105 protein-coding genes and 5 tRNA genes (1 of these 110 cut by a window edge) are annotated in these 113170 nt (G+C 67.3%); 69 read left to right on the top strand and 41 right to left on the bottom strand.

Annotated features, from left to right (window positions below; all coding sequences use genetic code 11):
• On the bottom strand, positions 1 to 539 hold the 5' portion of the coding sequence (locus C447_RS15645; protein ID WP_007695645.1) for a glycine betaine ABC transporter substrate-binding protein. Its footprint begins 409 nt before the window's first position; 539 of the gene's 948 nt are visible here — the first part of the coding sequence; it begins with the start codon at positions 537 to 539; its stop codon lies off the left edge, out of view.
• 284 nt (positions 540 to 823) lie between these two features.
• On the opposite strand from C447_RS15645, the gene C447_RS15640 reads away from it, so the two are divergent.
• Both C447_RS15640 and C447_RS15635 read left to right on the top strand, forming a co-directional pair.
• On the top strand, positions 824 to 1714 hold the full coding sequence (locus tag C447_RS15640; RefSeq protein WP_007695643.1) for a 1,4-dihydroxy-2-naphthoyl-CoA synthase: 891 nt from the start codon (positions 824 to 826) through the stop codon (positions 1712 to 1714).
• Between the two features lie 462 nt (positions 1715 to 2176).
• Positions 2177 to 2250, top strand: a tRNA-Lys gene (locus tag C447_RS15635).
• A 1779-nt stretch (positions 2251 to 4029) separates the two neighbouring features.
• On the opposite strand, the gene C447_RS15630 is transcribed toward C447_RS15635, so the two are convergent.
• A complete protein-coding gene (locus tag C447_RS15630) occupies positions 4030 to 4575 on the bottom strand; it encodes a COX15/CtaA family protein (RefSeq protein ID WP_007695641.1) in 546 nt (181 codons plus the stop codon).
• A gap of 216 nt (positions 4576 to 4791) precedes the next feature.
• On the opposite strand from C447_RS15630, the gene C447_RS15625 reads away from it, so the two are divergent.
• Positions 4792 to 7278 (top strand): heavy metal translocating P-type ATPase, encoded by a 2487-nt coding sequence (locus C447_RS15625; RefSeq protein WP_007695640.1) that lies wholly within the window; start codon positions 4792 to 4794, stop codon positions 7276 to 7278.
• Between the two features lie 50 nt (positions 7279 to 7328).
• On the opposite strand, the gene C447_RS17990 is transcribed toward C447_RS15625, so the two are convergent.
• Positions 7329 to 7490, bottom strand: coding sequence for a hypothetical protein (locus C447_RS17990; protein WP_153300718.1), 162 nt, complete (start codon positions 7488 to 7490; stop codon positions 7329 to 7331).
• A gap of 250 nt (positions 7491 to 7740) precedes the next feature.
• Positions 7741 to 7941 carry a hypothetical protein gene (locus tag C447_RS15620; RefSeq protein WP_007695638.1) on the bottom strand — a complete coding sequence of 67 codons (201 nt, stop codon included), beginning with the start codon at positions 7939 to 7941 and terminating at the stop codon, positions 7741 to 7743.
• A 270-nt stretch (positions 7942 to 8211) separates the two neighbouring features.
• Between C447_RS15620 and C447_RS15615 the strand changes: the two genes are divergently transcribed.
• Positions 8212 to 9177, top strand: a complete 966-nt coding sequence (locus C447_RS15615; RefSeq protein ID WP_007695636.1) for a cation diffusion facilitator family transporter — start codon at positions 8212 to 8214, stop codon at positions 9175 to 9177.
• A 20-nt stretch (positions 9178 to 9197) separates the two neighbouring features.
• Here the strand turns inward: C447_RS15615 and C447_RS15610 are convergent, their stop codons facing one another.
• Positions 9198 to 10214: a succinylglutamate desuccinylase/aspartoacylase family protein gene (locus tag C447_RS15610; RefSeq protein WP_007695635.1), complete on the bottom strand. Its 1017-nt coding sequence runs from the start codon at positions 10212 to 10214 to the stop codon at positions 9198 to 9200.
• A 108-nt stretch (positions 10215 to 10322) separates the two neighbouring features.
• On the opposite strand from C447_RS15610, the gene C447_RS15605 reads away from it, so the two are divergent.
• Entirely contained in the window at positions 10323 to 11675 is a 1353-nt protein-coding gene (locus C447_RS15605; RefSeq protein ID WP_007695633.1) for a putative ATP-dependent zinc protease, read from the top strand.
• Positions 11676 to 11679: 4 nt separating this feature from the next.
• Here C447_RS15605 and C447_RS15600 read toward each other — a convergent pair whose 3' ends face one another.
• Positions 11680 to 12243: a DNA-3-methyladenine glycosylase family protein gene (locus tag C447_RS15600; protein ID WP_007695631.1), complete on the bottom strand. Its 564-nt coding sequence runs from the start codon at positions 12241 to 12243 to the stop codon at positions 11680 to 11682.
• Between the two features lie 199 nt (positions 12244 to 12442).
• Between C447_RS15600 and C447_RS15595 the strand changes: the two genes are divergently transcribed.
• The 4 genes from C447_RS15595 (at position 12443) to C447_RS18380 (ending at position 15412) form a co-directional block, all read left to right on the top strand.
• Positions 12443 to 14416, top strand: a complete 1974-nt coding sequence (locus C447_RS15595; protein WP_007695629.1) for a 3-hydroxyacyl-CoA dehydrogenase/enoyl-CoA hydratase family protein — start codon at positions 12443 to 12445, stop codon at positions 14414 to 14416.
• Positions 14417 to 14467: 51 nt separating this feature from the next.
• Positions 14468 to 14542: transfer RNA gene (locus C447_RS15590), tRNA-Glu, on the top strand.
• A gap of 261 nt (positions 14543 to 14803) precedes the next feature.
• Entirely contained in the window at positions 14804 to 14998 is a 195-nt protein-coding gene (locus C447_RS15585; RefSeq protein WP_007695627.1) for a cold-shock protein, read from the top strand.
• Positions 14999 to 15157: 159 nt separating this feature from the next.
• On the top strand, positions 15158 to 15412 hold the full coding sequence (locus tag C447_RS18380; protein ID WP_193361387.1) for a hypothetical protein: 255 nt from the start codon (positions 15158 to 15160) through the stop codon (positions 15410 to 15412).
• Positions 15413 to 15460: 48 nt separating this feature from the next.
• Here the strand turns inward: C447_RS18380 and C447_RS17465 are convergent, their stop codons facing one another.
• The gene (locus C447_RS17465) at positions 15461 to 15880 is read right to left on the bottom strand and encodes a DUF2178 domain-containing protein (protein WP_007695623.1); all 420 of its coding nucleotides are present in this window, start codon (positions 15878 to 15880) and stop codon (positions 15461 to 15463) included.
• Positions 15881 to 16115: 235 nt separating this feature from the next.
• Here C447_RS17465 and C447_RS15570 point away from each other — a divergent pair, with 235 nt between their 5' ends.
• The 3 genes from C447_RS15570 (at position 16116) to pdhA (ending at position 18043) form a co-directional block, all read left to right on the top strand.
• Positions 16116 to 16511 (top strand): hypothetical protein, encoded by a 396-nt coding sequence (locus C447_RS15570; protein WP_007695621.1) that lies wholly within the window; start codon positions 16116 to 16118, stop codon positions 16509 to 16511.
• Positions 16508 to 16699, top strand: a complete 192-nt coding sequence (locus C447_RS15565; RefSeq protein WP_007695618.1) for a helix-turn-helix transcriptional regulator — start codon at positions 16508 to 16510, stop codon at positions 16697 to 16699. Before C447_RS15570 ends, C447_RS15565 begins: the two co-directional genes overlap by 4 nt.
• 234 nt (positions 16700 to 16933) lie before the next feature.
• Positions 16934 to 18043: a pyruvate dehydrogenase (acetyl-transferring) E1 component subunit alpha gene (gene pdhA / locus C447_RS15560; RefSeq protein ID WP_007695616.1), complete on the top strand. Its 1110-nt coding sequence runs from the start codon at positions 16934 to 16936 to the stop codon at positions 18041 to 18043.
• A 60-nt stretch (positions 18044 to 18103) separates the two neighbouring features.
• Here the strand turns inward: pdhA and C447_RS15555 are convergent, their stop codons facing one another.
• The 3 genes from C447_RS15555 to C447_RS15545 form a co-directional block, all read right to left on the bottom strand.
• Positions 18104 to 18589, bottom strand: a complete 486-nt coding sequence (locus C447_RS15555; protein ID WP_029601984.1) for a cupin domain-containing protein — start codon at positions 18587 to 18589, stop codon at positions 18104 to 18106.
• A 72-nt stretch (positions 18590 to 18661) separates the two neighbouring features.
• On the bottom strand, positions 18662 to 20146 hold the full coding sequence (locus C447_RS15550; protein ID WP_007695613.1) for a Coenzyme F420 hydrogenase/dehydrogenase, beta subunit C-terminal domain: 1485 nt from the start codon (positions 20144 to 20146) through the stop codon (positions 18662 to 18664).
• Complete coding sequence (locus C447_RS15545; protein ID WP_007695611.1) at positions 20139 to 21839, bottom strand: nitrite/sulfite reductase; 1701 nt, start codon at positions 21837 to 21839, stop codon at positions 20139 to 20141. Before C447_RS15545 ends, C447_RS15550 begins: the two co-directional genes overlap by 8 nt.
• Positions 21840 to 22112: 273 nt before the next feature.
• On the opposite strand from C447_RS15545, the gene C447_RS15540 reads away from it, so the two are divergent.
• The gene (locus C447_RS15540; RefSeq protein WP_007695609.1) at positions 22113 to 22325 is read left to right on the top strand and encodes a hypothetical protein; all 213 of its coding nucleotides are present in this window, start codon (positions 22113 to 22115) and stop codon (positions 22323 to 22325) included.
• Positions 22326 to 22355: 30 nt separating this feature from the next.
• Here C447_RS15540 and C447_RS15535 read toward each other — a convergent pair whose 3' ends face one another.
• Together C447_RS15535 and C447_RS15530 are read right to left on the bottom strand one after the other, a co-directional pair.
• Complete coding sequence (locus tag C447_RS15535) at positions 22356 to 23441, bottom strand: deoxyhypusine synthase (RefSeq protein ID WP_007695607.1); 1086 nt, start codon at positions 23439 to 23441, stop codon at positions 22356 to 22358.
• Positions 23442 to 23801: 360 nt separating this feature from the next.
• A tRNA-Val gene (locus C447_RS15530) sits at positions 23802 to 23876 on the bottom strand.
• Positions 23877 to 24020: 144 nt separating this feature from the next.
• Between C447_RS15530 and trpD the strand changes: the two genes are divergently transcribed.
• The 5 genes from trpD to C447_RS15505 all read left to right on the top strand — a co-directional run bounded on the left by trpD (position 24021) and on the right by C447_RS15505 (position 31352).
• Positions 24021 to 25040 (top strand): anthranilate phosphoribosyltransferase, encoded by a 1020-nt coding sequence (trpD, locus tag C447_RS15525; protein ID WP_007695603.1) that lies wholly within the window; start codon positions 24021 to 24023, stop codon positions 25038 to 25040.
• Positions 25037 to 25669 (top strand): phosphoribosylanthranilate isomerase, encoded by a 633-nt coding sequence (locus tag C447_RS15520; RefSeq protein WP_007695600.1) that lies wholly within the window; start codon positions 25037 to 25039, stop codon positions 25667 to 25669. Before trpD ends, C447_RS15520 begins: the two co-directional genes overlap by 4 nt.
• Positions 25666 to 27279: an anthranilate synthase component I gene (gene trpE / locus C447_RS15515; protein WP_007695599.1), complete on the top strand. Its 1614-nt coding sequence runs from the start codon at positions 25666 to 25668 to the stop codon at positions 27277 to 27279. Before C447_RS15520 ends, trpE begins: the two co-directional genes overlap by 4 nt.
• Positions 27276 to 27911 (top strand): anthranilate synthase component II, encoded by a 636-nt coding sequence (gene trpG / locus C447_RS15510; protein WP_007695598.1) that lies wholly within the window; start codon positions 27276 to 27278, stop codon positions 27909 to 27911. Before trpE ends, trpG begins: the two co-directional genes overlap by 4 nt.
• A 348-nt stretch (positions 27912 to 28259) precedes the next feature.
• Positions 28260 to 31352: an adenosylcobalamin-dependent ribonucleoside-diphosphate reductase gene (locus C447_RS15505; RefSeq protein WP_007695597.1), complete on the top strand. Its 3093-nt coding sequence runs from the start codon at positions 28260 to 28262 to the stop codon at positions 31350 to 31352.
• Positions 31353 to 31392: 40 nt separating this feature from the next.
• Here the strand turns inward: C447_RS15505 and C447_RS15500 are convergent, their stop codons facing one another.
• Positions 31393 to 33021 carry a molybdopterin-dependent oxidoreductase gene (locus C447_RS15500; protein WP_007695596.1) on the bottom strand — a complete coding sequence of 543 codons (1629 nt, stop codon included), beginning with the start codon at positions 33019 to 33021 and terminating at the stop codon, positions 31393 to 31395.
• A 93-nt stretch (positions 33022 to 33114) separates the two neighbouring features.
• Between C447_RS15500 and C447_RS18275 the strand changes: the two genes are divergently transcribed.
• Positions 33115 to 33255 (top strand): HVO_2523 family zinc finger protein, encoded by a 141-nt coding sequence (locus tag C447_RS18275; protein ID WP_007695595.1) that lies wholly within the window; start codon positions 33115 to 33117, stop codon positions 33253 to 33255.
• Here C447_RS18275 and C447_RS15495 read toward each other — a convergent pair.
• Positions 33228 to 33893, bottom strand: coding sequence for a TVP38/TMEM64 family protein (locus C447_RS15495; RefSeq protein WP_007695594.1), 666 nt, complete (start codon positions 33891 to 33893; stop codon positions 33228 to 33230). The genes C447_RS18275 and C447_RS15495 overlap by 28 nt on opposite strands.
• A 105-nt stretch (positions 33894 to 33998) precedes the next feature.
• On the opposite strand from C447_RS15495, the gene C447_RS15490 reads away from it, so the two are divergent.
• The 6 genes from C447_RS15490 to C447_RS15465 all read left to right on the top strand — a co-directional run bounded on the left by C447_RS15490 (position 33999) and on the right by C447_RS15465 (position 40812).
• Complete coding sequence (locus C447_RS15490) at positions 33999 to 34556, top strand: ribbon-helix-helix protein, CopG family (protein WP_007695593.1); 558 nt, start codon at positions 33999 to 34001, stop codon at positions 34554 to 34556.
• 211 nt (positions 34557 to 34767) lie between these two features.
• Positions 34768 to 35934, top strand: coding sequence for an Nramp family divalent metal transporter (locus C447_RS15485; RefSeq protein WP_044956193.1), 1167 nt, complete (start codon positions 34768 to 34770; stop codon positions 35932 to 35934).
• Positions 35935 to 37944, top strand: a complete 2010-nt coding sequence (locus C447_RS15480; protein ID WP_007695591.1) for a hydantoinase/oxoprolinase family protein — start codon at positions 35935 to 35937, stop codon at positions 37942 to 37944. It begins immediately after the preceding gene.
• Positions 37941 to 39635 (top strand): hydantoinase B/oxoprolinase family protein, encoded by a 1695-nt coding sequence (locus tag C447_RS15475; RefSeq protein WP_007695590.1) that lies wholly within the window; start codon positions 37941 to 37943, stop codon positions 39633 to 39635. The genes C447_RS15480 and C447_RS15475 overlap by 4 nt, the downstream gene beginning before the upstream one ends.
• Positions 39632 to 40387 carry a maleate cis-trans isomerase family protein gene (locus tag C447_RS15470; protein ID WP_007695588.1) on the top strand — a complete coding sequence of 252 codons (756 nt, stop codon included), beginning with the start codon at positions 39632 to 39634 and terminating at the stop codon, positions 40385 to 40387. Before C447_RS15475 ends, C447_RS15470 begins: the two co-directional genes overlap by 4 nt.
• Before the next feature lie 68 nt (positions 40388 to 40455).
• Positions 40456 to 40812 carry a DUF5830 family protein gene (locus tag C447_RS15465; protein WP_007695586.1) on the top strand — a complete coding sequence of 119 codons (357 nt, stop codon included), beginning with the start codon at positions 40456 to 40458 and terminating at the stop codon, positions 40810 to 40812.
• On the opposite strand, the gene C447_RS15460 is transcribed toward C447_RS15465, so the two are convergent.
• Positions 40796 to 42220 (bottom strand): DUF7115 domain-containing protein, encoded by a 1425-nt coding sequence (locus C447_RS15460; protein ID WP_007695585.1) that lies wholly within the window; start codon positions 42218 to 42220, stop codon positions 40796 to 40798. The genes C447_RS15465 and C447_RS15460 overlap by 17 nt on opposite strands.
• Positions 42221 to 42304: 84 nt before the next feature.
• On the opposite strand from C447_RS15460, the gene C447_RS15455 reads away from it, so the two are divergent.
• The 3 genes from C447_RS15455 (at position 42305) to C447_RS18690 (ending at position 45754) form a co-directional block, all read left to right on the top strand.
• Positions 42305 to 42426, top strand: a tRNA-Met gene (locus C447_RS15455).
• Positions 42427 to 43156: 730 nt separating this feature from the next.
• Positions 43157 to 44650, top strand: a complete 1494-nt coding sequence (locus C447_RS15450; RefSeq protein ID WP_007695583.1) for a flippase — start codon at positions 43157 to 43159, stop codon at positions 44648 to 44650.
• Positions 44651 to 44764: 114 nt separating this feature from the next.
• Positions 44765 to 45754 (top strand): alkaline phosphatase family protein, encoded by a 990-nt coding sequence (locus C447_RS18690; RefSeq protein ID WP_239639192.1) that lies wholly within the window; start codon positions 44765 to 44767, stop codon positions 45752 to 45754.
• A gap of 1315 nt (positions 45755 to 47069) precedes the next feature.
• Here C447_RS18690 and C447_RS18270 read toward each other — a convergent pair.
• Both C447_RS18270 and C447_RS15435 read right to left on the bottom strand, forming a co-directional pair.
• Entirely contained in the window at positions 47070 to 47291 is a 222-nt protein-coding gene (locus tag C447_RS18270) for a hypothetical protein (RefSeq protein ID WP_169316563.1), read from the bottom strand.
• 214 nt (positions 47292 to 47505) lie between these two features.
• Positions 47506 to 48303: a DUF7847 domain-containing protein gene (locus C447_RS15435; RefSeq protein WP_007695577.1), complete on the bottom strand. Its 798-nt coding sequence runs from the start codon at positions 48301 to 48303 to the stop codon at positions 47506 to 47508.
• Between the two features lie 413 nt (positions 48304 to 48716).
• On the opposite strand from C447_RS15435, the gene C447_RS15430 reads away from it, so the two are divergent.
• Positions 48717 to 49985 carry a digeranylgeranylglycerophospholipid reductase gene (locus tag C447_RS15430; protein ID WP_007695575.1) on the top strand — a complete coding sequence of 423 codons (1269 nt, stop codon included), beginning with the start codon at positions 48717 to 48719 and terminating at the stop codon, positions 49983 to 49985.
• 74 nt (positions 49986 to 50059) lie between these two features.
• Here C447_RS15430 and prs read toward each other — a convergent pair whose 3' ends face one another.
• The 8 genes from prs to C447_RS15390 all read right to left on the bottom strand — a co-directional run bounded on the left by prs (position 50060) and on the right by C447_RS15390 (position 56345).
• Entirely contained in the window at positions 50060 to 50911 is an 852-nt protein-coding gene (prs, locus tag C447_RS15425; protein ID WP_007695573.1) for a ribose-phosphate diphosphokinase, read from the bottom strand.
• A gap of 21 nt (positions 50912 to 50932) precedes the next feature.
• Positions 50933 to 51709, bottom strand: a complete 777-nt coding sequence (locus tag C447_RS15420) for an HVO_0234 family beta-propeller protein (RefSeq protein ID WP_007695570.1) — start codon at positions 51707 to 51709, stop codon at positions 50933 to 50935.
• Positions 51710 to 52196: 487 nt separating this feature from the next.
• Entirely contained in the window at positions 52197 to 53528 is a 1332-nt protein-coding gene (hemA, locus tag C447_RS15415; protein ID WP_007695569.1) for a glutamyl-tRNA reductase, read from the bottom strand.
• Positions 53525 to 54208 carry a precorrin-2 dehydrogenase/sirohydrochlorin ferrochelatase family protein gene (locus tag C447_RS15410; protein WP_007695567.1) on the bottom strand — a complete coding sequence of 228 codons (684 nt, stop codon included), beginning with the start codon at positions 54206 to 54208 and terminating at the stop codon, positions 53525 to 53527. Before C447_RS15410 ends, hemA begins: the two co-directional genes overlap by 4 nt.
• A 136-nt stretch (positions 54209 to 54344) precedes the next feature.
• On the bottom strand, positions 54345 to 55430 hold the full coding sequence (ahbB, locus tag C447_RS15405) for a siroheme decarboxylase subunit beta (RefSeq protein ID WP_007695565.1): 1086 nt from the start codon (positions 55428 to 55430) through the stop codon (positions 54345 to 54347).
• A 37-nt stretch (positions 55431 to 55467) separates the two neighbouring features.
• Positions 55468 to 55863: a DUF5778 family protein gene (locus tag C447_RS15400; protein ID WP_007695563.1), complete on the bottom strand. Its 396-nt coding sequence runs from the start codon at positions 55861 to 55863 to the stop codon at positions 55468 to 55470.
• Between the two features lie 90 nt (positions 55864 to 55953).
• Positions 55954 to 56148, bottom strand: a complete 195-nt coding sequence (locus C447_RS15395) for a cold-shock protein (RefSeq protein ID WP_007695561.1) — start codon at positions 56146 to 56148, stop codon at positions 55954 to 55956.
• 2 nt (positions 56149 to 56150) lie between these two features.
• On the bottom strand, positions 56151 to 56345 hold the full coding sequence (locus C447_RS15390) for a cold-shock protein (protein ID WP_007695559.1): 195 nt from the start codon (positions 56343 to 56345) through the stop codon (positions 56151 to 56153).
• A 188-nt stretch (positions 56346 to 56533) separates the two neighbouring features.
• Between C447_RS15390 and uppS the strand changes: the two genes are divergently transcribed.
• Complete coding sequence (gene uppS / locus C447_RS15385; protein ID WP_007695549.1) at positions 56534 to 57463, top strand: polyprenyl diphosphate synthase; 930 nt, start codon at positions 56534 to 56536, stop codon at positions 57461 to 57463.
• Positions 57464 to 57514: 51 nt separating this feature from the next.
• Here uppS and C447_RS15380 read toward each other — a convergent pair whose 3' ends face one another.
• On the bottom strand, positions 57515 to 58123 hold the full coding sequence (locus tag C447_RS15380; protein WP_007695547.1) for an undecaprenyl diphosphate synthase family protein: 609 nt from the start codon (positions 58121 to 58123) through the stop codon (positions 57515 to 57517).
• 688 nt (positions 58124 to 58811) lie between these two features.
• On the opposite strand from C447_RS15380, the gene C447_RS15375 reads away from it, so the two are divergent.
• Both C447_RS15375 and C447_RS15370 read left to right on the top strand, forming a co-directional pair.
• Positions 58812 to 60173, top strand: a complete 1362-nt coding sequence (locus tag C447_RS15375) for a DUF92 domain-containing protein (protein ID WP_049904562.1) — start codon at positions 58812 to 58814, stop codon at positions 60171 to 60173.
• Entirely contained in the window at positions 60170 to 60601 is a 432-nt protein-coding gene (locus tag C447_RS15370) for a GNAT family N-acetyltransferase (protein ID WP_007695542.1), read from the top strand. The genes C447_RS15375 and C447_RS15370 overlap by 4 nt, the downstream gene beginning before the upstream one ends.
• Here C447_RS15370 and dnaG read toward each other — a convergent pair.
• A complete protein-coding gene (dnaG, locus tag C447_RS15365; RefSeq protein WP_007695536.1) occupies positions 60562 to 62031 on the bottom strand; it encodes a DNA primase DnaG in 1470 nt (489 codons plus the stop codon). The genes C447_RS15370 and dnaG overlap by 40 nt on opposite strands.
• Before the next feature lie 225 nt (positions 62032 to 62256).
• Between dnaG and C447_RS15360 the strand changes: the two genes are divergently transcribed.
• From C447_RS15360 to C447_RS15350, 3 genes are all read left to right on the top strand, one after another.
• Positions 62257 to 62916: an HAD family hydrolase gene (locus C447_RS15360; protein WP_007695534.1), complete on the top strand. Its 660-nt coding sequence runs from the start codon at positions 62257 to 62259 to the stop codon at positions 62914 to 62916.
• A 407-nt stretch (positions 62917 to 63323) separates the two neighbouring features.
• The gene (locus tag C447_RS15355) at positions 63324 to 64259 is read left to right on the top strand and encodes an A24 family peptidase (RefSeq protein WP_049904561.1); all 936 of its coding nucleotides are present in this window, start codon (positions 63324 to 63326) and stop codon (positions 64257 to 64259) included.
• 163 nt (positions 64260 to 64422) lie between these two features.
• The gene (locus tag C447_RS15350; RefSeq protein WP_007695524.1) at positions 64423 to 65124 is read left to right on the top strand and encodes a DUF5828 family protein; all 702 of its coding nucleotides are present in this window, start codon (positions 64423 to 64425) and stop codon (positions 65122 to 65124) included.
• On the opposite strand, the gene C447_RS15345 is transcribed toward C447_RS15350, so the two are convergent.
• Positions 65121 to 66509, bottom strand: coding sequence for a hemolysin family protein (locus C447_RS15345; RefSeq protein WP_007695514.1), 1389 nt, complete (start codon positions 66507 to 66509; stop codon positions 65121 to 65123). The genes C447_RS15350 and C447_RS15345 overlap by 4 nt on opposite strands.
• Before the next feature lie 88 nt (positions 66510 to 66597).
• On the opposite strand from C447_RS15345, the gene C447_RS15340 reads away from it, so the two are divergent.
• Genes C447_RS15340 through C447_RS15330 form a run of 3 tightly spaced genes read left to right on the top strand, consistent with a single transcriptional unit; the run spans position 66598 to position 67963 of the window.
• Positions 66598 to 66870, top strand: coding sequence for a glutathione S-transferase N-terminal domain-containing protein (locus tag C447_RS15340; RefSeq protein ID WP_007695512.1), 273 nt, complete (start codon positions 66598 to 66600; stop codon positions 66868 to 66870).
• Complete coding sequence (locus tag C447_RS15335; protein ID WP_007695510.1) at positions 66870 to 67376, top strand: redoxin domain-containing protein; 507 nt, start codon at positions 66870 to 66872, stop codon at positions 67374 to 67376. Before C447_RS15340 ends, C447_RS15335 begins: the two co-directional genes overlap by 1 nt.
• Positions 67376 to 67963, top strand: coding sequence for an L-threonylcarbamoyladenylate synthase (locus C447_RS15330; protein WP_007695508.1), 588 nt, complete (start codon positions 67376 to 67378; stop codon positions 67961 to 67963). The genes C447_RS15335 and C447_RS15330 overlap by 1 nt, the downstream gene beginning before the upstream one ends.
• Here the strand turns inward: C447_RS15330 and C447_RS15325 are convergent.
• Complete coding sequence (locus tag C447_RS15325) at positions 67960 to 68622, bottom strand: CRISPR-associated protein Cas4 (protein WP_007695506.1); 663 nt, start codon at positions 68620 to 68622, stop codon at positions 67960 to 67962. The genes C447_RS15330 and C447_RS15325 overlap by 4 nt on opposite strands.
• 134 nt (positions 68623 to 68756) lie before the next feature.
• Between C447_RS15325 and hemC the strand changes: the two genes are divergently transcribed.
• The 5 genes from hemC (at position 68757) to C447_RS15300 (ending at position 74156) form a co-directional block, all read left to right on the top strand.
• Complete coding sequence (hemC, locus tag C447_RS15320; RefSeq protein ID WP_007695504.1) at positions 68757 to 69881, top strand: hydroxymethylbilane synthase; 1125 nt, start codon at positions 68757 to 68759, stop codon at positions 69879 to 69881.
• Complete coding sequence (gene cobA / locus C447_RS15315) at positions 69878 to 70618, top strand: uroporphyrinogen-III C-methyltransferase (protein WP_007695502.1); 741 nt, start codon at positions 69878 to 69880, stop codon at positions 70616 to 70618. Before hemC ends, cobA begins: the two co-directional genes overlap by 4 nt.
• 2 nt (positions 70619 to 70620) lie before the next feature.
• Positions 70621 to 71340, top strand: coding sequence for a uroporphyrinogen-III synthase (locus tag C447_RS15310; protein ID WP_007695500.1), 720 nt, complete (start codon positions 70621 to 70623; stop codon positions 71338 to 71340).
• 367 nt (positions 71341 to 71707) lie between these two features.
• On the top strand, positions 71708 to 73213 hold the full coding sequence (locus C447_RS15305) for a 2-isopropylmalate synthase (RefSeq protein ID WP_080505392.1): 1506 nt from the start codon (positions 71708 to 71710) through the stop codon (positions 73211 to 73213).
• 82 nt (positions 73214 to 73295) lie between these two features.
• Entirely contained in the window at positions 73296 to 74156 is an 861-nt protein-coding gene (locus tag C447_RS15300) for a 3-hydroxyacyl-CoA dehydrogenase family protein (protein ID WP_007695495.1), read from the top strand.
• Positions 74157 to 74184: 28 nt separating this feature from the next.
• Here the strand turns inward: C447_RS15300 and C447_RS15295 are convergent, their stop codons facing one another.
• On the bottom strand, positions 74185 to 75186 hold the full coding sequence (locus tag C447_RS15295) for a TatD family hydrolase (protein ID WP_007695493.1): 1002 nt from the start codon (positions 75184 to 75186) through the stop codon (positions 74185 to 74187).
• A gap of 119 nt (positions 75187 to 75305) precedes the next feature.
• On the opposite strand from C447_RS15295, the gene C447_RS15290 reads away from it, so the two are divergent.
• The 3 genes from C447_RS15290 to C447_RS15280 all read left to right on the top strand — a co-directional run bounded on the left by C447_RS15290 (position 75306) and on the right by C447_RS15280 (position 78004).
• On the top strand, positions 75306 to 76124 hold the full coding sequence (locus C447_RS15290) for an alpha/beta fold hydrolase (protein WP_237713427.1): 819 nt from the start codon (positions 75306 to 75308) through the stop codon (positions 76122 to 76124).
• 103 nt (positions 76125 to 76227) lie between these two features.
• Entirely contained in the window at positions 76228 to 77184 is a 957-nt protein-coding gene (locus C447_RS15285) for a VOC family protein (RefSeq protein WP_029601940.1), read from the top strand.
• An 82-nt stretch (positions 77185 to 77266) separates the two neighbouring features.
• The gene (locus tag C447_RS15280; protein ID WP_007695486.1) at positions 77267 to 78004 is read left to right on the top strand and encodes a hypothetical protein; all 738 of its coding nucleotides are present in this window, start codon (positions 77267 to 77269) and stop codon (positions 78002 to 78004) included.
• Positions 78005 to 78073: 69 nt separating this feature from the next.
• Here C447_RS15280 and ileS read toward each other — a convergent pair whose 3' ends face one another.
• A complete protein-coding gene (gene ileS / locus C447_RS15275) occupies positions 78074 to 81334 on the bottom strand; it encodes an isoleucine--tRNA ligase (RefSeq protein ID WP_007695484.1) in 3261 nt (1086 codons plus the stop codon).
• Positions 81335 to 81429: 95 nt separating this feature from the next.
• Here ileS and C447_RS15270 point away from each other — a divergent pair, with 95 nt between their 5' ends.
• The 4 genes from C447_RS15270 (at position 81430) to C447_RS15250 (ending at position 84865) form a co-directional block, all read left to right on the top strand.
• Positions 81430 to 82056, top strand: a complete 627-nt coding sequence (locus C447_RS15270; RefSeq protein ID WP_007695482.1) for a uracil-DNA glycosylase — start codon at positions 81430 to 81432, stop codon at positions 82054 to 82056.
• 54 nt (positions 82057 to 82110) lie between these two features.
• Entirely contained in the window at positions 82111 to 82500 is a 390-nt protein-coding gene (locus C447_RS15265; protein WP_007695481.1) for a VanZ family protein, read from the top strand.
• A 75-nt stretch (positions 82501 to 82575) separates the two neighbouring features.
• Entirely contained in the window at positions 82576 to 83001 is a 426-nt protein-coding gene (locus C447_RS15260; protein WP_007695479.1) for an EamA family transporter, read from the top strand.
• Between the two features lie 793 nt (positions 83002 to 83794).
• The gene (locus C447_RS15250; protein ID WP_007695476.1) at positions 83795 to 84865 is read left to right on the top strand and encodes an archaeosine biosynthesis radical SAM protein RaSEA; all 1071 of its coding nucleotides are present in this window, start codon (positions 83795 to 83797) and stop codon (positions 84863 to 84865) included.
• Between the two features lie 14 nt (positions 84866 to 84879).
• Here C447_RS15250 and C447_RS15245 read toward each other — a convergent pair whose 3' ends face one another.
• Positions 84880 to 85158: a hypothetical protein gene (locus C447_RS15245; protein ID WP_007695474.1), complete on the bottom strand. Its 279-nt coding sequence runs from the start codon at positions 85156 to 85158 to the stop codon at positions 84880 to 84882.
• 222 nt (positions 85159 to 85380) lie between these two features.
• Between C447_RS15245 and C447_RS15240 the strand changes: the two genes are divergently transcribed.
• From C447_RS15240 to C447_RS15220, 5 genes are all read left to right on the top strand, one after another.
• Positions 85381 to 86580: a sugar phosphate nucleotidyltransferase gene (locus C447_RS15240; RefSeq protein ID WP_007695471.1), complete on the top strand. Its 1200-nt coding sequence runs from the start codon at positions 85381 to 85383 to the stop codon at positions 86578 to 86580.
• The gene (gene glmS, locus C447_RS15235) at positions 86580 to 88367 is read left to right on the top strand and encodes a glutamine--fructose-6-phosphate transaminase (isomerizing) (RefSeq protein ID WP_007695469.1); all 1788 of its coding nucleotides are present in this window, start codon (positions 86580 to 86582) and stop codon (positions 88365 to 88367) included. The genes C447_RS15240 and glmS overlap by 1 nt, the downstream gene beginning before the upstream one ends.
• Positions 88368 to 88556: 189 nt before the next feature.
• Positions 88557 to 89723 carry an NAD-dependent epimerase/dehydratase family protein gene (locus C447_RS15230; protein ID WP_007695467.1) on the top strand — a complete coding sequence of 389 codons (1167 nt, stop codon included), beginning with the start codon at positions 88557 to 88559 and terminating at the stop codon, positions 89721 to 89723.
• A complete protein-coding gene (locus tag C447_RS15225) occupies positions 89723 to 90646 on the top strand; it encodes an NAD-dependent epimerase/dehydratase family protein (protein ID WP_007695465.1) in 924 nt (307 codons plus the stop codon). The genes C447_RS15230 and C447_RS15225 overlap by 1 nt, the downstream gene beginning before the upstream one ends.
• A complete protein-coding gene (locus C447_RS15220; RefSeq protein ID WP_007695463.1) occupies positions 90643 to 91617 on the top strand; it encodes an NAD-dependent epimerase/dehydratase family protein in 975 nt (324 codons plus the stop codon). Before C447_RS15225 ends, C447_RS15220 begins: the two co-directional genes overlap by 4 nt.
• A 23-nt stretch (positions 91618 to 91640) precedes the next feature.
• Here C447_RS15220 and aglF read toward each other — a convergent pair whose 3' ends face one another.
• Positions 91641 to 92360, bottom strand: coding sequence for a UTP--glucose-1-phosphate uridylyltransferase AglF (gene aglF / locus C447_RS15215; protein ID WP_029601939.1), 720 nt, complete (start codon positions 92358 to 92360; stop codon positions 91641 to 91643).
• A gap of 102 nt (positions 92361 to 92462) precedes the next feature.
• On the opposite strand from aglF, the gene C447_RS15210 reads away from it, so the two are divergent.
• The gene (locus C447_RS15210; RefSeq protein ID WP_007695458.1) at positions 92463 to 94166 is read left to right on the top strand and encodes an acyl-CoA synthetase; all 1704 of its coding nucleotides are present in this window, start codon (positions 92463 to 92465) and stop codon (positions 94164 to 94166) included.
• Positions 94167 to 94172: 6 nt separating this feature from the next.
• Here C447_RS15210 and C447_RS15205 read toward each other — a convergent pair whose 3' ends face one another.
• Together C447_RS15205 and C447_RS15200 are read right to left on the bottom strand one after the other, a co-directional pair.
• Positions 94173 to 95486 carry a hydroxyacid-oxoacid transhydrogenase gene (locus C447_RS15205; RefSeq protein ID WP_007695456.1) on the bottom strand — a complete coding sequence of 438 codons (1314 nt, stop codon included), beginning with the start codon at positions 95484 to 95486 and terminating at the stop codon, positions 94173 to 94175.
• Complete coding sequence (locus C447_RS15200; RefSeq protein WP_007695454.1) at positions 95483 to 96286, bottom strand: N-acyl homoserine lactonase family protein; 804 nt, start codon at positions 96284 to 96286, stop codon at positions 95483 to 95485. The genes C447_RS15205 and C447_RS15200 overlap by 4 nt, the downstream gene beginning before the upstream one ends.
• 94 nt (positions 96287 to 96380) lie before the next feature.
• Here C447_RS15200 and aglM point away from each other — a divergent pair, with 94 nt between their 5' ends.
• The 4 genes from aglM (at position 96381) to C447_RS15180 (ending at position 98880) form a co-directional block, all read left to right on the top strand.
• Positions 96381 to 97676 carry a UDP-glucose 6-dehydrogenase AglM gene (gene aglM, locus C447_RS15195; protein ID WP_007695452.1) on the top strand — a complete coding sequence of 432 codons (1296 nt, stop codon included), beginning with the start codon at positions 96381 to 96383 and terminating at the stop codon, positions 97674 to 97676.
• A gap of 31 nt (positions 97677 to 97707) precedes the next feature.
• A complete protein-coding gene (gene trmY / locus C447_RS15190) occupies positions 97708 to 98319 on the top strand; it encodes a tRNA (pseudouridine(54)-N(1))-methyltransferase TrmY (RefSeq protein WP_007695450.1) in 612 nt (203 codons plus the stop codon).
• Between the two features lie 6 nt (positions 98320 to 98325).
• Complete coding sequence (locus tag C447_RS15185; RefSeq protein WP_007695448.1) at positions 98326 to 98766, top strand: EamA family transporter; 441 nt, start codon at positions 98326 to 98328, stop codon at positions 98764 to 98766.
• A gap of 41 nt (positions 98767 to 98807) precedes the next feature.
• Positions 98808 to 98880, top strand: a tRNA-Pro gene (locus tag C447_RS15180).
• Positions 98881 to 99148: 268 nt separating this feature from the next.
• On the opposite strand, the gene C447_RS15175 is transcribed toward C447_RS15180, so the two are convergent.
• The 4 genes from C447_RS15175 to C447_RS15160 form a co-directional block, all read right to left on the bottom strand.
• The gene (locus C447_RS15175; RefSeq protein ID WP_007695446.1) at positions 99149 to 99526 is read right to left on the bottom strand and encodes a hotdog family protein; all 378 of its coding nucleotides are present in this window, start codon (positions 99524 to 99526) and stop codon (positions 99149 to 99151) included.
• Between the two features lie 93 nt (positions 99527 to 99619).
• On the bottom strand, positions 99620 to 100801 hold the full coding sequence (locus C447_RS15170; protein WP_007695439.1) for an MFS transporter: 1182 nt from the start codon (positions 100799 to 100801) through the stop codon (positions 99620 to 99622).
• Positions 100802 to 100852: 51 nt separating this feature from the next.
• Positions 100853 to 101641 (bottom strand): DUF7260 family protein, encoded by a 789-nt coding sequence (locus C447_RS15165; RefSeq protein WP_007695438.1) that lies wholly within the window; start codon positions 101639 to 101641, stop codon positions 100853 to 100855.
• A complete protein-coding gene (locus C447_RS15160) occupies positions 101638 to 101988 on the bottom strand; it encodes a DUF7552 domain-containing protein (RefSeq protein WP_007695437.1) in 351 nt (116 codons plus the stop codon). Before C447_RS15160 ends, C447_RS15165 begins: the two co-directional genes overlap by 4 nt.
• A gap of 388 nt (positions 101989 to 102376) precedes the next feature.
• On the opposite strand from C447_RS15160, the gene C447_RS15155 reads away from it, so the two are divergent.
• On the top strand, positions 102377 to 103357 hold the full coding sequence (locus C447_RS15155) for a DMT family transporter (RefSeq protein ID WP_007695436.1): 981 nt from the start codon (positions 102377 to 102379) through the stop codon (positions 103355 to 103357).
• Between the two features lie 72 nt (positions 103358 to 103429).
• Positions 103430 to 104425, top strand: coding sequence for an aldo/keto reductase (locus C447_RS15150; protein WP_007695435.1), 996 nt, complete (start codon positions 103430 to 103432; stop codon positions 104423 to 104425).
• A gap of 42 nt (positions 104426 to 104467) precedes the next feature.
• Here the strand turns inward: C447_RS15150 and C447_RS15145 are convergent, their stop codons facing one another.
• Complete coding sequence (locus tag C447_RS15145; RefSeq protein ID WP_007695434.1) at positions 104468 to 104863, bottom strand: hypothetical protein; 396 nt, start codon at positions 104861 to 104863, stop codon at positions 104468 to 104470.
• A 94-nt stretch (positions 104864 to 104957) separates the two neighbouring features.
• Here C447_RS15145 and C447_RS15140 point away from each other — a divergent pair, with 94 nt between their 5' ends.
• A complete protein-coding gene (locus tag C447_RS15140; protein ID WP_007695432.1) occupies positions 104958 to 105383 on the top strand; it encodes a hypothetical protein in 426 nt (141 codons plus the stop codon).
• A gap of 47 nt (positions 105384 to 105430) precedes the next feature.
• The gene (locus C447_RS15135; RefSeq protein ID WP_007695430.1) at positions 105431 to 105691 is read left to right on the top strand and encodes a hypothetical protein; all 261 of its coding nucleotides are present in this window, start codon (positions 105431 to 105433) and stop codon (positions 105689 to 105691) included.
• Between the two features lie 137 nt (positions 105692 to 105828).
• On the opposite strand, the gene C447_RS15130 is transcribed toward C447_RS15135, so the two are convergent.
• Positions 105829 to 106743 (bottom strand): DMT family transporter, encoded by a 915-nt coding sequence (locus C447_RS15130; RefSeq protein WP_007695429.1) that lies wholly within the window; start codon positions 106741 to 106743, stop codon positions 105829 to 105831.
• A gap of 145 nt (positions 106744 to 106888) precedes the next feature.
• Between C447_RS15130 and C447_RS15125 the strand changes: the two genes are divergently transcribed.
• The 5 genes from C447_RS15125 (at position 106889) to C447_RS15105 (ending at position 113029) form a co-directional block, all read left to right on the top strand.
• The gene (locus C447_RS15125; RefSeq protein WP_007695427.1) at positions 106889 to 107509 is read left to right on the top strand and encodes a ribonuclease HI; all 621 of its coding nucleotides are present in this window, start codon (positions 106889 to 106891) and stop codon (positions 107507 to 107509) included.
• A 412-nt stretch (positions 107510 to 107921) separates the two neighbouring features.
• Positions 107922 to 108533 (top strand): VOC family protein, encoded by a 612-nt coding sequence (locus tag C447_RS15120; protein WP_007695424.1) that lies wholly within the window; start codon positions 107922 to 107924, stop codon positions 108531 to 108533.
• A gap of 60 nt (positions 108534 to 108593) precedes the next feature.
• Complete coding sequence (trkA, locus tag C447_RS15115; RefSeq protein WP_007695422.1) at positions 108594 to 109928, top strand: Trk system potassium transporter TrkA; 1335 nt, start codon at positions 108594 to 108596, stop codon at positions 109926 to 109928.
• The gene (locus C447_RS15110) at positions 109929 to 111419 is read left to right on the top strand and encodes a TrkH family potassium uptake protein (protein ID WP_007695420.1); all 1491 of its coding nucleotides are present in this window, start codon (positions 109929 to 109931) and stop codon (positions 111417 to 111419) included.
• 53 nt (positions 111420 to 111472) lie between these two features.
• Entirely contained in the window at positions 111473 to 113029 is a 1557-nt protein-coding gene (locus C447_RS15105; RefSeq protein ID WP_007695418.1) for a TrkH family potassium uptake protein, read from the top strand.
• Positions 113030 to 113170 lie beyond the last annotated feature (141 nt).

Here is a 113170-nt window from a genome sequence, read left to right as displayed (position 1 = left end):
GGTCCCATCACGACCCCGAAGCCGGTGTTGCCGTCGGAGACGTACTCCGCGAAGTCGCTCATCGTCTTCACGCCGGTCTCGTTGGCCCACTCGGAGCTCGCGATCAGGATGTAGGTGTTGTTGAAGGGTGCTCGCCGGAGGTACGCGAGCCCGTGCTCGCGCTTCATCTGGCGTTTCACCGCCGTGTAGAGTTTCCCCGGGTCGGCGATCACCCGGTCTTTGATCGGCGGGATCGTGGTCCACCCGCCGCCGGTGTAGAGCCAGAACATCGACACCTCGCCGCTGTTGACCGCTCGAAAGTTCATCGGGGTGCCGCCGAGCGCCGTCTCGTCGAGCACCGTGAGGTCGGTGTTCGCCCGCAACGATTCGATCGCCATGTAGCTCAACAGGATGCTCTCGGGAAACCGTGCCGAGCTCACCTTCACGGTTCCCGCCTGGGTGGCACCCAGCACGCCGGCACAGCCCGCGAGCCCGGTCGTTCCGAGGGTCGCGGCGGTCGCGCCTCCGTATCGAAGGAGGTTACGTCGTGTGGTTTTCACGGGTAGTTCTTGCGGTCCGGGGGCTGTCACGTCCGATGGCTGGCGGTCGGATGGACTGGTCCCCGGTTCGACGCGTGTGATGGTCCATGAGGAAGCCACCGAAGCATACGTTTTTACACTGATAGCTCCCGTGCTTGCAAATGCCAACCCCGACGAACGAGGCCCGCACTGCCGGGGCAGTGAGCCTACTGGCGGATCCCGGTCCGAGGGCGGGTCCGTTCACGTAACGTTACCGGCGACCCGTCGAGCGACGAAGTTTTTTCGGCCAGCCGAGATGGATCGGTATGGTCTCGGACTTGTTCGACGCCGACCGCTGGACGCCGGTCGAGGGATTCGACTTCGCCGACCTCACCTATCACCGCGCGACGGATTCGGGGACCGTCCGGATCGCGTTCGACCGCCCCGCGGTCCGCAACGCTTTCCGACCGAAGACCGTCGACGAACTCGCGACCGCACTCGATCACGCCAAACGCCAGACCGACGTGGGCTGTGTGCTCCTCACCGGCAACGGGCCATCCCCCAAGGACGGCGGCTGGGCCTTCTGCTCGGGCGGCGATCAGTCGATCCGGGGGAGTTCGGGCTACGAGTACGACGAGGACGACGAGTCGGGGGAGCATCGGACGGGCCGCCTCCACATCCTCGAAGTCCAGCGCGCGATCCGCCACCTCCCAAAGCCCGTCGTCTGCGTGGTGCCGGGCTGGGCGGTCGGCGGCGGCCACTCGCTCCACGTGGTCTGTGACCTCACGATCGCGAGCGAAGCGCACGCGAAGTTCCTCCAGACCGACCCGGACGTCGCGAGCTACGACGCGGGGTTCGGCTCGGCCTACCTCGCCAGACAGATCGGCCAGAAGAAGGCGCGCGAGGTGTTCTTCCTCGGGAAGACCTACTCGGCCGCGGAGGCCGCCGAGATGGGGATGGTCAACGAGGCGGTCCCGCACGAGGAGCTCGAAGCCACCGCGCTGGAGTGGGCCGAGACCATCAACGCGAAGTCGCCGACCGCGATGCGGATGCTCAAATACGGCTTCAACCTCGCCGACGACGGCATGGTCGGTCAACAGGTGTTCGCGGGCGAGGCGACCAGATTGGGCTACATGACCGACGAGGCCCGCGAGGGCCGCGAGGCGTTCATGGAGGGGCGCGACCCCGACTTCTCCGACGTGCCGTGGTACTACTAGGAACCCCCACCTTTTGCTGCGCTCAGTCGCTTCGCTCCTTCGCTGGCAAAATGTGGATCAAAAGCCTCCTCCTTCCTTCCAGTCAGTCGTCGGCCNGCTTCGCTCCTTCGCTGGCAAAATGTGGATCAAAAGCCTCCTCCTTCCTTCCAGTCAGTCGTCGGCCCGCTCGCTCGTTTCACTCGCTCGCGGTACAACCACTACCTCTCCGCGACCGCAACCGCACTACCTCTCCGCGACCGCAACCGCACAACACCGCCACCGCTACCGCACCGCCGAAGCCCTCGTTCACACCTCCGGCGTTCACTCGCCCTTCATCCGCCAGGAGAGCACAGCTCACCGGGACGCCAGGTTTCTTCCACGACCGCCTCCGCACCGCAGCCGCGGACCGCACCGCCCCGCGGCCGTGCCGGCCCGGTCGGAAGGAAAACGTATTTCACCGGGCCGGAGTAACTCGAAATCGCAGGGCCGGTAGCTCAGTTAGGGAGAGCATCTGACTCTTAATCAGACGGTCGGGGGTTCAAATCCCTCCCGGCCCGCCTTCGCGACGAACGGACGTGAGGAGCGAAGCGGCCACGAAAGGGATTTGAACGACGGAACGAAGGAGCGAAGCGACCGAAGTTCAGGTGGTTCAAATCCCTCCCGGCCCGTACAACGAGCCGGCGAGCGGCGCGAACCGGCGAGTGGCTTCGATGACTACTTCCGAGTCACCTCGTTCGCACCACACTCCCCGTAGAACGTCCGACTATCGAAATCAGCCGGTATCCGTCGTCCCAGAACCGCGATGTCCAGTAGACGTCGACTATCACCCGTGTGGCCCACCCACCCACGCGACGGCGTTCTCCGACGTGAGCGCCACTGTCGCCCCTCTCGTCACCCTGCCATTGAAAGCCACACACACAACCATCGATGGAGCGGAAACCACGTATGACGAAGACGAACGTCGGCAGCGGCGTCGTAGAGTACTGCAAGTTGTGTGGCGAAGCGGCGATGGATATCGTGGACGGAACGTGCGCGAGCTGTCGGTAGTTCTCCTGAATACGTCCCATACCGGAGGGAGTCAGTGTACGTCGAAGCGACGGTAGAACGACCGAAGACGGCTTCATCGTCATCGATGGTCCTCCGTCGTCGCTTCGCGGTTCGTGGGTGTCGTCACTGTCACTGGTCGGAGCGACGGCCTCGATCGAGCGCCAGCAGTCGTCGCTGCACCGGTCCCTGCTACGCTCCGATTGTGCTCGTGCTAACCGTCGGATTCGCCCGGCCACACAAAGCTTATTACGGGATGGCAGAGACGTTGATATAGGACCGACAAGGGGACTCCGTTGCCTGGCATCACCTGTAACACTTCCCCTCCGGTCCTACCCTCCCCCCCGTTTTACTTCGCGAAGAGCTGTCGCTGAGCGGTCGGCGTGAGTGAAGTAACGTAGCGCCCCGCCTACCGGCTGGCTCTCCGACAGTGGTAGCAGGTTCCGTTACCGACGTAGGGATCCGGCATCCCCTTCCCACATCGATCGCAGGTCTTCACGCTCGGTTCCCCTCCACTCGTCCCATCGTTCCGTTGCATTGGCATCACCCACCTGCATGATCATGGGTGTCGTTTATAACGTTACTGCAAACCTTCGTCGGCTGGCTCGTAAAAACACGCTGTTCGCCCCGTGAGGAAATCGGGTCGGTAGCCCACCCCGTCTGCGGAGTAGTATCGCCCGTGGAAGACGGGGGCGGTGACCTGTGCCACGGATGTTCGACGAGGAGTGTGTGACACGGGCGAGGGGGGCGATGATCCCCCATCATGGGATGGAAGCCTCCCGTGTCGCTCCGGTTCCGAGTGTTTCCCTACACACTTCGTGCGTGCCCGAACGCCCCGAGAACGCGGACGACTTCGCCGCCTTCACAACGAGACCGATACACGTTCGACCCAAGGGGGGTCCCCTCGCTCCACGAAGCGGACGACGACCGCTAACCGAAACGGTCTGTCAGAAAGGAACGATTTGATACCCGTTCACAAAGCCCATACAAGTCGCTCCGTTGTCGTCGACACTGGTCGACGGACCAGTCCGGGAAACCCGAGAGCAGGGTGATGCCACGCAACGGGACTTCCCCTTTTTGCGAACCCCTCTCCCGAGCACCGAACGATACGCGAGTTACAATGATGAGACTTGTGGTAACTCGCAGTACGGTGAAGTCGAACAACTATCCTGCCCCCGTCGCGTTCTAAACCCGAACCGGGACCGGTCCTCGGTGGTGTGGCCGCCGGTCAGGGCTGTCGGCGCTGGGATTCGAGTCGACTCGCGACCCGGGAACTCGTTTCCCGTCGCGGATCAGTGCGCCTGTCCGGTGTGGCGTCGCGACCGCCGCCCGCGCGACCACCAGGTGATCCCCGTGGCGACGGCCAGCGCGCCGAGCACGAGGTACGAGACCACGAGGTGGATGGCGACGAGGGTCGTCGCGGGGTCGGGAACGCCGGTGACGACGCCGAGGTAGGCCTCGAAGGGCAGGAGCGCGGTGGCGAGGGTGATCGTCCACGTCGTGAACGTGTAGCCCTCGACGCGCCACCACGCGATGACCGTCGCGGCGAGCATCACGAGGCCGGTGACGAACGCCACCGCCCGGTGGAACCACTCGGCGTAGAGTTGGGTCGCGGTGTAGCTCGTCGACTGGGCCGCGCCGGGGTCGAGCAGCGGGATCAACGAGCCGGCACACATCGGGAACCCCTCGCCGCAGGACATCCAGCCCCGGATCGCCACCGAGTACATCCCGAAGCCCATCAACAACACTGTCCCCACGAGCGAGAGCGTCACGAGATAGCGGAGGAACCGGGCCGGCCACCGCCCGCCGGCCGCGGCGTCCGCGGGTTCGTTGGCCATTCGTCCTTCGCTACCCATTCGGCGACCCTCACCCTTTCGAAAGCGCGAGCGTGCCGCGGGTGCCGTGGAGGGGGTTAACCGCAACCGATACCCGTACGCGGACCCCAGTTCTCCCATGCACGCTGGACCGGGACCGTGGGGTGAACGCCGGCCGCGATGGCGGGTCCACACCGCCCGCCGCGCCGTGCGCGACCGCCGAAGCGCGGGGACGACCCAGTGACCGAGTGTACGCTGTGCGGGTCGCCGGTCGGCGACGACCCCGCGACCGCGGCCGACGTCGACGGGGTCTTCTGCTGTGAGGGCTGTCTCGCGACCTTCCAGCGCCTCGACGACGCCGAGGACGTCTCCGCCGAGGACCTCCACGAACACGGCCACGACCATCACGGCCACGAGCATGGAGCGGACCACGACCGTTCCGAGGAGGGGAGCGAGACGGCCTTCCTCTCGGTCGACGGGATGCACTGTTCGACCTGCGAGTCGTTCATCGAGACCAGCGCGACCGAGACCGACGGGATCAACGACGCCCAGGCCAGCTACGCGACCGACATGGTCCGGCTGGATTACGACCCCGCCCGGATCGACAGAGGGGGGCTGATCGACGCGATTAGCACGCTCGGCTACCACGCCAGCGACCCCGACGAGGAGGACGAGGGGGCCGAGGAGCGCTTCGAGTTCGGCCGCCTCCGTCTGGTCTTCGGCGGGCTGGCGGCGATGGCGGTCATGATGTTCTACGCCGCCTTCCTCTATCCCGTCTACCTCGGCTACTACCCCGAGAGCTTCCTCTCGGGCACCAGCGCCAGCCTGATCGCGTTCGTCCCGATCTTCTTCGGTAGCACCATCGTGCTCTTCGGCGTCGGCTTCCCGATCCTCCGAGGGGCCTACGTCAGCCTCAAAGTCCGCCAGCCGAACATGGACGTGCTGATAGCCTTCGCGGTGCTTGCGGCCTACGTCTACTCGGTGTTCGCGCTCGCGTTCCTCGACACCACCCACGTCTACTTCGACGTCTCGACGATGGTGATCGTGGTGGTGAGCATCGGCAACCACATCGAGGCCCGCTTCAAACGTCGCGCGCTCGGCGACCTCTCGGCGCTCACCGAATCCAGGATCACCGAGGCGCGCGTGCTCACCGACGAGGGCCACCACGACGTCGCGCTCGAATCCCTCTCGCCCGGCGACCGCGTGCTCGTCAAACCCGGCGAACGCGTCCCGATCGACGGGACGGTCGTCGAGGGCCAGGCCGCGGTCGACGAGTCGCTCGTCACCGGCGAATCGGTGCCGGTCTCGAAGGGCATCGGCGAGGAGGTCGTCGGCGGCTCCGTCGTGACCGACAACGCGGTCGAGATCGAGGTCGGCGAGGAGGCCACCAGCACGTTCGACAGGCTCGTCGAGCTCATCTGGAACGTCCAGAGTTCGGACTCGGGCGCGACGCGGCTCGCCGACCGCGTGGCGAGCGTCTTCGTGCCCGTGGTGGTCACGATCGCGACGCTCGCGACGGTCGGCTGGCTCGCGACCGGGGCGTCCATCGGCCAGGCGGTCCTGATCGGCGTCTCGGTCCTCGTCGTCTCCTGTCCGTGTTCGCTCGGGCTCGCGACGCCGCTCGCGATCGTTTCGGGCGTCCGTGAGGCCGCCGAACGCCGGATCACGGTACTCAACGCCACCGTGCTCGAACGGATCACCGACACCGAGATCGTGGCGTTCGACAAGACCGGGACGCTCACGACGGGCGAGATGTCGCTCGACGGCGTGCGCGGCGACGACCCCGAGGAACTCCTCGCGCGGGCGGCGGCGGTCGAGAGCCGGTCGAGCCACCCGGTCGCGGAGGCCATCGTCACGGCCGGCCGCGACCGTGGGACCGACGCCAGCGCACGCACGGTGACGGAGTTCGAGAGCCACGCCCGCGGGGTGTCGGCGACCGTCGACGGCGAGCGCGTCGTCGTCGGCCATCCCGGGTTCGTTCGCGAGTCGGGCTACGCGGTCCCCGAGACCATCGACGAACAGGTCCAGGAGACGCGGTCCGACGGATTCCTCGCGACCCTCGTCGCCTGGGACGGCGAGGCGAAGGGCGTCCTCCAGGTGGGAGACACCCCGCGCGCGGACTGGGCCGAGGTGGTCTCGTCGATAGCGGAGGAGGGCCCCCGCGTGGTGGTGCTCACCGGCGACGACCGCGAGATAGCCGAGCGTTTCTCGGGCCATCCCGACGTCAGCGAGGTGTTCGCAGGTGTTCCGCCCGAGGCCAAGGAGGCTGTGGTGGGGCGGCTCCGCGAGGAGGGAACGACGACCATGGTCGGCGACGGCACCAACGACGCGCCGGCGCTCGCGGCGGCGGATCTGGGGATCGCGATGGCGAACGGCACCGAACTCGCGATCGACGCCGCCGACGCCGTGGTCTCCGGCGACAGCCTCCGACCCATCCCGGCGTTCTTCGCGGTCGCGCGCGGGACGCGCCGCCGGCTCCGGACCAACCTGGGGTGGGCGTTCTGTTACAACCTCGTCGCGGTCCCGCTCGCGGTGGCCGGCCTCGTCAACCCGCTGATCGCCGCGGCCGCGATGGCGGTGAGTTCCCTGGTCGTGGTCACGAACTCCGCACGTGGGATGGGCATCGACCCGCTACCCGACGACCCGACCCCCGACTCGCGACCGTCCATCTCCCCCGCGGAGGGTGGCTCACCGCGGGCGACCGACGGCGGCACGCGCGACATCTGAAAAACGAAGAGACGGTGCTTTTCACGACGAAACCCCTCTATCGCCGGCGCTCAGGGACCGTTGGCGACTCTGTCGGCGCGTTCGAACTCGCACATCGGACAGATATCGGCGATGTCGGCGTCGAACAACAGTCCGTGGACCCGACACTTCCGGACCTCACCGACCTCGACGTTCTCGCTCGAACCAACACGTTCGTCCATGGAGGAACTCATGTTCGGGACTCCGGAGCACGGGGGCATAAGCTTTCCCCGCAAGGGTGGAGACCGTCGGGATCGACGAATTCCGAGAGCTATCAGTTATCGACGATTTCGGCGTGATAGCGGGGAGGTAGCAGGCGGGGTCGGTGGTCGTGACCAGGCCGACGAGGTCGCCGTCGCAGTGGTGTCGATGGTCGAAGCCGGGGCAGTCATTATCTCGGCGACATGGGTTTCGACCATCCGGAGGTCCGACACACGAGCGTCGTCATCCGTCGGCGTCCCGGAGCGCGTCCCCGATGTGGTCGGAGAGCGCGTCGAGCTGGGCGGCGTCGAGCGTGTGGACCGTCGTCGTCGGGGTGTCCCCGCGCCCGGTCTCGATCCTGAGTTCGAACTCGCCCGGCCAGACCTCCGTCACCGCGGTTCGACACGTGGTCCCGGCGTCGCCGACTCCCGAAGTAGTTCCCATGCGTACCCGTTCGACTACCGTCACGTATCTATCTTCCCCTAATACACGATATATTCGTTGTGATCGACTTCAGAAAACGAACATCCACTACTGACGATATTCGGTTCCGAAGGTCAAATATGTGGCTCGATTCAACGATCTCTTCAGAGACGAATAACTCGATACAGCTCCAAAATTGCTAACGGATCGTCGAATTTTTATCAATCCTAAACACTATAGCCGCGTTTCGTGGCAGGAGATTTAATACGCCATCGAGTTCTACGACCTCCCATGTCCAATGGGTCGTCCCACGCCAGCGGCTCGTCGGCCGACGGCGGGGTCGGACACGATGACCACGGGCACGACCACAGCCACGGACACGGCCACGGCGACGACGCCAGCACCCGAACGCTCGCGCTCGTCGCCGTCATCAACGTCGTCGGGTTCGTCGCCGAACTCGCCGGCGGCCTCCTGTTCGGCTCCGTCGCGCTCCTGAGCGACGCGGTCCACATGCTGTTCGACGCGCTCGCGTACGTGATGGCGTTCGCCGCCTCCTACGTCGCCACGAACGCCGAGACGTCCGACCGCTGGTCGTTCGGCCTCCACCGGCTCGAACCACTCTCGGCGTTCGTCAACGGCGCGCTCCTCGTCCCGATGGTCGGGTTCATCGTCTACGAGGCCGTCCAGCGCTTCCTCGACCCCGTCGGCATCGCGACCGGCCCCACGCTCCTCATCGCGGGGTTCGGTCTGGCGGTGAACCTCGGGTCGGTGCTCGTGCTCGAAGGCGGCGAGATGAGCCTCAACGAGCGCGGCGCGTTCTACCACCTGCTGGGCGACGCCGGCGGCTCCGTCGCGGTGATCGTCTCGGTGCTCGCGGTCGAGTACAGCGGGGTGAACGTCATCGACCCCATCACCGCCGGGTTGATCGCGCTCGTGGTGCTCTGGAGCGCCGGCAAACTCCTCCGCGGCAGCGGCGCGATCTTCCTCCACCGGACCCCGTTCGACAGCGACGAGGTCCGCGCGGCGATCGCCGAGGTCGACGGCGTCACCCGCGTGACGGACCTCCACGCCTGGCAGGTCTGCTCGCAGATCACGGTCGCCACGACCCACGTCGAGACCGCGACCGGGGACGTCGAGCGCGAATCGGTCACCCGGCGGGTCCACGACGTGCTGGCCGAGGCGGGCGTCGACCACGCCACCGTCGAGTGCTGTCCCGAGGACACCCACCACCCCCACCTCACTGCCCACGACCACTGATCGGCTCCGGCTCCGAGCGTTCAGGCGGGCGCGTCTCGCGACAGGTCGCGTTCGAGCGCGTGGCGCGTCGAGGTGTCGAGTTCGACGAGGTGACACAGCGGGTTGCCGGGATAGACGAGCGGGTTCTCGAGCACGCCGACGAGCAGCCCCGTGAAGGGCGCGCGGACGGTCTCGGATTCGGTCATGAACGGGTCGGTGATGGTACACACCCGCTCGCCCTCGCGAACGAGGTCGCCGCCGTCGTGGTGCATGTCGACCAGTCCGCCGGTGTCCGCCCGGAGCCACGTCTTCGCCGAGCTCCCGTCGATGACGGTGCGCCAGCCGGGCCACCGGACGGCGCTCGTCCGTCGCATCCCGAACTCCGCGAGCACGCTCTCGACGCCCGCGAGCGCGCGGTCGATGAGCTCCCGTTGGAAGCGGTGGGCCTCGCCCATCTCGATCGTGACCGTCGGCGTGCCGCTCGCGCTCGCCTCGCCACGGAGGGTGCCGTCGGGTCCCGAACCACCGATGACGACGTTCGAGGCGAACGCCTTGGCGACCCGTTCGACCTCGTCCTTTCGGGTGTCGGCCCGGACGTGGAGCATGTTGGTCCGCCCGCGGGTCGAGGTGTGAAAGTCCAGCCCGAGGTCGCACGGTGAGACGAAGTTCTCGAAGATCCGGTGGGCCATCCGGCGGGCGCTCGTGCCGGTCTCGCTCCCGGGGAACGACCGGTTGAGGTCGCGGTCGTAGATCGGGAGGTAGCGCTGCTGGGCCAGAAAACCGGGGACGTTCAACACGGGGAGACAGACCAGCGTTCCGTGGAGGTCCGCGTGGTCCCAGTCGTGGGCGACCGTTCGAACGACCTCGACGCCGTTGAGTTCGTCGCCGTGGGCCGCCGCGCTGAGGAAGGCCGTCGGGCCGGGTTCCGTGCCGTTGACGATGGTGACCGGGATCCGCACGGGGTCGCCCATGTAGGTCTCGCTGATACCGTACCTGATGTTCTGTGTCTCGCCCGGGTCGACCTTCCCGCCGTTGTACGTGAACGCGCCCTCGGCCATTGACTCTCGAAGGTGAACCATCCCTAAAGCCCTCCCGCCTCCGGGTTCGGTCGTTCGAGGGCACGACGCATCGCTACAACTTTGCCTCGCGCCCGGCCAGGAGACGACATGGACCCCTCCGACGACGCGATTCGTGTCGGCGTGTTGAGCCTCCACAACAGCAAGGAGACGAAGGCGATCCTCAACGCGGTCGAGGACCTCGGTCACGAGCCCGTCTGGCTCCGCCGGGAGAACACCGCGGTCTCCATCCGGGACGGCGAGGTGAGCCTCGAACCCGACGTCGACGTGGTGGCCAACCGGCTCCTGCTCTCGAACACCGAGGAGCCCGCCGAGGGGCTGGGGCTGGCGGCCACCTTCGAACGGATCCGCCCGATGCTGAACCGCCCGGGTGCCACCCTGACCGCGATCCACAAGTTCGCGACCGCGGCGACGCTCGCCGACTGGAACGTGCGGGTGCCCGACGCGCTGCTCGCGCTCTCGAACGACCGGCTGAACCGGGGCCGGGAGCGCTTCGGCGACGTCGGGGTCTACAAAACGGCTATCGGCACCCACGGCGGCGGGACGTGGAAGGTCGACCTGAGCGAGCCGGTCAACCCGCGGGTCGGCAACCGACAGGCGTTCCTCCAGGAACTCATCGAACGCGACGAGACCCAGCACCGCGATCTCCGGGTGTACGTCGTCGGCGACCGGATCATCGGCGCGATGCACCGCTACGCCCCCGAGGGCGACTGGCGGACCAACGTCGCGCTCGGCGGGGCGGTCGAGGACGTCACCGACGAGATCCCGGCGGAGGCGCGCGAGACCGCGCTCTACGCCGCCGACGTGATCGACCTCGACTACGTCGGGGTCGACCTCGTGGAGGCGAACGACGGCTGGTACGTCCTCGAGATGAACCCCACGGCGGGCTTCAAGGGACTCTACGAGGCGACCGGGACGAGCCCCGCCCCCTACATCGCGAAGCACGCCATCGAGCACGTCGGCGGGAGCGTCGACGACGACCGGGTGCGCGAACTCGCAGGGTCGCTCGACGACTCCACGCCGTCGTCGATGCCGCGCGAGGAGCGGCCCGCGCCCGGCGAAACACCGACCATCGGCTACATCGAGGACGTGGTGGTCAGCGGCACCAGCGGCTCGCAGTCGACGCTCGCCAAGTCGGATACGGGGGCGACCAGAACCAGCATCGACACCTCGCTCGCGGCCGCGATCGGTGCCGGGCCGATCAAGAGCATGACCAAGGTTCGCTCGGGGAGCCAGAAATCCGGGAAGGCGCGGCCGGTGGTCGACCTCGTGGTCGGGATCGGTGGCACCCAGCACACCGTGACCGCGAGCGTCGAGGACCGGAGTCACATGAACTACCCGCTCCTGCTGGGGCGGGACATCCTGAAACACTACCAGGTCGACGTCCGGCGGCGAGCCGATAGCGACCAGCCTCGTCCGGACGAGCAACCCCTCGAAGAGTGAGCGGTCAGGACTCGTAGTGTTCCCAGAGGTAGAGCGTGGCGAGCGAGCGGGAGGGCTCCCAGCGCTCGGCGAACTCGCGCATCTCGGCTCGGCTCATCTCGCCGTAGAGCGACTCCACCGCCCGCCGAACGGCGAGGTCGCCGACCGGGAAGACGTCCTCGCGCCCGAGCGCGAAGATCAGGTACATCCGGCCGGTCCACTCGCCGATCCCGTGGATCTCGGCGAGTTCGTCGATGACCTCTTGGTCAGTTGCGTCCGCGAGCCCCGCACGGGTCAGGTCGCGTTCGATGAACGCCTCGGCGGCGTTCCTGATGTACTCGGTCTTGGCCTTTCCGAGTCCCGCCTCGACGAGGGTCTCCTCGTCGGCCGCGAGCACGGCCTCGGGCGTGACCCCGTCGAACAGGGCGAAGGTCCGCTCGCGGACGGCGTTGGCCGAGGCCGTCGAGATTGATTGGTTGACGATCGATATCACGAGCCGTTCGAACTCGCTCTCGGCGGGGTCGAGTTCGAGCGGGCCGTACTCCTCGACGAGCTCGGCCATCACCGGGTCCTGGGTGAGTTCGTCCATTCGGTGGCCGATCGAGGGTCGCGACCCGCTTGAATCGTGTCATCGGCGAAGCGCACCCCGCCCTCGTCGTCGCACTCGGGAATAAACCCGAAGCGAGTTGTTATCGTTCGGTCCGTCGCGTTCGAGTGGCGTGGTGGTGAACCGGGAGCCGGGCGGACGGAAACGTTGAAATCCCGCCGGTGAGTTGTAACGGTGAATCATGAACGTCGACGACATCGAGACCGTTGCCGTGCTCGGCGCGGGAAACATGGGCCACGGCATCGCCGAGGTCGCTGCGCTCGCGGGCTACGACGTCCGTCTGCGCGATATCAACGAGGAGCTAGTTGAAAAGGGATACGACCAGCTCGAATGGAGCGTCGGGAAGCTCGAGGAGAAGGGCCAGTTGACCGAGGAGGAGGCCGAAGCCGCGCTCGACCGCGTGACGACGCTGGTCGACGTCGAGGAGACCGTCTCGAACACGGACGTGATCATCGAGGTGGTCCCCGAGAAGATGGACATCAAGCAGGACGTCTATCAGGAGGTCGAACAGTACGCGCCGGAGGAGGCGCTGTTCGCCACCAACACGTCCTCGCTCTCGATCACCGACCTCGCGGAGGTCACCGAACGCCCGGGTCAGTTCTGCGGGATGCACTTCTTCAATCCCCCCGTGAGAATGCAGTTGGTGGAAGTGATCTCGGGTGCGCACACCGACGACGAAACCATCGAGACCATCGAGGCGCTCGCCGAGGCGTTCGGCAAGACGCCCGTGCGCGTTCGCAAGGACAGTCCGGGGTTCATCGTCAATCGAATCCTCGTGCCGCTGATGAACGAGGCGGCGTGGCTGGTCGAAGACGACGTGGCGACGATGGCGGAAGTCGACAGCACCACGAAGTTCGACATGGGTCTCCCGATGGGGAGCTTCGAACTCGCCGACCAAGTGGGGATCGACGTGGGCTATCACGTTCTCGACTATATGCACGACGTGCTCGGCGAGGCCTACGCGCCGTGCCCGCTGCTCGAATCGAAGGTCGAGGCCGAGGAACTCGGGAAGAAGACAGGCAAAGGATTCTACGACTACGAGGACGGCGACGGCGCGGAGATCCCGACCGACGCCGGTACCGACGAGATCGAGTCCCGATTGCTGGCCGTGATGGCGAACGAGGTCGCCAAACTCGTCGGCAACGACGTCGCGCCCGCCGAGGACATCGACGAGGCCGTGATGCTGGGGGCCGGGTTCCCGAACGGCCCCGCGAAGCTCGCCGACAACAAGGGCCTCGACTCGCTCTACGAGACGCTTTCCGACGTCTACGACGAGACCGGCGCGGCGCGCTACGAACCCGCCCCCGCACTCGAAGAGCTCGCGGGCGAGGGCTTCTACGGGACCACGGACGACGGTGATGGCGACGAGGTCGAGTTCGAAACGGTCGGAATCGAGTATCCGGGCGACATGGTGGGCGAGATCGTCATCGACCGCCCCCACCGGATGAACACCATCAACGTGGACGTGCTCGACGAGCTCGCCGCCGCCATCGAGCTGTTCGAGGACGACGACGAGGTGCGCGCGGTGCTGATCACGGGCGCGGGCGACGACGCGTTCTCGGCGGGTGCAGATGTGCAATCGATGGCGGCGAGCGCCGACCCGCTCGAAGCCATCGACCTCTCGAAGAAGGGCAAGGATACCTTCGGCAAACTGGAGGAGTGCCCGATGCCCGTCGTGGCGGCCATCGACGGCTACTGCCTCGGCGGCGGGATGGAGCTCGCGATGTGCGCGGACCTCCGGATCGCCACCGAACCCTCGCAGTTCGGCCAGCCCGAGTTGAACCTCGGCCTCCTGCCCGGCTGGGGCGGCACCCAGCGCCTCCAGCACATCGTCGGCGAGGGGCGCGCGAAGGAGATCATCCTCACCGCCGAGCGCTACGAGGCCGAGGAGATGGCCGACTACGGCTTCGTCACCGACGTGGTCTCGAAGAACGAGTTCCGGGAGGCCGCCCACGACCTCGCCGCCGACCTCGCCGCCGGCCCGCCGGTGGCCCAGAAGCTCACCAAGCGCGTGATGCTTCGAGGGTGGGAGGACACCGAGGCCGGGCTGGAGATCGAATCCCAGGCGTTCGGCCACCTCATCAACACCGACGACCTGATGGAGGGCGTCACCGCGTTCATGGGCGATTCGGACCCCGAATTCGAGGGGCACTGAACGCGGAACGCAACCCTTAACCCGAATAGTCCGGAAGCATTCGATGCGTCCGCTCGGTTGGTGTAGTCCGGCCAATCATTTTGGCCTTTCGAGCCGAAGACCGGGGTTCAAATCCCCGACCGAGCACTACAGCGAGGAACGAAGTGACGAGCGAAGCGCGCAGGGAGGCGGATTTGAGCACGGAAGTCGCAGCGCGAGCGTAGTGAGCGACCGTCTTCCGAAGTTCAAATCCCCGACCGAGCATTTTCCGAGCATCCGACCGGGGAGCCACGGCTTCCGGTTCCATCTTCCATGATTATCGATTTTTGGATGTGTGTCCATCGCACCCCGCATGATACCGCGACTCGCGCAATTCTTATGACCCGGTGGGCGTTGGCTTTAGAAGCAATGGCAAAAGGCACGGTTGATTTCTTCAACGACACTGGCGGCTACGGCTTCATCGACACTGAGGACTCGGACGAGGACGTGTTCTTCCACATGGAAGACATCGGCGGCCCGGATCTCGAAGAGGACACGGAAGTCGAATTCGACATCGAACAGGCTGACAAAGGCCCGCGCGCGACCAACCTCACCCGACTGTAAGTCGGACGAGTAGCGTACGCGGACTCTCACTCACCGAAATTTTTCGAGCGCTATCCCGACCAGCGACGCGTTCGCGCCGTCCGACCGGGGTCCCGTCGAACGCCTCGCGACCGCCGGGACCGGGCGAACGGCTATGGTCGTCGATGCGTATCACGGACCATGACCGCCGAGGAGACCGATTGGCGCAGAGACCGACTCCGCCACGATGGCAACCGTGAGTGCTCGTTCGTGGCTTTCCGTCTCGGCACCTCCGGTTCGGTTCTGCTCGTCGAAACCACCACCGCCCGCCGTGTTTCCGAGGCTTCCGCCAACCTGGATGTTGTGGGAGCCGTCGCGGATCTTCTCACGGCCGGACTGGATGACCACCAGGGTTCGAGCGCGCTACGGAGGGGATCACGAACAGGAACCCGGTGAAGTCGGTCAGCAGTCCGGGTATGATGACCGATATGCGCGAACTACCGACTAGTTGCGACGTTTGACGACCCCGAAACAGATACCGTACAGTAAGAATAGTCCTGATAGAACGAAGATCGCACCACCTACTGCTCCCGCGAGACCGACGTATCCACCGGCATCGAGAACATAGATTACTGGAACGACACTCAATCCGGCTACCATGGTGATACCGATCGTCAATCCGCTTGCTCGGTTGTGGAGGTCGTAATCTCGTTCGTCCTGAAGCTTTGTGTCGCTCCACAGTGGTGCGACGAGGGCGATTCCGCCGCCGATCCAGACACCAAGCAAGTAGACGACAGTGCCTGCGAGATGTTGCCCGAGTACCATTCCGGCGAGGAGACCGATTATGCCTATCCCACCGATGGCGTATACGAGCCGACTGTACGTCTGGCGAGTGATTCCCGAACCGGTTTGGATCGTCGTCATGATGTGTAAACCACCCTTTACAGTAAAGCGTATTTTACACTTCCTATTAAAACTGACGCCTCTTCAATATCTGGGAGCGATGTATCGGCGATCGTACCGAGTCAGTTCGTGGACAGTGCAGCTGGTCGACTCTCGGTTCTATCGTCGAACCGAACTCGGCTGACCCCGTTGGGGAGTGCCACAAGATTTAATATCGTGTGTAAAGCACATTTTACTGTAAAGCGAGGTTGACAGCATGACTGAAACGAGCTACACCAGAACGACGAATCGGAATCGACTGCTGTACATCGGGCTGTGGGCGCTTGCAACCATGGTCTTCGTTGGGACGACCGTGGCTGGCTACCCGGCGGTGGGTGCTGTCGCGTTCTTCGTCCTTGGAGGTGCGACGTTCACACTTGGAGAGCCAGAATCGATGTTCGATGAGCGTGATGCGAGTATCATCAAGGAGGCCAGCGCGAACACTATCCGGGTAGTCGGCCTCACGTCGGCGGTCGTCTTCCCGGTGGTCTCGGCACTGGCTGGCCTCGGGTATGTTGAGTTCCCCATGTGGCTCGCGCCTGTTGGCGGGTTCATCGCCGTCATGTTCGCGCTTTGGGGTGGTTTTCTGGTGGTGGCACGCGGGCGTCGATGAACAATGTCGTCCCTGAGTATCGTGAGTATCACGAGCTCTCGCAGGGAGAACTCGCTGCGGCTGTAGACGTCTCGCGGCAGACTATCAACGCCATCGAACGCGAGCGGTACGACCCCTCACTCGAACTCGCGTTCGCGCTTGCCGGCTTCTTCGAATGCCAGATAGAGGAACTGTTTTCCCCGGAGTAGTTAGTGCGAACGGTCCAGCGATGAGTTCGTCGTCTCCCGGGCGATCCACATGGCGTTTCATCGGAATTCGGGTTGGGCCTCGGTACTCATAGGGTTCGTCACCATCCGGGTGCCGAGTCCGGTTCGGAACCGTGGCTCGTCATCGGCCATCCGACGCGACGAACGCGACCGGCAAGACGGTTTTCCTCGTGGACGGAAACGCTATGCCGCCGCGCCACACAGGTTTCGGGAACCGTGACTACAGATCGCACACGGGGAGAGGACCGCGTGCAGGTGCTCGATCCCGACGGCCAGGTCGTCGACGGCGCGACCGTGCCGGCCCTCCCGGACGAGACGTTCGTCTCCATCTACCGCGACATGCGCTTCGCGCGCCACCTCGACGAGCGCCTGATCAGCCTCCAGCGCCAGGGGCGACTCGGGACCTACTCCTCGCTCGCCGGCCAGGAGGGCTCCCAGATCGGGTCGATGTACGCGCTCGACGAGCGCGATTGGGTGCTCTATCAGTACCGCGAGCACGGCGCGGTCGTCGTGAGAGGAATGCTCGCCGAGTACCTCCAGTACTGGATGGGCCACGAGTCGGCCAACGCTGCGCTCGCCGAGGTCAACATCGCGCCGCTCAACATCACCATCGGCGACCACCTGCCCCACGCGGTCGGGATGGCGTGGGCCTCGAAACTCAAGGGCGAGGACAAGGCGTTCGTGAGCCACTTCGGCGACGGCGCGACCAGCGAGGGCGACTTCCACGAGGCGATGAACTTCGCGGGGGTGTTCGACACGCCGAACGTCTTCGTCTGCAACAACAACCAGTGGGCGATCTCGACCCCCCGCGAACGCCAGACCGCCTCGACCACGCTCGCCCGGAAGGCCGAGGCCTACGGCTTCGAGGGGATCCGAGTCGACGGGATGGACCCCCTCGCGATGTACCAGGTGACGAAACGGGCCGTCGAGAAGGCCCGAGAGGGAACCGACGACGGAACCCCCCGCCCGACCATGATCGAGGCCGTCCAGTACCGCTTCGGGGCCCACACCACCGCCGACGACCCCTCGGTCTACCGCGAGGAGGGCGCGGTCGAGGAGTGGAGGGAGAAGGACCCGATCCCGCGGCTCGAACGCTTCCTCCGCGACACCGGCCGGCTCGACGACGAGCGCGTCGACGCCATCGAAACCGAAGTCGAGAGCGAAGTCACCGACGTCATCGAGACGGCCGAGGGGAGCGCCGAGGCCGACCCGGACGACCTGTTCGCCGACGCCTACGACGACCTCCCCGACCGGCTTCGCGACCAGCGCGAGTATCTTCGAGACCTCCGCGAACGCCACGGCGACGACGCCCTCCTCGACGACTGAGCTCAACCGCCGGACTACCAGCTCTCCCGTTCGTGCCGACCGCGCACCTGCCGCGGCGGATCACCCCGTCGCGAACTCGTTGCCGCACTCGGTGCAGGTGAACTCGAACTGGCCCTCGTCCGTGAGGTCGAGCTCGTGGACGGTCTCCTCGCCACACTCCCGGCAGTGGACCAGCGATTCGATCTCCTCGAAGTCGTGGCGGGCCTTCGGCGCGCCGAGCGCGAACCCGACCACCCGGTCGTCGGAGTCGTTCTTCCCGATCTGGAACTCGCCGGGCGCGAATCGAATCAGCCCGCCCGCCTCGATCTCGGTCTCCTCGCGCTCACGGCCCACCTCGAACGTCGCGGTGCCCTCCTGGACGTAGAAGACCTCCTCCTGGTCGTGGTGGGTGTGGAGGCCCCCGGAGAACGACTCGCCGGGTTCGAGTTCGAAGTAGTTCATCGCGAAGTCCTCGGTGCCGAGGGCGCTCGAAACCGGCTTCCGAACCGAGTGGACTTCGAGCGGGTTGGTGACGACGTCCACATCGTCGATGTTGACTTTTTCCACACGAACCGCACCGCCCTCGCGAGCAAAAACGTTCCCGCCGATACGACCTCGAAAGTTCGGACGCGCGGCGATTCAGTGGTCGGCTTCGTGGGGGTTGAGCACGGTGCCGTAGTTCTCGGCGTGTTCGGTGTACTCGATGAACCGCGGCGCGTCCGGGTCGAACGGCCGTTTGAGGGAGTTGAACGCCTTCTTCTTGTCCCAGGACTGGAGCCCGCCGACCGCGCCGCGGTCCTCGAGGTCGTGGTACGTGAGGTCGGCCTCGGTGTGCTCCCACGCGTCGAGACCCTGTTCGGTCCGGACGATCACGCTGGAGAACTCGTCGCTCGACCCCACCGAACCCACGGTGATGTCGGCGGCGTAGCCCGTGAAGTCCGCACACTCGTCACAGCCCTTCAGGGCGGCGTCGTGGAAGTTCTCGATGTCCTCGGTGAGGAGCTCCTCGCCGTCGTGGCCGTAGACGTACATGTTCCCGTGGAGGATGTCGAGCTTGCCGATCTCGTCGGGCGATATCCCGCGTTTCTCCTCGATCTGCTCCCCGATGAGTCGCTCGTAGTTGAAGTTCTTCGTACACATCAGCGCGATGGTGTAATCCACCGCGCGGACGCCCTCGTTCTGGGACTGGTAGTCCCACGAGAAGTCCTGGAGCGCGCGGATGCCCTCGATCTCACAGGGCGTGCCGACCATCGCGAGCGAGAGGTCCTCGGGGTCCTTGTCGGGGAGTTTGTGCTCCCACTGTTCGAGGTCGAGGTTCCCGAGCGCCATCGTCTGGTTGTAGAAGCTGCCCGCGTTCTCGATGACGTCCTCGGGGGTCGTGGCGAGGAAGCTCTCGGCCTTCCAGGCCTCGTCCTCGCCCTCGGTGGCGATCAGCGCGCCGTCGATCTCGCCGTCCTCCAGCAGGTGGATCAGGAGCGAGGAGACCACGCCGCCGTCCTGGGCGTTCCCGCGCCAGTCCTCCTCGACCTTCGCCGAGAACTCGGTGATCGGGTCGCCCGCGCCCTTCACGTTGTCCTCGCCGCCGGTGATCTTCCACTGGCGCTCGTAGCGCAGGCCGCCGCGGGGACAGAAGTCCCAGCACAGCGAACAGCCCGTACACATCTTCACCAGTTCGGGCAGCCCGTCGTCGCCGATCCCGATCGAGTCCGAGGGACAGGAGGCCACACAGGTCCCACACTGGATACACCGGCCGTCGTCGATCACGGCGGTGTCGAGCTCCATGAACCAGGTCTTGTCGTCTGGCTCCTCGATGTCGTTCATCTCCGAGCGGATCGAGTAGCCCGGCGTGTCGAGGTCCACACCATCCGGGACCCCGACACGGGTGTCCGGCGAGTCGCCGTTCTCGATCTTCTGACTCGTGCCCTCGGCCGCGGGTTCGGTGAACTGGACGTCGCCGAGGCTGCCGTTCTCGTCGACGTTCGCCGACTTCATGCCGCCGTCGGCGATGGCCTGGGGTTCCGACTCCTGCCCGCCGCAGGTACACTGCCCGTCGGTACAGCACTCGTCGCCGTCGCCGTCGTCGCTCGTCCTCGGCACGCCGGGGAGGGGGTCGCGGTCAGTCATCCGCCGCGACACCTCCCGAGACGTTGGCGTCCGCCTGTTGCATCACGGCCCGGAGTTCGTCGTTGCCGGCACGGCGACACCACTCGTAGAAGCGCTCGCCCTCCTCGCGCTCGTCGGTGTAGGCCGTGAACAGCTTTTCGAGCGCCGGGATCACCGCGGTCGCGGGCACCGCGTGCTCGACCCAGTCGAGGAACTCGTTGTCGGCACCCAGCGAACCGCCGAGGCCGAAGTCCATCCCCTCGACGATCGCGTCGTTCTCGTCGTCCGCGTCGTCGATATCCGTCTTGACCGTCTCGCCGCGGAAGCCGATGTCGGCGATCTGGGGCTGGGCGCAGGAGGCCGAACAGCCCGACATGTGCATCCGGACGACTTCGAGGTCGTCGGGGGTATCGATACGGTCGTCGAGTTCGCGGGCCCACCGCTTCACGCGATTCTTGGTCTCGATGATCCCGTAGTTACAGAACTCGCTCCCCGTACACCCGACCGCGCCGCGCGCGAACGGACCGGGATCCGGCTGGTAGTTCTCCGCGAACGGCTCCGCGAGGAGGTCGTCGACGTTCTCCTCGGGGATGTGGGTGATCAGGAAGTTCTGATCCGTCGCGAGGCGGAGGCTCGCCTCGTCGGTACCGTGTTTCTCCGCCGCGCGGGCGGCCTCGGCGAACTCGTCGCCGCCCATCCGACCCGCGACGACGTTGAAACCGACGTATCGGAGGTCCTCGTCGCGCTGTTTGTGGACGCCGACGTGGTCGCCCGTGTAGCCTTCCGTGAGGTCCTCGCCGCGAGTATCGAGGTCGACCGTACATCGGTCGCGAACCGCTTCCTCGAACTTCTCGGGCCCCATCTGCTGGACGAGATAGCGCATCCGGCAGACGCCGCGGTTGAACCGGTTGCCGAGCTCCTTGAACGTCTGGGCGACGGCGCGGGTGAACTCGACGGCGTCCTCCGGCGGGACGAACACGTCGAGCTCCGAGCCCATCCGCGGGCCGTCCGAGAGCCCGCCGCCGACGCGGACGTGGAAGCCGTACTGGTACTGGCCGTCGACCTCGCGGCGTGCCGGCGTCATCCCGACGTCGTTGATCTGGGACTGGGCGCAGTCCTCGCGGCAGCCGGTGATGGTGATCTTGAACTTCCGGGGGAGGTTGCCGTACTCCCGATTCTCGGTGAAGAAATCCGAGACCGCGTCGATCACGGGCTGGGCGTCGAAGACCTCGTGGTGGTCGAGGCCCGCCGCCGGGCAGCCCAGGACGTTGCGTGCGGAGTCGCCACAGCCCTGGATCGTGGTCAACCCCACGTCGTCGTAGCGATTCCAGATCTCGGGGACGTCCTCGACCTCGATCCAGTGTTCCTGGAAGTCCTGGCGCGTCGTGATGTCGACGTAGGCGTCGCCCCAGAGGTCGTTCTGTTGGTCGCCGCCGTACTCCTCGGGCGCGGTGGCGAACTCGTCGGCGACCTCCCCGACGACCTCACCCTGTTCGGGCGTGAGATAGCCGCCGGGGACCTTCGTCCGCATCATGAAGTAGCCGTCCTGTACCCCGTGGCTGTACATCCCGGCCCACTTGAGCCGTTCCCACTCGCCGTCGCCAGCGCGTTCTTCGATCTCGTCAAACGAGAGCCCCTCTTCGGCGTACTCCCGGACGTCCTCGATGACGTCGAGCGGATGCTTCTCCTGTTTCCAGCGTTCGACTGTGTTCATTGTGAATCAGATCGGAGCACCGGCGATATGCCGGCTAACCTTGGAGACACGTAGAGTCCTCCACTCATAGTATCCCCGGGTCACGGCGAGGTCTGACGGGGATCAAGGGTTCCGGAGGGTATTGCTGGAGCCTACGAGACGGCCGGCGGGGCGGAGCCGTGACGAACGCGGCGCTCGTCGCCGGTCGGATGGGATGGGGCCGATACGGGTCGTACACAGATCGGGAACACGACGGAGGAACAGACTCAAACCGGTCGCGGGTGGAGACGGGGTATGAACGAGGACGAGGGGGCCGGCGACAACGGGGAACCCGAGGTCGCCGCTGGCGACCGGTACCGGCTCGACGACGGCACGAGCCTCGAAGTCGTCGGCGTCGCCGACGACGACGTCGACGTGGTACAGTACGACGACGAGGGGGATCGGATCGGCGAGTACTCCACCTCGGTCGAGGAGTTCCGCGACGACGTGGTCGACCTCGCGGAGTAATCCGGGGACCGCGGTTGTTCGATTTCGGGGTTACTCGGTCTCGCCGGCGCGCTCGCGGGCGGCCGCCACGACCAGCGGCAGGGTGATGGTCGCGTCGGCGTAGACGCTCGCGTTCCGGGCGGCCTTTTCGAGCTTGCCCCACGACCGAGCCTCCTCCAGGGTCGCCCCCGAGAGCCCGCCGGCGTGTTCGGGGTCCATCGTCAGCTGGACGGCGTAGTCGTAGGCGTCGGGCGCGACCAGCATGGTCTGGAGCACGTAGTTTTTGGGTACTCCGCCGCCGACCACGACCGCGCCCGTACTCTCGGCCTCGTAGGCGATGTCGTTCAACCCGTTCATGTCGTCGAGCGCGTCGAGCGAGAAATCCGTGGTCTGGGAGTAGAGCCACGCCTGGAGACCCAGCACGGAGTCCTGGATCGCGGGGGCGTAGACCGGTACGTCGTGTTCGTGGGCGGCGGCGACGATACCCGGGTCCTCGTCGACCCCTTCCTCCTCGTTGACCTCGGCGTTCGCGCGCCCGAGTTCGTCGGTCAACCGCTGGATGCTCACCGTCTCCTCTATCGCGGGAAAGACCTCCTCGCGGAGGTGCGTTTCGAGCAGCGCGAAGTGTTCCTGTGGGAGGTAGACGTCGAAGATCCGGTCGACCTGTTCGTCGCGAAGCGTCTCGTCGTGGTCTCGAAGACTCCCGTTGCCGTGGTCGCGGCCGTGTTCACGCGAGCCTTCGGGCGAGCGTGAGCAGGGAGCGCCGGATCGCGTGTCGTGCGGCCCGGCGCGACCGTGGTGGTGCTTGCCGCCGATGGCCTCGATGGCGTCGTGGGTGAGGTTCGCGCCGGTGGTGACGAGCACGTCGATGTGGCCGTCCCGGATGAGGTCGACGACGACCTGACGCATCCCGGCGGGCACCATCGCGCCCGCGAGGCCAAAGAAGCTCGTCACCTCGGGGTCGAGCATCTCGGCGTAGATGTCGACCGCCTCCGCGAGCGCGTTCGCGCCGATGCCCGCCTTCCCGTACTCGGTCGCGAGTTCGCCCACGGTCATCCCTCCCGAAACCGTCGCGTGTTCGATGGGGTCGTGGTGGAACTCCTCGCGCGGCGGCTGGTCCGGCTCGTGGTTGCTCATGGGTCGGATCGGGATGGTATCGGTTTCAACCGCGCGGTCCGTCGGCGGACCGTCGGAAGTCCCTTTGCCATTCGGTACCAATACAGTCGAATGGAGAAACGATGCAACGAATGTGAGAACGCCGTGGAGTTCGAATCGGACGACGACAAGATCGAGTGCCCGGAGTGCGGGCACGTGATCCTCATCCACTGACCTCGGTTTCTCGGTTCGTTGCGGTACGTCGACACGTATCGCCACAGCTACGCAAGAGCAGCGAAGGAGGGGTATCGACCCCTCCACACCGGGAAACGCGATGCCTCGACTCCGCAAGAAAACCGACCGTTCCGCTGTGCCGTCGTTAGATTCGATCCGGAGAACGAGTGGGTTCGGGCGGATTTGAACCGCCGGCCTCCTCCATGTCAAGGAGGTGTCATAACCAGCCTAGACCACGAACCCGTCTTGGGAATAGTGGTTCCGCCGGGGCACAATTGAACGTTTCGAAACGACCCAGCCGACGGGCGCGCCGCGACCGGCGACGACACGTTTAAGTCGATGTACGGATTTGTCCATTACAACGCGAAGTAGTACATCCGTGATCCAATGAAAGAGCACATCGAGCGCGTGACGGACGGCGAGGACCTCGACCTGTCGACGGCCCGAGCGGCCGCGGCGGCGGTGTTCGAGAACGCGACCGACGCCCAGATCGGGGCGCTGCTCGCGGCGCTCCGGGCGAAGGGCGAGACCGAGACCGAGATCGCGGGGTTCGCCCAGGGGATGCGGAACGCGGCCCGGACCATCGACCCCGACTCCCGCCCGCTGGTCGACACCTGTGGGACCGGCGGCGACGACCACGACACGATCAACGTCTCGACGGCGAGCGCGGTCGTCGCGGCGGGTGCGGGCGTCAACGTCGCGAAACACGGCAACTACTCGGTCTCCTCCTCCTCGGGGAGCGCCGACGTGCTCGACGAGCTCGGGGTCGAGATCGAGGCCGAACCGCCGGCCGTCGAGCGTGCCATCGAGCGCGACGGGATCGGGTTCATGCTCGCCCCGGTGTTCCACCCCGCGATGAAGGCGGTCATCGGACCGCGAAAGGAGCTCGGGATGCGGACGATCTTCAACGCGCTCGGCCCGCTGACGAACCCCGCGAACGCCGACGCCCAGGTCGTCGGGGTCTACTCGCCCGACCTCGTGCCGGTACTGGCCCGCGCGCTCACGAAGATGGAGGTCGAACGCGCGCTCGTGGTTCACGGCTCCGGGATGGACGAGATCTGCCTCCACGGCGGGACGACGGTGGCCGAGGTCGACGGAAACGACGTCGAGGAGTACGACCTGACGCCCGCCGACCTCGGACTCGACGCCGCCCCGGTCGAAGCCGTCGCGGGCGGCACGCCCGCGGAGAACGCCGCCGACCTCCGGGGTATCGTGACCGGCGACCTCCGGGGCGCGAAACGCGACATCGTGCTCGCGAACGCCGGCGCGGCGGTCTACGTCGCCGGCCTCGCCGACGACCTCGAAGCCGGGGTCGCGTCGGCCCGCGAGGCCATCGATTCGGGGGCGGCGGCCGAGACGCTCGCGGTGCTCTGCGGGGCGGAGACGGTTCCGGGTGAGACCGCGTGACGCGCGCGAAGCTCTGCGGGCTGACCCGCGGGGACGACCTGCACGCGGCGGTCGACGCCGGCGCGGACATGGTCGGCTTCGTCACCGGGGTGCCGATCGAGACCCCGCGCGAACTCGACCCCGAGGCGGCGGCCGACCTGGTCGACCGGGTACCCGACGGCGTGACGAGCGTTCTCGTCACGATGCCCGACTCGCCCGCTGCGGGGGCCGACCTGGTCGACCGAGTGGGTGCGGACGCGATACAGGTCCACGGCTTCTCGGCCGAGGAGATCGACGAACTCGCGGCGGCCACCGACCGGTCGGTGTTCGCGGCGGTCGATGCGGCCGACGACCTCTCGGGGTACACCGCTGCGGACGCCATCGTGCTGGACTCGACCGACGAGCACGGCGCGGGCGGGACGGGCGAGACCCACGACTGGGAGCGCGCACGCGAGGTCGTCGCCGACCTCGATACCCCGGTGCTCCTCGCCGGTGGCCTCACGCCCGAGAACGTCGCGAGCGCGGTCCGTACCGCCGAGCCGTTCGGGGTCGACGTTTCGAGCGGGGTCGAGGAAGCCGGTGGGAAGAAGGACCACGACGCGCTCCGGCGGTTCGTCGAGCGTGCGACGGTGGAGTCGGTGCGCGCATGAGTTCGCCGCTCGACCTCGACCGCGACCGGTTCGTCGAACTCGCGCGCGATGCCGACGGTCCGGTCGTTGTCCACACCACCGCAGCGCTCGACGGCGATACCGAACCGCTGGCGGCCTACGCGGCGCTCGCCGACGCCGTCGGTGCCGAGTACACCTTCCTGCTGGAGAGCGCCGAGAAGGTCGCCTCCAGCGACCCCGACGGCGCGTTCGCCCCCGCCCCCGAGGACCGCCACGCGCGCTACTCGTTCGTGGGCTACGACCCCGCGGCCGCCGTCACGGTCGATCCGACCGGAACCGACGTCGAGACCTTCGATTCGCGCTACGACGACCTGCTCGACGCCGGCACGGGCGACACCCTCGACCGCCTCCGCGACGCGCTCCCCGACGTCGACCTCGTGAACTTCCCGGACAGCGACCGCCAGCAGTTAGAGGGCGGGCTCGTCGGCTTCCTCGCCTACGACGCCGTCTACGACCTCCACCTCGACGAGGTGGGGCTCGACCGCCCCGACTCGACCGTCCCCGACGCCCAGTTCGTGCTCACGACGAAGACCGTGGCGTTCGACCACGCCGCCGACGAGGTCTCGCTGGTGTTCACGCCCCTCCTCCGGCCCGGCGACGACCCCAGTGCGGTCTACGACGACCTCGTGAGCGAGGTCGAGCGGGTGACCGCAGCGCTTTCGAACGGCGACCCCACGTTCGGCGGGTTCGAACGCGAGGACGAACGCGCCGGGTCGCGCGAGGCCTACGAGGAGGCGGTCCGGCGCGCGAAGGAGCACGTCCTGGACGGCGACAGCTACCAGGTCGTGCTCTCGCGCACCCGTGAACTCGTCGGCGAGGTCGATCCCCGTGGGCTCTACGCCGCGCTCCGGGACGTGAACCCGTCGCCCTACATGTACCTCCTCGAATACGGCGGGCGCTCGGTCGTGGGTTCGAGCCCCGAGACGCTGGTCTCGGTTCGCGAGAACGAGGTCGTCTCGAATCCGCTCGCGGGGACCTGCCAGCGGGGCGAGAGCCCGGTCGAGGACCGCCGACTCGCGGGTGAACTCCTGGCCGACGAGAAGGAACGCGCCGAGCACACGATGCTGGTGGACCTCGCGCGCAACGACGTCCGCCGCGTGAGCGAACCCACCACCGTCCGGGTCCGGGACTTCATGAGCGTGCTGAAGTACTCGCACGTCCAGCACATCGAGTCCACGGTCACGGGTCGATTGGCCGCGGACCGCGACGCCTTCGACGCGACGCGCGCGACCTTCCCGATGGGGACGCTCTCGGGCGCGCCGAAGGTCCGCGCGATGGAGATCATCGACGCCCTCGAACCCAGCCACCGTGGCCTCTACGGCGGCGGCGTGGGTTACTTCTCGTGGGACGGCGACGCCGACGTGGCGATCGTGATCCGCACGGCCCTCGTCGACCACGGGAGCGAACGACGCGACACGCACCCACGCGCGCTCGACCGAATCGTGGTGCAGGCGGGCGCGGGCATCGTCGCGGACTCCGACCCCGCGAGCGAGTACGAGGAGACCGAGCGCAAGATGGGCGGGGTGCTCGCCGCGCTCGAACGCATCGAGCGCCCATCGGACGAACCCTCCATCCCGGAGGCGGGCCGATGACCGGGACGACCGATTCGGAAGCCACCGCGGACCGCCCGCGGGTGCTGTTCGTCGACAACTTCGATTCGTTCACCTACAACCTCGTGGAGTACGTCAGCGAACACGCCGACACCCACGTCGTCCGGAACACCGCTTCGCTCGACGAGATACGTGCTTACGACCCCGACGCCATCGTGGTGAGCCCCGGTCCGGGCCACCCCGAGAACGACCGCGACGTGGGGGTGACCCTCGACGTCTTCCGCGAACTGGGTCCCGAGATCCCGACCCTCGGGGTCTGTCTCGGGCTCGAAGCCGCGGTCTACGCCTACGGCGGGTCGGTCGGGCGCGCGCCGGAACCCGTCCACGGCAAGGCGTTCGCCATCGATCACGACGGGAACGGCGTCTTCGCGGGGCTGGACCAGGGCTTCCGCGCGGGCCGATATCACTCGCTTGTCGCGACGGAGATCCCCGACTGTTTCGCCGTGAGCGCACGCACCGACGACCTCGTGATGGGGATCCGCCACCGCGAGTACCCCATCGAGTGCGTCCAGTTCCACCCCGAGAGCGTGCTGACTGGTGTGGGCCACGACATCATCCGGAACTTCCTGGCGGGTGTCGCGAATCGCTCCGACGAACCAGTCATCGAAGGCTGATTTCAGCCCCCGATTTCCATCCGAAAACCCCCTCCGCCTTCGCGTCGATATCTCGTCCCCGTTGGGTGATTCCGTCACCGATGAAACCACTTTCACTCTGGTCTACCTACGGTTATGTGCTCAGGTGGAGAGTGTCCCGATAGGACGCGTGCGGGCGCAAACAGGTGTCAACATGACCAGCCAACGGACCTTGATTTCGATCGACGAGCCAGTACAGGAAAACGCGGGCCGAAGCGTTCATCACCCTCGCTTCAGTAGGAGATTCCCGTCACAGATGGTTGGGACTTCCTCTTACTTCACCCGGTGTATCGACCACAGAATCCCCGTACCCGCCCGGAGGAACGACGCGTGAGCCGCGCGAACTCCGCCGACGAGGTCAACCTCCCCGTCAAGCGCGTCGACGGCGAGACGCTTCAGGAGCGGCTCACCGCGAACGCCTACGACAACATCCTGCCGGCGCGCTATCTCCGGAAGGACGCCGACGGCGAGCTCGTCGAGAGCCAGGAGGACCTCTTCGAGCGCGTCGCGAAGAACGTCGCGCTCGCGGAGGCGGTCTTCGAGGCCGACGCGCGCGACGTCGATATTACTGTGCGGCCCGACCAGTTGAAACCGGACCACCCGCGCCGCGACGAGCTCGCGAGCGAGGTCTTCGGCACGGGCACGACCGCCGACTCCGAGGCCGAGACGGCGCTGTCGGCCTACAACGTCAACAAGTTCGCCTACGACACCATCGTTCCCGACCTCCCCGAGGGGATTCGAAGTCACGTCGAGGAGACGGCCGAATCGTTCCGGGACTCAATGGAACACCTCTCGTTCATGCCGAACTCGCCGACGCTGATGAACGCCGGCGACGAACTCCAGCAGCTTTCCGCCTGCTTCGTCGACTCGCCGGGCGACGACATCGACGACATCCACGAGACGGCCAAAGAGGCCGCCCAGGTCTTCCAGTCGGGCGGCGGGATGGGCTACGCGTTCTGGAAGCTCCGGCCCTACGGCGACGCGGTGGGGAGCACGGGCGGGATCGCCTCCGGCCCGATCACCTTCATGCGGACCTACGACCAGATGTGCGAGACCATCGCGCAGGGCGGCGCACGCCGCGGCGCGCAGATGGGCGTCATGCGCGTCTCCCACCCGGACGTCATCCAGTTCATCCACGCGAAAAACAAGGACGTCTCGCTCGCGCACTCCCTGCGGCTCAACGACCCCGACGACTTCACCCACACCCAGTTCGTCGACGCGCTCGAAGAGGCCCGCGAACTCATCGACGAGGAGGGGAGAGTCCCGAAACACCTCCGGAACGCCGTCGAGGGCCACCTCTCGAACTTCAACATCTCCGTGGGTGTCACCGACGACTTCATGGACGCGCTGAAGGAGGGCGGCGAGTTCACGTTCACGAACCCCCGAACCGAGGAACCCCACGTCGCCACGCCCGAGACGAAGGAGCTCTACGAGTGCTACGACCTCGGCGAGCACGTCGAGGTCGGCGAGGTCCTCTCGATCCCCGCCGAGGCGCTCTGGGAGCACATCGTCGACGGGGCCTACCAGAACGGCGAACCCGGCGTGATCTACCTCGAACGCGTCAACAAGGAGCACTCGTTCGACGTCGAGGAGCATCCCGACCACGAGATCCTCGCGACGAACCCGTGTGGGGAGCAGCCCCTCGAAGAGTACGAGGCCTGCAACCTCGGCCACATCAACCTCTCGACGCTCGCCGCGAGCGACGCGCCCGACTGGCGGGTCTGGTCGGCCGAGCACGAGGCCGAGTACGACTCCCACGAGGCCGCGATGGACGCCTATCTGGAGGAAGCCATCGACTTCGAGGAGTTCGATCGCCGCATCGAATTGGGTACTCGCTTCCTCGAGAACGTCGTCACGATGAGCGACTTCCCGGTGGCGAAGATCGAACAGAAGGTCCGCGAGATGCGGAAGATCGGGCTCGGCGTCATGGGCCTCGCCCAGCTCTACATCCAGTTGGGGGTGCGCTACGGCTCCGCGGAGGGCAACGAGGTCGCCCGCCAGCTCATGACCCACATCAACCACGGCTCGAAGGCCGCCTCCCACGACCTCGCCGAAGTTCGTGGAAGCTTCGACGACTGGGCGGACTCGAAGTACGCGAACCCCACCGAGTACCGCGAGTGGTTCGAGGCTCAAACTGGGGAGTCGGCCGACGACTGGGCCGACGGGTTCCCGATGCGCAACCACAACACGACGACCATCGCGCCGACGGGCACCACGAGCATGGTCGGCAACACCACCGGCGGTTGTGAGCCCATCTACAACGTCGCCTACTACAAGAACGTCTCCGACGACGTCCAGGGCGACGAGATGCTCGTCGAGTTCGACGACTACTTCCTCCGTGTCCTAGAGGCCAACGACATCGACGTCGACGCGGTGAAACGAGAGGCCCAGGACCAGATGAGTAGCAACGAATTCGACGGCGTCGAGGGGCTCGATTCGGTGCCGGACGCCATCGGCGAGCTGTTCGTCGTGACCGCGGACCTCACCGGGAAACAGCACGCGGCGGTCCAGTGTGCCTGTCAGGCCGGTGTGGACTCGGCCATCTCGAAGACCTGTAACTTCCCGAACAGCGCCTCGAAGGAGGACATGGACGAGGTCTATCGCTACATCTACGACAACGGCGGGAAGGGCGTCACCGTCTACCGCGACGGCACGCGTTCGAAGCAGGTCCTCACGACCCGTGCGGACAACGCCGAGTTCGCCGACGAGGACGAGGCGGCGGCGGTCATCGCCGAACAGATCGAGGAGGTCTTCGGCGGCCTCTCCGAGTTCCTCGACAACGAGGACGTCCGGGCGGCGCTCGACGCCGACCTCGACGGGCTCGCCGAGCCCGCCTACGCCGAGAAGCAGCCCCGGCCCGACGTGCTCCACGGCGTGACCCAGCGCATCGACACGGGCTACGGCAAGCTCTACGTCAACATCAACGAGGACAACCAGGGACGGGCGTTCGAGCTCTTCGCCAACATCGGCCACTCCGGCGGGTTCACCAACTCGTTCACCGAGGCGCTCGCGAAGGTCATCTCGACCGCGCTCCGGTCGGGCGTCGACCCGGTCGAGATCGCCGACGAACTCAACGGCACGCGAAGTCCGAAGGTCGCCTGGGACAAGGGCGAGCAGATCCAGTCGATCCCGGACGCCATCGGCACCGCGATGCGGCGCTACCTCGACGGCGAGATCGAGCAGGCCTACCCCAAGCAGGCGAACCTCGACGAGATCGCCGACGAGAGCGCGGCGAGCGGTGCGGAACCCGACGGCGGGGTCGCGACCCAGGAGGGCTCCGCGGACCGGGGCCGAACCAAATCGGACGCCCAGAAACTCATCGACAACGGCGAGAGCCCCGAGTGTCCGAGCTGTGGCTCGTTCACGCTCTACTACTCCGAGGGCTGCAAGACGTGCGAGTCCTGCGGCTGGTCGGAGTGCTGATCTGAAATCGGTGCAATACTGACGGCTGAAGAAATCGAACTCAGCCGTCGATCGTCTTCGAGACCCAACCGGTCGCCCCGCTCGGGAACGGTTTCTGCGTCTTTTTCGGCTGGAGCGTGCCGGTGCCGTCCGTCGCGCGCACCACCACCTCGTGACTCTCGCCCGGCGAGTCGTAGGTGTACTCCCACTGTCGCCAGACGTCGCCGTTGAGGTTCGGGGTGAGCACCGCGGAGAGCGTCGCGTCGGTCCAGGAGTTCCCGCCGTCGGTCGAGACTTCCACGTTGTCGATCCCGCGGGTGCCGGCGTAGGCGTGGCCGCCGACCTGGATCCGGCCGTCGTCGAGGCGGTTGGTGGCGTGGAGCTTGGCGACGGTGTTGACGGGCCCGGTGCCGTGCCAGCCCTTCTTCTCCCAGAAGCCCTTCGCGGGGTCGTCGAGCACTTCGATCCCCGTGAGCCACTTGACGTTGATCTCGCCCCAGTGGCCGGGGATCAGCGCCCGGACCGGGTAGCCGTGAGCCTGCGGAAGCACCTCGCCGTCCATGCCGTAGGCGAGGAAGCCGGTTCTGAGCGCCTCGACGGGGAACTCCTGGTAGTAGTCGTCGGCCGCCCGGAGCATCACGTACTCACCCTGTAGCCCCGCCTCGTCGAGCACGCGCCCCATCGGCACGCCGGTCCAGACCGCGTTGTCCATGCTCTTGCCGTTGAGGTCGTCGCTGACACACCGGAGCGTGCCGAAGCGGTTCTCCGACGCCATTCCGGTGATGTCGTCGTAGGTGAATTTCCCCTCGTTCTCGACCGCCCCGGTCACCGACAGCGACCAGTCGTCGGCGTTCACGTCGGGGTCGATGTTGCTGATGTCGACCTGATAGAAGTCCTCGCCGCTCACCAGTCCTTCGAGCCCCTCGATACCGAGCGATTTCGACTCCGCCAGCGAGAGCATCTCGCCAACCGACGGGCCACCGTTTCCGCCGCCCTCCCCACCGCTCCCGTTGCTCGCGTTTCCACCGCTCGCGTTGCCGCCCGCGGTGTTCCGATTCCCGCCCTCGCTCTCGTTGCCGATCTCGACCTGTGAGGCGGCCTCGCTCGTACTCCCCCCACCACGACTCCCGAGGAGGTAGCCGAGGACGCCGACGCCGAACACGCCCGCGACGCTTCCGAGCACCGACCGACGACCGCCGGAGACCGGTTCGCTGGTTCCGCCGGCCGTCCCGGCGAGCCCCGCGAGGCCGACCACGACCGCGCTCCCGAGACCGGCCCCGAGCGCCGTCACCGGCGCACCAGTGAGGACGGCGGCCGCGAGCCAGACGAGGACCCCGGCGATCCCCACGGGAACGAACCGGTTCCCGTATCGCCGGCCGGTCGCGAGCGCCGCGAGCGTGAGGCAGGCGAACAGCAGGACGCCGAGCCCGACCGCCAGCACGAGGTTGGCCTGCTGGCCGAGGTGTTCGATCCCGATCTGGGTGCCGATAGTGGTCAGCGGTCCGATCGCGAACTGGAGGAGCACGCCCGGCGCGTTCTGGGTCACGACCGACGTCACCGGTGCGGCGACGAACGACTCCGAGTAGCCCGCGAGCGCGTACGACCCGGCCACTCCTGCGACGCCTGCGAGCAGTGCCGTCAGTACCGAAAGGACCACCGACCCGCGTTGCGATTCGCTCATGGCTTCCATGGGTTCCTCGGCGGAATGAAGCTTGGCCGTATTCCCACCCAATTCGTCGCTCCGCGGAGAAAGGCTTAGGCACGCCGCCCGGATCCCCGAGGTATGCACGAGACGACCGACGGAATCGAGTCCACGCGCGGCCGCCCGTGTCCGGCCTGTGGAGCCGCGATGGAACACCGTCACTGCGAGTACGTCTGCCCGCGCCACGGCGTGGTCTACGACTGCTCGGACACGTTCTGGTAACGTTCTCGAAAGTGGTCGTAGGCCGGCCCCGCGAGCAGTAGCCCGGCCACCGCGACCGCCGCGGCGACGAACTCCATTCCGACGCCCCCGACCCCCTCGACGGCGAGCCGTGAGACCGAACCGCCCGCGAGCACGGCCGCGGCCGTCCACGGGGTCTCGCCGAGCAACGTGCCGACGAGATAGGCCCGGAGCCCGATGCCCGAGACGCCCGCCCCGAACGAGACGGGTTCGGCGGGCAGCGGCGCGAGGCGCGCCGCGACCACCCCGCGAACGCCGCCCGTGCGTTCGAAGAAGCGTTCGCCGGCGCTGCCGACCCGATCGAGCAAGCCCGACCCGTTGTCGGCGGTGCGTCCGAGCGCGTAGGCCGGCAGACACGAGAGGCAGACGCACGCGAGCGCGAACGGCAGTCCCACGAGGCCGAAGCCGTAGCCCACGACCGCCGAACAGAGGCTCAGCGGCCACGCGACGACGGGGCGCACGGTGTAGAGCGCCACCACGGCGAGCCCGAACAGCAGTGGATCCGCCCGGAGTGTCGCCACCCACGCGAGCACCGCGTCGGGCGAGACCACCACCGCCGCGAGCGCCACGACCGACCCGACGACCGCCGCGCCGACCGCCCACCGGGGAACGCGTGACACGTCCGATATCGTGCGACCGCCGAGTATGCGTGTTGCGGTCGGACGTCCACGGACTCTCGAGGGATCGAGCGTCAACTATTCCCCGTCCAGCCTCCCTTCTTCGCTATGCCGACCGACCGAGTGACCGTCTCGCTCGACGACGACGCAGCGGCGGCGCTCGACACCCTCCTCGACCACACCGGGGCGGGCCGGAGCGAGGTGGTCCGCAGAGCGCTCGACTTCTACGCCGCGAACGTCGACGCCGCGACGACCGACGCCGGGCCGAACCTCGCGGCCTACCACCGGATGCTCGCGAGCGGCGAACACGTCCTGCTCGACGTGGACTTCCTGCACTGCTTTCTCGAGTACGTCGAGGACGGGTCGGGGGAGCCGGACCCGGCCTTCGTCGAGGCCGCCGACACCGTCGCCGACTACCACGCCCGCGAGTACGCCGAGCGGTTCGAGACCGTCGGCGACCTCCTGGACTGGCTCTCGTTCTGTGGGTTCGTCTCGGTTCGCGCCGCCGAGGGCGACACCTACCACGTCGTCTTCCCCTCCGCGTCGCTCCGGTGGTTCATGATGCGCTTCATCGAGCGAAGCGTCCGCGACCTCCCCGTCGAACTCGACATCGAGGAGAGCGTCTCGAAGGTGCTCATCACGGAGCGCTCGGTCGGATCGTCCTGACGGTGCACCTTCCCGGACGACTCCCCACGAGACCGTTCGAACTGGACGGTCCGCACGTCTCGCTTCACATCCGATCATAGGGGACACGTCGTCGATGCACACCCCTCATAACAACCCTTATCCCCACGAGCGAGCCTCGTGTGAGCATGACACACGAACGGGGTACACAGTGACGCTGGTCGACCGGATCCGCTCGGTCGGACCGGGCGCGATGGTCGCGGCGGCCTTCATCGGGCCCGGCACCGTGACGACCGCGAGCGTGACGGGCGCGGCCTACGGCTATGCGCTGATCTGGACGATCGTCTTCTCCGTTGTCGCCACCATCGTCCTCCAGGAGATGAGCGCCCGGCTGGGACTGGTCTCGCGCGAAGGGCTCGGCGAGGCGCTCCGGAACCGCTTCGATTCACCGGCGCTGCGCTACGCGAGCGTCGCGCTCGTCGTCAGCGCCATCGGCATCGGCACCGCGGCCTACGAGACCGGAAACATCCTCGGCGGTGCAGCCGGGCTCGAAACCGTGACCGGCGTCAGCGCGTCGATATGGGGGCCGCTCATGGGGCTCGTCGCCGCCGCGTTGCTCTGGACCGGTCGATACGAACTCATCGAGCGGGCACTCGTCGCGCTCGTGGCGGTCATGGGGGTCTCCTTTCTCATCGACGCGATCCTCATCGGCCCGGACCTCGGCGCGATAGCGGCCGGGTTCGTCCCCTCGGTCCCACAGGGGTCGGCCTTCCTCATCACCGGCCTCATCGGGACGACCGTCGTGAGCTACAACCTCTTCCTCCACGCCAGCAGCGTCCAGGAGCGCTGGAGCGGCCCGGAGGACCTCACCGAGTGCCGTACCGATACTATCCTCTCGATCGTGGTCGGCGGGCTGATCACGCTCTCGATCCTCGTGACCGCCGCGGCGGTCTTCCCCGTCGGGACCGAGATCTCCGACGTCGGTCGGATGGCCGAACAGCTCGAACCCGTCGCGGGCACCTACGCGCAGGTGTTCTTCAGTATCGGCCTCTTCGCCGCGGGCTTCACCAGCGCGACGACGGCCCCGCTGGCCGGCGCGTACGCCACCGCCGGCGCGCTCGGCTGGGAGGGCGACCTCAAGTCCACACGGTTCCGGGCGGTCTGGGTCGCGATCCTCGGCGTCGGCGTCGTCTTCTCGGCGCTGGATTACAGCCCCGTCGAGGCCATCCTCTTCGCCCAGGTCGCGAACGGTATCCTCCTTCCTATCATCGCGCTCTTCCTCATCCTCGTGATGAACGACCGCGACACGCTGGGCGAGTACGTCAACACGACCGTGCAGAACGCCCTCGGCGCGCTGGTGACCCTGGTCGTCGTCTGGCTCGGGGTCCGCAGCCTGCTCTCGATCGTGGGGGTGATCTGAGTGAGTGGGAAAACCACCGTCGGCGTCGACGTCGGCGGGACGTTCACCGACGTCGTGCTCCTCCGTGGGGACGACCTCGTCACCGCGAAGGTCCCGAGCACGGGCGACCAGAGCGTCGGCGTGATGGACGGCATCGAGAAGGCCTGCGAGCGGGCGGCCGTCGACCCCGACGGGATCGACGACTTCGCCCACGCGATGACCGTCTCGGTCAACGCGCTGCTCGAAGGGAATGGCGCGCGGACGGCGCTCGTGACGACCGAGGGGTTCCGCGACGTGCTCGAGATCGGTCGGCAGAACAGACCCTCGCTCTACGACCTCGACGCCGAGAAACCCGCCCCGCTGGTGCCGCGTCGCCGCCGGTTTACGGTCGACGAGCGCGCGACGACGGACGGGATCGAGCGGAAGGTCGACCCGGATTCCGTCCGCAACGTCGCCCGTCGGATCGAGGACAGCGATGCGGAGGCGGTCGCGGTCTGTCTCCTCCACGCCTACGCCCACCCCGACAACGAAACGACCGTCGCCGACGTGCTCGAAACCGAACTCGACGTCCCCATCTCGACTTCCCACGAGGTCCTGGCCGAGTTCCGCGAGTACGAGCGGACGTCGACCACCGTCGCCGACGCCTACGTCACCCCCGCCATCGACGCCTACATCGGCCGGCTGGTCGAGCGCGCGGCGGAGGCGGGCGTGCCGGAACCGACCGTGATGCAGGCCAACGGCGGCATCACCGACGCCGTGACGGTCAGGGAGCACGCCGTGCGGACCTGTCTCTCCGGCCCCGCTGCCGGGGTCGTCGGCGCGCGCGCCAGCGTCGGCGGCGCGACCGACCGCGACCACGCCGGGCTCGTCACCTTCGACATGGGCGGCACGTCGAGCGACGTGAGCCTCGTCCGCGAGGGCGAGGTCGAGCGTACGACCGACGCGGTCATCGGCGACTATCCCGTCAGCACCCCGATGGTCGACGTCACCACCGTCGGCGCGGGGGGCGGGAGCATCGGCTGGGTCGACGCCGGCGGCGCGCTCCGGGTCGGCCCCGAGTCGGCCGGCGCGGATCCCGGTCCCGTGTGCTACGGCCAGGGTGGGACCGACCCCACCGTGACCGACGCCAACGTCGTCCTCGGCTTCATCGGGTCGAGCACGACCCTCGGCGGCGAGCTCGAAATCGACGTCGAGGCCGCCCGCGACGCGCTCGCCGACCTCGCCGACGAAGCGGATCTAGATGGCCCGCTCGACGCCGCCCGCGGGGTCTACCGCGTCGCCAACGCGACCATGACCCGGGCCATCCGCGCGGTCACGCTCGAACGCGGCCACGATCCCCGAAATTTCGGCCTCGTGGCCTTCGGCGGCGCGGGCCCGATGCACGCCGCGGCGCTCGCCGACCGCCTCGACATCTCGACGGTGGTCGTCCCGCGGGCCTGCGGCGTCCTCTCGGCGTTCGGCCTGCTCGCGGCCGACGAGAAACACGACGCCGTTCGCACCCACCGGGAGTCGCTCGCGGCGGCCGACGTTTCGGCAGTCGACACGGCCTACGAAGACCTCGAAGCCGCCGTGCGCGAGGACTGCAGCGACCCCGCCTCGGCCGTCCTCACCCGCCGCGCCGACCTCCGATACGCCGGCCAGAGCTTCGAACTGACCGTGTCCGCCGACCGGCCGTTCGACCCCGAGGCGGTGGCCCGTCGGTTCCACGCCGCCCACGAGACGACCTACGGCTACCGGATGGACGAGACCGTGGACCTCGTGAACCTCCGGGTCGAGGCGGCCGTCGAACGCGCCGACCCGGCCGTCGCCTACGACGCCCCCGGCGACGCGCTGGTCGACGAACGCGAAGCCCACTTCGCCGACGGCGCACGGCGAACGAAGATCTACGACCGCGAACGCCTGCCGCCGGGCGAGACGGTGGCGGGCCCCGCCGTGCTCGAACAGGACGAGAGCACGGTCGTCCTTCCCCCGAACTGGGAAGCACGTGTCGACCCCGACGGCACCGCGGTGCTCACGGAGGGATCGGAGTGAGCCCCGACCCCTCGACTTCCGACACGGACGGCGACCACGGGATCGACGCCGTCACCCTCGAGATCCTCCGCAACCAGTTCGAGAGCGTCGCCGAGGAGATGGGACAGGTGCTCATCACCGGGTCGTACTCGCCCAACATCAAGGAGCGCCAGGACTGTTCGACCGCGCTCTTCGACGCCGACGGCCGGATGGTCGCCCAGGCCGAACACATCCCCGTCCATCTCGGCGCGATGCCCGAGGCCGTCGACGCGGTCCGCGACCGCGACCCGAAACCGGGCGACGTGTTCGTCCTCAACGACCCCTTCGACGGCGGCACCCACCTTCCGGATGTGACCCTCGTCTCGCCGCTCGCACCGCGTGGCGAGGTGCTGGGCTACGCCGTCTCGCGTGCCCACCACGCCGATGTCGGCGGGATGACGCCGGGTAGTATGCCGGCGGGTGCGCGCGAGATCTACCAGGAGGGGCTCCGGTTGCCCCCGGTTCGACTGGTCGTCGGCGGGGAGGGTTCGGACGGTTCCGAGCCGGGTCGCGAGCGCGGGACGGTGAACGAGGACGTGATGGCGCTGGTGCTCGCCAACGTCCGTACGCCGGACGAACGCCGTGCGGACCTCAGAGCCCAGATCGCGGCCAACGACCGGGCCGAGGAGCGCCTGGGGGACCTCCTCGACGACCACGGCGACCTCGTGCTCGACGCCTTCGACGCCGTCGTCGACTACTCGCGCGCCCGGATCGAGACCGAGATCGAGTCGCTGCCGGACGGCACCTACACCGCGAGCGACGTGCTGGAGGGCGACGGCGTTCTCGAACACCGCTCGGGAACCGACCCGGAGGACGTCTCGATCCCCATCGAGGCGACCGTCACCGTCGACGGCGACCGTCTCACCGTCGACTTCGAGGGGACCGCCGAGCAGGTCCCCGGAAACCTCAACGCGCCGGTCGCGGTCGCCAAGAGCGCCGTCTACTTCGTCGTGCGCTGTGTGACCGACCCGGAGATACCGCCGAATCAGGGCTGTTACGACCCGGTGACGGTCGAGATCCCCGACGGGTCGCTGCTCGACCCGAGCCTGCCCGCGGCGGTCGTCGGCGGCAACGTCGAGACCAGCCAGCGGGTCACCGACGTCGTGCTCGCGGCGTTCGCCGAGGCGGTGCCCGACCGGGTTCCCGCCGCGAGCCAGGGTACGATGAACAACCTCATCGTCGGGAGCCGAAGCGGCTCATTCACCTACTACGAGACCGTCGCGGGCGGGTTCGGCGCACGATCCGGAAAAGACGGGATGGACGGCGTTCAGGTCGGGATGACGAACACGCTCAACACACCCGTCGAGGCGCTCGAAACAGCCTACCCGCTCCGCGTCGAGCGGTACGGCTTTCGCCCCGACAGCGGCGGCGACGGTCGATTTTGGGGTGGCCTCGGCCTCGAACGCTCCCTCACGGTCGAGAGGGACGCGACGGTCTCGCTCCTGACCGAACGTCGTCGGGTTCCGCCCGCCGGACTCGCCGGCGGCGAGGACGGGGCGCTCGGGTGCAATCTCATCGACGGCGAAGCGGTCGACGCGAAGACCTCCGTCGACGTCGATGCCGGCACGACCGTCAGCCTGCTCACACCGGGTGGCGGCGGCCACGGCGACCCCGCGGACCGCGACCCCGCGGCCCGCGAGCGCGACCGTGCCGACGGGAAGGTGAGCGAATGAGTCACCCCGACCCGACCGTCGTCGGAGACCGACTGCGACTCGGGGTCGTCGTCCCCTCCTCGAATACAACTGTGGAACCCGAGTTCGCCACGTGGACGCCGGCTGCGGCGTCGGTCCACGCCGCACGGATGGGGCTCGTGGACGTCACAGTCGAAGCGCTCGACGCGATGGCGGCCGACGCCGTCGCGGCTGCGGAGCGGCTCGCCCACGCGGAGGTCGACGCGGTCGCCTACGCCTGCACCACCGGGAGCCTCCTCCACGGCCACGGCTTCGACACGGAACTCGAAGCCGACCTCGCCGAGGTCGCCGACGCGCCCGCCGTGGCGACGGCGCTGTCGGTCCAGCGCCTGCTCGACGCCCTGGATGCGACCCGGATCGCCGTGGCGACGCCCTACGTCGACGAACTCAACGACCGCGAACGCGACTACCTCACCGACGCCGGCTACGACGTGGTGGCGCTCGACGGACGCGGGATCGAGCCCAACACCGACATCGGGCGACTCACGCCGGAGGACGCGCTCGAACAGGCGACGGCGTTGCTCGACGCGACCGAAGCGTCGGGCGGGGCGGTCGACGCGCTGTTCGTCTCCTGTACGAACTACCCGACGCTCGCGGCGGTCGACGAGATCGCCGACGTGCCGACGGTGACGAGCAACCTCGCGACGTTCTGGGACCTCTGTCGCGTCTCGGGACTCGACCCCGACTTCCTGCCCGGTGACCTCCCGGAGCCCGCGGCTGGCTCCATCGGCTGATCGGGTCCCGGTCTTCGGTCCGCTCCCCATCGCGGAACGCTTAGGCCCACCCGCCGCCGAACGCCGGCGTGAGCGACGACACGGTCGAACTCGGTGTCGAACTCCTCGCGAACCTCGAGGACGGTCGGCTCGACCTCGCGACGGCGCTCGACCGGCTCGAAACCGTGACGACCGAACCCCGAACCACCCGCACGATCCTCGACGAGGCCGAAAAGCGTGGCGTCGTCGACCGCGAGGACGGGATCCTTCGGGTTCGGTCGGGCGAGTACGTCAGTTTCGGCAGCGACGTCGTGGTTCGGGAGGGTGAGTTCACCTGCCGGCGGTGCGGGGCGTCGATCTCGACGGGCCACTTCATCCGGTTCGACAACGGCGAGCTCGGACCCTTCGGGTCGTCGTGTATCGAGAAAGTTACCGGTCGTCGCTGACGCGCTTCGACTCCTGGGTCTCGACGAGGCGTTCGAGGAGCTCCCGATTCCGTTCGAGAAGCTGACTCTGGCGGTCGACCTGTTCGCGAAGCGCGTCGAGTTCGGCCCCGAGGTCGGGTGCTTCGGCAGCGATGTCGCTCCCGTGTCGCTCGGCATCGACTGCGGGGTCGGTGCTCGTTGCGGGGTCGGCGTCCGTCGTGGAGTCGACATCCGTTGCTTGGTCGCCACCCGCTGTGGACTCGGTATCTGCTGTGGTTTCGCTACCCGCCGTTGACTCGGTCTCCGTCGCGGGATCGACAGCCGGTGGAGCTTCCCCGTCACTCGCCGGGTCGTCACCCGCTTCGGGCCGCGAGGTGCCGGAGTCGGGTGCGTCCGGGATCAGCGGACCGGTGGTCGGACCACCCGGTGCGGGCGAACTCGGCGGTGGGGAGGAGACGATACCCGAGTCGGTGTCGTTCGCCGACGCGGTCGATTCGTCCCCGTCGTCGTTCCCACTCCGTTGGTCGGCCGCTTCCAGTGGCCGGTCCACGTCCTCGGACGGCCGATCCGTCGGTTCGGTCGCTTCGTCGGGTTCGGTCGATTCGGCGGGTTCGGTCGATTCGGTCGGTCCGGCGGGTTCGGCCGGTTCGTCGGCGCGTCCGAAGAGCGGTTCCGGGCTCGGGTCGTCCGGTTCGGTCGGCGGCGCGGTGTCGGTCGCCGGGGCCGTATCGGTCGTCGAGTCGCGGGTCGGGTCCTCGGCGGGCGAGACGCCTCCCGTGGCTCGCGATTCCTCGCTCGAAGCGCGTTCGGGCGACCGACGGCCGATGTCGTCGACGCTCCCGACGCCGTGGTAGGCGAGGAGTGCGGCCTCGACCGTCTCGTAGGCTTCGCGCCCGCTGTCGTCGTCGAGTTCGATCCGGCGCGACCGGCCGTCGACCACGACGACGAGGTCGCCATCGTCGAACGCGAGGTCGGTTATCTCCTCGTAGGCGTAGCTGTCGTGGTCGTGGTCCCAGACCGCCTCGCCCACCGACGTCAGCACCTGCGCCTCGGTGACGACGACCGTCCGCTCGCCGAAGCGATAGCTCTCCTCGACCGATTCCTCGTCGTCGATGTGTCCGGTGGTTCGGAGCACGCCGGCGAGCACCGGCGGGAGCACGGTCTCGATGCGCTCGCGCGGGATCGAGAACGCCTCGACCCCGTCGTCGTACTCGAACGCGAACGTGGCCTCGCGACGATTGGCCGAGACGTCGAACCGGCGTGCGTCGTGGGAGTACTCGTCGATCGACTCGCGGCTGAAGAGCCCGGAGGCGTGGTAGACGAGCGTCCGCGGCGGCGTGACGTAGACCCGGTCCTCGCCACCGATGTTCACGCTGGTCATCCGCCGCTCGTCCCCGAGGCGCTCGCGGACGATTCCCGGGACGTCCATGCCACGACTGTGTGATCGTTCGGCATAAGACTGCCGGAGACCAGATGAGAAGGTTAATGTCCGGGAGTCGAATACCCCGAAGTAGCCCGGGTGGCTTAGCTGGACATAGCGCCGCACTCATAGGGTTTGACAGTGCGTTTCCCCCGAGGCCGCCGCCTCGGACCTGGGATATGCGGAGATCGTGGGTTCGGAGCCCACCCCGGGCACTCTCTATTCGGTAACCACATGCCCTCAGCGGTACGTCTGAGGGTGTCGCGTAGATGTCCGTGCGGCGCTCTCCGAGTATAGCTACTGGTGGATGGAGTGCGGTCGGGGGCTCCCCTCGGATTCTGACGAGTCGGACCACGGACCGACCGAGAGCAAAGGCGAGTTCGACGAAGATCGAGCCTTTCTCGACATGCGCTGGAAATAGGGCGAGTCACCCGTACTCTCGATCTACCGGATCCACGGGATACGGTCGATTGATGTCGTCGAGACATAGCTGGACTACCAATCCTGGTAACGGACCTGCTGTGTATGCTAACTACGAACAAATTCACGAAGCAGTCTTAGAGTAGATAGCTACCTGTATGAGATTCACCTGACACGATTAGATCTCCGATCATGAACGTCGGCAGTAGCCACGCGTCCGCGCTCTCGATTCTCTCGCGAGGTCCGCACCCAGTGCCAACAGTCGCGAAAAACTGGTTTAGGGACCTGTGACCGAGCTGTGGTTCGCACCGAACTCGTCGAGCTGGCGGTCGCGGTCGTCGTCCTCAAATATCTTGGCGTCGGGAGTTGACACTCTCATAGTTATAGGCACAATATGGGGCCAAATCGCTCCGAATCATTGGTAAGGATGGTCAGATTTGCTGGATATAGTTCTCCTTGGTCTCACATGAATGTGGTCTCGTCGGAAAGAAACGCTCATACGAGGGCAGGATAAGCAGAGTCCATATGTCTGATGACGCCGAGTCTGAGGCATCTTCACCCCTCCAGTCGATCATTCGCGGTGCTGGAGCCAACATGAGTGGGATGCTCACGATGCGGGGTTTGGGGTTCGTCACGACGTATCTCCTGACTACCGGGCTTGGTCCAACGCTCTACGGTCTCTACTCATTCGGGAAGGTGCTGATCAATATTTGTGAGACGATCGCGAACTTCGGAACGGACCAGTCAATTATCCGGTTCGTTCCCGACCTCGATGATGATTCAACGGCACAAAACAGAGTCATAGGATTATCCATCCTCACGTCGATCGTTGGAGCCTCTGTTTTGGCGGTGGCGCTTTACTTTGCAGCTCCATTGATAGCTGACTATACGGACAAGCAGGCCGGTCTAGTACGAGTTCTCCAACTGTTCGCGATCACACTGCCGATAACAACTGTACTAGGTTGTATTGCGAGTGTCTTTCGGAGTCAGGAACAGGCAGGGCTCCAAGTCATCTCAAATGGAATCAGTAGCTACGCTTTCCGGATAGTAACGCTCAGCGGAGCCATAGCACTCGGTGCTACGCTCTTCAACGTCGTCGTTGCAGAGGTGATTGCAGCGCTTCTCACGATCACCTTTGCAACCTGGTTGTTTGTCCGTATGACAGATTTCTCACCGAGTCTCAGTGGATCCCGTCCATCACTCAAGCGATTCTACAACTATTCGATACCACTGACAATGAGCGATACTGGTCGATTAATCCAAAATAGAGTGGATATTCTCATGGTCGGATTCTTTCTTCCGGGGAGCGCCATTGGAATATACAATCTATCTACAATCCTTGCGCAACTGATTACCCTTCCTTCGAATGGACTCAACACGATTTACCCGCCCATCGCCGCCAAGATGTATGGTAATGGGAATATAGAGGAACTCGATGCCCTTTTCACACAGGTCAACCGTTGGTCGTTCACATTTTCACTTCTCGCTGCAGTTGGACTCGTCTTCTATTCGAGTGAACTGCTCTCGATCTTCGGCAGTGGCTTTTCAAGTGGAGCAGCAGTTCTCTCGTTGTTCGTCATCTCGTTTTTCGCTAATGCCGCAACTGGTCCCACCGGCTATACGCTGATGATGACTGACCATCAGTACCTCATGCTAACCAATCGTTGGGGGGCAGGAATCGTTAATGCAATTCTTAATTACTTCTTCATCACGAGCTTCGGTCTCATCGGAGCGGCATCAGCTACACTCACGGTTTCGATCATCTCGAACATCGTCTACGTCGCGGAGATTTGGTACACGGAGGGTTTGTTCCCGTACTCTCTCAATTTCCTGAAGCCAGTCGTTGCGGGGGTCGCCTGTGCGGGCGCTCTGACCGGGTGGGGAAATGTATCTCCTGTGTCCGGTATTCCGCTACTGATTGGTGGTGGGATCGTCGGGACAGCAGCATTCGCTCTCGTGCTGCTCCTTCTTGGAATCGAGCCAGAAGACCGCGAATTTTTCGAAGAAACGGTGCTGTGATTGGGTTGATATCAAACATTGACGGCCAATCAGAGTGAGGACATATCCTACATACAGGCGCGGCGGATCAAAGCAGTGGTAAGCGTTATTTTGCAGGCTCTTTTTTAATAGGCTATGATAAAATCCATTAATCGACGCACAAGACGATTTGCTACAAATCCACAAGAGTTTATTACGAGTGCTGGAAACCGAGTCGGAACGTGGCTGTCTTCGCGTGGACATCTCGGCACTAACGTCTTCGATAAAGAGTGGGATCTCCTCATCCTTCTCGATACGTGTCGGGTCGACGCGCTCCGAGCTATCGCTCCCGAATATGATTTCCTCGGTGATGTAGGTGCCATCACATCATGTGGTGGCAGCTCCGCCGAATGGATTACGGCGACATTTCAACGCCGTTCACCCGACGAGTTGCGTGATACCGCCTACCTATCATGCAATGGCTACGCTCAGTTTGTACTCGAAGCTCAGGGCGGAGTGCGTGACTACAAGGCGTCGGCACCGGCGAACTACTTCTTCGATTGGGGAGACTGGGAATTTCCACACGAGAGCGAACTCGGTTTGGTCGAGCATGTCTGGCAGTACGAACCAACGGGCGACGACGATGCATACGGCCATCCAGGTGCGTACACCGGCCCGCGGTTCGTGACTGACCGTGGCATTTCGGTCGGCCGTGAACACGACTTCGACCGTATGATACTCCATTACAGCCAGCCACACAGGCCGTACGCCGCACGGGCCCTTGCCGAGGACCGTCCGCTCTACGATTATGAGAATGAGCCGTTCGAAGCCCTCAGATCCGGTGTTGACCGCGAGACTGTGCTGGGCGCATATCTCGACGACCTCCGCTACGTTCTAGACGACGTCGAATTACTGCTTGACAATATTGACGCCGAGCAAGTCGCTATCTCAGCGGACCACGGCGAGGCGTTTGGTGAGTGGGGTGTCTATGAGCATCCGATCGGGAGTCTTCTTCCCCAAGTGCGGCGCGTACCGTGGGTCGAGACGGTGGCGAATGACCATGGAGGGTACGAACCGACAGTTACACCGGATGATGCAGGTGATCCCGATGTCGACGAGCAATTACAGGCATTGGGGTACAAGTAATCCAGCCAGAAATACCACGTCTACACGCTCTCCAGTTTCTCGCAAGTTCCGCGTTCAGTGACGACACTACACCCCCGCGTGCGTAGTGAACAGTAGCTTCCAAGGTCAGCGTTCATGCAGGTCGCGTGAGCGCTCTCGTACACATACACAGAAAGCTTATTACCTATCAAAAATCTGCACAAAGCTTATTACAAAAACTCTGAGATGTATGAGTGGTTATGAAATCCAATGGCGCCCTCCGCAATGCGGATGATTCGCGGTCGGTCGATGTCTCGCGACGTAAATTCCTCGCCGTAAGTGCAGTCGGAGTAGCGGGTCTCGGTGCCGTCGGAAGTGCGACAGCGGCTCCGGACGAACACACACTCGTCATCACGGGGACTGGTCCCTCCACGTCGTACTCGTTTACCGTCGGTGGTAATCTCGAAAAGAGTACGGCCGATGGCGCGAGTATCAACAGTAGCGACGAGATCGTCGGGAACNCGTCGTACTCGTTTACCGTCGGTGGTAATCTCGAAAAGAGTACGGCCGATGGCGCGAGTATCAACAGTAGCGACGAGATCGTCGGGAACAGTGCCCACGGGGGAGTCGGGGGCGGAACGGACGCCTACACGTTCACCGGGCCGCTCTACTCGTTCGACTTCGAAGGGTCGGGTGCAATCGACGTCGACCTCGATGGTGAGGCCGCTCGAGTTGGGCAGCGGCCCGACCACACCCTTGTCATCGAGGGGACCGGAGAGAACGCCGAGTACTCGTTCGCAACGGAGTCGTACCCATTGGTAAGTAGAGCGTACGGGGCGACTATCGACCAGAGCGACAGGAGGAACGAGTATGGGGCGGCTGGTTCGGTACAGTCCGGAAAGGATGCCTACAAGTACGATGGAGACCTGATAGCGTTCGACCTCGATGGAGAGGCACGGGTCACCATCGACGGAAAGGCCGCTCATGTCGGACAGCGACCGGATAGAGCACTGACTATTGTCGCCAATGGTGAACGTGTCGAGTACGAGTTCAGACTCAATGGCGGGGATATCGTGGGTGTGATCGACGCCGAGGAAGAGGAAGATGGCTTCGTCGGTGAGAATACGTTCACCGGTGTCGTCGATGGGGGTCAGATTGACATCCTCACCTACGAGAACGGAGTTGAGGAGATCTCAGAGCGAGGCGGCACTGCCAGCTACTACAGCAACTACAGCCAGCTCTTCCCTAACGAGAATTAAGCAAGTCAAGTAATAGCGTCGGGCAGTGACCATCTCATTAGCGGTCTTCGCTCGGGACAGTGAATTCGTCGTCGAGGGAATGAGGTGAAAGACAGCGCTCAGGGCCCGGCGTAGCTGTGATGATTCGCGCGTTCATGACTCTGTCTCGGTGGTGATGAGGCTACAACCCCGGGCGCAACGATCGCGAGCTGGTGGTCCTGCTCGACGACGTCCGAGAGCGTCCCGAGTCTTGCGTGGATGACGTGCGTCTTCGTCCCGACCATCGGGTAGCGAACGCGCTCCGGGCGGCACGGGCCGCCGTAGATGCGCCCAACCTCCACTGACCGTCGTCGGAGTGGTGCCTCCACGAGAAGTGCCGTCCGCTGGAAGCGGACAAAAGACGGCCACGACATCCGTTTGAGTAAGTGGTGGGCGATCGTAACCCGCGATCCTCGCGCCAGGTAGTTCGGACGCAGGCTTGTACCTAGTATCGTACTTGAGAGAGGGTCGAATCCAAATCGGGCTCGGCAGGACTGGTCGCGAGGGTGTATCCAATCACTCCATAGGAGCGCTGATCTGCCTGTAGAAGGCGACTCCGTAGGTGGCGGTAAACGCCCCGAAGACGCCGGTCGCCACGACGAGGACGACCACGAGAACGGCACCGACCACGAGCAGGTCGTTCGCCCCGACCAGAGCAGGGAGAGCACCGATGAGGACCCCGATGACGCTAAATACCATCGAGAACAGCATCACGACGACCATATACCCGAGTGTGCTGAGCTTGTTTCCCCGGACCGCGTTGATACTCCCCTTGAATCCGCCGATGACGCCTCTGTCGTCGAGAACGATCGCCTGGCCGAAGAACTGGAGGAAGAAGACGAACGCCACGAACAGAACGAACATGACGAGTGGAACGACGATGACTGCCAGCAGCGAGGCTGCCCCGGCTCCAGTCCCGCTTCCAGCCTGTCCGAACGAAACGGCGGCGAAACCCCCGATCCCGCCGACGAGACTCAATACGATAACGAAGGCGACCATCGCGACGAAGAACAACACATAGGCTCCAAATATCGTGAGATAGTTGTCCCGGCCTTCGTGGAGGAACTTTCGAAGATCGGTCTTCCCGTTGAGGGCGTCGGCTGCCATGCCGATCACGCCGCCATAGAAAAACGGTACGAGGAGCAGGAAGACGACGCTGATGATACCTCCGACGATAAGGATCGTCCCGGAGTTCGCGAATTGAACGGCGAGTGACGGGACCTGTGCTATCCCAGCGAAAAGCATTACCACCATCAACAGTGGATTCCTGATGACCGCACTCGTCGCTTCTCGGGCCGCTGATATCGCACCCATGGGAAATCGCGCTGTAGTGGGACAATAAAAATTTTCGTTCGTACGCCACTAATCAACGCAGTGAGGTTGTACTGAGAACAACGGTTGCACTGGAGTCGGAATCGGTTGCGAGCGTAGTCCACATATTCGGTCAGTGCCAGAAGGGACCACTGTCCATGTTCCGTACCAAAGTATTAAACCAATATTACCTATGGTTGGTACCAATGAATTATCGTCCCGTGAATAGACGGGGTCAGCCATATCCGACCAAAGGGCATCCCGGAAGTCCTCACCCGTCCACGGAGCAACTCGTTCCCGGATCACCATCGTACCGCCGACCTCGGGGCCGAGCTGGTCGACACGGACCGGACGTGGGTGATTCGCTGGGAAGCCCAGCTAGCAAGATTGAATAGTATTCCGGCGGACCTACCCGTATGACGGATCGATTCGACGTCGTTGTCGCCGGCGCTGGTCCCGCCGGCGCGCAGTGTGCGCGCGATCTCGCTATGCGAAACTATGACGTTCTCGTTCTCGAAACCGAAGCCGAAGACGGGTTCCCGGTCCAGAGCAACAAATCGACCGGCGGCACGTTCCCCTCGATGATGTCCTCGTTCGGTATCCCGGACGAGGCCGTGATGCACTACACCGAGAACGTGGTTTTGGAGTCGGCGACCGACGATTTCACACTCCAACAGCCCGGCGCGGTGCTCGATTTCCCGAACTTCAAGCGGTTTCTGGTTCGCGACGGTCGCGAGTACGGCGCGACCTACCGCTTCGATTCCCGCGTCTCGAAACCCCTGATGGACGACGGCGACGTCGTCGGGGTTCGGTACGACGGCGACGAGGAGGTCTACGCTGACATCGTGGTGGACGCGACCGGTCCCGCCGCCCCGATCGCGAAACACCTCGGCGTGAGCGAGCTCGAACGGAAGTACCAGGCGATCGGGATCGAGTGGGAGATGGAGGGCGTCGAGATGGACCATCCCGGATACGCCGACCTCAGCGACGCGATGATGCTCCGGCTCGACCACGACGTCGCCCCCGGTGGCTACTCGTGGATCTTCCACACCGGCGAGGACACCGCGAAGGTCGGCATCTGCTACATCCAGAACGAGAAGTACCACTCGGGGTCGACGCCGACCCGCATCGACGACTACTTCGAACACTGGCTGGCCGACGACCCGCGGTTCGCGGACGCCGAGCGCATCGAGGGCAAACAACACCGCGGCTCCGCACATATCCAGCCGCCGGCCCAGCTCTGTACGGACAACTTCATGGCCGTCGGCGACACCGTCCCCTCGATCGACCCGCTCTGGGGGGAGGGGATCCACAAGGGGATGAAATCCGGACGGGCGGCGGCGGTCACCGCCGACCGGTGTCTCACGGGGATCAAGGACACCTCGGCCGACGAGATCGAGGTCTACGCCGACCTCTGGCACCGCAACGTCGCGCCCAAGGTCAAGCTCCGTCTGTTCATGACCCACCTCCTCTACTACGCCCCGACGGAGCGCTACGACCGGCTGATCCACGACCTCCACCAGCTCAGCGCCGACACCCTCGCGGCCGCGAACGGCGGGAAGCTCCTCGCGATCGCGAAGCTCCTCCATCGGGAGGACGCCTCCCTCCTCTGGGAGTTCGCCCGCGAGAACCGCGATCTCGTCGCCGGGGCGCTCGACCAGAAGCTCCCGTTCTCACGCTCCTGACCGCCCGGCGTTCGGCGACGACCTCGAACCGGCCGCTTCGTCGATTCCGCTAGAGTGAGTAGCGCTCGCGCCGGTCAGCCATCGAGCGCGTCGGCGAGGGCGGGCGCGACGCTGACGGTCGTCTCCGCGCGCTCGACGGTATCGGTGCCGTAGACGGCCTCGACGCCGGCGCGGGCGAGCCGGAGTCGTGCGGTGCCAGCGAGCACCGGATGGACGCAGGTCACGAACACCCGACCGACACCCCCTTCCTGGAGGTGGGCGACCGCGCCGGCCATCGTCGACCCGGTGGCGATGATGTCGTCGACGAGCACCACGTCCCGGTCGGCGATCGCCGACTCGTGGGGTTCGAGCTCGACCTCCGTGCTGCTGTGGCGGGTCTTCTCGAAGTGGTCGACCGCGCCCTCGCCGTACGCGTCTTGGACCGTCGCCGCGAGGTCGGTCGCGCCCGCGTCGGGGGCGACGAACACCGGGTCGTGGAGGTCGGGCAGGGGGTCGGCGAGGACGCCGGCGGCGTCGACGGTCGTACAGGGGACGTCGAAGAACTCGCGGACGGACTCCTCGTGGGGAGTGACGGTGACGACCCGGTCGGTGCCGGTGCTCAGCGCCCGTGCGATGGCCCGGACGGAGACAGGCTGGCCGGGTTCGAACGCCTTGTCCTGTCGGGCGTAGCCGAGATAGGGGATGACGGTGACGACCTCCTCCGCGCCCGCCTCGCGGACCGCGTCCTGTAACTGGAGCGCTTCGAGGTGGGCGTCGGCCGTCGTGGTGGCGCAGACCACGACCGCGCGCTGGGCGTCGAAGTCGGGGACCGAGACCTGAAACTCGCCGTCGGGGAAGCGCTCGACGGCGGTCGCCGCGAGCGGTTCGCCCGTCTCGGCGGCGAGCGCGCTCGCGAGCGACTGTGAGGTGGAGGCGCTGACGATCATGTCCACCCCTTCGCGGGGCACCTAAACGGGTTTTCGGTCCGGGCGCGCGACCACCGCGTGCGCGCCGGGCGTGCCGAGCGGGTGCTCGCGCCAGCCGTCGTCGGTGGCGGTCAGGAGGGTTCCGTCGGCGGAGACCGCATAGACCCCGCGGGCGACGTCGACGACCCGTCTCCCCACTCCGTCGACCCGGGTCCACTCGCCGTCGAAGGCGTAGAACGCCGTCTCGGTGACCGCGTGTGCGACCCCGGACGGTCCCCCGGCGACCATCTCGAAGCCGCCGTCGAGTTCGTTGACCCAGCCGTTTCCGAGGCGGTACAGTCCACTGGCGGTTGCGGCACGCGGTGTCCCCCCCGTGACGTCGTGAACGTCGTCGAGCCCCGAGTAGGAGAGTTCGTCGTCGGCGAGGCGATACACTCCGTCTTCGGCGGCGATCAGGTCGTCGTCGATGGCTCGAATCCCTTCGAGTTGGCCGCAGTCGAGCCACTCGTCGTCGGTTCGGCGTGCGACGGTGCCGTCGGGAGCGGCCGCGAAGAGGTCGTCCGAAAAGCCGACCGCCGTCGCGGGTCCGAAGCCGGTCTCGTCGAGGTCCTCGCCGACCAGGACGTCCTCGTCGGTCGCCACGGCGATGGTTTCGCCGGTCGTCGCTACGTCACGGGCGGATCGGCGGTCGAGGAGTCCGATCTCGCCGACGCGTTCGCCCGCGACGGAGACGCGCACGAGGCCAACGTCGGTGGCGACGAACAGCGCCACCGGGTCCGTGTTCGCGGCGTGGACGCGCTTCTCGTCGATGGTGCTCATGCGGATCCCTCGCCTCCGGTTCGGCGAAAGCGTTGCGGCACGGCGGTCGCGGTGCGGTGGCGGCGGCCGCGGTGCGGCGCGGTCGCCGGGCGGTGGCGGTGCGAAGCGGACGCGGTCCTGGCGGATGAAGGGCGAGACCGCGAGCGGAGCGAGCGGTCGAGGGCTTCGGCGGAGGCGGTGCTGTGCGGTTGCGGTAGGCAGTACGGAGGCGGTCGGCGGTGCGGTCTGTGGATGGGGATGTTATTGTACCGCGAGCGAGGCGAAGCCGAGTGAGCGGGCCGACGACTGACTATCGTTCTCGCGAGCCGGAGGCGAGCGAGGGCACGGAAGAGCGAAGCTCTTCCGGTGGGAAGGAGGAGGCTTTTGATCCACATTTTGCCAGCGTCATCAGAACTGCTTCGCAGTTCTGATTGGCACACAAAATCGCGGAGCGATTTTGGGACGAGTGAGGCGCGAAGCGCCGAACGAGCGCAGCAAAAGGTGGGTGTTAGTCGTCGAGGTGCTCGCGAACCGCGGTGGCGAGCGCGTGGCGGGTCTCGGCGGAGACCTCGGTGGTGTCGGGCTCGGGGATGCTCGCTCCGTCGAAGGAGGGGTCGAACAGCCGGAGCGCGGAGTTGATCGTGGTCCAGTCGTCGGCCTCGGCGGCGTCCCGGAGGCTCTTGGTCGGGGCGGCGAGGAGCTGACTCACCAGTGTGTCGGCGAGCGATTCGACCACCGCGCGCTGGTCGTCGGTCAGGCCGTCGGTTTCGAGCTTCGAGACCGCGCGCGAGAGCTCACGGTGTTTCATCCGCTCGGCGTTCTCGTACATCGACGCGATGACCTCGTCGGCGCGGGCGCGCTTGTAGTGGGCGAGCAGGTGGTCGAACTCCCGGTCGATCATGGCCTCTACTCGGGCGGCGGCCTCGCGACGGCGCTCGCGGGTCTCGTTCGTCACGGATTCGAGCGCGTCGAGGTCGCGGAGGTCGACGTTGTCGAGGTCGGCGGCGGCGGCCGGCGCGTCCCGGGGCCGGGCGATGTCGATGAAGAGCGTCTCACCCGCGGCGTCGAGGTCGTCCGCATCGACGACGAGGTTCGGGCTGCCGGTCGCCGAAACCACCACGTCGGCCACGGCGAGCGCGTCGGGGAGGTCGTCGAGCGCGACCGCCGCGGCGTCGGTCTCGACCTGGTCGGCGACGTGGGCCGCGTTCGCCTCGGTGCGGTTCGCGACGAGCAGCCGGTCGAGCGACCGAGCGAGCGACTGGGCGGCGATGGTTCCCATCTCGCCCGCGCCGATCACCAGCCCGGTGGCCTCGGCCAGCGAGCGCTCGTCGGCCGCGAGCGCCACGGCGGCGCTGCCGAGCGAGACCACGCCCTCGCCGATCTCCGTCTCGGTGCGGGCGCGCTCGCCGACGTGGATCGCCTTCTCGATCGCCTCTTCGAGGACCGGCCCGATGCCGCCGATCGACCGGGCGGCCGTGGAGGCGTTCCGGACCTGGCCGAGGATCTGGTCCTCGCCGAGCACGAGCGATTCGAGCCCGCACGCGACTCGCATGAGGTGGCGCAGGCTCTCCTCGTGGCTGAGTTCGACGACCGCCTCGTCGGGGAACTCCTCGACCACCGAGGTGACGACGTCGCGACCCCGCTCGGGGTCGTCGGAGACGACGTAGACCTCGAACCGGTTGCAGGTCTGGAGACAGACGGCCTCCCGGACTCCGTCGTGCGCCAGCAGCGCCTCGACGGCGGCGTGGTCGTCCTCCACGCACGCCGCCTCGATCTGCTCGACGCTCGCGGTGCCGTGGGCGAGACTCACGCCCGAGATCACGCCGGTAGCCACCGTCATCGACCGTCACCTCCCGAGAGCATATCGCAGATCACTGAGTTCGCCTCTTGTCTCGCGTTGGTCCTTGAGTTACCTAAAGCCTTCCAAACCCGATCGGCGCGGACCACCGCCCGGACCGCCGCCCGCCGTTTTTCCGGCGGGAGCCGGTCGCGGAGCTCCGCCCGGATATCGGCCGTGAGGTCGGCCATCGCACCCGCGCCGGCGAACTCCGTCTCGAAGCGCTCGCGGAGGTACCGGCTCAGTGCGGGGCTCCGCCCACCCGTGGCGACCGCCATCACGACCGGGTCGTCGCGAACGGTCGCGGGCACGACTACCTCGCGGCTTCGTTCACCCCCGGTGGCTCCATCGACCGACTCGTTTCCCCTCCGACTTCGGTCGGCCCGATTCAGCAACGAACCGCGCTCGCGCGCCGCCCGCGCGATGGCGTCGTTGAGGTCCTCGTCGTCCGTCGCCGCGACGGCGAGCGCCGGACGCGTTCGGTCGAACCACTCGGGGACCTTGTCGGGGGTCGGCGCGACCCGAACCCGCTCCACGTCGCCGAATTCCGCGTCCGTGAACGTCGGGCTCACGACCACGACTCGCGCTTCGCGCGCGAACCGGCGCGCCTTTCGCGCACCCACCGTTCCACCACCGAAGACGAGGACCGTCGAATCGGTGAAGTCGTGGAGCAGCGGTATCATCCACACCCACCTTTTTTCCACTCGGGTGCGCTGACGCGCACCCCTCGTGCAAAAAATCTGGGCCAAAAAAACCGCTCGCTCGCCGTTGGCTCGCTCGCGGAACGATACCAGTTCTGCCGCCAACCACGCCGAATGGTCATCGTTCGGCGGTCGCGCCGTCGGTGTTGGCGGCGGCGCGCTCGGCCATCCGGATGCCGGTCTTCTTCAGAATGCGTGTCGAGAAGAGGGTGTCCCAGTCGTCCTCGTCGACGTCGAAGAACTCGGTCATCCGTTCTCGAACCTGTTCGACCCGGTGCTGACTCTCGTCCTCGCTCCGCCCGTGGGTCATCGCGAAGAAGTTGTAGGGCCAGACGCCCTCGTGACGCGGGCGCTGATAGCAGTGGGTCACGAAATCGAGCTCGGCGATCGCCGGCCCGACCTCGGCGACCAAGTCGTCGGGCACGTTCCAGACGGTCATCCCGTTCTCCGTGTAGCCCAGCGCGTAGTGGTTCGGCACCACGCCGACCCGCCGGACCTTGCCTTCGAGGACGAACCGCTTGATAGTCGCGACCACCCACTCGACGTCCGCCCCGAGCGCGTCGGCGACGTCGCGGTAGGGTGTCGCCGTGATGGGGAGCCCGCCCTGGAGTTCGACCACGAGGTCGCGTTCGTCCGGCGTCAACGAGTTGCGGTTGCTGGGCTCGACGTCGGGTCCGAGGCCCGAGAGGTCGAGGTCGCCATCCGAGATCGGGCCGTCGAGCAGGAACTTCGCCTCGACCCGGAACTCGTGCTCCTTCGGGAGGTTGTAGGGTTGTTCACCGGTCTCGTCCGCGATATCGGCGAGCACTCGTTCGACCTCGTCTTCGTTGGCCACCGAAACCACGAACCACATGTTGAGGTGGGGGTGTTCGCGCTCGTAGTTGTGGGCGACCTCGCGGTGGGCGTTCACCTGCTCGGCGACCGCGTCGAATTCGTCTTCGTCGGCGTGCATCGCCACGAGGGTCGCGGTGCCGCCGATGGCCTCGGCGTCGATCAGCGCGCCGAAGCGCGAGAGGGTGCCCGCCTCGTCGAGCCGTCGGACCCGCTCGACGAGGTCGTTTTCCGAGACCTCGATGCCGCGTTCGCGGAGCGCCCGCGCGGCGGGCTCGAACGGCCGTTCGACGGTCGGAAACCCGCCCTGAAAGCCGTTGAGGACCGCGCGGTCGAACCCGTCGAGGTCGAGCTCCGCGGACGCGTCGTTCATGGTTCGAAGAGGCTCGCGTCGCGGATAAGCGCCCCGCTCATCCCTCGACGCCCGTGACCTCGTGGCCCGCATCCCGGAGGTCGTCGAGGATGGCCTCGTGGTCGGCGCTCGCCTCGTAGTAGAAGACCACGTCGTAGGTTCCCTCGCGGAGGAGCTGCTGGCACTCCCAGACGAAGTCGTCGTCGGCGAGGGTGAGTCCTTGGTGCTGGTTCAGGCCGTAGTCGGGGTCGTCGGTACCAGAGAAGACGTAGGTGTCGCCCGTCTCGGCGTGGGTGGCGATGGTGTCTCCCACCTCGACAGTCGTTCGATGCATCAGGCTCTCCTCGCTCTGGTCGAAGTCGGTGTGGAGCACGAGTCCGTTGAGTTCGATCTCGCCGGGTTCGAGCAGCGCCTTCGCCCGTCGGTAGAGGTCCTCGTCGATGAGTTCGCTCATACCCGTTGCTCGCGCCCGAAAAAGATACGCTCCTCGGTCCCGACCGCACCGCCCGGCGACCGAGGAGCACCGAAAATGCTGTTCGTTTGTTTACAGCCGTTCGAGGTTCTCGGCGCGCGGGCCTTTGTCGGCCTGCACGATGTCGAACTCGACTTCCTGTCCCTCTTCGAGGTCCGGGCCGCCGACGTCTTCCATGTGGAAGAACACGTCCTCATCGGCCTCGTCGGTCTCGATGAAGCCGTAGCCGCCCGTGTCGTTGAAGAAGTCCACAGTTCCTTCTGCCATGTTTACAGCCGCTCCAGGTTCTCCGCCCGCGGTCCCTTGTCAGCCTGCACGATGTCGAACTCTACCTCCTGTCCTTCCTCCAAGTCCGGGCCGCCGACGTCCTCCATGTGGAAGAACACATCTTCCTCGGAGTCGTCGCTTTCGATGAAGCCGTAGCCGCCCGTGTCGTTGAAGAAGTCAACCGTACCTGACGCCATTGCACTCGTTCCGACGTGCCGGGTACATAAAAAGTTGCGCAAACACCACCCGGTGTGTTGAGACGACGCACGATGTGCTCCGGAACACGACGTTTCCCCCGAAACGCCCGTTCGTCCGCCCTGACTTTCGCTCGCCGATACGCGTGTCACAAGATTCATGCCTTCGCCCCGAGTTCCCCCCGTGAACGATGTCCTCGCGCACCCGGACCCTCCTGAACCGGACCTACGAGCGACTGTTGCAACGCGAGGTCGACGGCGCGCCGAGCCACGTCGCGGTGATACAGGACGGCAACCGACGCTACGCCGACGAGCACGGCAAGGACGCCGCCGACGGCCACCGCGCGGGGGCCGAAACCACCGAAGACGTCCTCGATTGGTGTGCCGAGTGCGGCGTCGAGGAGCTCACCCTCTATACCTTCTCGACCGAGAACTTCGACCGGCCGCCCGGCGAGCGCGAGCACCTCTTCGGGATGCTCGAGGAGAAACTCCACGAATTCGCCGAGGCCGACCGCGTCCACGACTCCGAGGTCCGGATTCGCGCCATCGGCGAGACCGGCCGCCTCCCCGACTCCCTCCGCGACGCCATCGACTACGCCGAGCGGCGGACGCGAGCCTACGACGAACTCACCCTCAATATCGCGCTCGCCTACGGCGGTCGCACCGAACTCCTCGGGGCGGCGCGCAACGCCGCCCGGGCGGTCGAATCCGGCGACCTCGCACCCGGCGACATCGACGTCGAGGAGGTCGAACACCGGCTCGCCAACGGCCCCGCCCGCGACGTCGACCTCATCATCCGGACCGGCGGCGACGAGCGCACCTCGAACTTCCTGCCGTGGCACGCCAACGGCAACGAGGCCGCGGTCTTCTTCTGTACCCCCTACTGGCCCGCGTTCGCGAAGAAGGATTTCTTGCGCGCGATCCGAACCTACGAGTCGCGCGAACACTCCTGGCGGCGGACCCGCGCGCGGCGCGCGCTCGCGCTGGTTCGGGCGGCCGGCGGCGCGGAACTCGACGAGGCCCGCGCCATCGTCGAGCGGCTGGCCGAGTACCTCCCGCGTGGCGCGCTCGACGGCATCGAGACCGCCGACGCCGACCCCGACCCGGTCGCTTCGGACTGACCCCTCGTCGCTCGTCGGCGCGAAACCCGCCTCACACGATCCCGATGAAATTCACTTGCCGTAGCGGCGCTGTCGGTTCTGGTAGTCCCGGAGCGCCCGGAGGTAGTCGCGCTCGCGGAAGTCCCGCCAGTTGACGTCGGTGAAGTAGAGTTCGGAGTAGACCGACTGCCAGATCATGAAATCCGAGAGACGTTCCGCACCGGTCTTGATCACGAGGTCGGGGTCGGTCGGGAAGACCAGCCGGTCCTCGATGGCGTCGCCGTCGATCTCCTCGACCGCGAGCGTCCCGGACTCGACCTCGGTGGCGACGTCCCGGACCGCCGCCGCGAACTCGTGCTTGCCGCCGAGTCCGATGCTGACCTGGATCGGGCCGTCGGCGCGCTCGGCGTCGTCGGGCCCCCGGACCGCGACCGGCCGCGGGGCCTCACACCGTTCGATCACCCGTCGGATCGTCGGCACCGCACCGGGGTCGAGCACGCTGACGTAGACCAGCACCCGCTCGGCACCGTACTCGAACGCCCACTCGAAGAAGGATTCGAGGGTCCGGTACGCGCCGCCCTCCAGCAGGTCGCGCTCGGTGATGACGACCGCCACCTGCTCGGGGAGCGGCGCGTCGTTTCGGCGAACCCGCGCAGCGAGATACCGGTCGTAGAGTCCCACAGCGAGGTGTAGTGGTGATGTGGCCTAAATCATACGACTCGAAACGGTGGTGGACGTATCGGATCTGGGCTGTCGTTCCTCGTCGACTCTCAGACGTTCTCCTCGTCGCTCGGTTTTCGCTCCTGTCCGTACTGCTTCGTTCGCATTGCTGTTCGCACCGCTCCATCCGAACTCCTGTTCGTACTACTTCACCTGAACTCCTGTTCGTACTACTTCACCCGAACTCCTGTCCGCACCGCTCCGTCCGCATTCCTGTCCGGACCGCTTCGCCCGCCGCTTACCCGATGCAAATGAGAACCGCAACCGCACCGCCCCGCGACAGCCACGAACCTCCCCAACCGACTGCGCGCCTCGCTCGTTGCACTCGCTGCGGTGCTCATCCACCGTCGGAGCGAAGCTCCGACGAGCCTGCGCTCGCGCTGCTCGCGCGGACCTCGCACAGTGTCCGCGGTCGGCGCTCGTTTCACTCGCGCACGACCGCGAGCGCGCGCCACAGCATCCGTACCGCTTCCGTACCGCCGACCGCACCGCCGGCGGCTGTGTCGGAGCCATCGCGCCGTTCCGTGGGTTCGTGTCATCATCACCGTGCGTTCTGTCGTGCGGATCGACTCGATCGCGAGGCGTGGCGCTCTCTCACCTTCGGGAGGGTTAAGTGGTCATCGGCGAAAAGACGGCCAGTGACCGGGCAGTGAATCGAAGAGTTCGGCGGGCGGGCGGGTTCGCGGTCGTGGGCGCGCTCGCGCTCGCGGCCCCGGCTCTCGGACCCGCGAGCGCCGCGCCGTTCGTCGTCGTCGCGGGGCTCGCGGCGTTCGTCGTCGACGACGGTCCCGTGTTCGAGGTGTTCGCCCGCCCCGGCGAGCACGAGGAGCACACGCTCTACGGGCTGGTTGGCTTCTCGCTCGCCGCCGCCGGGCTCGGCCTGTTGGTCGCGCTGTTCGACCTCCCGCTCTCGGTGTTCCTCGTGAGCGTCCTCGTCCTCTCGGCGGGCGACCTCGCGGAAGCGGTGGCCGAGGGCTATCGCTCGGCGGCGTTCGCCACGACGGCGTTCGTCGTCGTCGGGGCCGCCGCGGGGCTCGCCGGCCAACTTCTCGTCGGCCTCGCGACTCCCGACCTCGCTTCGCGTCCCGCGTTCGTGGCCTTCCTCGCTGCGAGCGCCGCGCTCGTCGCCGCCCTGGTTCGGACGGCGCTCTCCCCGCGCGACGACGCGCTGGTGCTGTTCTCGGCTGGCTTGACGGTCTGGCTTCTCACCGCGCTCCCGATAGATCCCTCGCCGGCGAAGGTCCTCGCCGCGGTCGTGGTCTCGGCGGGCTTCGGCGGGCTGGCCTACGCGCTCGGGGTCGCCTCCGTCTCGGGGATGCTGACGGGTGTGCTCGCGGCGCTCGTGATGGTGGTGCTCGGCGGCTTCGGCTGGTTCGCGCTCCTGATCGCCTTCTTCGGCGTCGGCGGTCTCTCGACCCGGTTCGGCTACGACCGAAAGCAGGAGCGCGGTCTGGCCGAGGCCAACGGCGGCGCGCGCGGGAGCGCCAACGTCCTCGCGAACGCGGCGGTCGCGCTCGCGGCGGTCGTCGGCTACGCCGCGAGCCCGCTGTTCTCGATGCCGCGCGCGATATTCCTCTACGTCTTCGCGGGTTCGCTCGCCGCCGCGATGGCCGACACCCTTTCGAGCGAGGTCGGCGGGCTGTTCGACACCCCACGGCTCGTCACGACGCTCGAACCCGTTCCCCCTGGCACCGACGGCGGCGTGACGTGGCAGGGCGGACTCGCGGGGGTCGGCGGCGCGGCGCTGGTCGCGGGCCTCGCCGTGCTCGCGCTCGGGACCTCGCCCGCGGGCGCGCTCGTCATCTGTGCCGCGGGCGTCGTCGGTACGCTGGTCGACAGCCTCCTCGGTGCGCTCGTCGAGAACCACCGGATCGACGCCGTCGTGGGTCGACTCGCCCCCGACCTCGGCGAGCGCCGCGTCGGCAACACCGCCGTGAACTTCCTCACGACCCTCATCGCCGCGGTCGTGTGTGCGGCGCTCGCGGTCGTCGTCGGCCTCGCCCCGCTGTGACCCACGTCCGACCCGCCACGCTCGCCGACCGCCCCGCGCTCCGCGCCATTCAGGCGGCGTCGCTCGACTCACCCCAACCCTCGCTCCTCGATGCCGGGCTCCGCGGTGCGGCCACCGTGCTCGTCGCCGGCCGGGAGCCGACGGGCTACGCGCTCGCGGTCGGTCGTCGTCCCACCGACCTCGTGGAACTCGCGGTCGCGCCCGACCACCGGAACGCGGGCCGTGGCTCGGCGCTCCTCGAATCCCTCCTCGCCCGCGGGGGCGCGTTTCGACTCACCGTCCGGGCGGACGACGAACGCGCTCGGCGCTTCTACGAACGGCACGGGTTTCGGCTCGAAAAATCACTTCCCGGCTACTACGACGACGGCGACGGGCTTCGCCTCGTCCGTCAACCCGATTCGGCGTCGGACGACGCCGCCGAGAGCTGACCCGCGGTCCTGATCCGGACGTCGGTGGGCTGTTTGACGAACTCGCCCGTCGTGCGGGCGACGACCTGCCCGACCCCGCGCTGGGCCGCCACGTCGAGTACGCGTTGGGTGAGTTCGCCGTCGAGGACGACGGTCGCGGGAACCGCCGACCCCTCGGCGAGCGCGTCGAACGTCTCGCCCGCCTCGACCTCCGCGAGCACCGCGAACTCGCCGTCCAGCAGGCGAGCGAGCCCGGTCTCGTCGCCGATGACGTGCTCGACGTGGCCGCCGAGCGTGGTCGGTTCGTCGGACTCGTCGGCCACCGATTCGTCTCCACCCTCGTCCTCGGCGCTCTCGGCCGATTCCCGGTCGGTCTCGGCGGCCACCTCCTTCCTCTCTCCCGTGCCCGCAGTCGGGTCCGGATCCGACTCCGACGCGTCCGTTTCAGCGGTCGAGGTCGGTTCGGCCGGTTCGGCGGTCGGGGCTGGCTCGGGCTCCGAGGACGGCGCTTCGGCGGGTTCGGCGCGCGGCGCGGGCTCGACGGTCGGTTCGTCGGCCGCGGGGTGGGGGGTCGATTCGTGCTCGGGCATCGGCGGCGCGGGTCGGGCGCTCCCGTCGGTCGCGGCGACCGCCTCGCGGGGGTTCCCCGCCTCGACCACGAGGTCGTGGGCGACCTTCTCGCGCAGCGCCGACAACGCCTCCTCGCGCGAGAGGTCCTCGACGCTCTTGCCGGCGGGCGCGACCGCGACGTAGTCGACGTCGCCGACCTGGGTCAACTCCTTCAGGATCAGGTCGCCGCCGCGGTCGCCGTCGAGGAACGCGGTCGTCGTTCGATGGCCGGTGAGTTCGGCCACGGCGTCGGGGACGTTGGTGCCCTCGACCGCCACGGCGTTCTTGACGCCGTAGCCGAGCAGGGTGAGGACGTCGGCACGGCCCTCGACGACGATGACCGCATCGCCCTCGGCGACCCGCGGCCCGGCGGGGAGCCCCTCGTAGGTCGTGATATCGCCGGTGCGGGCGCTCTCGCGAACCGCGTCGATGATCTCGGCCGAACTCATCGTACTCTCCTCGAACGCGCCGAGCAGCGACTTCGCCCGCTCGACCACCGTCCGACGCTTCGCGGCCCGGACGTCCTCGATCCGTTCGACCGAGACCGTCGAACGACACGGCCCGATGCGTTCGATCGTTTCGAGCGACGCACCGAGGATCGCGGTCTCGACCTTGTCGAGCCCGCTCGCGATCGTGATACGGCCGAACGACTGGCCGTTCTGGGAGTTGATACTGACGTCGATCCGGCCGACCTTCGAGGACTGTTGGAGCCCCCGCAGGTCGAGGTCGTCGCCGAGGAGTCCCTCGGTCTGTCCGAAGATCGCGCCGACGACGTCGTTCCGTTCGACCACCCCCTCGGCGGTCACGTCCGCGTGAATCAGGTATTTGTCTGTGTCCTCCATGAGTGAGTGAACTGCCCCGTGGGGGGCTGGGTAGTGATTGTGATGATCGTGATCACTGATGCACATGTGAGTGGGCGATCGCGACGGATATACCTACCGCCCCGCGGTTTCTCGTCTCCTCACGCCCCGTTCGTAGCCCGATGGTCGTCCGATAGCCGTCGGAATCCGGTGGTTGGTACCGCGACACAACTGATTTATCCTCGACCGCCGTAGCCGGCCACCTCGATGGACCCCACCGGGTACGACTTCTGGCTCTGCGACCTCGACGGCACGCTCGTCGACGTCGAACCGGACTACGTCCGCCGGCTGCTCGACCGCGTGGGCGAGCGCCTCGACCGACCGTTCACCGACCACGAGGTCGAGACGCTCTGGCACGGCCTCGCCGGCCAGCGAAACGCCCTGCTCCGGTCGTGGGACGTGGACGTCGAGCGGTTCTGGGAGACCCTCCACGACCTCGAGGACCCGACGGCCCGCGCCGCCGCGACCTACCTCCACGACGACGCCCGCGCGTTTCTCGACGCCCTCGATTCGCCCGTCGGGATCGTCACCCACTGCCAGCGCTACCTCACGGAGCCGGTCCTCGCCCATCTCGACCTCGACGACCGCTTCGACACCGTGGTCTGCTGTACGGGCGAGATCGGCTGGAAGCCCGACCCGGCCCCCGTCGAACTCGCCATCGACGAGATGGGTGTTTCGGGTCGCGGCGCGCTCGTCGGCGACGGCGCACACGACGTCGGCGCGGCCTGGAACGCCGGCCTCGACGGGGTCCACCTCGAACGCCACGGCCACACCCGCCGCGGTCGCTGCGTTCGGGCCGACCACCACTTGGGGGACCTCCACTTTTCACCGAGGAGTGGTTCGCCCACAGCGAACCCGACGAGGTGAAACCTGTCTTCGTGACCGCGGAGGGCGAACGAAGCCGTTCGAAACGTGGAGGGCGTTTCGCGATGCCGAAACCGCTTCGCGTTTTCGAGCAGCTCGGAAGGAGCGAAGCGTGTTCCGGGGTTCGGCCCTCGCCCTTCATCCACCAGGAACCGCCCCGCAATCGCCGCCCCGGCTCGCTGTCGCTCACGGTTCACTCCGTTCACCGTTCGCATCGAGGTACGAGCACCTCGCTCCCGCTCGCCGAGACGCCAGGACGCACCCACCGCAGCACCGCACCCACCGCTGCCGCGACCGCACCGCAGCACGGCCGACCGCACCGCGCCCGCCACGGCGCGGCTGCTGCCACTCGTGCCCGCGCCCGGTTCGAGTAGAGTAAGAGCTATGTGCTATCGCTCGTCCCGTTCACCGTGAACGGGGTCACCGATCTCCTTCGCCTGCTCGCGCTCCCGGTGCTCGCGTGGGCCGCCGCTCGCGACCTCCGGACCCGCCGCGTGCCGAACCGGACGTGGCTCCCCCTGGTGGCGTTCGGTGCCGTCCTGCTCGCGTGGGACGCCTGGGACACCGCCGCCCCCGGGTTGTTCGCCCTCCAGGTGGCGGTCGGCGTCGGCGTGGTCGCGCCGCTCGGCTTCGCGTTCTGGTGGCTCGGCGCGTTCGGCGGCGCGGACGCGAAGGCGCTCGCCGCGGTCTGCGTGCTCTTTCCCCTCCCGCCTGCCTATCTCGTCGGCGCGACGACCCTCCCGCTCTCGCCGGTCAGCGGGGCCTTCCCGCTCTCGATACTCACCGACGCGGTGTTGCTCGCCGGTTTCGTCCCCCTCTTCCTGTTCGTCCGAAACGCGCTCGCGGGTCGGCTCTCGCTCGCGGGGTTCGTCGGCCGTCCCGTCGATTGGCGTGCGCTTCCCACGACCCACGGCCGGCTGCTCGCCCGCCCCAACGGGCTCGATGCCGGTCTCGACCTCGACGCCCTCCGAATGTACCTCGCGTGGCGCGGCGAGCGCCTCCGGGACCTCCGGGCCACACCCGACCGCGCCCGCGACCCCGCGAGCCTCCCCGCCGAGCCACACCCGCCCGGCGACGGTGCCGTCGGACCGGTCACGGACGGCGGGCGGACGGCCACCCGTGCCGACCAGTGGGGGGCGGCGGCGTTCCTCGACGGCCTCGACGGCGACGCCTACGGAACCACGCCGACCGGCCTCCGGGGGGCGCTCGATGCGATCGTCGCTCGCGAGCGCCTCTGGGTGTCGCCGGGGATCCCCTTCCTCGTCGCGCTGTTCGCGGGGCTCTGTCTCGCGCTCGTCTACGGCGACCTGCTCTATACGGTCGTCGACGGCCTCGGTCTTCTGTAGCCGGCGACCGCCACGGGAACGTTTAAACGGTGGCTTGACCTACGGCCCGCCGATGAACCGAACGCGTCGCACGGCGACCCCCGCCGGGGCGAGGCAGGGACGGGACGAACACGCGCCGGCCTCGCGGCCAGCAGTCGAGCCGCGGGCCCCTCACGGACTGTAGATGGAAGAGAGTATCTCGGGATTCAAGGAGCGGGGTGGATGGCACGACATCGTCGAGCACGGCGAGCGGATCACGAACGCGCTCGTGGAGTTCGGTGCCGGCGACGGCGAGGCCTTCACGGAGTGGGACGAGTGGCGACCGAAGAACCACGAGCGCCTCGACGAGGACGTCAACCAGAAGACCGCCGAGCAGGCGAGCATCGACGAGGGTGCGGGCGAGCGCGCCGGCAAGGACCCGAACGACGACCTTCGGAGCGCCGGCGAGATGCTCTCGGCGTCCGCCGACCACATCGACGAACCGGACGAGGTCGCCGAGTCGGTCGCCGATTCGGTCGAGTACGTCGCACGGGCGGCGGATTCGGTGGGCCGGAAGGCCGTCCGGGCCGTCGAGGACACGGTCTATCGCAACGTGATGACACAGGTCGCCCCCTACTACTTCGACAACGAACTCGTGAGCGCGAACCTCCAGCGCACCGACGGCGCGCGCGACGGCGAGTACGCGGGCTACGTCTTCGAGGTCAACGTCAACGACGACGAACTCAAGGACGAGGTCTCGGAGCGCCTCGCGGAGTACGAGGACCGGGTCGACCGCTGGCACGTCACCACCGAGAAACGGACCGAGATGGCCGAGGCCGCCGAGGGTATCGAGGCCCCCGAACCAGAACCCGAACGTGAGCGGGACACCGACTTCACCACCAACTAATCCTCGCCGACGTCGGCCTCGACCTGGTTGGCGTCCGTCCCGTCCATCTCCGAGTCGGGTAGTCGGTGGACCCGCGCGGTGGTGATACGGGTGTTCTCGACCGACTCGACGGTTATCTCGACCTCCTCGTACTCGATGGTCTCGCCCTCCTCGACGAGCCGGCCCGCCCGGTTGAAGATGAAGCCCGCGATCGTCTCGAACTCCTCGCCCTCGGGGAGTTCGATCCCGAGGGCGTCGTTGACGTCCTCGATGTTGACCTCGCCGGCCACCAACACCGTGTCGTCGTCGATGACCTCGACGGGTTCGCGTTCGCCGCCCTCCAGGATCTCGCCTACGATCTCCTCGATCATGTCCTCGACCGAGACGATCCCCTCGGTGGTGCCGAACTCGTCGATCACGATCGCGATCCGGAGGCGGTCGGCGCGCATCTCGCGCAGGAGTTCGTCGACGTTCTTGGACTCGGGAACGTGGAGCGTCGGCTCGATCATGTCCCGGAGTCCGAGGTCGCGCGACTCGCCGTAGTTGTCCTCCCGGACGAGGTCGCGGATGTTCACGGTACCGATGGCGTTGTCGAGGTCACCCTCGTAGACCAGGATACGGGCGTGACCGCTGTGGATACACGTCTCGATCGCCTCGTCCACGGTGGAATCGGCGTCCACCGCGGTGACGTCGAGCCGGGGCGTCATCACCTCCTTCGCGATGGTGTTGTTGAACCGGAAGATCCGCTGGAGCATCTCGCGTTCGTCCTCCTTGATCACGCCCTCGCGGCCGCCGGTCTCGATCATGCCCTGGATCTCGTCACGGGTCACGTACGAGGTCTCGATCGCCGTCCCGCCGCCGGTGACGCGATTGACCTGACGGGTGAGGTAATCGAACAGTATCACCAGCGGGAGGAGGACGTACTGGGCGTACAACAGCGGGCGCGAGACCGTGAGCGCCCACGATTCGGGATTCTCGACTGCGTAGGACTTCGGCGTGCTCTCGCCGAAGAGCAGGACGAGCGCGGTGATGCCGAACGTCGAGACCGCGACCGCCGCCCCCTGCGAGAGGTAGATCGCGAGCAGCCCCGTCGAGATCGAGGTCATCGCGATGTTGACGAGGTTGTTGCCGACCAGGATCGTCACCAGGAGGCGATGCGGGTCGGATTTGAGCCGCTGCATCGTCTCCGCACCTGGTTTGCCCTCCTCGACCAGGGCCTCCATCCGGTGGGAGGCCAGCGAGAACATCGCGAGCTCGGACGACGAGAAGAAGGCCGACAGCCCGATCAACACCACGATGACGACGACGCCGATCGCCGTGAACGTCGTCTCCGAGAGGGAGAACCCGAGGATATCGATCTGGACCGGAACGGGTGGTACGGACGGCACGAACCGGGTGAGACTCATCAGTGTCGCCGAGTTATCCGGGCCGGGGATTAAACGTTCGCATGGGTGAGGCGAAGGGCTTAGGCGGGTCTCGTTCCAATTCGAAGCCATGAGTCAGCCGCAGACGACCGACCCGATCACCCTCTATCGGCTCCAGGCGTGCCCGTTCTGCGAGCGCGTCGTCCGCCGACTCCAGGAGCTCGACGTCGAGTACGAATCCCGGTTCATCGAGCCGCTCCACTCCGAGCGCACGGTCGTCAAGCGCGTCAGCGGCAAGCGAACCGTGCCCGCGATCGACGACCCGAACACGGGCGTGACGATGTCCGAGAGCGCGAACATCGTCGAGTACCTCGATGGAACCTACGGCGAGGGAGCCGCCTGATGCCCGACTTCGACGTGGTCGACCTCGACCCCGCCGACAACCCCGAGGCGGGCGAGGAAGCCCCGGACTTTACCCGGCCGCTCGTCAACGCGGAGTTCTGGGAGGACGTCGCGCTCTCGGAGCTCACCGCCGAGGGACCGCTCCTCCTGCTCTTTCACCCGATGGACGGCGCGTTCCCCGCGACCTACCTCTGGAACGAGGTCCGGGACCGCGGCTGGACCGACGCGGTCACCGTCGTCGGCCTCTCGGTCTCCTCGCCCTACGAGCACAAGCGACTCCTCAAAGAGCGCGGCGTCGATGCACGGCTGTTCTCCGACCCGGCGAACGGCGTCGCCGAGGAGTACGGGATCGTCAACGACCTCGACGGGATGGCGGGGGTCGAGGAGCCACGCCCCGCGGCCTTCGTGGTCGACGGCGAACGCACGATCCAGTACGCCTGGGTCGCCGCGGAGTGGCCCGACTTCCCCGACTACGACGCGATCGAGGCCGCCATCGACGACCTCTGATGGACGCACGGCGAATCGCGCGGGCGGCCGAGAGCGCCAAGAACGGCGATCTGGTGGTCTATCCGACCGAGACGGTCTACGGCCTCGGCGCGGACGCGCTCTCCGAGACGGCCGTCGAGCGCGTCTTCGAGGTGAAGGGCCGACCGCGCGACGACCCCGTGTCGTTCGGGGTCGCGAGCGTCGAGCGCGCGGCCGAGTACACCCGTCCGACCGAACGGGAGGTCGAATTCATGGAGGCGTTCCTGCCCGGCCCCGTCACCGTCGTGGTCGAGGCGGGCGGGGCGGTCCCCGAGGCGCTGACCGCCGGTCGGGACCGCGTCGGGATCCGGATCCCGGACCATCCGGTCGCGCGCGACCTCCTCCGCGAGGCCGGCCCGCTGACCGCCACGAGCGCGAACCGGAGCGGGACGGGGAGCGCGCGAACGGTCGACGAGATCGATGGATCCGTCCGCACGGCGTGCGGGGCGGTGCTCGACGTCGGCGAGCTTCCCGGCACCGAGAGCACCGTGGTCGACGTCTCGGCGGGGACGATCCACCGTCGTGGGGCGCTCGCCGACCGGATCGCGACGTGGATCGAACGGGACTAACCGAAGCCGAGCAGTGACCGGAGCGAGCGGGTCTTCACGCCGCAGTCGCCACGGTACTCACAGGACTCACACTTCTCGGTGTCCGTGAGGCGCGGCGGCGGGCCGTCGATCGAATCGAGCACGTGAACCGTGGCGCGGTAGGCGGCCTTCCGCCGGGTCGTGAGTCGGACCTCGCGGACGACCCCGTAGGTCGGATACTCCACGAACGCCCGCTCGATAGGGGCTTCGCGCTCCCACGCGAGGGCTTTCGCCGCCGCGACGGCGTGGACTGTCTGTGGATGCCAGACACCGTTCTCCGGCGGGCTGCCGGCCGAGACCAGCGACGGTACCGGCGGATCGAGGTCGAGGACCTTGTGGGCGATCCCGCGGGACTCCTTGCCGTCGAGGAACACGTCACGCTCCGAGGGGTGACGGAGTTCGTCGAAGGCGTCGAAACGGGCCTTCGCACAGGAGAGGTTCGTTCTGAACTGGGTCGGCGTGACCGCGATCGGCTCGGTCGCCAGGTCCGCGTCATCGAGCAACTCCTCGTATCGGAAGGCGAGCTCGCGACGCGTCTCGACCTCGGGCGGCGGGTCGCGGTCGTCCTCCTGCCAGCGATAGTAGCATTGCCGCGGGCAGTACGCCGCGGTCCTGAGGTCGCTGAACGCGTGCTTCGACATACCGTGGGTGGCCCCGGTATCCGGTATAAACGCTCGCCCGCATCCGATCCGTCGAGTCGGCCATCGAAGGGCGTCGTGGGGTGGTGACTGGCGTCTCTCGAAGGGGGTTTGAACCCCGACCCCCGAGTCGGGGTATGAACACGCGCGAGGACACCGTTCGGCTGGCGACGCGGGGCTCCGACCTCGCGCTCCGGCAGGCGACCGCCGTCAAGGACCGACTCGAAACCCGCCGCCGCACGGTCGAACTCGTCGAGGTCGAGACGACCGGCGACCAGCTCCGCGACGACCTGATCCGTCGACTCGGGAAGACCGGCGCGTTCGCCCGCGCGCTCGACGAGGCGATCCTCGACGGCGACTGCGACGCCGCGGTCCACTCGATGAAGGACGTTCCCACCGAGGCCATGGACGACCTCGTGGTCGCGGGGATCCCCGAACGCGCCACGGCGGGCGACCTGCTCGTCACGCCCGACGGAACCCCTTTCTCCGAGCTTCCCGAGGGAGCCACCGTCGGGACCGCGAGCCTCCGACGGAAGGCCGAACTCCTCGCCGCCCGGCCCGACCTCGACGTGCTCGGGGTCCGCGGCAACGTCGACACCCGGATCGAGAAGCTCCTCGCGCCCCATCGCCAGCGCGAGCACGAACGACGGGTCGAGGCGGCCGAGGACGGCGAGGAGAGCGAAGACGACGCGGACGGCGGGGATGAAGAAATGGACTTCGAACGAACCCCACAGGAGTGGTTCGAGGGGCTGACCGAGATCGAACGGCGCTCGCTCGAACGCGAGGTCGACGACGAGTTCGACGCGATCGTGCTCGCGGCGGCGGGGCTCGAACGGATCGGTCTCGACCGCCACGTCCACACGGAGGAACTCCCCCCCGAGCAGTTCGTCCCGGCCCCCGGTCAGGGGGCGATCGCGGTGACGGCGCACGACGACGCGTTCGCGACGACGCTGAACGACGCGCTCGACCACCCCCGAACCAGGGTCGAGACCACCGTCGAGCGGGTAGTGCTGGAAGAACTCGGCGGCGGGTGCGTCGCGCCGATGGGAGCGTACGCGGTGCTCGAAGGCGGCTACGTCCACACCTCGGTGCGAGTGCTGAGCGAGGACGGCACCGAGGAGGTCTCGGCGACGCGCGACCTCCCGGTCGAGCGCCATCCGGAGGCCGCACGCGACCTCGCGGCGGAACTGGCCGACGACGGCGCGGCCGAGCTTATCGAACGGGCGCGCGACGCCGACGAGGAGGCGAAACGGGCGACATGACCGGAACCGTCCACCTCGTCGGGAGCGGCCCCGGCGACCCGGAACTCCTCACGATCAAGGCCCGCAGACTCATCGACGAGGCCGACGTGGTGCTCCACGACAAGCTCCCGGGTCCCGAGATCCTCTCGACCATCCCCGAGGGCAAACGCGAGGACGTCGGCAAGCGTGCGGGCGGCGAACGAACGAGCCAGGAGTACACCAACGACCGGCTGGTCGAACTCGCCCAGGATGGGAACGAGGTGGTACGGCTGAAGGGCGGCGACCCGTTCGTCTTCGGTCGCGGCGGCGAGGAGATGAGCCACCTCGCCGCGAACGGGGTCGACTTCGACGTGGTGCCCGGGATCTCCTCGGCGTTCGCGGGCCCCGAACTCGCCGGCATCCCCACCACCCACCGCGACCACGCCTCCTGTGTCTCCTTCGTGACTGGTCACGAGGACCCGACGAAGGACGAGTCCGCGGTGGACTGGGGCGCGCTCGCCGCTACCGGTGGTACCATCGTGGTGCTGATGGGCGTCGGCAAACTCCCGGACTACACAGCCGCGCTCCGCGAGGCCGGCATGGATTCAGCGACTCCAGTCGCGCTGGTCGAGCGTGCGAGCCGTCCCGAGCAACGCGTCGTCACCGGCACGCTCTCGACTATCGTCGAGGTCACCGAGGAGACCGGCATCGAACCGCCCGCCATCACCGTGATCGGCGGGGTCGTGAGCGAGCGCGAGACGCTCGCCGAGTCCGCCTAATCATGAAGGTCGCCGTCTTTCGCCCCGACGACGACCGCCTCGCGCGGGCGGTCTCGCTGCTCGACTCGCTCGGCGTCGAGCCCGTGCCGGATCCGATGCTCGCGGTCGAGGCCACGGGGACCGCCCCGCGCGAGGACAGCGACTACACTGTCGTGACGAGCAAAACGGGCGTCGAGCTCGCGGCCGAGGCGGGGTGGGAACCGTCGGGAACGGTGTGCGCCATCGGCGACGCGACCGCCGCGGCGCTCCGCGCGGCGGGGTATCCCGTGGACCTGGTTCCCGAGGAGTTCTCCTCGGTCGGACTCGTGGCGGCGCTCGAAGACCGGGTCGCGGGCGCGCGCTGCGAGGTCGCCCGGAGCAACCACGGCTCGCCGGTGCTCACGAACGGCCTCGAACGCGCCGGCGCGTACGTCCACGAGACGGTCCTCTACGAACTCGTCACGCCACCCGGGGCGGGCGAGTCGGCGACGCTCGCGGCGGCGGGCGACCTCGACGGTGCGGTGTTCACCTCCTCGCTGACGGTCGAGAACTTCCTCGCGGCGGCCGACGAACGCGGGGTGCGGGCGGCGGCGGTCGCGGGGCTGGAGGAGTGCGTGGTCGGGACCATCGGCGAGCCGACCCGCGCGACCGCCGAGCGCGAGGGGATCCCGGTGGACGTGGTCCCCGAGACGGCGGATTTCGAGGTGCTCGCGCGGGCCGTCGTCGAACGGCTTTCGAATTAGGTTCTCGTTGTTCAGCTCTTCTCGGTTCTCGATTTTCCAATGATCTCTGGGTAGCTGATTCGCTGTTGGCAAATCCCGATTCAAACGAGAGACCGCTTCCGCCACCGCCCCGCGCCACGTGCCTCCCCAGCCGATTCGCTCCTTCGCTTCGCTCAGTCGCTCACCCCTCGCGCGAGTCGCACGCTCCGCGTGCTCCCGCGCGCCGACCCCAGTACCGCACTACTGCAGTACCGCCGCTTCACCGTCGACTTCGTATCCGACCACGTCATCGACTACCGTGGCACAGAACCGCGCCCACAGCAACATCTGTCACAACACGCCGGTTTAAGTCGGTGCCGTGCGGCGGTGTGAATGGCTATCATGACCGGTGAACGTTTTATTCGGGGGCTCCCCCGAAACCACTCCGCTGTCCGATACTGACGCACAGTTTCTCGATACGACGCTTCGCGATGGGGAACAGGCCCCCGGCGTGTCGCTCTCGCCCGACGAGAAGGTCGAGATCGCACGCAAGCTCGACGCAAGCGGCGTCTCGGTGATCGAAGCCGGGAGCGCCTGCACCGGCGCGGGCGAGCGCGAGACCATCTCGCGGGTCGCCCAGTCGAACCCCGACGCGCGGGTCACGAGCTTCTGCCGGGGCATCCGCTCCGACATCGACCTCGCGCTCGACTGCGGCGTCGACGGGGTCAACCTCGTGGTGCCCGCGAGCCAGCGCCACATCGAGCGAAAGGTCGGCACCACCCGCGGGGGTGTCGTCGAGACGGCCGTCGAACTCACCGAGTACGCCCGCGACCACGGTCTCTGGGTCGAGGTGCTCGGCGAGGACGGGAGCCGCGCCGACACCGAGTTCCTCACGGAGCTCATGGGTGCGGCACTCGATGCGGGCGCGGACCGCGTCTGCTACTGCGATACGGTGGGCTATGCGACCCCCGAGCGAACGATGGAGGCCGTCTCGGCGCTCGCCGAACTCGGACCGACGAGCACCCACACCCACGACGATTTGGGCCTCGCGGTGACGAACGCGCTGGCCTCGCTCGCGGCGGGGGCCGACCTCGTCCACACGACGGTCAACGGGATCGGCGAGCGCGCGGGCAACGTCGCGCTCGAAGAGGTCGCCATCGCGCTCGCCGAGGGCTACGGCGTCGAAACCGTCGATACCACCGCCCTCTACGACCTCGCGCGAACCGTCGCGGACTTCACGGGGATCCCGCTCGCGCCGAACAAAGCCGTCGTGGGCGAGAACGCCTTCACCCACGAGTCGGGGATCCACACCGACGGCCAGCTGAAGGACGACGCGATGTACGAGCCCTACCCACCCGAACGGGTGGGGCGAGACCGACGGCTCGCGCTCGGCAAACACGCGGGCCGTGCGGGCGTCGAGGCCGCTCTCGCCGAACACCAGATCGAGGTGACCGACGACGAACTCGCGGAGGTCACGGACCGAGTGACCGACCTCGGCGACACCGGCAAGCGCGTCACCGACGCCGACGTGCTCGCGCTCGCCGAGACGGTCCAGGGCCGCGAACGCGAGCGTCGGGTCGAGCTCGAAGACCTCACCGCGGCCAGCGGCAACGGCACCCCCGCGGCGAGCGTCAAACTCCGCGTCGACGGCGAGGAGCGCACCGCGAGCGGCACCGGCAGCGGACCGGTCGACGCGGCGGTCAAGGCCGTTCGGAGCGCGCTCGGCCCGCGCGGGGACGCGACCCTCGATTCCTATCACGTCGACGCCATCACTGGCGGGACCGATGCGGTCGTCACGGTCGAGATCGAGATGACGCGCGACGATCGATCGGTGTCGGTGGCGGCCAGCGACACCGACATCACGCGCGCGAGCGTCGCGGCGATGGTCGAGGCGTTCGACCGCCTGCTCGCCTGAGTCCGCCATCTCCGCCACCGCCCCCTCCGCCCGTCCGCCACCGCATCAGCAGGCTTACGACCGCACCGTTCCGACCCGACCCATGCGAGAGCTCGATTCGATTTCAACTGTGGGCGTCGTCGGCGCGGGCACGATGGGCAACGGCATCGCCCAGGTCGCGGCGACCGCAGGTTACGACGTGGTGATGCGCGATATCGAGGACGAGTTCGTCGACCGCGGCCTCGACGCCATCGAGAGCAGCCTCGACAGACTGGTCGGGAGCGAGAAACTCTCGGAAAAAGAATCCGAGAGCGCCCGCGATCGGGTCACGGGCACCACCGACCTCGACGCGCTCGCCGACTGCGACCTCGTGGTCGAAGCCGCCGTCGAGAACATGGAGATCAAACAGGACGTCTTCGCGGATCTCGACGAGGTCGTGCCCGAGGACGTGGTGCTCGCGACCAACACCAGCACGCTCTCGGTGACCTCCATCGCGAGCGCGACCGACCGACCCGACCTCGTCGTTGGGCTGCACTTCATGAACCCCGTTCCCGTGATGAAGGGCGTCGAGTTGGTCGTCGGCGAGCACACCGACGAGGCAGTGGTCGACCTCGCCCACGGATTCGCCGAGGAACTCGGCAAGGAGACCTGGGAGTCCGACGACAAGCCCGGCTTCGTCTCGAACCGAATCTTGATGCCGTGGATCAACGAGGGGATCCGAGCCTTCGACGAGGGCGTGGCGACGAAGGCCGACATCGACCGGGGGATGAAACTCGGCACCAACGTCCCGATGGGTCCGCTCGAACTCGCCGACCACATCGGGCTCGACATCTGCCTCGACGCGACACGGACCCTCCACGACGAACTCGGCGACCGCTATACGCCCGCCTACCTCCTGAAGCGCAAGGTCGAGGCGGGCGACCTCGGGAAGAAGACCGGTCGCGGGTTCTACGGCTACGACTGAGGCTCGTGGTGGCGGCTCCCGAGCGGGCTCAGTCCGCGAGCCCGTAGACGTTCCGGGGGTTCTCGAAGACGACCTGCCGGATGTGGTCGACGTCGATCCCGAGGCGGTAGAGTTCGAGGATCGTCCGCTTGACCGAGAAGACGTCCGTGTCGAGGACGTTCGCACAGTCCGTCTCGACGAGCACCCGGTCGGGCCCGTACTCCTCGATGGCCTCGGCGACGTCGGCGGCCGTGACGCCGGTCAACCACTCGTAGCCGACGGTGAAGCTCGCATAGCAGTCCGTCTCGCCGAGCAGGTAGTCGACGTTGTTGGGGTCGGCGTGGGAGGCGACGACCTGCTCCTCCGCGAGCCCCGCCTCGCGCGCGGCGTCGAAATCGATCTCGACGGCTTCGAGCGCGGGGTTCTCGCCGGTGAGCACCGGCTCCTGGGCGAGTTCGGTGTTCAGCTCGAATCCCGGCAGTCCGACGCCCGGTCGGTAGTCCGGTCCCGTATCCCTCGCGTTCGGGGTGTGGAGGATCACCGGCAGGTCGTGCTCGTCCGCGAGCTCCATCTGGGCCCGCACGAGCTCGAACTGGGCGTCGAGCTCCCACGACTCGACGTGCTGTGTCGGGGTGACTCCCGTCTCGCCGACGGCGACGACCTCGTCGAGCCCGCAGTAGTCGGCCATCGACCCGACGAGGTCGGCCGGGTTCTCGATCCGAACGCCCGTGTGCGCCCCGAGCGCGAGCCCGGCCTCGAAGAAGTGGTCGCGCTCGATCGCCCGCCGGCGGTTGATCGCGTCGTCCCAGAGGAACCGGACGTCAGCGGCGGTCACGGGTTTGTACGGCGTCCAGTGATAGCCCGACGCGACCATCACCATCGCGCGACAGCCGGCCAGCGAGTAGCGCTCGCGGTCCGCCCAGGAGAGGGTCTGGGCGTGGGTGTGGCTGTCGATCCACGGCAGGTTGAGGAGCGCCGTCGGGAGGTCGAATTCGTCCGCCGGGAGGTGTGTCGCGTCCGTCGGGCGCTGGGTCGGGTACGATGGTGCCATGTCCGGAAGTGAGCCGGCGGGTGTTTATACGTTCAGTCCCCAGCGACGGGCTCGCCCGGACCTGCGGGGCGACGACCGGCACGAAGAATCAAATGGGTCAGTACCCTCTCTCGACCGTCATGCGATCACGGACGGTTCGCGGCGGCGATGGCGTGGAGCTCTACGTCGAGGAGACGGGTCCGTCGGACGGGCCGGCCGTCCTGTTCCTCCACGGCTACTCCCAGAGCCGGCTGTCGTGGACGAAACAGTTCGAGTCGCCCCTCGCCGACGAGTTCCGACTCGTTCGGGTGGACAATCGGGGTCACGGCCGCTCGGAGACCCCTCGCGAGAAGAGCGCCTACACCGACTCGTCGCTCTGGGCGGCGGACGTTCGCGCCGTCGTCGAGGACCTCGACGAGGTGGTCATCGTGGCGTGGTCGTACGGCTGTCTCGTCGCCCTCGATTACCTCCGCGCGTACGGAGCCGCCGACGTCGCGGGCGTGAACTTCGTCGGTATCGTCTCCGAGATGGGCACCGACGCCGCGACCGAACTCCTCGGTTCGGCCTACCTCGAACTGTTCCCCGCCCTCACCTCGGAAGACGCCGAGGAGAGCGTGCGGACGCTCGAACGATTCGTCGAACGCTCCGTCGCGGGCGACCCCGATCCGGTCGAGCGCTACTTCGTCCTCGGCTACAACGTCGTCGTCCCGCCGTTCGTCCGCGACGGGATGCGCTCGCGGAGCCTCTCACACCGGGAGACGGTCGCGGCCCTCGACGTTCCACTCCTGTTCACCCACGGCGAGGAAGACCGGATCGTCGACCCGAGGGCGGTCGAGGTCAACGCGGCCCTCGCCTCGGAGACGCGAACCTCGCTCTACGCGGACGTCGGCCACACGCCGTTCCGGGAGGCTCCCGACCGGTTCGACGAGGAACTCCGCGAGTTCGTCCGCCGGGTGTAAACTCCGCCCTCGCTGCCCACGTTGGCCGACGGCTGTCCGCCCCCTAACCGAACAATCAAAAATTACATTTAGGACACGAGCATATGTGATGGTGGACCACACCATGCCGAACATAGACGGAATCCACCACGTCACCGCGTTCTGTGACGACCCACAGGTAAACTACGACTTCTTCACGAACGTGCTCGGGCTCCGATTCGTCAAGCGCACGGTCAGATTCGACGTGCCGGAGAAGATCTACCACCTCTACTACGGCGACGAGGTGGGCACGCCCGGTTCGATCGTGACCTACTTTCCGATGACCAACATGCCGATGGAGCAGGGCGTGGTCGGGAAGGGGAAACTCCGGTCGGTCGGGCTGACCATCCCGGAGGGGTCGGTCGAGTACTGGCAGAGCCGGTTCGAGGACCACGACGTCGCCTACACGATGGACGAGCGCTTCGGCGAGACCGCCATCGAGTTCGCCGACCCCGACGGATTGCCCTACGAACTCGTGACGGGCGAGTCCGACATCGAGCCCTGGACCGAGGGCAACGACGTACCCGCCGAGCACGCCATCCGCGGGATGTACAACGCGACCATCCACTCGGCCGACCCCGCCGGCACGATGGACGTCCTCGAAGTGATGGGCTGGGATCGGATCGGGGAGGCCACCCACCCACAGCGCGGCGACCGCATCCGGTATCGAGCGCCGGGGGACGCGCCGTGTGCCGACAAAGTCGACGTGCTCGTCCGTCCGAACGCGCCCGACGGCGTGATGGGGATCGGAACCTACCTCCACGTCGCCTTCCAGGTGGAGAACAACTGGGAGCAGGACGCGGTGAGCGACCTGCTTCGCGAGAACGGCTACATCACGACGTCGCGCAAGGACCGCGACTACTTCCACTCGCGCTACATCACCGAGCCGGGCGGCTCGGTCTTCGAGTACGCGACGATGGGGCCGGGCTTCGAGATCGACCAGGACCCCGCGGAGTACGGCGACCAGCTCAAGGTGCCCGACTGGCTCGACGTCGACATCGAGCGCATCGAGGGGATGCTCCCGCCGCTCGAAACCAACTGAGCGGCCACACTCGACGGAGCCAGTCCGCGCCACCGGTTTCGAAACCGCAAAACACAGTATTCCGGCTCGAATTCGATTCGACATGGCATTTAGCGTCGGCACGGTGCTCCGCGAGTCGCTCCGACGGCTGGCGACCGGCCCCGCGCTGCTCGTCCTTCTGGCGCTCGTGGTCGTCGAGACGGCTGTCGCGCTGGTTCCGAGCGGCGGGACCGACCTCGGGCTCATCGCGGCGGGCGGGGGGGCCTCGCCCCCGCTGCTCACCGCCAGCCCGCTCCCGCTCGTCGCGAGCCTCGTCCTGCTCGTGGTCCTGCTCTACCTCTCGCTCCTCCTCGTTCGGGTCTTCGCCGACCAGTGGGGGATCGTCGAACGCCACCACCTCACCCACAACCTCGGGTTCGGCCTCCTCAACTTCCTCGGGGTGTTCGTGGTCGGCCTCGCCGCCCTCGTCATCAGACTCGTGCTCGCGGGCCTCTTCGGAATCGTCGGGCTCGCGGTCGGTTTCGTCGTGGTGGTGGTGGTCGCGGCGGCGTCGCTGTTCGCGTTCGCGTTCGTCGCGGTCGAGGACGACAACGTCGTACGGGCGTTCCGCCGGAGCTTCGGCGTGCTCGCGAACGCGCCGGTCGCGGTCGCGGGGCTGGTGGTCGTGCTCGTCCTCGTGAGCGTCGTCCTCCAACTCGTCGGCGGGCTGGTCGTCGGCGTGCTCGGCCCCGTCTCGTTCCTCGCGCCGCTGGTCAGCACGCTCGTCGACATGCTCGGGGTCGTCTTCCTCTTCATCGCGGCCGCACGGGCCTACGACCACTGGACGGCCGAGGCGGCCTGAGAACCTGCTCGCTGCTTTTCCGAACTTTCGAAAATTCGACGAACCGGTCGAGGTTCCCGCGACGGCGGCCTACGCCTGGGCTTCCACGAGCGGCTCGATGGCGATCTCCACGGTGGTATCCTCGACCTCCCACTCGCGCCGGTGGCCGTCCGCCACCTCGCCGAGCTCCTCGGCGCGAACTTCGGTCTTGATGAGCGCTTCGTGCTCGCGGACGAGGTCGGCGACCCGGTCGTCGGCGATATCGAGGTCGAGTCGGATCCGGGCTTCGAGGTCGAGGTCGAGCTCCTTGCGCATCTCCTGGACGCGCCGGATGACGTCGCGTGCGTAGCCCTCGCTCTCGATCGCCTCGGTGAGCGCGGTGTCGACGTAGACGGTGCCGCCGCCCTCGGCATCGAACGCCGCGCCCGCCACGTCGTCGGGGAGTTCGACCACGAACTCGACCATCTCGTCGGTGACCTCGACCGACTCGCCGAGCGCGTCGGCCACCGCGTCTTCGAGCGCCGCCAGCGTGGGTTCCTCGATCCGGGCCTCGTTGAGCGCGGTCATCACCTCGCCGGCTTGCTCGCCGAACGCGGGACCGAGCACCGACATGTCGGCCTCGGCGCTGTAGCGGAGTTCGGCCCACTGCTCGTCGGGGCCGACGATCTCGACGGTGCGGGCGTTGAGGCGGTCCTCGACCATCGCCGAGCGCGAGCGCACCGCGTCGGCGACCGCCCCGCTCTCGGTGTCGACGACGACGCGGGTGACGGGCCACCGAAGCTTGCGTTCGGCCTGCTGGCGCGCCGCCGAGCCGGCCTCCTCGACGCCGCGAGCCACCGCCACCTCGCGTTCGAGGTCCGGGTTTCGATAGGTTTCGTCGGGTTCGGGCCAGTCGCGCATGTGGACGGTGTCGAAGCCGTCGTCGCCGGTGAGTGTGCCGTACATGGATTCGGCGACGAACGGCGCGTAGGGCGCGAGCAACGCGACGACCTCCGAGAGCACCTCGTAGAAGGTGGCGTAGGCCGCCCGCTTCGAGTCGCTGTCGGCCTCCTCCCACATCCGCTCGCGCACGCTCTGGACGTAAAAGCGCGAGACGTCCTCGACGACGAAATCGAGCAGGGCGTTGAGCGCCCGGTCCTGCCGGAAGTCCTCCCAGCCCTCGGTCATCTCGGCCTCCACGGTCTGGAGCCGCGAGAGCACCCACTCGTCCTCTAGTTCGAGGGAAACGTCGTCGAGACTCGTTTCGGCGGCTTCGCCGCCTCCACTCCGTTGCGCCTCCGGCGCAACGCTCGGCTCGAAGCCGTCGAGACGCATGTACGGCAGCGGGAACCGAAAGACGTTCCAGAGGATGTTGAGGGTGCGCTGCATGGTCTCGGTCTCCTCCCACGAGAAGCGCATGTCGTCGCCCTGCGGGGTCACCGAGAGCAGGAACAGCCGCATCGGGTCCGTCCCGTACTTCTCGATGACCTCGCCGGGGTCGACGGTGATCCCCTTCGACTTCGACATCCCGCGGCCGTCGGGCATGTTGGCGTAGCCGTGCATCAACACCTGCTCGTAGGGGACCTCCCCGAGCGCCGTGGTCCCCATCGCGAGCTGTGACCAGAACCAGCCACGGGTCTGGTCGTGGGCCTCCATGATGAGGTCGGCCGGCCAGAGCTCCTCGAACGCCTCCTGCTCTTCGGGGTAGTCGAGCGTGCCCCACGAGGCCACCGCCGAGTCGAGCCAGACGTCGAAGACGTCGGGCACGCGGGTGTACGTCTTCCCGTCCTCGGTGATGGTCAGGTCGTCGACGGTCGGGCGGTGGAGGTCCACCGTCTCGGGGTCCACAGTCTGATCGACGCGCTCGGCGAGCTCTTCGCGGGTGGCGACCACGATCACTTCGTCCATCCCGCCGGCCCAGTCCTCCGGGGTCCAGATCGGGATCGGGATCCCCCAGTAGCGCTGGCGCGAGGCGTTCCAGTCGGGCGAACCCTCCACGAAGTCCCGGAAGCGGCCGTCGCGGGCCTCCGGGGGGTACCACTCGGAGTCCTCGATGTTCGCGAGCATCTCCTCCTTGACGTCCGTCACCGTCACGAACCACTGGTCGGTGGCGAGGAAGACGATGTCCGTATCGCACCGCCAGCACTGGCCGTAGTCGTGGGTGTAGGTCTCCTCGGCGAGCAGCGCACCCCGTTCGTCGAGGTCCGCGATGATCGCCTCGTTCGCGTCGCGAACGAACTCGCCGGCGTACTTGCCCGCGCCGTCGAGGTAGACCCCGTCGCCGCCGACCGGGCAGAAGACCGGGAGGTCGAGTTCCGAACCGCGCTCGAAGTCCTCCTGACCGTGACCGGGTGCGGAGTGAACCAGTCCTGTCCTGTCGACCTCGACGTAGTCGGCGTGATAGACCTCGAAGGCACCCTCGGTCTCGTCGCGCTCGGGGAGGACGTCCGCCAGCGGCCGCTCGTACTCCCAGCCGAGCAGCTCCTCGCCGGCCAGTTCGTCCACTACTTCGTAGTCGTCGTATCCACCCTTCTCCAGGACGTCCTCGACCACGCCGTCGGCGAGGTAGAGCACCTCGCTCTCGCCGTCCTGCGCCGCGGCTTCGCCGCTTCGCGCCTCGCTCTTCTCCGCTTGAACTTTCAGGTACTCGACGTCCTCGTCGACCGCGACGAAGGTGTTCGCGGGGATCGTCCACGGGGTCGTCGTCCAGATCACGAGGCTGCCCTCGCGGTCGGCGAGGGGGAACTTCACATATATGGAGGGGTCCTCGACCTCGTGGTACTCGACCTCGTTCTTCGCGATGGCGGTCTCACACCGGGGACACTGGGTGATCGAGCGTTTGCCCTGCTCGACGAGCCCTCGATCCGCGGCCTCGCCGAACGCCCACCACGCCGCCTCCATGTACTCGGGGTTCACCGTCCGATAGGGGTTCTCCCAGTCCATCCAGACGCCGAAGGACCTGAAGTCGCTCTGGAGGCCCTCTAGCTGCTCGTCGGCGTACTCCTTACAGGCCTCGATGAAGGGCTCCATCCCGAACTCCTCGATGTCCTTCTTGTTCTCGAAGCCGAGGTTCTCCTCCACCCGGGTCTCGATGGGGAGGCCGTGCATGTCGTAACCTGGTCTATCGGTGACGTCGTAGCCGCGCATCCGGTGCCAGCGGATGTAGGCGTCCTTCAGGGTCTTGTTCCAGGTCGTGCCCATGTGGGCCGCCCCGGAGGTGTACGGCGGGCCGTCGACGAAGAAGAAGGGTTCGGCGTCGGCGCGGTGCTCCTTGGTTTTCTCGTAGGCGTCGACTTCGTCCCAGTAGTCGAACACCCGCTCCTCGACCGCGTCGGGGTCGTACCGCTCCGCGACGTCCTCGAACCTGCTCATGGCGCGACTATCCGGTCGGGGCCTAAAGACTGATTGGTTGTGCAGATCCATCCGTCGTGGACCAGACTCAAATCACCGCCCGCAGTAGGGCCGGCGTGGCCGAGTATCCCGACCCCGACGCGAAGCACCCGCTCGCCGCCGACTGCCGGCGGTGCCCCACGCTGGTCGAGGCCCGCGAGTGCATCTCGTGGGGCAACGGCCCGCTCGATGCCGAACTCGTGGTCGTGGGCGAGGCACCCGGCGCGGGCACCCCCGAAGCCGACCGCTGGAAGGGCGGCAACTGGACCGGGATGGCCTACACCGCACGCCACTCCGGGCGGAAAATTCGGGACCTGATGGCCGAGATCGGCTACGGCGACGAGTGCTACTACACCAACGCCGTGAAGTGCTTTCCCTCGGACGGCGAGGGCTCGAACCGCGAACCCACGGACGACGAACACGAGAACTGTCGGCCGTATCTCGAAGCGGAGATCCACGAGGTCGACCCTCGAGCGGTGGTCGCCACCGGAAAACACGCCACGACGAGCCTGCTCGCCACCGACGACCGGGAACTCGACGGGTTCGTCGACTCGGTCCTCGACCCCGTTTCGCTCCCCGGTCTGGAGACGACCCTCGTGCCGGTCCTCCATCCCTCCTACCAGGAGATCTGGATCCCGCGGCTCGGCTACTCCTCCGAGTCGTATCTCGACGCGATCCGGGAGACGCTCGCGGCGGTCGAGTGAGGTGGGCTGGATCGGATCCGAAAGTTCCTCCTCGCGTCCCAGTGCGGGTGTCCTATGGACCGCCGCTATCGCTGGCTCCTCGTGGTCGTCCTCGCCGTCGTCGTCCTCGCGGGGTCGGTCGTTCCGCTTCCCGGGGGTGAAACCACCCTCGGCCCGTTCGGCCTCGTCGGGGCCGACAAGTACACGCACGCGTTCGCGTATCTCTGCCTCGGTGGCGCGCTGGCGTTCGCGCTCGCGCCAGGGCAGCGCTGGGTCGGGGTGGCCGCGCTCGCGGTCGTCGTCACGTCGCTCTACGGCGGCGGGATCGAGGTCGTCCAGGGCTTCGTCGGTCGCGACCCCTCCCTGCTCGACTGGGGTGCGGACGTCCTCGGCGCGATCGTCGGCGTGGCGCTCGCCATTGGCTTCGATCGGGCGTTGCAACGCCGGGTGTGGACGGAACGGTGATTCCCTCCTCAGTGAGTGCCCGAGTCGCGGCGGCATGACGAAGTGGCTTAGGGACGCGAGACGAGGGTCACACAGATGGAATTCGCAGAGATGAATTCGGCCGTCTTGTTCGGCTCGATTACGATGGTGGCGTGGGGGATCTGGATCGTCGTGGGCAACGCTGCATCGGAATCGATCGACCCCAGAACCGCGGCCGCCATCTCGTATCTGACGGCTGGCCTCCTCGCGGTCGGGTTCGTCGTCGTCTCGGACGCATCGCTCGCCGTGACTGCGAGGGGAGGGATGCTCGCCGGCGTGGCTGGGTTGTTCACCGGGATCGGCCTCATCTCGATGTACATGGGGTTCGCTCAGGGCTCCACGACGGTCGTCTCGACGCTCGGTGCCATGTACTTCGTCGTTGCAGCCATCATCAGTATGGGCGTGCTCGGGGAGGCGATCACGATAACGAGAGCCGTCGGTATCGCGTTCGCGGTCGTTGGCGTGGTTCTGGTCGCTCGATAGCGAGGAAAACCCGAGGGTCTCATCCGGAGGAGGCGGGCGCTTTCTCTCCTCTTGCTCGTGGTCGTCGTCACGTTGCTCTACGGCATCAGTATCGAGACCGTCCGTGGATCCGTTGGACGCGATCATCGAATTGATCTCCACAGAAAACTTATCACCAAATCGAACATACGTCCGTATGATATGCCTATGTCGTACGACAACGAACAACGGAGCAGGGGTTCGTGGCTTAGTCTTAGCAGTAGAGCGATCGGGGTCCTTGCTGGGGTTTTCGGTCTATTGGGTGCAAGCTATTTGATAGTCACATCTGTGCTTCCCTATCTCTTCTCAGATAGCGCACCGCTTGCCGCCGAGAATGCACCAACTTTCATGATCTGGTCGATCGTCCTTATCGGACTCTCGTTTGGGGCTGGGTACGTAGCATGGAATGAGATGCTGTGGGCCGTTTGGGGATTCGCTATAGTAATCTCTGTACTTTCGGTAGCTACTTTATTCAGCTTCGGAGCGGTGGTTGTTCCGCTTGCTACTCTTCTGCTGACCGCGGCGACGTTGTTGACTGTCGATCGGGAGTTCCGAATGGGGGGATGACACTCGCATCGCCTGCACTCCATTGGGGAAGGCTAACAGACCAGAAGCCGCTGGTTTCTCAACCGAGCTCACCCTGAGGATGATAGAGAACCTCAGTCAAGCTATTCGCCATCTCGATGATACGGCGAGTGTTCGTTGCTGATCTGCGATTCGAACGTTCGCCGTACGGACCGAAGCCGCTTTTCGCGCTGACTTCCTTTCCCACTCAATGAGCCAGCCATCGCCGGAGGTCTACGAGTCCGGACGTGGGATGGACGCCCACAACGCCGCGATGCGCGAGATCCGCGCGCGCAACGACCGGACCTACGACCCCCACGAACCCACGCGGGTCTGGGTCGACGAGGACAACACGCCCGACGGCGTGCGCCAGTCGCTGACGATCATTCTGAACACCGGCGGCTGTCGCTGGGCGCGCGCCGGCGGCTGTACGATGTGCGGCTACGTCGCCGAATCCGTCGAGGGCGGCACCGTCCCGCACGAAGCGCTCGTCGACCAGTTGAACGCCTGCCTCGAACACGAACGCGAGAACGCCGACGAACCCTGCCCGCTGATCAAGATCTACACCTCGGGGAGCTTCCTCGACGAGCGCGAGGTGCCCGCCGCGGCCCGGGAGGCGGTCGCCGAGGCGTTCGCCGACCGCGAGCGGATCGTGCTCGAATCCCTGCCCGATTTCGTCCGACCCGAGCGCCTCGCCGACTTCACCGAAAAGGGGCTCGCGGTCGACGTCGCGGTGGGCCTCGAAACCGCCACGGATAGAGTTCGCCACGACTGCGTCAACAAGTACTTCGATTTCGACGACTTCGTCGCGGCGAGCGAGCGCGCCGCGGACGCGGGCGTCGGGATCAAAGCCTACCTCCTGATGAAACCGCCCTTCCTCACCGAATCGGAGGCCGTCACCGACATGATCTCCTCGGTCGAGCGGTGTGCCGAGTACGCCCATACCGTGTCGATGAACCCCTGTAACGTCCAGCGTCACACGATGGTCGAGGAGCTCTACCACGACGGCGGCTACCGCCCGCCGTGGCTCTGGTCGGTGGCCGAGGTCCTCCGCGAGACCGCCGACGCCGACGCCATCGTGATCTCCGACCCCGTCGGCCACGGCTCGGACCGCGGCCCCCACAATTGCGGGGAGTGCGACGACCACGTCCAGACGGCTATCAAGGACTTCGACCTCCGCCAGGACCCGACCGTCTTCGATCAGGTCTCCTGTGAGTGCGAGGCGACCTGGAACGTGGTGATGGAGCGCGAGACGAGCTACGGGATGCCGCTGACGAACTGAGTCGGCCCTCTCCTTCAGACCGCTTCGTCGGGGTCGTACTCCTCGGCCATCCGGGCGGCCTCCGTGGCGTAGCGCTCGCGCGTCTCGGGGTCCGAGACGTCCCCGAGATTGTCGGGGTCGACGTCGAGCGCCGCGGTGGTCTCGCGACCCCCGCCGCCGGGCATCTGGAGCGCGCGTTCCTTCCGGTAGTCGCGCTCGCCGTCGGGCGTCGCGTAGGTCAAGACGATGAGGTTCGGGAGGTCCTCCGCGAAAGTGCGCTCGACCAGCCAGACGCGGACGGTGTCGTCGGTCATCGCGCCGCGGTACGAACGGCCCGTGGTTAGGTCTGTTCGTCGCCGCGCGACCGGACGGGTCGCCCGCACCCGGTCGCTTCTCCGGGTCGAGCGCCATCTCGGGTGGCGAAACGTCGATGCGCCTCCTCGACCGCCGATTCCACAACGATCGTCCATTCGGGATACCATCACGCCCGGACGTGCCCAGAACGTTGAAGCCGATCGGCATGGATTGATGGATCGATGAGCATTCGCACCGCCGTGGTTCTCGCGGCCGGCGAGGGCAACCGGCTGCGCCCGCTGACGCACAACCGCCCGAAGCCCATGTTGCCCGCGGCGAACAGGCCCGTCCTCGAGTACGTCTTCGATGCACTGATCGACGCCGGGGTCGAGGACCTCGCGGTCGTGATCGGTTACAAGCGCGACCGGGTGCAAGAACACTTCGGCCCGACCTACCGCGACGTCCCGATCGAGTACGTCGCCCAGGAGAAACAGCTCGGCAGCGGTCACGCCCTGCGCTGCGCCGAGCCGGCCGTCGACGAGCCGTTCCTGCTGGTGAACGGCGACCGGGTCATCGAATCCGGCCTGGTCCAAGACGTGGTGGCGGAGTTCGAGACCTACCCCGACGCCGCCGCCACGCTCGGCGTGCTCGAACACCGCGACGCCAGGCGCTACGGTGCGGTCGCGCTCTCGGAGGGCCGGATCGAGAAGCTCGTCGAGAAGCCCGACTCCGACGACTACCGCCTGATCAACGCCGGCGTCTACGCCTTCCGGACCTCGATCTTCGACGCCATCGGCGAGACCGAGCGCCGCGACGGCGAACTCCAGCTCACCGACACCCTCGCGCGCCTCATCGACGACGGCGAGGACGTCCGGGGGGTCCGGGTCGACGGCCTCTCGCCACACGCCACCTACCCGTGGGACCTCCTCACCGTGACCCGGGAGATCCTCGCCCGCGGCCGGGTCGACGAGCCCGTCCGCGAGCAGGGCGTCTGGGTCGACGAGACGGCGCTGGTCCACGACGACGCCACCCTCCAGGCCCCGGTGGTCGTCGGGCCGGACTGCGAGGTCGGCCCGGGTGCGGTCGTCGGACCGAACGTCGCCGTCGGGCGGAACGTCACCGTCGAGGCGAACGCCACGGTCGAGCGCACGGTATTAGATTCGGACACCCGGATCGGGCCGGGGAGCACGGTGCTGGACTGCGTGGTCGGTGAGGACGTCACGCTGGGTGCGGGGAGCATCGTCCCCGGCGGACCGGCGGACGTCCGCGTCGGCAGGCGGGTGTTCGAGGACCGCCAGCTCGGCGCGGTGGTCGCCGACCGCGTCACCGCGGGCGGGATGGTCGGCTTCGAACCGGGAACCCTCGTGGGGCCCGGTGCACACCTCCACACGGGGGCCCGGGTGCGCGGCGAGGTCGTCGCCCACGCGGAGGTGATGAGCTGATGTGTGGCGTGATCGGCTGTGTTGGACGGCCCGACGAGACGCTCGACGTGTTGATGCACGGCCTCTCGAAGCTCGAATACCGGGGCTACGACTCGGCGGGCGTCGCGCTCGCCAACGGCTCCGTCGAGATCGAAAAGCGGGCGGGCAAGCTCGAAAACCTCGAAGCCGCGCTCGACGGCGTCAGCCTCGAAGGGGCGGTGGGGATCGGCCACACCCGGTGGTCGACTCACGGCCCGCCGAACGACCGCAACGCCCACCCGCACGCCGACTGCGAGGGGCAGGTCGCGGTGCTCCACAACGGCATCATCGAGAACTACCAGGCGATCAAGGACGAACTCCAGGCCGCGGGCCACGAGTTCGAGAGCGACACCGACACCGAGGTGGTGCCCCACCTCATCGAGTCGGCGCTCGCCGACGGCGCGACCGAGGAGGACGCCTTCCGGGCGGCGATCCGGCGGATCGAGGGGAGCTACGCCATCGCGGCGGTGTTCGCCGACCACGAGGCGGTCTACTGCGCCCGCCAGGACTCCCCGCTGGTGCTCGGCGTCGGCGACGACGCGACCTACCTCGGCAGCGACGTCCCGGCCTTCCGGGCGTTCACCGACCGCGTGATCTACCTCGAGGACGGCGAACTCGCGCGGATCGACGAGGGCGGTTGGGAAGTCTCGACCCTCGACGGCGAGCCGGTCGAGAAGAGCATCAACACGGTGAACTGGGACCCCGAGGACACCGGGAAGAGCGGCTACGACCACTTCATGCTGAAGGAGATCCACGAACAGCCCCGGTCGCTCCGGCAGTGTCTCCAGGGCCGGGTCGACGAACTCGGGGGGCAGGTCGAGCTCGACGAGCTCGCCGGCGTCAACCCGACCAGCGTCCAGTTCGTCGCCTGTGGCACCTCCTATCACGCCGCGCTCTACGGTGCGCGGCTGTTCCAGGAGGCCGGGATCCCGGCCCAGGCGTTCCTCGCGAGCGAGTACGTCACCGCGCCGCCGCCGGTCGACGACGCGCTCGTCGTCGGCGTCACGCAGAGCGGCGAGACCGCCGACACCCTGAGCGCGCTCCGGGCGGCCAAACGCCTCGGGGCGCGGACCCTCGGGCTCACCAACGTCGTGGGCTCGACCGTCGCGCGCGAGTGCGACCACGTGCTCTACATCCGGGCGGGCCCCGAGATCGGCGTCGCGGCCTCGAAGACGTTCGCCTCCCAGCTGGTGACGCTCAACCTCTTCTCGCTCGCCGTCACCGACGACCACGACCGCGAGAGCATCGGTTCGCTCCGGGACCTCCCCAGCACGGTTCAGGAGATCCTCGACGACTCGGTCGCCGCCGAGGTCGCGACGGCGTACCTCGACGCCGACGCCTACTTCTTCATCGGCCGGGGGCTGAACCACCCGGTGGCGCTCGAAGGCGCGCTGAAGCTCAAGGAGATCACCTACCGCCACGCCGAGGGGTTCGCCGCGGGCGAACTCAAACACGGCCCGCTCGCGCTCGTCACCGACAACACCCCCGTCATCGCGGTCGCCACCGGCGACGACGAGTTCGCCAGGAAGACCGTGGGCAACGTCAAGGAGGTCGAGGCGCGCGACGCGCCCGTGATCGCCGTCACCGACGGCCAGTCGGACATCGAGCGCTACGCCGACCACGTGCTCCGGGTCCCCGAAACCCATCCGCGGACCGCCGCGGTGCTCGCGAGCGTCCAGCTCCAGCTGTTCGCCTACCACACCGCCGCCGACCTCGGCCGCTCGATCGACAAACCCCGCAACCTCGCCAAGAGCGTCACCGTCGAGTAAGTCGGCGCTCGTTCTCACCCGTTCGCAGCGATTGCATCCCAATCCGTTCGTTCGGTTTCGAGCAGCCGTTCGGTTTTTCCCATCCAACTCGGCCTCGTCGACTCCACCGCGAGTGAAACGGGACGCATGTCCACGTTGTGAGGGGAACGTTTTTCTCGCTCTGGAAAGTTACTCGGATAACGAGTAACAATGTCGATCATCGTCACCGGGGCCGACGGCTACGTCGGGTGGCCGACCGCCCTCAGGATCGCGGACCGTACCGATCAGCGCGTCATCTGTGTCGACAACGGCGGCCGTCGCGAGTGGGTCGCGTCGGTCGGCGGGGTGAGCACCACGACTATCGCCTCGATCGAGGAGCGGGTCGCGGCCGCCGCGGAGCACGGCTACCGCAACCTCTCGTTCGTCGAGGGCGACCTCGCGGACCGAGCGTTCGTCGACCAGTTGCTGGCGGTCCACGAACCGACTGCGGTGGTCCACACCGCCGCCCAGCCCTCCGCGCCCTACTCCCAGATCGACGGCGAGCGGGCGAACTTCACCCAGCACAACAACATGCAGGCCACCCGGAACCTCCTCTGGGGACTCCACGAGGCCGGGCTCTCGGACACCCACTTCATCGAGACCACCACCACGGGGGTCTACGGTGCGCCCGAGTTCCCGATCCCGGAGGGCGGCGCGACGATGGAGAACGACGGCGAGCGCGACGAGGTGCCGTTCCCGGCGATGGCGGGGAGCTGGTATCACCTCTCGAAGTCCCACGACGCCGCCAACCTTCGATTGGCCCACAAACAGTTCGACATCCCGGTCAGCGACGTCCGAACCGCCATCGTCTACGGCGCGGGCACCGAGGAGACGCGGGCCGACGACCGGCTCGCTACCAGACTGGACTTCGATTACTACTTCGGGGTCGTCGCCCACCGCTTCGCGGCCCAGGCGGTCGCGGGCTATCCCCTCACCGTCTACGGCAAGGGCGAGCAGCGAAAACCGTTCGTGAGCCTCGAGGACACGGTCGAGGGGCTCGCACGGCTCGCGCTCGTCGACCCCGACGACCGGCCCGATTCGCATACGGTCTACAACCAGACCACGCGGGCGATCGCCATCGTCGAGATCGCCGAGACCATCGCCGACGTCGGTGCGGAGTACGACCTCGACATAACCGTGGAACACGTCGAGAACCCACGCGAGGAGGACGAGACCCACCAGATGGAGATCGCTCACGAGCGATACGACGACCTGATCGACGGGAGCGCCGTGGACTTCGAGGCCGGGATGCGGGACGTGCTCGGCGCGATGGTCGAGCGTCGGGACGTCGTCGAAGCCCACGAGGACCGGTTCCTGCCGGACGCCCTGGAGTCGTGATGGACCTCCTCGTCACCGGCGGCTGTGGCTACATCGGGAGCGCGCTGGTGCCCCTGCTTCGCGACGACGACCGGGTCGGGCGGGTCGTGGTGCTCGACGACCTCTCGACCGGGTCGCCCCGGACGCTGATGGGCTCTCTCGACGGGGTCGAGTTCCGCGAGGGCGACGTTCGGGAGTACGGGGCCGTCGAGAGCGCGGTCCGTGACGTCGACGGCGTCGTCCACCTCGCGGCGATCACCGGTGCGGACAGCACCCACGACCGGCGCGAGGAGACCTACGCGACCAACCTCGACGGCACCGAGAACGTCCTGACCGCGGCGCGAAAGGTCGGGGTCGAGCGGGTCGTGGTCGCCTCGTCGTGTAACGTCTACGGGCGGGCGACCAGCACCGACATCGACGAGACGACCAGCCCGGACCCGATCAACCCCTACGCCGAGACCAAGGCCGCCGCCGAGGAGCTCCTGGCGGAGGTCACCGCCGGGTCGTCGACGACGGGGACCGCCCTCCGACTGAGTACCGTCTACGGCGACGCGCCCGGTATCCGGTTCAACCTCGTGGTCAACACGTTCGTCTTCCGGGCGCTCACCGGCCGGCCCCTCACGGTGTATGGCGACGGCTCGAACTGGCGGCCGTTCATCCACGTCGCCGACGCCGCGCGGGCCTACCGCGACGCCGTGCTCCGGCCCGAGGACTGGTCCGAACCCGTCTACAACGTCGGCACGAACGCCGGGAACTACCGGGTCCGGGAGATCGCCGAGGTCGTGAGCGAGGAGGTCGGCACCACGGACGTGACCTACCTCGAAGACGAACACCCGGGGCCGTCCTACCACGTCAACTTCGACCGGGTGGCCGAGACGGGCTACGAACCCGAGTACGCCCTCCGCGAGGGCGTTCGCGAACTCGCCCGGAGGTTCGCCGCATGAGCGACGCGACGCCCCCCACGATCGCCATCACCGGCGCGGGGGGCTACATCGGGAGCTGTGTGATCGAGCACCTCCGCGAGGCCCACCCCGACTGGGAGCTGACGGCGCTCGACAACTTCTACGTCGGCGACCTCCGGGCGGTCGAGGGAGTCGCGATCGACCACGTCGACGTCCGGGACCGCGACCGGCTGGAGGCCGCGCTCGACGGGGCCGACATCGTGCTCCACCTCGCGGCGATCAGCGGCGTCGACGACTGCGCCACGAACCCCGACCTCGCCTTCGAGGTCAACGTCCAGGGGACCGAGAACGTGGCGTGGTTCTGCCGGAAACACGGGGTCGGCCTCGTCTTCCCGTACAGCATGGGCGTCATCGGCGACCCCGAGGACTTCCCGATCACCGTCGACCATCCGCGACACCCGCTCAACTGGTACGGCCGAACGAAACTCCTCTCAGAACGCACCATCGAGACCATGGCCGAGGGCGCGTTCCCGGCCCACCTGTTCATGAAGTCGAACCTCTACGGCGACCACACCGTGGACGGACGGCGGGTCTCGAAGGGTACGGTGACGAACTTCTTCCTCGACCGCGCGCTCGCGGGCGAGACGCTCACCGTCTACGAACCCGGCACCCAGTCGCGCAACTACCTCCACGTCGAGGACGTCGCGAGCGCCTACGTCGCGAGCGCCGAGCGGATGGTCGAGGGGCTCGCCGCGGGCGAGACGGGCGCGAGGAGGTACGAACTCGCGAGCGACGAGGACCCCAGCGTCCACGAGGTCGCCGAACTCGTCGCGCGGGTCGCGAGGGAGGAACGCGGCATCGAGGTCGACATCGAACTCGTCGAGAACCCGCGGGCGGGCGAGACGATGGTCGAGTCCTTCGCGGTCGATACGACCCGGGCGCGTGAGGAGCTCGGCTGGGAGGCCGAGCACTCGCTCGAAGCCACCATCCGTGAACGGCTTCGGCAGGAATAGCTGCGTTTCGGGGTCGGCTTCGATTATTCGCTTTTGTTCTGGAGCCGCCGCTCGGCCTCGTCGCGGTCCTCGGGATAGCCGACGTCGATCCGCCAGCCGTCCATCTCGATGGCGTCGATGGTCCGGCCCGAACGCAGCAGGAGGTCGACGGCCTCCGAGAGTTCGTACTCGCCGCGGGCGGAGGGCTGGACGAGGTGGCAGGCGTGGAAGATGGCGGGCGTGAACGTGTAAAAGCCCGTGAGGACGAGGTTGCTCGGCGGGTCGTCGGGTTTCTCGATGACGTCGGTGACCTCGCCGTCCTCGGTGACGTCACAGACGCCGTACCGGCTCGCGTCCTCCATCGGGACCTCCTCGACGAGGAAGGCGGCGTCGGCGCGGTCGGCGCGCTGGCGCTCGACGACGTCCCCGAGGTTGGCCTCGAAGACGTTGTCGCCGAGGATCAACATGAAGTCGTCGTCGATGTGCTCTTCGACGGTCAGCAGGGCGTGGGCCAGCCCCGCCTGCTCGCGCTGGTGGGCGTAGGTGATCGGGACGCCCTCGAACTCGTCGCCGTAGTGGCTGATGATGACCTCCTGCTTGTAGCCGACGACCACGAGGAGTTCGCTGGCGTCGAGCTCGACGAGGCGTTCGAAACAGTGGGTGAGGATGGGCTTTCCGTCGACCTCGACCATCCCCTTCGGCTTGTCGTCGGTGAGCGGCCGGAGGCGAGTCCCCTTGCCCGCGGCGAGCACAACGGCTTGCATGCGTCGGTCTGCGCCCCCACCTCTCAAGAATCTGCCGTCATCACCACGACCCTACGAGATGATTTATAATGATGGAAGGTGAAATCCCGAGGGTTGGTATCAATGACCACCGAGACGACCGCCGACGCGAGCCGCCTCGACGCGTACCACTTCTACGAGGACGACTGGGAGGACTACGACCACCTCCGGGAGGGATTCGAGTGGGACGTCCCGGAGCGCGCCAACATCGCGAGTTACCTCTGTGACCGGTGGGCGAACGACGAGGGTCGAGTCGCACTGTATGCCGAAAACGAGGCGGGCGCGGAGCGCTCGTACACCTTCGCGGAGCTTCAGGAGACCGCGAACCGGCTGGCGAACTACCTCGCCGAGCGGGGCGTCGAACGCGGCGATCGAGTGGGGGTGAACGCACCGCAGAAACCGGAAACCGTCTTCGCCCACGTCGCGGCGTGGAAACTCGGCGCGGTGTCGGTCCCGCTGAGCACCCTCTTCGGCCCCGACGCCCTCGGCTACCGCCTCGACGACAGCGACGCGGTGGCGTGCGTCGTCGACGAATCCAATCTCGACGCGTTGCGGGCGGTTCGCGACGACTGCCCGGCGCTCGAAACCGTCGTCACCGTCGATGGGGATCCCGACGGGGACGAAACCGACTTCTGGGACGCCATCGACGGCCGTTCGTCGGACTTCGAGACGGTGGACACCGATGCCGAGGCGGACGCCATCGTCATCTACACCTCCGGGACGACCGGCGAGCCGAAGGGTGTACGCCACGCCCACCGCGTGATATTCGGCCACCTGCCGCTGTTTCTCACTACCTTCTGCAATATGGAACTCGATTCGGACGACACCTTCTGGACGCCCTCGGAGTGGGCGTGGGTCGCCTCGCTGTTCGACGTGGTATTCCCGGGGCTCTACTACGGCAAGCCGGTGCTCGCGTACGCCGGCGGACCGTTCGACGCCGAGAAAGCGTTCGAACTGGTCGAGACGTACGGGGTCACGAACTTCTTCGCGCCCGCGACCGCGCTCCGGATGATGATGCAGGTCGACTCTTCGAAATACGACGTCGACGACCTCCGGGTGATCGCGAGCGGCGGCGAGTCGCTGGGCCAGTCGATCGTCGAGTGGGCCGAGGACGTCTTCGCGGGCGCGGCGGTCCACGAGGGCTACGGCCAGACCGAGGCGAACCTCACCATCGGCGACTGCACCGCGCTGATGGAGTTCCGCGAGGGGACGATGGGCCGGGCCGCGCCGGGGATGGAGGTCGCGATCGTGGACCCCGAGACCGCCGAACCCACCGTCGAAGCGGGCGAACTGGGCGAGATAGCGGTCCGATACGACGGGAATCCGGTGTGTTTCAAGGAGTACTGGCGCAAGCCAGACCGAACCGAGCGGAAGGTGAAAAACGGCTGGCTGCTCACCGAGGACCTCGGATCGATGGATCCGGACGGGTACATCGCCTTCGAGAGCCGGACGGACGACGTCATCATCTCGTCGGGCTACCGCATCGGCCCCGTCGAGGTCGAGGAGAGCCTCGCGAGCCACCCGGCGGTCGCGGACGCGGCGGTGGTCGGCGTCCCGGACGACGAACGCGGCGAGATACCGAAGGCGTTCGTGGTCTGCACGGCGGGCCACGAGGCCTCACCCGATCTCGCGACGGAGATCCAGAACCACGTCAAGGAGCGCCTCGCGGCCTACGAGTACCCACGCGAGGTCGAGTTCGTCGACGACCTCCCGAAAACCGAGACCGGGAAGGTGCGCCGGGCGAGCCTCCGAGACGAGGAGGGCGTCGGGTCCGAAGAGACCGCCTGAGCCGAGCTACTCCCAGTTGTAGAGCGCGTCCGCGAAGATGTCGTGGACGTCCTCGGTGGTCACGGGCCGGGGGTTCGTCCGGAGGAGTCGCTTTTGCGTACTGGTGGTCTGCTCGGCGAGCCAGTCGAGGTCGTCCTCGGTGATCCCCGCGAGTTCGTTCAGCCCGCTCGGGAGCACGTTGAGGTCCTGCTGGAGTCGGATATACTCGGCTTTGGCCTCCTCGGCGGCCTCGCTCTGACTCATCCCGGTCGTGTCGGCCCCGAGCATCTCGGCGAGGCGCGCGAACCGCTCGGGGTCGCTCGCGGCGTTGTAGCCCAGCGTGCTCGCGGGCGTGAGCACCGCGATGGTCTCGCCATGGAACGTGTGATAGCGGTTGCCGACCGGGTAGGCCATCGCGTGACACAGCGTCGCGCCCGCGGTAAGGCCCGCTATCGCGCCGAACAGCGCCCCCTGGAGCATCGCCGACCGGGCCTCGATGTCGTCGCCGTTGTTCACCACCTGCCGGACGTTCGAGGAGAGCAGCGAGATGGCGGCCTCGGAGAACTGGTCGGTGATGGGGGTCCGGCCGGCGTAGGTCGGTCGCGAGGCGGGGTCGTCGGCGCGCAGGAGGTCGTCGAACTGGTGGGTGGTGTAGCCCTCGATGGCGTGGCCGAGCGCGTCCATCGCGGTTTTGGCTGTTATATCCGGTGGGAGGGTGGTCGTAAACGTCGGGTCGAGCACCGCGGCGTCGGCCCGAACGTGATTGCTCGAGATCCCTTCTTTCGTTTCCTTCTCCTCGACCGAGAGGATCGCCACCGGCGAGGTCTCCGCACCCGTCCCGGCAGTCGTCGGCATCAGTACCAAGGGAACGTTCGATTGGGTGAGCGCCTTGCCCTTCCCCGTGGGTTCGGCGACGTAGTCCAGCGGTTCGCCGCCGTTCTCCATCACCGCGCGGGTGACCTTCGCGGTGTCGAGACAGCTCCCGCCGCCGAACCCCACGTAGAAGTCGTAGCCCGCCTCGCCTTTCTCGTCGCGGACGAACGAGAGACACTCGCCGACCGCTTCCAGTGAAGGCTCGCGCTCGCAGTCGTCGTAGACGTCGACGTCGAAGCCCGCATCCACGAGATGCTCGCGGACCCGGTCGGCGTGGCCGAGGTCGGTGAGAGTCTCGTCGGTGACCACGAGTCCGTGTGCGCCGTCCTCGACCCCGAGGTCGTGGAACTGGAAGCCGAGTTCTTCGACGGCTCCCCTTCCAAATCGGATCTCCGGCATCTGGAGGTTCCAGACCGTCTCGGGTTCGAAGCGGTGGTCGGGGGCCGACACCGAGCGCTCGTAGCTCACTGGCCCCACCCCTCCTCGATCGCCGGGAACTGCTCGGGGTCGTGGCCGTAGACGATCTCCGCGTCGTGCCTCCGTTCGAGTTCCTTCAGGATCTGGAGGCTCCGGAACCAGTGGCGGTGGCTCCAGAGGAGTCCCGCCCCGAGCGGCACCTCGTCGTCGTAGTTGACGGCCTGGTAGATCTCGTCGCCCGCGAACACCACGGTCGTATCGTCGAGGTCGACCATCGTGCCCGTCATCCCCGGTGTGTGGCCCGCGAGTCGGATGAACTCGACCCCCTCGAAGTGGGTTTCTCTATCCTGGTGGATCACCTCCCAGTTGAGGTCGTGGTCGAAGTCGTCCAGCACGTACGCGGCGCTCCCCTCGTCGGACTTCGCGCTGTAGTAGGCGAACTTCAGCTCCTCCTCGTGGACGAAGATCGGGGTGTCGGTCCCGTCGAAGAACTCGAGCCCGCCTGCGTGGTCGAGGTGGAGGTGGCTCTGGAAGACGCAGTCGATTTCGTCTATCGAGTAACCTGCGTCCTCCAGGTCGTCGTCGAGGCGGTGCTCGTGGGCGTCCTTCGGGTAGAACGCCTGCACGAGTCCTTCGGGCCAGTGGCCGTTCGCCGCGTCGTGGTGCGAGCCGGTGTCCCAGAGGATCGTGCCCTCCGGGTGGTCGATCACGAAGTTCGGCACCGGGATCTCGACGTAGTCGGTGTCGGGGTTCGGTTCGTCGTGGCTCCCGAGCGTGTTGCCCTCGACGAGGTAGTTGAGGTCGGTTTCGAGCACGCCGCGGTCGATGACGTCGATGGTTGCGTCGACCATGGCCGTCGATCACACGCCGAACCGTCATGACTGTTCGCCCGGTTCGCAACGATCGAACCCGAATCCTCAAGCCGGAAGCCACCGACGACCCGGCATGAACGTCAGCGTCGTCGGCAGCGGCTACGTGGGAACGACCGTCGCGGCGTGTCTCGCGGACCTCGGACACGACGTGGTCGCCATCGACATCGACCAGGAGATCGTCGACACTGTCAACGCCGGCGAGACGCCGATCCACGAACCGGGCCTGCCCGAACTCGTCGAGACCCACGCCGGCGGCCGGTTGCGGGCGACCACCGAGCACGACGCGCTCACGGACACCGACGTGACGATCCTCGCGATGCAGACCCCCTCGCGCGAAGACGGCTCGATCGACCTCTCGGTGCTCAAGGCCGGGACGCGGGACACGGGCGAGGCGCTCGCCGAGAAGGACGGCTACCACCTCGTCGTGGTCAAATCCACGGTCATCCCGGGCATGATCGAAGCGGAGATCGAACCCGTTCTCGAGGAGGCCTCCGGGAAGACGGCGGGCGAGGGGTTCGGCGTCGCGGTCAACCCCGAGTTCCAGAGCCAGGGCTCCGCGGTCGAGGACTTCATGCAGCCCGATAAACTCGTCTTCGGCGCTGAAGACGAGCGAGCGTTCGGGGCGCTCCACGAACTCTACAACCCGCTCGTGGAGGCCAACGACGGCGTGCCGGTCGTCGAGACCGGCCAGCGCGAGGCGGCGATGGTGAAGTACGCCAACAACGTCTTCCTCGCGGGGAAGATTAGCCTGATCAACGAACTCGGGAACATCTGTAAGGAGTTCGACGTCGACTCCTACGAGGTCGCCGACGCCATCGGGCTCGACGAGCGAATCAGTGAAAGATTCCTCCGGTCCGGTGTGGGATGGGGCGGGTCGTGTTTCCCGAAGGACACCGACGCGCTCCGGGCGGCGGCCCGGTCGGTCGACTACGAACCCCAGCTCCTCGACGCGGTCGTCGGGGTCAACGACAACCAACCCCGGCGGATGCTCGACTTACTCGCCCAGCACGTCGACCTCGCTGGGAACCGTATCGCGGTGCTCGGCCTCGCGTTCAAACCCGGTACCGACGACATCCGCGGGTCGCGTGCGACGGTCGCCATCGACGGCCTGCTGGAGCGCGGCGCGGACGTCGCGGCCTACGACCCGGTGGCCGCCGACGCGATGGCCGAGAAGTTCCCCGACGTCGAGTACGTCGAGTCGGCCGCGGCGGCGCTCGACGGGTCCAACGGCGCGCTCGTGCTCACCGACTGGGACGAGTTCGGGGCGCTCGACGACGAGTTCGAGACGATGGCCGACCAGGTGGTCGTCGACGGTCGGCGGATCGTCGACCCCAGGGAAGGGATGACCTACGAGGGGCTGACGTGGTGAGCGGGCGCTTCGCTTCGAACTGGGTACGCTGATGCGCCAGTTCGTTATCCTGGGACACGAAGCGCCGCTCTCGCCCGACTTCTCGCTCGACGACCTCGCGGGCGGTGCGGGGAGGCTCGACGTGCTCTGTCGATGCGTGACCGCGGCGCTGTGTCTCTCCCACGGCATCCGCGAGGACGTCCGCGTCTGGCTCGTATTGCAGGACGAGTTCACGGTGCGCTTCGACGGGAGCGAGGTGCGGAACCTCAACCCCGACGAGCGCTCGACAGCCGCGCTCGTTCGCGGGGCGCTCGACGCGAGGGACGGCGCGATCGGTCACATGGCGGCCGAGGGTTCGCCGGGGGTGTCGATAGTCCGTTTCGGATTCGAGGACGTACTCGACGAGGTCGAAGGGACCGTCGTCGAACTCCACGAAGATGGCGATCCCGTGGGGGAGGTCGACCCGCCCGCGGACCCGGTGTTCGTGCTCTCCGACCATCGGGATTTCACCGCGCGTGAAGCCGACCTCCTCGAAGCACGGGCCACGGCCCGAGTGACCCTCGGTCCGGAGCGCCTCCACGCGAACCACGCGATACCGGTAGCGCACAACTGGCTCGATACCGAGGGGTTCAGGCGGTACGAACCCGAATCCACGACCGGATGAACACAGATGACCGGAGTTCGTGATATCGAGATGAACTACCTCGGCTGGGCGCTGTTCGCGCTCGTCGGCTACAGCATCTTCACCCCGCTCGCCTCGCTCGCGATCCGGAGCGCGCCCTCCAGCGTGGTCGCGGTGGTCGCCAACGGCATCCTCCTGTTCGCGGCGGTCGCGGTGAGCCTCTACGAGGGCGACCAGTTCCTCACCTACCTCACGGGCCGAACCGGGATCTACATGGTCGCCGCGGGGGTCTTCCTCGCGGTCGGCATCCTGGCCTACTACCGCGCGCTCGCCGCGGGACCGGTGAGCGTCGTCACCCCGATCTTCGGGATGTTTCTCGTCGGGAGTTCGCTGCTCTCGATCCTCTTCCTCAACGAGTCGTTCACCCTCCAGAAGGGGGCGGGCATCGTCCTCGCCGTGGTGGCGGTCTATCTCACCGCCACCGGATAGAACGGAAGGGTTAACACCGTCGTGGCCATCAAACCGACTGCGGGCCGGTGGGGTAGCTTGGTATCCTTCGGCCTTCGGGTGGCCGTAACCGCGATTCGAATTCGCGCCGGCCCATTCAGTCCCCACCTTTTGCTGCGCTCAGTCGCTTCGCTCCTTCGCTGGCAAAATGTGGATCAAAAGCCTGCGTCACCCCCTCGCTCCGCTCGGGGGTTTCTTGGCCCGCTCGCTCACTCCGTTCGCTCGCGGTACAACCACTAACCGCCCCCGCAACCACTAACCGCCACCGCACAGCACCGCCGAAGCCCCCGACCACGGATGCTGCGCTTGTGCGCGAAACCGCGAAGTTCCACAGGCCACCACCCAGTCAAAGGGGATGACATGCCTATTTCGGGATCAGCCCGTCCGATTCGCCTCTGAGAACTTCCGTCCCATCTTCGTTCGTACAGACGAACTCGGAGGCCAACAGCGTCCGCTCCGACTCCTCCGACACACGCGTCATCTCCGTTTCGCAGGTGATGGTCTCGCCGGCGTAGACCGGCTGGAGGAACTCGAAATCGAGGGTTCGTGCGATGTAGTTCATCTCGCCACCGATCTTGGTCGGCAGCGTCGCGGTGAGCAGTCCCTGTGCCATGAGCCGTCCCTCCGCATCGCGCTCGACGTGCTGTCGCCCGCTGTCACCCGAGAGCTCGGCGAACCGCTCGATATCCTCCTCCGTGAACGTCCGTTCGTACGACCGGATCTCGCCCTCCTCTGGAATCATGACCGTTCAGTTCGATGGGTTCCGTCGAATCGTTTTCGCTCACCGATAAACCTCCGTGGAGTTTTGGTCGCAGCTCGAATCATTGGGGTATCCTCACTCGGTGACGGCGAGCCCGACTGCGACGACTGCGCCGGCGGCCATCGCGACCGCGAGCAGCGAGAACGCGACCCTGAAATCGGAGACGTCGGCGATGACCCCGACCACGGCGGGTGCGACCGCCCCGATGCCCATCAGGAGGGTTCGAACGAGGCCCAACCCGCCGCCGGCGATCTCCTCGGGGATGGTCGTCGAGAGGTGTGCCGCGCGGATCGGCCGGAAGCCGTGGCCCCCGAGCCCGAGCACGACGACGGCCGCCCCGAGACCCACGAGACCGCCGAGGCCGACGAGCCCCACCAGCCCGGCGGTCGCCACACCGAGCACGACCGCGGCGAGCGGAAGCCGGCCCAGCCGGTCCGAGAGGCCGCCGGTGAGGACCTGGACCACGCTGACGGCGAAGAGGAGGCTGTAGAGCAACGAGGCCGTGCCGGTCGTGAGGCCGCGCTGGGTGAGGTAGAGCGGGAGGAACGCCACGAGTCCGTTGTACGCGAACCCGAAACACAACGTCACGACGACGAACGCCGCGAGCCGGCGGTCGCGAAAGAGCACGAGGTAGGGCCGAACCGCGAGCGAGCGTGCCCCGCCGGACTCCGTTCGCTCGCGGCGCGGCACCCGGAGGAGGACGCCCGCGACGAGCGCGACGCCACAGACCCCGCCGAGGGCGAACAGGGCCCGCCAGCCCACGGTGCCCGTCGCGAGCACGACCGCGGCGGGGGCGGCCACGCCGCCGAGCGCGCCGACGGTGTCGAAGATCCCGAGCGACCGCCCGACGCGCGCGGGGTAGACCCGCGCGAGTAGCTCGACGGAGACGGTCTTGTGGGTGCCAGTTCCCAGCCCAACGAGCGCCATCCCGACGAGCACGACCACGAACGGAGCGCCGACCCCGAGCACGAACGCCCCGAGCGCGGCCACGAGGCTCCCGATGGCGATGATCCGAACCTCTCCCAGCCTATCCGAGAGCGCACCGCTCGGGAACTGGAGCAGGGAGTAGAGCACCATCATCGCGGAGAAGGCGGCCCCGAGCGTGGCGTTCGAGACCCCGAAGGTCGTCTGGAACTGGGGGAACAGCGCCGAGATCCCGTAGCGGAGGAACTTCGCGAGGAACCAGAGTCCCGCCGCGAGCCCCAGCGTGTCGTACCCGCCGAGCCGCGACCACCACCCCGAAGCGCGCGCCGTCATTCGTTTGCGAACCCACGGTCGGGACGTAAAGCCGGCGCGTTCTCCCGGTCGTCAGACCCGCCGGACGAGGTGGTCGCGAACGACGTTCTGGCACTCCGTACACAGCCCGTCGAGCCGGACGGCCGTCGAGAGCACGGGGTGGTCCACCGAGAATCCCTCGTAGAGGCCGCCAGTGAGTTCCCGCTGGGCGAGCCCCACCGTCGCGTCGATGCTCGTCGTGGTCCGGAGCACGGCCTGTCGCTCGCGCGCGACCGTCCGGCAACACTCGCGGTGGGTCGCGAGCCGGTCGTGCCGCTCGGCCAGCGCGTCGAACTCGCAGTCGGTGAGCGCCGTCTCGTTCGTCGCGACGAGCCACTCGATGACGTCGCCGAGCGCCTCGTCCGCCGCCGCCAGCGATTCGGCTTCGGTTTCGAGGGCGCGCGCCATCACGCGGAGTTCGTGCTGGCGGGTGGTCGCCTCCGAGACCACGCGCCGTTTCAGTCCGTCGGTGAGGCTCGCGGCACCGTTCGCGGGCGCGAGCGCGACCGCGACGCCCTCCGAAAGTTCGGCGGCGACGGTTTCGAGGAGCCCGTCGGCGGGGTCCGAATCGAGGGTTCGGTGGCCGGCCACGGTGTCGGCGAACCGCTCGCGCACCCGGTCGCAGCCGCTCGACCCCGTCGAACTCGCCGCCGTCACCGACCCGATCGCGGTCGGGCCGCCGCCGGGGCCGACCGGCGAGTCGGTCGGCGTCTCCTCCACGCTCGCGACGAACCGGCGGTAGGCCGCTTGCTTGTTCTCGGTGGCGTCTCGTTCGTCGTCCACCCGGTTCCGCGCGCGTTCGACGTACGTCTCGACGGTCATCGGTCGCCACCCGCTCTGCCGGCCGTTTCGTGGTCACTCCCTGGAGCGGGCTCGCAGCCGACCGGCACGGGCACCCGCCGGCGCTGGCCTCGCGGGTCGGTCGCGACGGTCTCCTGGACGACGAACTCGTGGACTGGGAGCCGGGGGTCGTACCGCCGGAGGTGGGCGCGGTAGGCCTCGGCCACTCGAACCCCGCTCGCCGCGGTCGCGCGGTCGGCGAACCGGAGCCCCGAGACCGGCACCGGACGCGCGTCCGTGCGCCCGCAGACGACGACGTAGCGACCGTCCTCACTGGCGAGCGAGACGAGCCGTGCACGGATATCGCGGAGCGTCGGGTGGGAACTCATGAACGGGTCGTCCCCTCACTCGATTCGACCTGTGCTGCCGGACAGCCGGTCGCTTCCCTCGAACCCGACGGGACCGACCATCCGGGTACGAACGCGCTCATGGTTTTAGGCAACCCTAAAGGGGTAAAGCCGTTTCGGTTTTTCGGGTGGCCTAAATCCTCTGGCGCGACGTTCGACTGGACCGCCCCGAACCGGCTTCGCCGTTCGATATCGACCGTGTGTTCGCCGGACGTCGGGACCTCGTCGCGGTCGATTCACGCCGTGAATACGCATCGAGCGGTGAAAACCGATCAGACGCTGTCGGCGTTTCTGCACAGGTATTTCACCCGCAACGCCGTTTCGACGGCATGAACGGATCCATCGTGTTCGATCGGAGGAAGCGGTAGGGGTGACACGCCACCGGGTTCCCCTGCTGTTCGTCGCGACGGCCCTGCTGTTCGGCGGGACGTTCGTCGCGGCGAAGGCCGGCATCGCCTACATCCCCCCGCTGCTGTTCGTCTCGTTTCGGTTCGACATCGCCACGGTCCTCCTGCTCGGGTTCGTGGCCCTGACCCACGACCGGGCCGAGTGGGTCCCACGAACCAGAAACGACGTTCTGGGTTCGCTCGCGGCCGGCGTGTTCGCGATCGGGCTGGCGAACGCGTGCCTGTTCGTCGGCCAGCAGTACGCCACGAGCGCGGTGGCCTCGATCGTCTTCAGCCTCAACCCCGTGCTGACGCCGATCTTCGCCGCGCTCCTCCTCTCCGACGAATCGCTTCCGGAGTACGGCGCGGTCGGGATGGCGGTCGCGTTCGTCGGCGTCGCGCTCGTCGTGGGCATCGACCCGGCGACCCTGCTCGACGGCGGTGTGGTGGGGTACCTCGTCCTGTTCGGCGGGGCGGTGTGTGCCGCGCTCGGAAGCGTGTTGATTCGATGGGCCGACGCCGACTACACGAGCATCGCCCGGACGGCGTGGGGCGTGCCGGTCGGGGCGCTCCTCTGTCACCTCGTCGCGTTCGGCGCGGGCGAGCAGCTGAGCGCGATCGAGTGGACGCCCACGGCGCTCCTCGCGCTCGGCTACGTCGGCCTGTTCTCCGGCGCGATCGCCTACATCGTCTACTTCGGGTTGCTCGACGACGTCGGCGCGATCCGGGCGAACCTCGCCTTCTACGTCGTGCCCGTCGTGTCGGCGCTCGGCGGCTGGATCCTGCTCGGCGAGTCGATCACCGCGACGACCGTCCTCGGGTTCGCGGTGGTCGCGCTCGGGTTCGCCGTGCTGGGCCGGCGGGAGCTTCGGGTCGAACTCCGGCGGCTCGCGGCGTTCGTCGGCTCCGACACCGCCAGCGGGCCCGGCGCGAACCCGGAGACGTGGAACGAGTGCGACGACTGAGGCGACGTCGAGCGCGCTCGTCCGAACCGCCGCATCCCGAATCGCTTTGTGGACAACCGCCGACCACGCGGTGTGGAATACACGACACTCGGCTCGACGGGACTGACGGTCTCTGAGCTCTGCTTTGGGACGTGGCGCTTCGGCAAGCGAACCGGCGACGTGCTCGAAACCGACGAGGAGGAGGCCCACGAACTCCTCGACGCCGCCGCCGACCACGGCATCAACTTCATCGACACCGCGAACGTCTACGGCGACCCGAACGGCACCGCCGAAGAGTACATCGGCAACTGGCTGGAGGGCCGCGACCGCGAGGACTACGTCATCGCCTCGAAGGTCTACTTCGGCTTCGACCCCGACAACCCCAATGGAAGTGGCCTCGGGCGCAAACACATCCGGACCCAGATCGAGGGCACCCTCGATCGGCTCGGCACCGACTACCTCGACCTCTACTACATCCACCGTTTCGACGAGGACACCCCGATCGAGGAGACGCTTCGTACCCTCAACGACCTCGTGCGAAAGGGGAAGGTCAACTACCTCGGCGCGAGCACGATGGCGGGCTGGCAGCTCACGAAGGCGCTCTGGAAGTCCGACGTCGAGAACCTCGAACGGTTCGACGTCACCCAGCCGCTCTTTCACGCCGCCTACTACGACGACGTCGCGGAGTATCTCGACGTCTGTGCCGACCAGGACCTCGCCGTCTGTCCGTACTCGCCGCTCGCCGGCGGCTTCCTCACCGGGAAGTACGAGCGCGCCGGCGAGGGAACCCACGACGTCGAATCGCCCGACGGTTCCCGTGGGACCTTCGACGAATTCTTCGACGACTACTACGTCTCCGACCGCGGCTGGGACGTCCTCGACGAGGTCCGAGCGATCGCCGACGAACTCGACGCGACGCCGGCTCAGGTCGCGCTCCGCTGGCTCATCGAGCGCGAGCAGTTCACGTGTGTGCCGATCGTCGGCGCGCGCACCACCGACCAGCTCGCGGACAACGTCGGCGCGGTCGAGATATCACTCTCCGACGACCAGCGCGAACGCATCGACGCGGCGCGCGAAGGCGAACAGTAACCGATCGTCGAAACGAAGAACCGGTTCTCGACCGTCGGTGTCTCAGTTGCTCGAGTTGTTCCCGCCCGCGTTGGGTGCCTGACCGGTTTCGAGTCCCTCCACCTCGGGGACGGTGGCGGTGTTCTCGTACTGGGTCGCGGTGACGCTCGGCGGTGCCTGGCCGGTGTCGAGCGCCTCGTCACCGGTCGTGAGTATCTCCCCCGCCCCCTCCGACTCGGCCGGTGTGGATGCGGCCGACCCGTCCTCGCCGTCCGCCCCGCTCGCTGCGGTACCACCCTCACCGTCCTCCCCGCTGGCGGGCGTTCCGCCGCCCGGATCGCTCCCATTGGCGCTTCCGTTCCCGTCGCCACCGTCGCCGTTCCCCGAACAGCCCGCCAGCAGCGCGAATCCACCGATGCTCACGGCCCCGACCCGTGCGAGATAGCCTCGTCGTTCCATATCGTGCGGGGACATCCGGTGCGAGCAAAAGCGTTCGGAAACCCCCGGGGCCTCGCCCGGATGGTTTAGGAGCGCGGGTCGCGTACCGCCGGGAATGCCGGACGACGGCGACTACCGCACGATCCGCTCGATCGCGGTCCACACGGACGACATCGTGACGGCGGCCGAGGCCAACCACACGGCCGGCCCGCGGACGGTGCTCCGGGTGACGCCCCCGTTCACTCCCCGGATGCGCGCGCGGATCCACGTCGAGCACGACGGGGAGTACGCGGGCAGCCCCGCACCGCTCCACATCGACCCCCGGCGTCTCGTCGACGCCCCAGCATACCCGACCCCCGACGCGACCGAGGTGCGCCTTCGGGCGGACCCCGAGGTCGAGTACACCGTCGAACGCCACCACGAGCGCCACACCGAGGCGGTGGACGAGTGGCGCGCGGCGCTCGCCGACCGGGTGGTCGAGTCGGTCGAACTCGACGGCGAGCGTGGTCCCCACGAGGTCGCCGTCGCGGCCCTCGGCTGACCGACACGGGTAGTCACTCATTTACCGCGTGCCCTCCCGGATCGGTCATGACCGAGGAGACCACCCAGTCGATCCTCAGCCACGAGGAGCGCGCGGTCGCGGCCGCCCTCGCGGCGGGCACCGACCCGGTGGCGATCGCCGACGAGCGCGACGCCTCGATCGAGACGGTCGAGGCGGCCGTCGAGCGCATCCAGGAGAAGACCGAGCGCGCGTTCGCCACGCTCGCCGAGAGCCCGTTCACCGCCGACCTCGCGACCGACCTCGACCCCGAGGAACGCGCGGCACTCCGTGAAGCGTTTTCGGAGTGAGCGCTCGGACGAACGAGGCCCGGCGTCGTCGACGGTCCCGCCGCCGACCATCCCAACGGGAGTCCGTCCCGTCAACGGCGTCGAACTCACTCAACACATCCGAGTGGGTGCGACCGAATCCGGCGATCCGAAACCCTTCAGTCCGCGTACGACCGGCTCCGAACTATCTGACTCCGGATCGCCCGTCGTTTCAGGAGGGCGAACCCGACGAAGATGAACCCGAAGCCGACGAACGTGAGCGCGGTCGGCGTCTCGGAGAGGACGACGAATCCCGTGACCGTGGCGACGACCGGGGCCGCGTAGGACACCAAGTTGATCTCTATCGACCCGAGGCGTTTCAGCAGGTCGAAGTAGATCAGGAAGCCGATGGCGCTGGAGACGACCGACAGGAAGACCAGCGCGCCGATCGCTTCGAGGGTTAGGTCCACGTCGGCGACCGATTCCCCGATACCGACGCTCGCCGCGTGCAGCAACACGGCACCGATGACCATCGACCAGCCCTCCATCGTCTTGGCCGGCATATCGGTGTCGAGCCGCTGGGTGAGGACGCTTCCCAGGGCGAACGCGACTGCCGCGACGAACACGAAGCCGAGCGAGACCGTCCTGGTTCCGAGGAGGTTCCCCGGGTCGGGATTGCTCAGGACGCCGACGCCGACGAACCCCAGCAGGAGGCCGACGGTCCCCACGGTGGTGAGCCGTTCGTGGGGGAGGAACGCCCTGGCGAAGACGGTGGTCAGTATCGGCGAGAGGCTGACGACGATGGCCGACGCGCCGCTGGTCGTCCCCTGCTCGCCGACGAACAGGAAGGCGTGATAGACGGCTATCAACAGCAATCCGTCGATGCCGACCACCAGCCACTCGTCGCGGTCCCTCGGGAGCCAGTGGTCCGTCGTCAGGAGGACGTAGGCCATCATCAGGACCCCGGCCAGGTCGTAGCGAACGGCGGCGAAGAGCACCGGCGGGAAGAACTCCAGGCCCGCCTTGATCGCCGTGAACGCGGACCCCCACGCTATCGACAGTGCCACGAACAGTGTGGCGTTTCGAAATCTCATGTACTGTATCGAGTACCGTCCGACCGTTCACGGCGCGAAAACTTGGGTGTCCTGATCCGTTTCGCCGACGTGGAACCTCCTCTCCAGCGCTCGATGAAACGACCCCCGCCGCACGATTTAAGTTACGGGGGAGACAAGTGTTGGCATGGCCGCATACGGCCGGCCGGCGCTTCGGGACCTCTTCGATGACTCGCCCACCCCGCACATCGCCCACCCGCCGCGGACGCACCGCCGGGAGTTCTACGTCGCCACCGACGGCTCCTATCGCCTCTCGGACGGGGCCGGCGGGCTCGGCGTGGTGATCGAGACCCGCGGCGGCGACCGCGTCGCCCGCCTCGCGGTGCCCGACACCGCGCCCGACAACAACGTCGCCGAGTACCGCGCGCTCCACCTCGGGCTCGACGTCCTCGCCGCCAGAGCCCCCGCCGACGCCCGGGTCGGGGTGCTCGTCGACCACGACGACCTCGCGGCGAACGCCAACCGGGCGCTGCTCGCGACCCGCGGCGGCTGTCACTCGACCCGCTCGCTCTCGATACCCGAGCGCTCGCGCCACCACTGGCGGGGCATCCGCGCACGCCTCCGAGGCTTCGGCGAGTGTCGCGTCGCCCGCATCCGGAGCGCCGAGAACCCCGCCCACCCGCTCGCCAACACCCCGACCCAGTACCACCACGTCAACGAGGAGCCGCCCCGGTGCGTGCTGCCCACCCCCGCCGGTCGCGACGAGATCCCGCCACCCTCGCGCGCCGACCGGCCCGCGAGTGACTAACACCCACCTTTTGCTGCGGTCGGCCGCGAAGCGGCCTCCCTGGCAAAATGTGGATCAAAAGCCGTCGTCACCCCCTCGCTCCTTTCAGTCGCTCAGGGGCTCCTCGGCCCGCTCGTTCGCCTTCGGCTCACTCGCGGTACAACCACTCCCCTCCCGCATCCGCCGACCGCTTCCACACCGCCCACCGCACCCGCTCCGCCTCCGCACCGCAGCCGCGCCGCCGAAGCCCTCCGGCGCTCGCTTCGCTCGCGCCGTCGCCCTTCATCCACCAGGCCCGCACCGCTCTCCCGAGCCTCGGCTCGCGCCTTCGGCGCTCGCCCGCCGACCTTTCCCGCTACGACTGCCGGAACCGTCGTACGCTGCCGTCGTTCCGAGACACAGGCTCAAGTATCCGGAGAGCGTATCTCGGAGTATGGACGATACCGACGTCACCGCCGAGCTGCCGGAGAGCACCCTCCGCACCACGGGCACCGACCACGTCACCCTCATCGGGAGCAACGAGGAGGATACGATAGCGTTCTACCGCGACGTCCTCGGGATGCCGCTGGTGCTCCGCCAGCCGAACCTCGACGCCCCCGAGATGACCCACCTCTTCTTCGACACGGGCGACGGTCGGATGTTGACCTTCTTCGTCTCCGACGAGTACGACTCCCATCAGGGCCCCCAGCGGCCCGGCATCGGCGCGGTCCACCACCTCGCGTTCTCCATCGCGCCCGACCGCTTCGTCGAGACCAAAGAGGCCCTCGACGAGATCGGCCACCGCTACAACGAGTTCGATCGTGGGGTGTTCCACTCGCTCTACACCCACGACCACAACGGCCTCACGATCGAACTCGCGACGGACAAATACGACGTCCCGGACGACCGTCGTGGCGAACTGCTCGCGGCGGCCCAGCGCGCCCGCGTCGAGGCGGGTGCGGAGTACGCAGACGACGAACACGTCGAGACCGCCCTCGACGAACTCGGTCTCGACGTCGAGCGCAACGAACTCCCCGAGGCGGTCGCGGGTACCGGCGGGAAGTAGAAAGGGGAATCCACTTATCGACACCCCCCGAGACACGGGCATGAGCGAGGGCCGTAGCAGATGCGGGTGATAATCGTCGGGGCCGGCCAGGTCGGCTCGACGATCGCGGCGAACCTCGATGCCAACCACGAGGTCGTCGTGATCGACATCGACGACGACCGCGTCGAGAACCTGATGTACTCCTACGACGTGCTCGCGATCGAGGGCAACGGGGCGGCCCTCCCGACCCTCCGCGAGGCCGACGTCGAGCGGGCGGACATGGTGATCGCGAGCACCGACGACGACGAGACCAACATCGTCGCCTGCGCAGCCGCGAAGACCGTGAGCGACGCGTTCACCGTCGCACGGGTGCGCGGCACCACCCACCTCGACACCTGGCAGGAGGCCGGCGGCGCGTTCGGCGTCGACTTCATGGTCTCGACCGACCTGCTGGCCGCCGAGACCGTCGCCCGCGTGATCGGCCTCCCGGCGGCGCGCGATGTCGATACCTTCGCCGACGGGAGCGTGCTGATGGCGGAGTTCTCGCTCCCCCCGGAGAGCCCGCTCGTGGACCGCACCGTGGCGGAGGCCGACCGGTTCGACGAGGTCACGATCGCGGCGGTGATCCGCGAACACGAGGTCATCATCCCGAAGGGCGAGACCACGTTCGCCGCCGGCGACGACCTGGTAGCGATCGGCAGTCCCGAAGGCATCCGGGCGTTCGCGGGCGAACTCACGCCGGACCAGCAGGGGGAGGGCAAGGACGTCGTGGTGGTCGGCGGCAGCGAGGTCGCCCTCCAGACCGCCGTGATCCTCGAGGACCGCGGCCTCCACCCGCGGCTCATCGAGCGCGACCCCGAACGCGCCCGCGAACTCGCCGAACGCCTGCCACACACCACCGTGCTGTCGAGCGACGCGACCGACCGCGAGTTCCTCACGCGCGAACACATCGGCGACGCCGACGTGGTGGTCGCGGCGCTCGATTCCGACGAGAAGACCCTGCTCGCCTCGCTGCTCGCCGACCGGATCGGCGTCGACAGAACCATCGCGCTCGTCGAGACCGCCCAGTACGCCAGTCTCTTCGAGGCGGTCGGCGTCGACGCGGCGATCAACCCCCGCGACGCGACCGCCGAGGAGATCATCCGGTTCAGCCGCGAAGGAAGCACCGAGAACGTCGCCATCATCGACGACGACCGGGCGGAGGTGCTCGAGATCGAGGTCGATACCGAGAGCGTCCTCGCGGGCCGACCGATCCGTGAGTCCGCCGCCGACCTCCCGGAGAGCGTGACGATCGGGGCGATCACGCGCGACGGGCGCTACATCATCCCCCGTGGCGACACCGAGGTCGAAGTCGGCGACCACGTCGTGTTGTTCGCCGAAACTCGTTCGATCGACGCGGTCGCGGCGCGGGTCTAGATGCCGGTCCGGGTCGACGTTCGGACCAGCGCGAACCTGCTCGGCCGCGTCCTGACGGCGCTCGCCGGTCCGCTCGCCGTGCTCGCCGTCGTCGCCCTCCTCTACCGCGAACCCGTCGCGCCGTTCGTGGTCCCCGCCGCCGGGTCGCTCGCCGCCGGGGTCGGGCTCTCACGTCTCGAACGCGACGATCCGGGTCCCCGTGAGGCGTTCCTGCTGGTGGCGCTGGCGTGGCTCTCGATCGCGCTCGTCGGCGCGGTGCCGTTCCTCGTCGCCGGCGTCGGAACGCTCGCCGACCCGGTGAACGCGGTGTTCGAGTCGATGAGCGGGATCACCACCACCGGCGCGACCGTGGTGGGCTCGTTCGAGATCCACGCCCGCTCGATACTGCTCTGGCGGAGCGTGCTCCAGTGGCTCGGCGGTCTCGGGATTCTGGTGCTCGCGGTCGGCGTGCTCTCGGGGCTCTCGGTCAGCGGCGCGCAGCTGATGGAGACCGAGACCCAGAACCAGAACGTCACGAAGCTCACCCCCCGGATCGCCCGCACCGCCCGGCTGCTCGGCGGCATCTACGCCGGGCTGACCGGTCTGCTCGTACTCGTCCTGCTCGTGCTGCGACTCGTCGGCCTCGCGCCGAATATGACCCTCTACAACGCGGTCGCCCACGCCCTCACCACGGTCTCGACCGCGGGGTTCTCGCCCGAGGCCGCGAGCATCGGCGCGTTCTCGCCCGCGGTCCAGTGGGTTGTCATCGTCTTCATGCTCGTCGGCGCGACCAACTTCGTGCTGATCTACTTCGTCCTCCAGGGGGATTCGAGCCGGCTCCGCGAGAGCGAGGAGTTCAAGTTCTACATCGGTGTCGTGGCGTTCGCGGCGGTCATCGTCGCGGGCGTGCTCGCGCTGGACGGCCAGTTCGCCACCACCGAGGAGACGGTGCGCCACGCCCTCTTCAACGTGGTCTCGATAATCACCACCACGGGCTACGCCACGGTTGATTTCGACACGTGGTCGACGGGCGCGCGTCACGTCCTCTTCCTCGGGATGTTCATGGGCGGGATGGCGGGCTCGACCACCTGTTCGATCAAGACGGTGCGGTGGCTGGTCGTGGCCAAGACGTTCCGGCGCGACCTCTTCACCGCGATCCACCCGACCGCGGTCGTTCCGGTTCGCATCTCGGGCGGGGCGGTCGACGAGGGAACGATCCGCGACAGCTACGTGTTCATCCTCGCGAGCATCGTCCTCTTCGCGGCGCTCACGGTGTTCGTGGTCGCCGATGCCGCACGCGCGGGCGTCGAGATCGGCGAGTTCGCGGCGATGGGCGCGGCCGCCTCGACCTTCCTCAACATCGGGCCGGCGTTCGGCTTCGCGGGCCCCTACGGGAGCTACGAGGGCTTTCCGGTCACCACCAAACTCGTGATGACGGTCATGATGTGGATCGGCCGGATCGAGATCGTGCCCGTGCTCGTGTTGTTCACGCCGTCGTTCTGGCGGTCGTAACCGAAGCGGTGGATTAATCGTTCGACGCGATAGCGATCGGCCGTGAGACGGACGTGACCCGGGCGAGCCGTCTGCGGGTCGACTGGCGGGCGAGCGTGGGCCTCGTCGGCACCGTCGTGAAGTACCTCTCCGTGACGCTCGCGATCCCGCTCGCGGTCGCGCTCTACTACGGCCGGGACGTCGTCACCTTTGCCGTCGCCATCGTCCTCGTCGCCGGGATCGGGTTCGCGCTCGAACGCGTCGACCCCGACCCCGACCTCTCGGCCCGCGAGGGCTTCCTGATGGTGGCGCTGACGTGGTTCGCGGTCGGGATCGTGGGCGCGATACCCTACCTCATCGCTGGCTTCGGCGGGACGGAGTCGACGCTCGCCCACCCGACGAACGCGCTGTTCGAGTCGATGAGCGGGTTTACTACGACGGGGGCGACCGTCGTCGGCGAGATATCCTTCGAGCGCCACTCCCACGCCGTCCTGCTCTGGCGACAGCTCACCCAGTGGCTCGGCGGGATGGGGATCGTCGTGCTCGCGGTCGCGATCCTCCCCGAACTCTCGGTGGGCGGCGCACAGCTGATGGACGCCGAAGCGCCGGGCCCGGGGATCCAGAAACTCACCCCACGGATCGCCGAGACCGCGCGGGTGCTCTGGCTGGCCTACCTCGGCCTGACGGTGCTCGAAATGGTGCTCCTCTACGGCCTCCACCTCGCCGGCCTCGCGCCGAACATGGACCTCTACAACGCGGTCGCCCACGGCCTCACCACGATGCCCACGGGTGGGTTCTCGCCCGAGGCTCGCTCGATCGAGGCGTTTTCGAGCGCCGTCCAGTGGGTGGTCATCCCCTTCATGGCCGCGGCGGGGACGAACTTCGCGCTGGTCTGGCACGTTCTCGACGGCGAACCGCGACGACTGACGCGGGACGCCGAGTTCCGGTCCTATCTGGGTGTCATCGGTGTGCTGACCGCCGTCGTCGCGGGGCTGCTGTTCGTCGGGACCGGTATCGAGACCGTCCAGCGCGGTATCCCGCCGATCGCGGGCCAACTCGAGGACTCGGTTCGCCACGCCCTCTTCAACGTGGTCTCTATCGTGACCACGACGGGCTACGCCAACATGGACTTCAACACCTGGAGCGACCCCGCCCAGTACCTCCTGCTCTTCGCGATGTTCATCGGCGGCTCGGCGGGCTCGACCGGCGGCTCGGTCAAGGTGATCCGGTGGATGGTGATCCTCAGATCCCTCCGCAGTGAACTCTTCTCCACCGTCCACCCCGAGGCCGTCTCGCCCGTTCGCCTCGGGGGGCGGGTGATCGACGACCGTGCCGTCCGGGGGATCTACGCCTTCACGTTGCTCTATCTCGTCTTCTTCGTCGTCGCCACGCTCGTCGTCGCCACCGACGCCTGGCGGGTGGGTTATCGGGTCACGGCCTTCGAGGCGATGAGCGCCGTCGCCGCCACGCTCGGCAACGTCGGCCCGGGTTTCGGGAGCGTCGGCCCGATGAACAGCTACCTCGATTTCCCGACCACCTCGAAGCTGTTTATGACCTTCCTGATGTGGATCGGCCGGCTCGAGATCCTGCCCGTCCTCGTGCTCCTGACGCCGGCGTACTGGCGGTCCTAGACCACCTTTTGCTGCGGTCGCTCATGGTTCGAGACGGCTTCGCCGTCTCGTCATCACGAAAGACGCTTCGCGTCTTTCGAACGACTTCGTTCGCTCCCTGGCAAAATGTGGATCAAAAGCCTGCGTCACCCCGCTCGCTCC

The organism is Halococcus hamelinensis 100A6, from assembly GCF_000336675.1.
Classification (GTDB): Archaea; Halobacteriota; Halobacteria; order Halobacteriales; family Halococcaceae; genus Halococcus; species Halococcus hamelinensis.
Note: the sequence above shows the minus strand (reverse complement) of the source record. Positions and strands in the feature narration are given on the sequence as shown.

Excerpts from the sequence above, each read along its gene's own strand:
- C447_RS15640 (WP_007695643.1), top strand. The coding sequence starts at position 824 with ATGGTCTCGGACTTGTTCGACGCCGACCGCTGGACGCCGGTCGAGGGA.
- C447_RS15630 (WP_007695641.1), bottom strand. The coding sequence starts at position 4,575 with ATGGCCAACGAACCCGCGGACGCCGCGGCCGGCGGGCGGTGGCCGGCC.
- C447_RS17990 (WP_153300718.1), bottom strand. The coding sequence starts at position 7,490 with ATGAGTTCCTCCATGGACGAACGTGTTGGTTCGAGCGAGAACGTCGAG.
- C447_RS15620 (WP_007695638.1), bottom strand. The coding sequence starts at position 7,941 with ATGGGAACTACTTCGGGAGTCGGCGACGCCGGGACCACGTGTCGAACC.
- C447_RS15615 (WP_007695636.1), top strand. The coding sequence starts at position 8,212 with ATGTCCAATGGGTCGTCCCACGCCAGCGGCTCGTCGGCCGACGGCGGG.
- C447_RS15610 (WP_007695635.1), bottom strand. The coding sequence starts at position 10,214 with ATGGCCGAGGGCGCGTTCACGTACAACGGCGGGAAGGTCGACCCGGGC.
- C447_RS15605 (WP_007695633.1), top strand. The coding sequence starts at position 10,323 with ATGGACCCCTCCGACGACGCGATTCGTGTCGGCGTGTTGAGCCTCCAC.
- C447_RS15600 (WP_007695631.1), bottom strand. The coding sequence starts at position 12,243 with ATGGACGAACTCACCCAGGACCCGGTGATGGCCGAGCTCGTCGAGGAG.
- C447_RS15595 (WP_007695629.1), top strand. The coding sequence starts at position 12,443 with ATGAACGTCGACGACATCGAGACCGTTGCCGTGCTCGGCGCGGGAAAC.
- C447_RS15585 (WP_007695627.1), top strand. The coding sequence starts at position 14,804 with ATGGCAAAAGGCACGGTTGATTTCTTCAACGACACTGGCGGCTACGGC.
- C447_RS18380 (WP_193361387.1), top strand. The coding sequence starts at position 15,158 with ATGACCGCCGAGGAGACCGATTGGCGCAGAGACCGACTCCGCCACGAT.
- C447_RS17465 (WP_007695623.1), bottom strand. The coding sequence starts at position 15,880 with ATGACGACGATCCAAACCGGTTCGGGAATCACTCGCCAGACGTACAGT.
- C447_RS15570 (WP_007695621.1), top strand. The coding sequence starts at position 16,116 with ATGACTGAAACGAGCTACACCAGAACGACGAATCGGAATCGACTGCTG.
- C447_RS15565 (WP_007695618.1), top strand. The coding sequence starts at position 16,508 with ATGAACAATGTCGTCCCTGAGTATCGTGAGTATCACGAGCTCTCGCAG.
- C447_RS15550 (WP_007695613.1), bottom strand. The coding sequence starts at position 20,146 with ATGACTGACCGCGACCCCCTCCCCGGCGTGCCGAGGACGAGCGACGAC.
- C447_RS15545 (WP_007695611.1), bottom strand. The coding sequence starts at position 21,839 with ATGAACACAGTCGAACGCTGGAAACAGGAGAAGCATCCGCTCGACGTC.
- C447_RS15540 (WP_007695609.1), top strand. The coding sequence starts at position 22,113 with ATGAACGAGGACGAGGGGGCCGGCGACAACGGGGAACCCGAGGTCGCC.
- C447_RS15535 (WP_007695607.1), bottom strand. The coding sequence starts at position 23,441 with ATGAGCAACCACGAGCCGGACCAGCCGCCGCGCGAGGAGTTCCACCAC.
- trpD (WP_007695603.1), top strand. The coding sequence starts at position 24,021 with ATGAAAGAGCACATCGAGCGCGTGACGGACGGCGAGGACCTCGACCTG.
- trpE (WP_007695599.1), top strand. The coding sequence starts at position 25,666 with ATGAGTTCGCCGCTCGACCTCGACCGCGACCGGTTCGTCGAACTCGCG.
- trpG (WP_007695598.1), top strand. The coding sequence starts at position 27,276 with ATGACCGGGACGACCGATTCGGAAGCCACCGCGGACCGCCCGCGGGTG.
- C447_RS15500 (WP_007695596.1), bottom strand. The coding sequence starts at position 33,021 with ATGGAAGCCATGAGCGAATCGCAACGCGGGTCGGTGGTCCTTTCGGTA.
- C447_RS18275 (WP_007695595.1), top strand. The coding sequence starts at position 33,115 with ATGCACGAGACGACCGACGGAATCGAGTCCACGCGCGGCCGCCCGTGT.
- C447_RS15490 (WP_007695593.1), top strand. The coding sequence starts at position 33,999 with ATGCCGACCGACCGAGTGACCGTCTCGCTCGACGACGACGCAGCGGCG.
- C447_RS15485 (WP_044956193.1), top strand. The coding sequence starts at position 34,768 with ATGGTCGCGGCGGCCTTCATCGGGCCCGGCACCGTGACGACCGCGAGC.
- C447_RS15470 (WP_007695588.1), top strand. The coding sequence starts at position 39,632 with ATGAGTCACCCCGACCCGACCGTCGTCGGAGACCGACTGCGACTCGGG.
- C447_RS15460 (WP_007695585.1), bottom strand. The coding sequence starts at position 42,220 with ATGGACGTCCCGGGAATCGTCCGCGAGCGCCTCGGGGACGAGCGGCGG.
- C447_RS15450 (WP_007695583.1), top strand. The coding sequence starts at position 43,157 with ATGTCTGATGACGCCGAGTCTGAGGCATCTTCACCCCTCCAGTCGATC.
- C447_RS18690 (WP_239639192.1), top strand. The coding sequence starts at position 44,765 with ATGATAAAATCCATTAATCGACGCACAAGACGATTTGCTACAAATCCA.
- C447_RS15435 (WP_007695577.1), bottom strand. The coding sequence starts at position 48,303 with ATGGGTGCGATATCAGCGGCCCGAGAAGCGACGAGTGCGGTCATCAGG.
- C447_RS15430 (WP_007695575.1), top strand. The coding sequence starts at position 48,717 with ATGACGGATCGATTCGACGTCGTTGTCGCCGGCGCTGGTCCCGCCGGC.
- prs (WP_007695573.1), bottom strand. The coding sequence starts at position 50,911 with ATGATCGTCAGCGCCTCCACCTCACAGTCGCTCGCGAGCGCGCTCGCC.
- C447_RS15420 (WP_007695570.1), bottom strand. The coding sequence starts at position 51,709 with ATGAGCACCATCGACGAGAAGCGCGTCCACGCCGCGAACACGGACCCG.
- hemA (WP_007695569.1), bottom strand. The coding sequence starts at position 53,528 with ATGACGGTGGCTACCGGCGTGATCTCGGGCGTGAGTCTCGCCCACGGC.
- C447_RS15410 (WP_007695567.1), bottom strand. The coding sequence starts at position 54,208 with ATGATACCGCTGCTCCACGACTTCACCGATTCGACGGTCCTCGTCTTC.
- ahbB (WP_007695565.1), bottom strand. The coding sequence starts at position 55,430 with ATGAACGACGCGTCCGCGGAGCTCGACCTCGACGGGTTCGACCGCGCG.
- C447_RS15400 (WP_007695563.1), bottom strand. The coding sequence starts at position 55,863 with ATGAGCGAACTCATCGACGAGGACCTCTACCGACGGGCGAAGGCGCTG.
- C447_RS15395 (WP_007695561.1), bottom strand. The coding sequence starts at position 56,148 with ATGGCAGAAGGAACTGTGGACTTCTTCAACGACACGGGCGGCTACGGC.
- C447_RS15390 (WP_007695559.1), bottom strand. The coding sequence starts at position 56,345 with ATGGCGTCAGGTACGGTTGACTTCTTCAACGACACGGGCGGCTACGGC.
- uppS (WP_007695549.1), top strand. The coding sequence starts at position 56,534 with ATGTCCTCGCGCACCCGGACCCTCCTGAACCGGACCTACGAGCGACTG.
- dnaG (WP_007695536.1), bottom strand. The coding sequence starts at position 62,031 with ATGGAGGACACAGACAAATACCTGATTCACGCGGACGTGACCGCCGAG.
- C447_RS15360 (WP_007695534.1), top strand. The coding sequence starts at position 62,257 with ATGGACCCCACCGGGTACGACTTCTGGCTCTGCGACCTCGACGGCACG.
- C447_RS15350 (WP_007695524.1), top strand. The coding sequence starts at position 64,423 with ATGGAAGAGAGTATCTCGGGATTCAAGGAGCGGGGTGGATGGCACGAC.
- C447_RS15345 (WP_007695514.1), bottom strand. The coding sequence starts at position 66,509 with ATGAGTCTCACCCGGTTCGTGCCGTCCGTACCACCCGTTCCGGTCCAG.
- C447_RS15340 (WP_007695512.1), top strand. The coding sequence starts at position 66,598 with ATGAGTCAGCCGCAGACGACCGACCCGATCACCCTCTATCGGCTCCAG.
- C447_RS15335 (WP_007695510.1), top strand. The coding sequence starts at position 66,870 with ATGCCCGACTTCGACGTGGTCGACCTCGACCCCGCCGACAACCCCGAG.
- C447_RS15330 (WP_007695508.1), top strand. The coding sequence starts at position 67,376 with ATGGACGCACGGCGAATCGCGCGGGCGGCCGAGAGCGCCAAGAACGGC.
- C447_RS15325 (WP_007695506.1), bottom strand. The coding sequence starts at position 68,622 with ATGTCGAAGCACGCGTTCAGCGACCTCAGGACCGCGGCGTACTGCCCG.
- hemC (WP_007695504.1), top strand. The coding sequence starts at position 68,757 with ATGAACACGCGCGAGGACACCGTTCGGCTGGCGACGCGGGGCTCCGAC.
- cobA (WP_007695502.1), top strand. The coding sequence starts at position 69,878 with ATGACCGGAACCGTCCACCTCGTCGGGAGCGGCCCCGGCGACCCGGAA.
- C447_RS15310 (WP_007695500.1), top strand. The coding sequence starts at position 70,621 with ATGAAGGTCGCCGTCTTTCGCCCCGACGACGACCGCCTCGCGCGGGCG.
- C447_RS15300 (WP_007695495.1), top strand. The coding sequence starts at position 73,296 with ATGCGAGAGCTCGATTCGATTTCAACTGTGGGCGTCGTCGGCGCGGGC.
- C447_RS15295 (WP_007695493.1), bottom strand. The coding sequence starts at position 75,186 with ATGGCACCATCGTACCCGACCCAGCGCCCGACGGACGCGACACACCTC.
- C447_RS15290 (WP_237713427.1), top strand. The coding sequence starts at position 75,306 with ATGCGATCACGGACGGTTCGCGGCGGCGATGGCGTGGAGCTCTACGTC.
- C447_RS15285 (WP_029601940.1), top strand. The coding sequence starts at position 76,228 with ATGCCGAACATAGACGGAATCCACCACGTCACCGCGTTCTGTGACGAC.
- C447_RS15280 (WP_007695486.1), top strand. The coding sequence starts at position 77,267 with ATGGCATTTAGCGTCGGCACGGTGCTCCGCGAGTCGCTCCGACGGCTG.
- ileS (WP_007695484.1), bottom strand. The coding sequence starts at position 81,334 with ATGAGCAGGTTCGAGGACGTCGCGGAGCGGTACGACCCCGACGCGGTC.
- C447_RS15265 (WP_007695481.1), top strand. The coding sequence starts at position 82,111 with ATGGACCGCCGCTATCGCTGGCTCCTCGTGGTCGTCCTCGCCGTCGTC.
- C447_RS15260 (WP_007695479.1), top strand. The coding sequence starts at position 82,576 with ATGGAATTCGCAGAGATGAATTCGGCCGTCTTGTTCGGCTCGATTACG.
- C447_RS15250 (WP_007695476.1), top strand. The coding sequence starts at position 83,795 with ATGAGCCAGCCATCGCCGGAGGTCTACGAGTCCGGACGTGGGATGGAC.
- C447_RS15245 (WP_007695474.1), bottom strand. The coding sequence starts at position 85,158 with ATGACCGACGACACCGTCCGCGTCTGGCTGGTCGAGCGCACTTTCGCG.
- C447_RS15240 (WP_007695471.1), top strand. The coding sequence starts at position 85,381 with ATGAGCATTCGCACCGCCGTGGTTCTCGCGGCCGGCGAGGGCAACCGG.
- glmS (WP_007695469.1), top strand. The coding sequence starts at position 86,580 with ATGTGTGGCGTGATCGGCTGTGTTGGACGGCCCGACGAGACGCTCGAC.
- C447_RS15230 (WP_007695467.1), top strand. The coding sequence starts at position 88,557 with ATGTCGATCATCGTCACCGGGGCCGACGGCTACGTCGGGTGGCCGACC.
- C447_RS15225 (WP_007695465.1), top strand. The coding sequence starts at position 89,723 with ATGGACCTCCTCGTCACCGGCGGCTGTGGCTACATCGGGAGCGCGCTG.
- C447_RS15220 (WP_007695463.1), top strand. The coding sequence starts at position 90,643 with ATGAGCGACGCGACGCCCCCCACGATCGCCATCACCGGCGCGGGGGGC.
- aglF (WP_029601939.1), bottom strand. The coding sequence starts at position 92,360 with ATGCAAGCCGTTGTGCTCGCCGCGGGCAAGGGGACTCGCCTCCGGCCG.
- C447_RS15210 (WP_007695458.1), top strand. The coding sequence starts at position 92,463 with ATGACCACCGAGACGACCGCCGACGCGAGCCGCCTCGACGCGTACCAC.
- C447_RS15200 (WP_007695454.1), bottom strand. The coding sequence starts at position 96,286 with ATGGTCGACGCAACCATCGACGTCATCGACCGCGGCGTGCTCGAAACC.
- aglM (WP_007695452.1), top strand. The coding sequence starts at position 96,381 with ATGAACGTCAGCGTCGTCGGCAGCGGCTACGTGGGAACGACCGTCGCG.
- trmY (WP_007695450.1), top strand. The coding sequence starts at position 97,708 with ATGCGCCAGTTCGTTATCCTGGGACACGAAGCGCCGCTCTCGCCCGAC.
- C447_RS15185 (WP_007695448.1), top strand. The coding sequence starts at position 98,326 with ATGACCGGAGTTCGTGATATCGAGATGAACTACCTCGGCTGGGCGCTG.
- C447_RS15175 (WP_007695446.1), bottom strand. The coding sequence starts at position 99,526 with ATGATTCCAGAGGAGGGCGAGATCCGGTCGTACGAACGGACGTTCACG.
- C447_RS15170 (WP_007695439.1), bottom strand. The coding sequence starts at position 100,801 with ATGACGGCGCGCGCTTCGGGGTGGTGGTCGCGGCTCGGCGGGTACGAC.
- C447_RS15165 (WP_007695438.1), bottom strand. The coding sequence starts at position 101,641 with ATGACCGTCGAGACGTACGTCGAACGCGCGCGGAACCGGGTGGACGAC.
- C447_RS15160 (WP_007695437.1), bottom strand. The coding sequence starts at position 101,988 with ATGAGTTCCCACCCGACGCTCCGCGATATCCGTGCACGGCTCGTCTCG.
- C447_RS15145 (WP_007695434.1), bottom strand. The coding sequence starts at position 104,863 with ATGGAACGACGAGGCTATCTCGCACGGGTCGGGGCCGTGAGCATCGGT.
- C447_RS15140 (WP_007695432.1), top strand. The coding sequence starts at position 104,958 with ATGCCGGACGACGGCGACTACCGCACGATCCGCTCGATCGCGGTCCAC.
- C447_RS15135 (WP_007695430.1), top strand. The coding sequence starts at position 105,431 with ATGACCGAGGAGACCACCCAGTCGATCCTCAGCCACGAGGAGCGCGCG.
- C447_RS15130 (WP_007695429.1), bottom strand. The coding sequence starts at position 106,743 with ATGAGATTTCGAAACGCCACACTGTTCGTGGCACTGTCGATAGCGTGG.
- C447_RS15125 (WP_007695427.1), top strand. The coding sequence starts at position 106,889 with ATGGCCGCATACGGCCGGCCGGCGCTTCGGGACCTCTTCGATGACTCG.
- C447_RS15120 (WP_007695424.1), top strand. The coding sequence starts at position 107,922 with ATGGACGATACCGACGTCACCGCCGAGCTGCCGGAGAGCACCCTCCGC.
- trkA (WP_007695422.1), top strand. The coding sequence starts at position 108,594 with ATGCGGGTGATAATCGTCGGGGCCGGCCAGGTCGGCTCGACGATCGCG.
- C447_RS15110 (WP_007695420.1), top strand. The coding sequence starts at position 109,929 with ATGCCGGTCCGGGTCGACGTTCGGACCAGCGCGAACCTGCTCGGCCGC.